Source organism: Bradyrhizobium sp. RDI18 (assembly GCF_043203335.1).
GTDB classification, from domain to species: domain Bacteria; phylum Pseudomonadota; class Alphaproteobacteria; order Rhizobiales; family Xanthobacteraceae; genus Bradyrhizobium; species Bradyrhizobium retamae.
This window is the reverse complement of sequence record NZ_JBICRN010000006.1, coordinates 399,538-513,021: the sequence shown is the minus strand read 5'-3', so window position 1 is coordinate 513,021 and position 113,484 is coordinate 399,538. Positions and strand designations below refer to the sequence as shown.

100 protein-coding genes and 14 pseudogenes (2 of these 114 cut by a window edge) are annotated in these 113,484 nt (G+C 62.3%); 63 read left to right on the top strand and 51 right to left on the bottom strand.

Annotation, left to right across the window (positions count from 1 at the left end; genetic code table 11):
- Positions 1 to 554: the 3' portion of a DUF4394 domain-containing protein gene (locus ACFXS9_RS03375; RefSeq protein ID WP_392687229.1), read on the top strand. 223 nt of this gene lie to the left of the window's left edge; 554 of the gene's 777 nt are visible here — the last part of the coding sequence; its start codon lies beyond the left edge, outside the window; its stop codon occupies positions 552 to 554.
- Positions 555 to 674: 120 nt separating this feature from the next.
- Here the strand turns inward: ACFXS9_RS03375 and ACFXS9_RS03370 are convergent.
- From ACFXS9_RS03370 to lpxD, 3 genes and pseudogenes are all read right to left on the bottom strand, one after another.
- A pseudogene (locus ACFXS9_RS03370) lies at positions 675 to 2,231 on the bottom strand (B12-binding domain-containing radical SAM protein); the annotation flags it as partial.
- Positions 2,232 to 2,392: 161 nt separating this feature from the next.
- Positions 2,393 to 3,631 carry a class I SAM-dependent methyltransferase gene (locus ACFXS9_RS03365; protein ID WP_392685165.1) on the bottom strand — a complete coding sequence of 413 codons (1,239 nt, stop codon included), beginning with the start codon at positions 3,629 to 3,631 and terminating at the stop codon, positions 2,393 to 2,395.
- Positions 3,632 to 3,975: 344 nt separating this feature from the next.
- The gene (lpxD, locus tag ACFXS9_RS03360) at positions 3,976 to 5,001 is read right to left on the bottom strand and encodes a UDP-3-O-(3-hydroxymyristoyl)glucosamine N-acyltransferase (RefSeq protein ID WP_392685162.1); all 1,026 of its coding nucleotides are present in this window, start codon (positions 4,999 to 5,001) and stop codon (positions 3,976 to 3,978) included.
- A 197-nt stretch (positions 5,002 to 5,198) separates the two neighbouring features.
- Here lpxD and ACFXS9_RS03355 point away from each other — a divergent pair.
- Positions 5,199 to 5,297, top strand: a pseudogene (locus ACFXS9_RS03355) (transposase); the annotation flags it as partial.
- An 8-nt stretch (positions 5,298 to 5,305) separates the two neighbouring features.
- Here the strand turns inward: ACFXS9_RS03355 and ACFXS9_RS03350 are convergent.
- The 5 genes and pseudogenes from ACFXS9_RS03350 to ACFXS9_RS03330 form a co-directional block, all read right to left on the bottom strand.
- Entirely contained in the window at positions 5,306 to 5,518 is a 213-nt protein-coding gene (locus tag ACFXS9_RS03350) for a formate dehydrogenase subunit delta (RefSeq protein WP_392685159.1), read from the bottom strand.
- Positions 5,508 to 6,344: a formate dehydrogenase accessory sulfurtransferase FdhD gene (gene fdhD, locus ACFXS9_RS03345; protein ID WP_392685156.1), complete on the bottom strand. Its 837-nt coding sequence runs from the start codon at positions 6,342 to 6,344 to the stop codon at positions 5,508 to 5,510. Before fdhD ends, ACFXS9_RS03350 begins: the two co-directional genes overlap by 11 nt.
- Positions 6,345 to 6,347: 3 nt before the next feature.
- A pseudogene (gene fdhF / locus ACFXS9_RS03340) lies at positions 6,348 to 9,223 on the bottom strand (formate dehydrogenase subunit alpha).
- 10 nt (positions 9,224 to 9,233) lie between these two features.
- Complete coding sequence (locus tag ACFXS9_RS03335) at positions 9,234 to 10,790, bottom strand: formate dehydrogenase beta subunit (RefSeq protein WP_392685153.1); 1,557 nt, start codon at positions 10,788 to 10,790, stop codon at positions 9,234 to 9,236.
- On the bottom strand, positions 10,787 to 11,263 hold the full coding sequence (locus ACFXS9_RS03330) for a formate dehydrogenase subunit gamma (protein ID WP_392685150.1): 477 nt from the start codon (positions 11,261 to 11,263) through the stop codon (positions 10,787 to 10,789). Before ACFXS9_RS03330 ends, ACFXS9_RS03335 begins: the two co-directional genes overlap by 4 nt.
- Positions 11,264 to 11,628: 365 nt before the next feature.
- On the opposite strand from ACFXS9_RS03330, the gene ACFXS9_RS03325 reads away from it, so the two are divergent.
- Positions 11,629 to 12,519: a LysR family transcriptional regulator gene (locus ACFXS9_RS03325; protein ID WP_057847652.1), complete on the top strand. Its 891-nt coding sequence runs from the start codon at positions 11,629 to 11,631 to the stop codon at positions 12,517 to 12,519.
- Positions 12,520 to 12,521: 2 nt separating this feature from the next.
- Here ACFXS9_RS03325 and ACFXS9_RS03320 read toward each other — a convergent pair whose 3' ends face one another.
- A complete protein-coding gene (locus ACFXS9_RS03320; protein ID WP_392685146.1) occupies positions 12,522 to 14,831 on the bottom strand; it encodes a PAS domain-containing sensor histidine kinase in 2,310 nt (769 codons plus the stop codon).
- 191 nt (positions 14,832 to 15,022) lie between these two features.
- On the bottom strand, positions 15,023 to 16,402 hold the full coding sequence (locus ACFXS9_RS03315) for a cation-efflux pump (protein WP_392685143.1): 1,380 nt from the start codon (positions 16,400 to 16,402) through the stop codon (positions 15,023 to 15,025).
- Between the two features lie 1,205 nt (positions 16,403 to 17,607).
- On the opposite strand from ACFXS9_RS03315, the pseudogene ACFXS9_RS03310 reads away from it, so the two are divergent.
- The 10 genes and pseudogenes from ACFXS9_RS03310 to ACFXS9_RS03265 all read left to right on the top strand — a co-directional run.
- Positions 17,608 to 17,733: pseudogene (locus tag ACFXS9_RS03310) on the top strand (zinc ribbon domain-containing protein); the annotation flags it as partial.
- 18 nt (positions 17,734 to 17,751) lie between these two features.
- Positions 17,752 to 20,142, top strand: coding sequence for an ATP-binding protein (locus tag ACFXS9_RS03305; protein WP_392687226.1), 2,391 nt, complete (start codon positions 17,752 to 17,754; stop codon positions 20,140 to 20,142).
- A gap of 50 nt (positions 20,143 to 20,192) precedes the next feature.
- Positions 20,193 to 20,927, top strand: a complete 735-nt coding sequence (locus ACFXS9_RS03300) for a hypothetical protein (protein WP_392685140.1) — start codon at positions 20,193 to 20,195, stop codon at positions 20,925 to 20,927.
- A 149-nt stretch (positions 20,928 to 21,076) separates the two neighbouring features.
- On the top strand, positions 21,077 to 21,385 hold the full coding sequence (locus ACFXS9_RS03295) for a hypothetical protein (protein ID WP_392685137.1): 309 nt from the start codon (positions 21,077 to 21,079) through the stop codon (positions 21,383 to 21,385).
- Positions 21,386 to 21,484: 99 nt separating this feature from the next.
- Positions 21,485 to 21,979 (top strand): hypothetical protein, encoded by a 495-nt coding sequence (locus ACFXS9_RS03290; RefSeq protein ID WP_392685134.1) that lies wholly within the window; start codon positions 21,485 to 21,487, stop codon positions 21,977 to 21,979.
- A 282-nt stretch (positions 21,980 to 22,261) separates the two neighbouring features.
- Complete coding sequence (locus ACFXS9_RS03285; protein WP_392685131.1) at positions 22,262 to 23,116, top strand: DnaJ domain-containing protein; 855 nt, start codon at positions 22,262 to 22,264, stop codon at positions 23,114 to 23,116.
- A 205-nt stretch (positions 23,117 to 23,321) separates the two neighbouring features.
- A complete protein-coding gene (locus ACFXS9_RS03280; RefSeq protein WP_392685128.1) occupies positions 23,322 to 24,164 on the top strand; it encodes an amidohydrolase family protein in 843 nt (280 codons plus the stop codon).
- A gap of 569 nt (positions 24,165 to 24,733) precedes the next feature.
- Positions 24,734 to 25,732 carry an aldo/keto reductase gene (locus tag ACFXS9_RS03275; protein WP_392685125.1) on the top strand — a complete coding sequence of 333 codons (999 nt, stop codon included), beginning with the start codon at positions 24,734 to 24,736 and terminating at the stop codon, positions 25,730 to 25,732.
- Between the two features lie 225 nt (positions 25,733 to 25,957).
- Complete coding sequence (locus ACFXS9_RS03270) at positions 25,958 to 26,365, top strand: hypothetical protein (RefSeq protein ID WP_392685122.1); 408 nt, start codon at positions 25,958 to 25,960, stop codon at positions 26,363 to 26,365.
- Positions 26,366 to 26,562: 197 nt separating this feature from the next.
- Positions 26,563 to 26,808: a hypothetical protein gene (locus ACFXS9_RS03265; RefSeq protein WP_392685119.1), complete on the top strand. Its 246-nt coding sequence runs from the start codon at positions 26,563 to 26,565 to the stop codon at positions 26,806 to 26,808.
- Positions 26,809 to 26,930: 122 nt separating this feature from the next.
- Here the strand turns inward: ACFXS9_RS03265 and ACFXS9_RS03260 are convergent, their stop codons facing one another.
- The 4 genes and pseudogenes from ACFXS9_RS03260 to ACFXS9_RS03245 form a co-directional block, all read right to left on the bottom strand.
- A complete protein-coding gene (locus ACFXS9_RS03260; RefSeq protein ID WP_392685116.1) occupies positions 26,931 to 27,899 on the bottom strand; it encodes a zinc-binding dehydrogenase in 969 nt (322 codons plus the stop codon).
- A 31-nt stretch (positions 27,900 to 27,930) separates the two neighbouring features.
- The gene (locus ACFXS9_RS03255) at positions 27,931 to 28,926 is read right to left on the bottom strand and encodes an NAD(P)H-dependent flavin oxidoreductase (RefSeq protein ID WP_392685114.1); all 996 of its coding nucleotides are present in this window, start codon (positions 28,924 to 28,926) and stop codon (positions 27,931 to 27,933) included.
- 216 nt (positions 28,927 to 29,142) lie between these two features.
- Complete coding sequence (locus ACFXS9_RS03250; protein WP_392685111.1) at positions 29,143 to 30,330, bottom strand: 6-phosphofructokinase; 1,188 nt, start codon at positions 30,328 to 30,330, stop codon at positions 29,143 to 29,145.
- Positions 30,331 to 30,350: 20 nt separating this feature from the next.
- Positions 30,351 to 31,495, bottom strand: a pseudogene (locus ACFXS9_RS03245) (fructose-1,6-bisphosphatase).
- Positions 31,496 to 31,958: 463 nt separating this feature from the next.
- Here ACFXS9_RS03245 and ACFXS9_RS03240 point away from each other — a divergent pair.
- Positions 31,959 to 33,020 (top strand): class I SAM-dependent methyltransferase, encoded by a 1,062-nt coding sequence (locus tag ACFXS9_RS03240; protein WP_392685108.1) that lies wholly within the window; start codon positions 31,959 to 31,961, stop codon positions 33,018 to 33,020.
- Positions 33,021 to 33,193: 173 nt separating this feature from the next.
- On the opposite strand, the gene ACFXS9_RS03235 is transcribed toward ACFXS9_RS03240, so the two are convergent.
- From ACFXS9_RS03235 to ACFXS9_RS03200, 8 genes and pseudogenes are all read right to left on the bottom strand, one after another.
- Entirely contained in the window at positions 33,194 to 34,249 is a 1,056-nt protein-coding gene (locus ACFXS9_RS03235) for a ketopantoate reductase family protein (RefSeq protein ID WP_392685105.1), read from the bottom strand.
- A 160-nt stretch (positions 34,250 to 34,409) separates the two neighbouring features.
- Positions 34,410 to 34,841, bottom strand: a complete 432-nt coding sequence (locus ACFXS9_RS03230; RefSeq protein ID WP_213285257.1) for a CBS domain-containing protein — start codon at positions 34,839 to 34,841, stop codon at positions 34,410 to 34,412.
- A 273-nt stretch (positions 34,842 to 35,114) separates the two neighbouring features.
- Positions 35,115 to 36,407, bottom strand: coding sequence for an oxalate/formate MFS antiporter (gene oxlT, locus ACFXS9_RS03225; RefSeq protein ID WP_392685101.1), 1,293 nt, complete (start codon positions 36,405 to 36,407; stop codon positions 35,115 to 35,117).
- A 208-nt stretch (positions 36,408 to 36,615) separates the two neighbouring features.
- Positions 36,616 to 38,118: a tripartite tricarboxylate transporter permease gene (locus ACFXS9_RS03220; RefSeq protein ID WP_392685099.1), complete on the bottom strand. Its 1,503-nt coding sequence runs from the start codon at positions 38,116 to 38,118 to the stop codon at positions 36,616 to 36,618.
- A 33-nt stretch (positions 38,119 to 38,151) separates the two neighbouring features.
- Positions 38,152 to 38,649 (bottom strand): tripartite tricarboxylate transporter TctB family protein, encoded by a 498-nt coding sequence (locus ACFXS9_RS03215; protein WP_392685096.1) that lies wholly within the window; start codon positions 38,647 to 38,649, stop codon positions 38,152 to 38,154.
- Positions 38,650 to 38,729: 80 nt separating this feature from the next.
- Positions 38,730 to 39,739 (bottom strand): annotated as a pseudogene (locus ACFXS9_RS03210) (Bug family tripartite tricarboxylate transporter substrate binding protein).
- Between the two features lie 538 nt (positions 39,740 to 40,277).
- A complete protein-coding gene (locus ACFXS9_RS03205; protein WP_198028056.1) occupies positions 40,278 to 40,415 on the bottom strand; it encodes a hypothetical protein in 138 nt (45 codons plus the stop codon).
- 212 nt (positions 40,416 to 40,627) lie between these two features.
- A pseudogene (locus tag ACFXS9_RS03200) lies at positions 40,628 to 40,756 on the bottom strand (formyl-CoA transferase); the annotation flags it as partial.
- A gap of 50 nt (positions 40,757 to 40,806) precedes the next feature.
- On the opposite strand from ACFXS9_RS03200, the gene ACFXS9_RS03195 reads away from it, so the two are divergent.
- The 5 genes from ACFXS9_RS03195 (at position 40,807) to ACFXS9_RS03175 (ending at position 47,825) form a co-directional block, all read left to right on the top strand.
- Positions 40,807 to 42,018, top strand: a complete 1,212-nt coding sequence (locus ACFXS9_RS03195; protein WP_392685093.1) for an MFS transporter — start codon at positions 40,807 to 40,809, stop codon at positions 42,016 to 42,018.
- Between the two features lie 364 nt (positions 42,019 to 42,382).
- Complete coding sequence (locus ACFXS9_RS03190) at positions 42,383 to 43,573, top strand: hypothetical protein (protein ID WP_392685091.1); 1,191 nt, start codon at positions 42,383 to 42,385, stop codon at positions 43,571 to 43,573.
- A 267-nt stretch (positions 43,574 to 43,840) separates the two neighbouring features.
- Positions 43,841 to 44,356, top strand: a complete 516-nt coding sequence (locus tag ACFXS9_RS03185; protein ID WP_392685088.1) for a hypothetical protein — start codon at positions 43,841 to 43,843, stop codon at positions 44,354 to 44,356.
- Between the two features lie 117 nt (positions 44,357 to 44,473).
- On the top strand, positions 44,474 to 46,267 hold the full coding sequence (locus ACFXS9_RS03180; RefSeq protein ID WP_392685085.1) for a type I secretion system permease/ATPase: 1,794 nt from the start codon (positions 44,474 to 44,476) through the stop codon (positions 46,265 to 46,267).
- Between the two features lie 295 nt (positions 46,268 to 46,562).
- Complete coding sequence (locus ACFXS9_RS03175; protein ID WP_392685082.1) at positions 46,563 to 47,825, top strand: HlyD family type I secretion periplasmic adaptor subunit; 1,263 nt, start codon at positions 46,563 to 46,565, stop codon at positions 47,823 to 47,825.
- 32 nt (positions 47,826 to 47,857) lie between these two features.
- Here ACFXS9_RS03175 and ACFXS9_RS03170 read toward each other — a convergent pair whose 3' ends face one another.
- The 5 genes and pseudogenes from ACFXS9_RS03170 to ACFXS9_RS03150 form a co-directional block, all read right to left on the bottom strand.
- Positions 47,858 to 48,631: a LuxR C-terminal-related transcriptional regulator gene (locus ACFXS9_RS03170; RefSeq protein WP_392685079.1), complete on the bottom strand. Its 774-nt coding sequence runs from the start codon at positions 48,629 to 48,631 to the stop codon at positions 47,858 to 47,860.
- 197 nt (positions 48,632 to 48,828) lie between these two features.
- Entirely contained in the window at positions 48,829 to 49,317 is a 489-nt protein-coding gene (locus ACFXS9_RS03165) for a hypothetical protein (protein WP_392685076.1), read from the bottom strand.
- A 417-nt stretch (positions 49,318 to 49,734) separates the two neighbouring features.
- Positions 49,735 to 51,012 carry a formyl-CoA transferase gene (frc, locus tag ACFXS9_RS03160; protein ID WP_334409787.1) on the bottom strand — a complete coding sequence of 426 codons (1,278 nt, stop codon included), beginning with the start codon at positions 51,010 to 51,012 and terminating at the stop codon, positions 49,735 to 49,737.
- Positions 51,013 to 51,071: 59 nt separating this feature from the next.
- Complete coding sequence (gene oxc / locus ACFXS9_RS03155) at positions 51,072 to 52,802, bottom strand: oxalyl-CoA decarboxylase (protein ID WP_392685073.1); 1,731 nt, start codon at positions 52,800 to 52,802, stop codon at positions 51,072 to 51,074.
- A 71-nt stretch (positions 52,803 to 52,873) separates the two neighbouring features.
- A pseudogene (locus tag ACFXS9_RS03150) lies at positions 52,874 to 53,563 on the bottom strand (GntR family transcriptional regulator); the annotation flags it as partial.
- 219 nt (positions 53,564 to 53,782) lie between these two features.
- Between ACFXS9_RS03150 and ACFXS9_RS03145 the strand changes: the two are divergent.
- The 3 genes from ACFXS9_RS03145 (at position 53,783) to ACFXS9_RS03135 (ending at position 58,126) form a co-directional block, all read left to right on the top strand.
- Positions 53,783 to 55,948: an acetate--CoA ligase family protein gene (locus ACFXS9_RS03145; RefSeq protein WP_392685070.1), complete on the top strand. Its 2,166-nt coding sequence runs from the start codon at positions 53,783 to 53,785 to the stop codon at positions 55,946 to 55,948.
- Between the two features lie 126 nt (positions 55,949 to 56,074).
- Positions 56,075 to 56,923 (top strand): IclR family transcriptional regulator, encoded by an 849-nt coding sequence (locus tag ACFXS9_RS03140; RefSeq protein ID WP_392685067.1) that lies wholly within the window; start codon positions 56,075 to 56,077, stop codon positions 56,921 to 56,923.
- A 141-nt stretch (positions 56,924 to 57,064) separates the two neighbouring features.
- Complete coding sequence (locus tag ACFXS9_RS03135; protein ID WP_392685064.1) at positions 57,065 to 58,126, top strand: ketopantoate reductase family protein; 1,062 nt, start codon at positions 57,065 to 57,067, stop codon at positions 58,124 to 58,126.
- A gap of 14 nt (positions 58,127 to 58,140) precedes the next feature.
- On the opposite strand, the gene ACFXS9_RS03130 is transcribed toward ACFXS9_RS03135, so the two are convergent.
- Positions 58,141 to 59,559 carry an APC family permease gene (locus ACFXS9_RS03130; RefSeq protein ID WP_392685061.1) on the bottom strand — a complete coding sequence of 473 codons (1,419 nt, stop codon included), beginning with the start codon at positions 59,557 to 59,559 and terminating at the stop codon, positions 58,141 to 58,143.
- Between the two features lie 44 nt (positions 59,560 to 59,603).
- Between ACFXS9_RS03130 and ACFXS9_RS03125 the strand changes: the two genes are divergently transcribed.
- The 5 genes and pseudogenes from ACFXS9_RS03125 (at position 59,604) to ACFXS9_RS03105 (ending at position 64,202) form a co-directional block, all read left to right on the top strand.
- On the top strand, positions 59,604 to 59,978 hold the full coding sequence (locus ACFXS9_RS03125) for a hypothetical protein (RefSeq protein ID WP_392685058.1): 375 nt from the start codon (positions 59,604 to 59,606) through the stop codon (positions 59,976 to 59,978).
- A 192-nt stretch (positions 59,979 to 60,170) separates the two neighbouring features.
- Positions 60,171 to 61,971: pseudogene (gcl, locus tag ACFXS9_RS03120) on the top strand (glyoxylate carboligase).
- Between the two features lie 17 nt (positions 61,972 to 61,988).
- Positions 61,989 to 62,774, top strand: a complete 786-nt coding sequence (gene hyi, locus ACFXS9_RS03115; RefSeq protein WP_392685056.1) for a hydroxypyruvate isomerase — start codon at positions 61,989 to 61,991, stop codon at positions 62,772 to 62,774.
- Between the two features lie 27 nt (positions 62,775 to 62,801).
- Positions 62,802 to 63,689: a 2-hydroxy-3-oxopropionate reductase gene (locus tag ACFXS9_RS03110; RefSeq protein ID WP_392685053.1), complete on the top strand. Its 888-nt coding sequence runs from the start codon at positions 62,802 to 62,804 to the stop codon at positions 63,687 to 63,689.
- A 129-nt stretch (positions 63,690 to 63,818) separates the two neighbouring features.
- On the top strand, positions 63,819 to 64,202 hold the full coding sequence (locus ACFXS9_RS03105; protein WP_392687223.1) for a DUF1236 domain-containing protein: 384 nt from the start codon (positions 63,819 to 63,821) through the stop codon (positions 64,200 to 64,202).
- 57 nt (positions 64,203 to 64,259) lie between these two features.
- On the opposite strand, the gene ACFXS9_RS03100 is transcribed toward ACFXS9_RS03105, so the two are convergent.
- The 3 genes from ACFXS9_RS03100 to ACFXS9_RS03090 form a co-directional block, all read right to left on the bottom strand.
- Positions 64,260 to 64,613: a VanZ family protein gene (locus tag ACFXS9_RS03100; protein ID WP_392685050.1), complete on the bottom strand. Its 354-nt coding sequence runs from the start codon at positions 64,611 to 64,613 to the stop codon at positions 64,260 to 64,262.
- A gap of 164 nt (positions 64,614 to 64,777) precedes the next feature.
- Entirely contained in the window at positions 64,778 to 65,386 is a 609-nt protein-coding gene (locus tag ACFXS9_RS03095) for a thiamine pyrophosphate-dependent enzyme (RefSeq protein ID WP_392685047.1), read from the bottom strand.
- Between the two features lie 8 nt (positions 65,387 to 65,394).
- The gene (locus tag ACFXS9_RS03090) at positions 65,395 to 66,009 is read right to left on the bottom strand and encodes a decarboxylase (protein WP_392685044.1); all 615 of its coding nucleotides are present in this window, start codon (positions 66,007 to 66,009) and stop codon (positions 65,395 to 65,397) included.
- A 307-nt stretch (positions 66,010 to 66,316) separates the two neighbouring features.
- Here ACFXS9_RS03090 and ACFXS9_RS03085 point away from each other — a divergent pair, with 307 nt between their 5' ends.
- Together ACFXS9_RS03085 and ACFXS9_RS03080 are read left to right on the top strand one after the other, a co-directional pair.
- Positions 66,317 to 67,366 carry a hydroxyacid dehydrogenase gene (locus ACFXS9_RS03085; protein WP_392685041.1) on the top strand — a complete coding sequence of 350 codons (1,050 nt, stop codon included), beginning with the start codon at positions 66,317 to 66,319 and terminating at the stop codon, positions 67,364 to 67,366.
- A 29-nt stretch (positions 67,367 to 67,395) separates the two neighbouring features.
- On the top strand, positions 67,396 to 68,265 hold the full coding sequence (locus ACFXS9_RS03080) for an alpha/beta fold hydrolase (protein ID WP_392685038.1): 870 nt from the start codon (positions 67,396 to 67,398) through the stop codon (positions 68,263 to 68,265).
- 393 nt (positions 68,266 to 68,658) lie between these two features.
- Here ACFXS9_RS03080 and ACFXS9_RS03075 read toward each other — a convergent pair whose 3' ends face one another.
- From ACFXS9_RS03075 to ACFXS9_RS03050, 6 genes and pseudogenes are all read right to left on the bottom strand, one after another.
- Positions 68,659 to 69,594 carry a 2-hydroxyacid dehydrogenase gene (locus ACFXS9_RS03075; RefSeq protein ID WP_392685035.1) on the bottom strand — a complete coding sequence of 312 codons (936 nt, stop codon included), beginning with the start codon at positions 69,592 to 69,594 and terminating at the stop codon, positions 68,659 to 68,661.
- 31 nt (positions 69,595 to 69,625) lie between these two features.
- Positions 69,626 to 71,234 (bottom strand): annotated as a pseudogene (locus ACFXS9_RS03070) (ABC transporter ATP-binding protein).
- A 2-nt stretch (positions 71,235 to 71,236) separates the two neighbouring features.
- Complete coding sequence (locus ACFXS9_RS03065; protein WP_392685032.1) at positions 71,237 to 72,076, bottom strand: ABC transporter permease; 840 nt, start codon at positions 72,074 to 72,076, stop codon at positions 71,237 to 71,239.
- On the bottom strand, positions 72,073 to 73,044 hold the full coding sequence (locus ACFXS9_RS03060) for an ABC transporter permease (protein ID WP_065728257.1): 972 nt from the start codon (positions 73,042 to 73,044) through the stop codon (positions 72,073 to 72,075). The genes ACFXS9_RS03065 and ACFXS9_RS03060 overlap by 4 nt, the downstream gene beginning before the upstream one ends.
- A 73-nt stretch (positions 73,045 to 73,117) precedes the next feature.
- Positions 73,118 to 74,649, bottom strand: a pseudogene (locus tag ACFXS9_RS03055) (ABC transporter substrate-binding protein).
- Between the two features lie 80 nt (positions 74,650 to 74,729).
- Positions 74,730 to 75,518, bottom strand: coding sequence for a class II aldolase/adducin family protein (locus ACFXS9_RS03050; protein ID WP_392685028.1), 789 nt, complete (start codon positions 75,516 to 75,518; stop codon positions 74,730 to 74,732).
- Between the two features lie 117 nt (positions 75,519 to 75,635).
- On the opposite strand from ACFXS9_RS03050, the gene ACFXS9_RS03045 reads away from it, so the two are divergent.
- From ACFXS9_RS03045 to ACFXS9_RS03035, 3 genes are all read left to right on the top strand, one after another.
- Positions 75,636 to 76,382 carry a GntR family transcriptional regulator gene (locus ACFXS9_RS03045; RefSeq protein ID WP_392685025.1) on the top strand — a complete coding sequence of 249 codons (747 nt, stop codon included), beginning with the start codon at positions 75,636 to 75,638 and terminating at the stop codon, positions 76,380 to 76,382.
- Positions 76,379 to 77,404, top strand: coding sequence for a histone deacetylase family protein (locus tag ACFXS9_RS03040; RefSeq protein WP_392685023.1), 1,026 nt, complete (start codon positions 76,379 to 76,381; stop codon positions 77,402 to 77,404). The genes ACFXS9_RS03045 and ACFXS9_RS03040 overlap by 4 nt, the downstream gene beginning before the upstream one ends.
- A 118-nt stretch (positions 77,405 to 77,522) precedes the next feature.
- Complete coding sequence (locus ACFXS9_RS03035) at positions 77,523 to 77,756, top strand: hypothetical protein (RefSeq protein ID WP_392685020.1); 234 nt, start codon at positions 77,523 to 77,525, stop codon at positions 77,754 to 77,756.
- Between the two features lie 15 nt (positions 77,757 to 77,771).
- Here the strand turns inward: ACFXS9_RS03035 and ACFXS9_RS03030 are convergent, their stop codons facing one another.
- Genes ACFXS9_RS03030 through ACFXS9_RS03020 form a run of 3 tightly spaced genes read right to left on the bottom strand, consistent with a single transcriptional unit; the run spans position 77,772 to position 80,671 of the window.
- Entirely contained in the window at positions 77,772 to 77,906 is a 135-nt protein-coding gene (locus ACFXS9_RS03030; protein WP_392685017.1) for a hypothetical protein, read from the bottom strand.
- Positions 77,875 to 78,624 (bottom strand): Mrp/NBP35 family ATP-binding protein, encoded by a 750-nt coding sequence (locus tag ACFXS9_RS03025; protein WP_392685015.1) that lies wholly within the window; start codon positions 78,622 to 78,624, stop codon positions 77,875 to 77,877. Before ACFXS9_RS03025 ends, ACFXS9_RS03030 begins: the two co-directional genes overlap by 32 nt.
- Before the next feature lie 7 nt (positions 78,625 to 78,631).
- Positions 78,632 to 80,671, bottom strand: a complete 2,040-nt coding sequence (locus ACFXS9_RS03020; RefSeq protein WP_392685012.1) for a 4Fe-4S binding protein — start codon at positions 80,669 to 80,671, stop codon at positions 78,632 to 78,634.
- Positions 80,672 to 80,861: 190 nt separating this feature from the next.
- On the opposite strand from ACFXS9_RS03020, the gene ACFXS9_RS03015 reads away from it, so the two are divergent.
- From ACFXS9_RS03015 to ACFXS9_RS02955, 13 genes and pseudogenes are all read left to right on the top strand, one after another.
- Entirely contained in the window at positions 80,862 to 81,596 is a 735-nt protein-coding gene (locus ACFXS9_RS03015) for a biotin/lipoate--protein ligase family protein (RefSeq protein WP_392685009.1), read from the top strand.
- A 7-nt stretch (positions 81,597 to 81,603) separates the two neighbouring features.
- The gene (locus ACFXS9_RS03010; protein WP_392685006.1) at positions 81,604 to 82,179 is read left to right on the top strand and encodes a DUF6505 family protein; all 576 of its coding nucleotides are present in this window, start codon (positions 81,604 to 81,606) and stop codon (positions 82,177 to 82,179) included.
- Complete coding sequence (locus tag ACFXS9_RS03005) at positions 82,176 to 83,198, top strand: DUF6352 family protein (protein WP_392685003.1); 1,023 nt, start codon at positions 82,176 to 82,178, stop codon at positions 83,196 to 83,198. Before ACFXS9_RS03010 ends, ACFXS9_RS03005 begins: the two co-directional genes overlap by 4 nt.
- A 22-nt stretch (positions 83,199 to 83,220) precedes the next feature.
- The gene (locus tag ACFXS9_RS03000) at positions 83,221 to 83,739 is read left to right on the top strand and encodes a DUF3305 domain-containing protein (RefSeq protein ID WP_334409801.1); all 519 of its coding nucleotides are present in this window, start codon (positions 83,221 to 83,223) and stop codon (positions 83,737 to 83,739) included.
- Positions 83,736 to 84,455, top strand: coding sequence for a DUF3306 domain-containing protein (locus ACFXS9_RS02995; RefSeq protein WP_392684999.1), 720 nt, complete (start codon positions 83,736 to 83,738; stop codon positions 84,453 to 84,455). The genes ACFXS9_RS03000 and ACFXS9_RS02995 overlap by 4 nt, the downstream gene beginning before the upstream one ends.
- Positions 84,456 to 84,580: 125 nt before the next feature.
- Entirely contained in the window at positions 84,581 to 85,369 is a 789-nt protein-coding gene (locus tag ACFXS9_RS02990; RefSeq protein ID WP_392684996.1) for a molecular chaperone TorD family protein, read from the top strand.
- A gap of 33 nt (positions 85,370 to 85,402) precedes the next feature.
- Positions 85,403 to 85,618, top strand: coding sequence for a hypothetical protein (locus ACFXS9_RS02985; protein ID WP_392684993.1), 216 nt, complete (start codon positions 85,403 to 85,405; stop codon positions 85,616 to 85,618).
- Between the two features lie 13 nt (positions 85,619 to 85,631).
- Positions 85,632 to 88,598 (top strand): formate dehydrogenase subunit alpha, encoded by a 2,967-nt coding sequence (locus ACFXS9_RS02980; RefSeq protein WP_392684990.1) that lies wholly within the window; start codon positions 85,632 to 85,634, stop codon positions 88,596 to 88,598.
- A gap of 14 nt (positions 88,599 to 88,612) precedes the next feature.
- Positions 88,613 to 89,209, top strand: a complete 597-nt coding sequence (gene fdh3B, locus ACFXS9_RS02975; RefSeq protein ID WP_392684987.1) for a formate dehydrogenase FDH3 subunit beta — start codon at positions 88,613 to 88,615, stop codon at positions 89,207 to 89,209.
- A 68-nt stretch (positions 89,210 to 89,277) separates the two neighbouring features.
- Positions 89,278 to 90,319 (top strand): annotated as a pseudogene (locus ACFXS9_RS02970) (formate dehydrogenase subunit gamma).
- A 35-nt stretch (positions 90,320 to 90,354) separates the two neighbouring features.
- Positions 90,355 to 90,510, top strand: a complete 156-nt coding sequence (locus ACFXS9_RS02965; RefSeq protein WP_392684984.1) for a hypothetical protein — start codon at positions 90,355 to 90,357, stop codon at positions 90,508 to 90,510.
- Positions 90,511 to 90,524: 14 nt separating this feature from the next.
- Positions 90,525 to 90,905 (top strand): gamma-butyrobetaine hydroxylase-like domain-containing protein, encoded by a 381-nt coding sequence (locus ACFXS9_RS02960; protein ID WP_392684981.1) that lies wholly within the window; start codon positions 90,525 to 90,527, stop codon positions 90,903 to 90,905.
- A 12-nt stretch (positions 90,906 to 90,917) separates the two neighbouring features.
- Positions 90,918 to 92,252 (top strand): c-type cytochrome, encoded by a 1,335-nt coding sequence (locus ACFXS9_RS02955; RefSeq protein ID WP_392684978.1) that lies wholly within the window; start codon positions 90,918 to 90,920, stop codon positions 92,250 to 92,252.
- Positions 92,253 to 92,284: 32 nt separating this feature from the next.
- On the opposite strand, the gene ACFXS9_RS02950 is transcribed toward ACFXS9_RS02955, so the two are convergent.
- Together ACFXS9_RS02950 and ACFXS9_RS02945 are read right to left on the bottom strand one after the other, a co-directional pair.
- Entirely contained in the window at positions 92,285 to 92,497 is a 213-nt protein-coding gene (locus ACFXS9_RS02950; RefSeq protein ID WP_392684975.1) for a hypothetical protein, read from the bottom strand.
- A gap of 199 nt (positions 92,498 to 92,696) precedes the next feature.
- The gene (locus tag ACFXS9_RS02945) at positions 92,697 to 92,924 is read right to left on the bottom strand and encodes a hypothetical protein (protein ID WP_392684972.1); all 228 of its coding nucleotides are present in this window, start codon (positions 92,922 to 92,924) and stop codon (positions 92,697 to 92,699) included.
- Positions 92,925 to 93,086: 162 nt separating this feature from the next.
- On the opposite strand from ACFXS9_RS02945, the gene ACFXS9_RS02940 reads away from it, so the two are divergent.
- The gene (locus ACFXS9_RS02940; RefSeq protein ID WP_334382866.1) at positions 93,087 to 93,431 is read left to right on the top strand and encodes a cupin domain-containing protein; all 345 of its coding nucleotides are present in this window, start codon (positions 93,087 to 93,089) and stop codon (positions 93,429 to 93,431) included.
- 31 nt (positions 93,432 to 93,462) lie between these two features.
- Positions 93,463 to 93,612, top strand: a complete 150-nt coding sequence (locus ACFXS9_RS02935) for a hypothetical protein (protein ID WP_176722018.1) — start codon at positions 93,463 to 93,465, stop codon at positions 93,610 to 93,612.
- 199 nt (positions 93,613 to 93,811) lie between these two features.
- Here ACFXS9_RS02935 and ACFXS9_RS02930 read toward each other — a convergent pair whose 3' ends face one another.
- Positions 93,812 to 94,039 carry a DUF2188 domain-containing protein gene (locus ACFXS9_RS02930; RefSeq protein ID WP_392684968.1) on the bottom strand — a complete coding sequence of 76 codons (228 nt, stop codon included), beginning with the start codon at positions 94,037 to 94,039 and terminating at the stop codon, positions 93,812 to 93,814.
- A 447-nt stretch (positions 94,040 to 94,486) separates the two neighbouring features.
- Between ACFXS9_RS02930 and ACFXS9_RS02925 the strand changes: the two genes are divergently transcribed.
- From ACFXS9_RS02925 to ACFXS9_RS02910, 4 genes are all read left to right on the top strand, one after another.
- Positions 94,487 to 94,642, top strand: a complete 156-nt coding sequence (locus ACFXS9_RS02925) for a hypothetical protein (protein WP_392684965.1) — start codon at positions 94,487 to 94,489, stop codon at positions 94,640 to 94,642.
- A gap of 49 nt (positions 94,643 to 94,691) precedes the next feature.
- Positions 94,692 to 94,877, top strand: a complete 186-nt coding sequence (locus ACFXS9_RS02920) for a hypothetical protein (protein WP_392687345.1) — start codon at positions 94,692 to 94,694, stop codon at positions 94,875 to 94,877.
- A gap of 84 nt (positions 94,878 to 94,961) precedes the next feature.
- The gene (locus ACFXS9_RS02915) at positions 94,962 to 95,198 is read left to right on the top strand and encodes a hypothetical protein (RefSeq protein ID WP_057847844.1); all 237 of its coding nucleotides are present in this window, start codon (positions 94,962 to 94,964) and stop codon (positions 95,196 to 95,198) included.
- A gap of 78 nt (positions 95,199 to 95,276) precedes the next feature.
- The gene (locus ACFXS9_RS02910; protein ID WP_392684960.1) at positions 95,277 to 95,867 is read left to right on the top strand and encodes an NUDIX domain-containing protein; all 591 of its coding nucleotides are present in this window, start codon (positions 95,277 to 95,279) and stop codon (positions 95,865 to 95,867) included.
- Between the two features lie 33 nt (positions 95,868 to 95,900).
- Here ACFXS9_RS02910 and ACFXS9_RS02905 read toward each other — a convergent pair whose 3' ends face one another.
- From ACFXS9_RS02905 to ACFXS9_RS02885, 5 genes are all read right to left on the bottom strand, one after another.
- A complete protein-coding gene (locus ACFXS9_RS02905) occupies positions 95,901 to 96,758 on the bottom strand; it encodes an SDR family oxidoreductase (RefSeq protein WP_392684957.1) in 858 nt (285 codons plus the stop codon).
- A 51-nt stretch (positions 96,759 to 96,809) separates the two neighbouring features.
- On the bottom strand, positions 96,810 to 96,989 hold the full coding sequence (locus ACFXS9_RS02900; RefSeq protein WP_392684956.1) for a CsbD family protein: 180 nt from the start codon (positions 96,987 to 96,989) through the stop codon (positions 96,810 to 96,812).
- A 169-nt stretch (positions 96,990 to 97,158) separates the two neighbouring features.
- Positions 97,159 to 97,881 carry a DUF72 domain-containing protein gene (locus ACFXS9_RS02895; protein ID WP_392684954.1) on the bottom strand — a complete coding sequence of 241 codons (723 nt, stop codon included), beginning with the start codon at positions 97,879 to 97,881 and terminating at the stop codon, positions 97,159 to 97,161.
- A 4-nt stretch (positions 97,882 to 97,885) separates the two neighbouring features.
- Positions 97,886 to 98,065, bottom strand: a complete 180-nt coding sequence (locus tag ACFXS9_RS02890; protein WP_392684952.1) for a hypothetical protein — start codon at positions 98,063 to 98,065, stop codon at positions 97,886 to 97,888.
- Positions 98,066 to 98,083: 18 nt separating this feature from the next.
- Entirely contained in the window at positions 98,084 to 98,395 is a 312-nt protein-coding gene (locus ACFXS9_RS02885) for a hypothetical protein (RefSeq protein WP_065748375.1), read from the bottom strand.
- Between the two features lie 504 nt (positions 98,396 to 98,899).
- Between ACFXS9_RS02885 and ACFXS9_RS02880 the strand changes: the two genes are divergently transcribed.
- On the top strand, positions 98,900 to 99,109 hold the full coding sequence (locus ACFXS9_RS02880) for a DUF6496 domain-containing protein (protein ID WP_057847722.1): 210 nt from the start codon (positions 98,900 to 98,902) through the stop codon (positions 99,107 to 99,109).
- A 284-nt stretch (positions 99,110 to 99,393) separates the two neighbouring features.
- Here the strand turns inward: ACFXS9_RS02880 and ACFXS9_RS02875 are convergent, their stop codons facing one another.
- On the bottom strand, positions 99,394 to 99,825 hold the full coding sequence (locus ACFXS9_RS02875) for a CBS domain-containing protein (RefSeq protein WP_392684947.1): 432 nt from the start codon (positions 99,823 to 99,825) through the stop codon (positions 99,394 to 99,396).
- Between the two features lie 131 nt (positions 99,826 to 99,956).
- Positions 99,957 to 100,289: a hypothetical protein gene (locus tag ACFXS9_RS02870; RefSeq protein WP_392684943.1), complete on the bottom strand. Its 333-nt coding sequence runs from the start codon at positions 100,287 to 100,289 to the stop codon at positions 99,957 to 99,959.
- Positions 100,290 to 100,434: 145 nt separating this feature from the next.
- Between ACFXS9_RS02870 and ACFXS9_RS02865 the strand changes: the two genes are divergently transcribed.
- Entirely contained in the window at positions 100,435 to 100,890 is a 456-nt protein-coding gene (locus ACFXS9_RS02865; protein WP_392684940.1) for a host attachment family protein, read from the top strand.
- Between the two features lie 60 nt (positions 100,891 to 100,950).
- Here ACFXS9_RS02865 and garD read toward each other — a convergent pair whose 3' ends face one another.
- Positions 100,951 to 102,486 carry a galactarate dehydratase gene (gene garD / locus ACFXS9_RS02860; RefSeq protein WP_392684937.1) on the bottom strand — a complete coding sequence of 512 codons (1,536 nt, stop codon included), beginning with the start codon at positions 102,484 to 102,486 and terminating at the stop codon, positions 100,951 to 100,953.
- A 324-nt stretch (positions 102,487 to 102,810) separates the two neighbouring features.
- Here garD and ytfQ point away from each other — a divergent pair, with 324 nt between their 5' ends.
- The 10 genes and pseudogenes from ytfQ to mmsA form a co-directional block, all read left to right on the top strand.
- Positions 102,811 to 103,776, top strand: a complete 966-nt coding sequence (gene ytfQ / locus ACFXS9_RS02855) for a galactofuranose ABC transporter, galactofuranose-binding protein YtfQ (protein ID WP_392684934.1) — start codon at positions 102,811 to 102,813, stop codon at positions 103,774 to 103,776.
- A 135-nt stretch (positions 103,777 to 103,911) separates the two neighbouring features.
- Positions 103,912 to 105,456 (top strand): sugar ABC transporter ATP-binding protein, encoded by a 1,545-nt coding sequence (locus tag ACFXS9_RS02850; RefSeq protein WP_392684931.1) that lies wholly within the window; start codon positions 103,912 to 103,914, stop codon positions 105,454 to 105,456.
- Positions 105,457 to 105,467: 11 nt separating this feature from the next.
- Positions 105,468 to 106,451: an ABC transporter permease gene (locus tag ACFXS9_RS02845; protein ID WP_392687220.1), complete on the top strand. Its 984-nt coding sequence runs from the start codon at positions 105,468 to 105,470 to the stop codon at positions 106,449 to 106,451.
- Positions 106,448 to 107,398, top strand: a pseudogene (yjfF, locus tag ACFXS9_RS02840) (galactofuranose ABC transporter, permease protein YjfF); the annotation flags it as partial. The gene ACFXS9_RS02845 and the pseudogene yjfF, both read left to right, overlap by 4 nt.
- Positions 107,399 to 107,426: 28 nt before the next feature.
- The gene (locus tag ACFXS9_RS02835; protein WP_392684928.1) at positions 107,427 to 108,206 is read left to right on the top strand and encodes a FadR/GntR family transcriptional regulator; all 780 of its coding nucleotides are present in this window, start codon (positions 107,427 to 107,429) and stop codon (positions 108,204 to 108,206) included.
- Positions 108,203 to 109,134 (top strand): annotated as a pseudogene (locus ACFXS9_RS02830) (Gfo/Idh/MocA family protein). The gene ACFXS9_RS02835 and the pseudogene ACFXS9_RS02830 overlap by 4 nt, the downstream one beginning before the upstream one ends.
- Positions 109,131 to 110,261, top strand: a complete 1,131-nt coding sequence (locus ACFXS9_RS02825) for an aldose epimerase family protein (RefSeq protein ID WP_392684925.1) — start codon at positions 109,131 to 109,133, stop codon at positions 110,259 to 110,261. Before ACFXS9_RS02830 ends, ACFXS9_RS02825 begins: the two are co-directional and overlap by 4 nt.
- Entirely contained in the window at positions 110,258 to 111,160 is a 903-nt protein-coding gene (locus tag ACFXS9_RS02820) for an SMP-30/gluconolactonase/LRE family protein (RefSeq protein WP_392684923.1), read from the top strand. Before ACFXS9_RS02825 ends, ACFXS9_RS02820 begins: the two co-directional genes overlap by 4 nt.
- A gap of 113 nt (positions 111,161 to 111,273) precedes the next feature.
- Positions 111,274 to 112,347, top strand: a complete 1,074-nt coding sequence (chvE, locus tag ACFXS9_RS02815; protein WP_392684922.1) for a multiple monosaccharide ABC transporter substrate-binding protein — start codon at positions 111,274 to 111,276, stop codon at positions 112,345 to 112,347.
- 76 nt (positions 112,348 to 112,423) lie between these two features.
- Positions 112,424 to 113,484: the 5' portion of a multiple monosaccharide ABC transporter ATP-binding protein gene (gene mmsA / locus ACFXS9_RS02810; protein WP_392684919.1), read on the top strand. Its footprint extends 502 nt past the window's final position; the window shows 1,061 of its 1,563 coding nt (coding positions 1–1,061); it begins with the start codon at positions 112,424 to 112,426; its stop codon lies off the right edge, out of view.

Here is a 113,484-nt window from a genome sequence, read left to right as displayed (position 1 = left end):
ATGGCACCATTGTGACCATTGCGATGGACGGCAAGGCCACGACGAAATCCAAACTTGACACCATGCTCGCCAAGGGCGTAGCCGCGACGGTCGATTTCAACCCGGTGGCGGATCGCCTGCGCGTGATGGGCGCGGACGGAATGAACCTGCGGGCGAATGTCGATGACGGCAAGGTGACCAAGGACGGCGATCACAAGTTTGCCGATAGTGACATGCACAAGGGCGAAAAGCCGAATATCGTCGCCGGCGCCTATATCAATTCGGTGAAGGGCGCAAAGGAGACGGCATTGTTCAACATCGACGGCACCATCGGCGGATTGATCAAGCAGGCACCGCCGAATGACGGCGTGCTCGGCGCGATTGGCAAGCTCGGGATCAAGGCGGATACCGTCGCGTTTGACATCTGGTCCGACGGTAACGGCAAGAACGAAGCCTGGCTGATGGCGGGCGGCACGCTCTACAGCATCGACCTCGCGACCGGAAAGGCGACCGAGGCTGCAAAGATCGCCGGCGTCAGCGGCACGGTGCAGGATATCGCGATCATGGGAATGTAGGAGATTCTTGAAGGACGATGAACGTAGGTTGGCGCGAAGCTCACTTCTCCCTCGCCCCGCTCTTGCGGGGGCGAGACGAGCGAAGCTCGCTCTTGGAGGGGCCCTGACCGGATGCATACCGTCCAACTCGGCAATGCGGCGGTCAATCTCACTGATCACGCGCTTCGAGAACGGCCCGAGGTGCAGGTACAGCGCCATCAGCATCACAATGTAACGCAGCGCGCCTGGATTGGTCTTAGCGACTTCGACGAAGGTCTTCCAGAACGGCTCGCGAACCTCCGGTAGTGTCCGCATGATCTTGTGTAAGCTGTCGATGCCGCCAAGCCTCTTGCGCATGTCGCCATCTGGCAGGTCGCGGCGGCGGTCGGAGCGGTCGAGCATGACGGCAAGCCGTGACAGCCGTCCCGCGTATGCCGTCGGGCAAAAAACGTGCTCGAGCACTGCCTTGTAATCCACAAGGATGTCACGAAGCGGACGCTTGGTGTCGAAATTGCATCCGAGCGTACATTGGTCGCCCGCCTGCTCGACATTCATGAGGTCATGGCCGTTGTGCAGGCGGCCTTCCTTGGCCAGCCGTCGCGTCAGCTGTGTGCCAGGCAGCGCATAGAGTAGTCCAACCATGCAGACTGGAATGTTCGTCTCCTCGATGAAGTCGATCATCGCCTGTCCCATCGAAACTTTCTCGGTATCGAACCCGACGATGAAGCCGGCGGTGATGAACATGCCGTAGCCGTAAATCTTGTGGACGCACTCGGCGATGTTGCGCCTGGTGTTCTGCTTCTTCTTCATCTGCACGAGCGCCTCTGGATCCGGGCTCTCGATGCCGACAAAAATAGCAAAGAAGTTTGCGTCCTTCATCGCCTGCAACAGATCGTCGTCGTCCGCGATGTTGATCGAGGCTTCGGTCGAGAACTCGAACGGATAGTCGTGCTCTTGCAGCCAGGCTTTGAGCCGCGGCAGTAGCGTGCGAAGGTTTTTCTTGTTGCCGATGAAATTGTCGTCGACGAAATCGACATGCCCGCGATAACCGTGATCGTAGAGCGCTTGCAACTCGGTGAGAATCTGATCGTTGGTCTTGGTGCGCGGCACGCGACCATATAGCTCGATAATATCGCAGAACTCGCAGGTGAATGGGCAGCCACGCGAATATTGCACGCCGATGAAGAGATAGTGATCGAACTTGATCAGATCGTAGCGGGGCATCGGGCTTAGCGTGACGTCGATCTTGAATTTCTCGGCGATGAACACGCCCTTGCGCTCGCCTCTTTCCCAGGCGGCGATGAAGTGCTGGATGACTTGCTCGGCCTCGCCGATCACCTGGAAGTCCGCGTCCGCGTAAAGATGCGGGCTGGAGGACACGTCAGGTCCACCGACGCATACTGGCTTGCCGTGCAGATGGGCGAGATCGATCAGGTAGATGAAATCAGGCTGCTGGTTGAGCATACCGCCGATCATCACGAGATCGGCCCAGTCGAGGTCCGCGTCCGTCAAAGGTTCGGTGTTACGGTTGACGAGACGGATGTCCCAATGCTTCGGCAGCATGGCGGCGACCGTGATCAGGCCGAGTGGCGCGGCCGGATACTTCGCGCCGACCAGTTCGCAGGCTTCCGTATAGTTCCAGAACGAGTTCGGAATGAACTTCGGATAGACCATTAGGACACGGCAGAGAATCGTCATGTGCCTCCCCGTAGGTTTGGGGGAGGGTGTCACGCAGTTTGTCGGGACTCAAGGGGTCGGTTCTTCCGAAAAGTTCCATTGCAGGAAGTGATCGGCCGACCTATTCGATCACCTCGACGCGTGTCAGCAAGGTCGGTGGAATGTCGAGTCGGCGTCGTCCTTCAGCCGGCCGTCTGCGCGCGCGCCCAGGCTGCCCGCTCGAAGTCGATCATAAAGTCGCGCGTGATCGGCACCGCATCACGTTTGGTCGACAGCAGAATTTGAAACACCATGTGAGAGCCATGCAGGAATTCGAGTTCGACGGCAGCAAGATAGAATTCCCACATCCGGCAGAACCGCTCGTCGTAGATCGCAGCAGCCCGGGCTCTATTTTTGGCGAAGCGCTCGCGCCAGTGTTTCACCGTGTAATAATAATGTAATCGCAGCACTTCTATGTCGTTGCACCACAGACCGCAGCGCTCCGTGGCAGCGAAGGTCTCGGATAGCGCCGGCACATAGGCGCCAGGAAAGATGTATTTGCGGATGAAGGGGCCGGTGGTGCCGGGCTGCGACATCCGGCCGATGCAATGGATGAAGGCATAGCCGTCAGGCGCCAGGAGCTCGCGGATTTTCAGGAAATATTCATCAAAATGACCGATGCCGACATGTTCCATCATGCCGACCGAAACCACTCGGTCGAACTGGCCGGTGAGTTGGCGATAGTCCAACTCGCGAAACGAGACGCGATTGGAGACGCCGGCGGCCTCGGCATGATCTCGTGCTGCCCTGATCTGCTCGGGCGAAACATTAACCGCGGTGACGTGGGCGCCTGTTTCGCGCGCCAGATGAATGGCGAAGCCGCCCCAGCCGGAGCCAATCTCGGCGACCGTCATGCCGGGCTTTAATTGGAGCTTGCTGGTGGCGTGAATCAGCTTGTTGCGCTGCGCCTGTTCGAGCGTTTCATGTTCGGGGTCTCGAAAATATGCGCAGGAATATTGCATCTGATCGTCAAGGAACAGGCGGTAAAGCTCGGTCGAGATGTCGTAGTGGTGGCGCGCATGAGCGGCGGCAAGCCCGATCGGATTGGCCTGTTGCCAGCGGCGCAGTCCGCGCCACACCCGCCGCATCAGCTTTTGTGAGCCGTACGAATAAAGCCCGGCACGGTTGACCGAGAACAGCAGCAGAAAATCATGGATTGCGGCACCGTCCTCCAGCGTCAGACTGCCGTCCATATAGGCTTCGGCGGCGTATAGCTCTGGATTGATGAACAGCTTGGTGTAGAGCCTGCGATCGTGGAGGTGGATGGCGACGTCGGGCCCGGGCAGGCGTTCGCCGAAAACATGGACCTTCCCCTCGGCATCGCGGACTCGCAGGATGCCCTGGCGGACGAAGCGTCGAAGCAGATTAGACAACAAACGCACGTTGCCGTCCTCCGTGGTCGCTGCACGTCTCTTTAGCAATGTATTCGAAGAAGTCACACGGCGCCAAACGAAATAGGGCTGAACGATCTCATGGAATCTCCGTCCGTTTCGGTTCCAGGTTGTGTGAAAACACCGCATTATTGCGCAACGTGGGCTCTCAACGGACCTCGGGTCGCGTCTAGCTGGCTCGGTCATTTCACGCGCTTCATTGGATATGCGATGTTTTCCCGTCAATGACTATCGTGAAGGCGGCGGTTGAAGCGCTGGATCGTGAGAGCTTTTGGGCTAACAACGGAGGTCACAAGCGGATATCGGTATGTACCGCTCTTGCGATATGAGCGGTCTTATCCTTCTCTCTTTGCCATCTTCTTGAGCGTTGCAATTTGCCGGAAGAAGTCTCTTTTTGGCTGTGCAGGGCTGCCAAGCACTTTCGCACCCGCATCCACATCCGAAATGACGCCCGCCCGCGCCCCGATCTCCGCGCCTTGACCGATCCGAAGATGTCCGGCCATAGCCGCCTGCCCTCCGACGCGAACGAAATCTTCAAGCACGGTTGAACCCGAAATACCGACCTGTGCGACGATGACACAACACCGGCCGAGGATAACATTGTGGCCGATCTGGACGAGGTTATCCAAACGGGAGCCGGCGCCGATCACCGTGTCTCGCGATGATCCTCGATCAATTGTGCTATTCGCACCCACTTCGACGTCGTCTTCAAGAATGGCTCGCCCAAGCTGGGGAACAGAGAGAAATCCATCGGTGGTGGAGGCGAATCCAAACCCTTCCTGTCCGATCCGGGCGCCGGGGTAGACGTAAACACGTGCTCCCAGAAGCGCATGGCTTAGACTCGCATGTGCGCCAATCCGGCAATCCCAACCGACAATCACGCCGCTGCCGATAACCGCGCAAGGACCGATCCGACAGCCTGTTCCTATCTCCGCTCCGGCCTCAATCACGGACAGCGGCCCAATCTCCGCAGACGGATCGACGCGCGCCCCCTCTGCGACAATTGCGGACGGATGGATGCCGGGAGAAACTGGAGGCACTGGAAAGAAGAGTGCGGCAACGCGGGCCCATGCCGCGTAGGGTTCGGTGGTCCGGATCGCCACTGTCCCAGCAGGCACTCGCGCTGCCATATCAGGATGCACAATCACAGCACCGGCCGATGTCTGATCGAGTGCCGACGCATAACGTCGATTATCCAGAAAACTCACTTCATTCGAGCCAGCCGTTTGCAAGGGGGCCACACCTTCGAGGAGCAGTTCGAGTTCATCCGCAACCCCGCGTGCCGTACTCGCAACAACTGCAAGCGAATATGGCCCACTTCGGCGAAAGAACCTTGCGTTGCCCAAAGTTGCTTCAACCATCTGCGTTCCCAGCTGGCGAACCGGTTCAGCTAACGTTACCCTTTTTGACTGGTGCCACAGAGCTATCGGCGTGTTGACACAGATCAAAGGCGTCAGGCGCCCTTATAGGGCGCAAAGCGCGCGCCGCCCAGGGGCGGCTCGCCTGCCGTCCCCTGCCACCTCTGGCAGCGCCCGCCTCGTATGATCGAGTAAGCCGCCGCAGCGTTCAGCGGGTGAATGACCGCCGCGTGCTCAATGGCATCTTTTGGCTTCTGCGTTCGCGTGCACCGTGGCGCGATCTGCCAGAGAGCTATGGGGTCGCTGCCTACGCCTTTTTCAGCGTCTCGAGCGCGTCGCGGACATTGGGATCGAGCCCGGTCCCGCCATTGTCCAGATGGGCGAAGATCGCCTTGCGCATCCGCGGGTCCCAGAACTTCTTGATGTGATCGGCGATCCCTGGCACGGCCCTGTCGCGGCCCTGGCTCTGAAAGAATTTGCCGATCTGATTGGCCATGTAGATCAAACGGTCAGGCGACATGGGCGGCTCCGGCAACGCCAGTATGTTGTGCAACCGCAATCCGCTGTGGATGCGTGAAGATCTCAAATCCATCCGCACGTGCGATGGCGGCGAGCGTGATACCGGCGGCACCCGCGAGGCGAACGGCAAGCGCGGTCGGTGCCGACACCGCGACCATCAGCGGGGCGCCGATCGCGGCGGTCTTCTGCACCATCTCGACTGAGACGCGGCTGGTCAGCAGCACTATGCCGACGGCGGCCGGAATGGCAGCCTGCGCCAGCACGCCGGCGAGCTTGTCGAGCGCGTTGTGGCGGCCGACGTCCTCCCGCAACGCCACGAGGCCGTGCGCTGGCGTCCAGAATGCCGCCGCATGCACCGCGCGGGTCTGGATGTTGATCTGCTGCAATAGGGTAATGCTCGTCATGGCGGCCATGATCTCGGATGGCGAGAAGATACGCCCCTCCGGCACGATCGGGGCTGGGCGGACGGCTTCCGCAATCGACTCGACGCCGCAAATGCCGCAACCGGTCGGGCCCGCGATATGCCGCCGCCGCTTGTTGACCAACTCGGCGCTGGATGGTTTCAGCCACATCCGAACTTCGATGCCGTCATCGAGTTCCACGATGTCGAGCGTCTCGATCTCGTCTGACGACTGCACGATGCCTTCGTTGAGGCTGAAGCCGATGGCAAAGTCCTGCAAATCCTGCGGCGTGCCCATCATGACGGCATAGGTGCCGCCATTGTAGGTGAGGGCGATGGCCGTCTCCTCCGGGATCAGGCGCGCGCCTTTGCCGAGTTGACCGTTGCGCCAGATCTGGCGATCGGCGGTGTAGACCGGATCGTGCATGCCTTACTCCGCTGCTTCCGCAGGCAGGATGCGGCGGGAGTGGCGGGCCTGCCCGTCATAGGCCTTCTGCCAGTCGGACGGTCCGTTCGACGGCGAGATCTGTACGGCCGTGACCTTGTATTCCGGACAGTTGGTGGCCCAGTCCGAAAAGTCGGTGGTGATCACGTTGGCCTGGGTGTCCGGGTGGTGGAAGGTGGTGTAGACCACGCCCGGCGCCACGCGATCGGTGATCTCCGCGCGCAGGGTGGTTTCACCGGCGCGGCTCGCCAGCCGCACCCAGTCGCCGTCGCGCACGCCGCGCTGCTCGGCGTCGTGCGGATGGATTTCGAGCCGGTCCTCGGCATGCCAGACCACATTATCGGTGCGGCGGGTCTGCGCGCCGACATTGTACTGGCTGAGGATGCGGCCCGTCGTCAGCAGCAGCGGAAAGCGCGGCCCGGTGCGTTCGTCGGTCGGGACATATTCTGTGATGACGAACTTGCCCTTGCCGCGCACGAAACCGTCGATATGCATCACCGGCGTGCCTTCCGGCGCGTTCTCGTTGCAGGGCCACTGCACCGAGCCGAGCTCTTCGAGCCTGGCGTAAGAGACGCCGGCAAAGGTCGGCGTCAGCGCCGCGATCTCATCCATGATCTGTGACGGATGATCGTAGTGCATGTGGTAGCCCATCGCCTTGGCGAGGCCGATCGTGACTTCCCAGTCGGCAAGTCCGTTGCGGGGCGTCATCACCTTGCGCACGCGTTGGATGCGGCGCTCGGCGTTGGTGAAGGTGCCGTCCTTTTCCAGGAAGGTCGAGCCCGGCAGGAACACATGGGCGTAGTTCGCGGTCTCGTTGAGGAAGAGGTCATGCACGATGACGCATTCCATCGACGATAGCGCCGCCACCACGTGCTTGGTGTTGGGGTCGGACTGCAGGATGTCTTCGCCCTGCACATAGAGGCCCATGAAGGTACCTTCGATCGCGGCGTCGAACATGTTGGGAATGCGTAAGCCCGGCTCGGGATTGAGCTTGACGTTCCACATCGCCTCAAACTGGTCGCGTACGGCCCCGCCCGAGATATGGCGATAGCCGGGCAGCTCGTGCGGGAACGAGCCCATGTCGCAGGAGCCCTGGACGTTATTTTGGCCGCGCAGCGGATTCACGCCGACGCCGGGGCGGCCGATATTGCCGGTCGCCATCGCGAGGTTGGCGATCGCAATCACGGTGGTCGAGCCCTGGCTGTGCTCGGTGACGCCGAGGCCGTAATAGATCGCGCCATTGCCGCCGGTGGCGAACAGCCGGGCTGCTTCGCGCAGCACCTTCGGATCGACACCGGTCATGATCGCGGTAGCTTCGGGGCTGTTCTTCGACAGCGCCACGAACGCGGCCCATTCCTCGAACTCGCTCCAGTCGCAGCGCTCGCGCACGAAGGTTTCATCGACGAGTCCTTCGGTAACGATGACATGCGCCAGCGCCGTCAGCACGGCAACGTTGGTTCCGGGCATCAGCGGCAGATGCAACGCCTTGAGGTGAGGGGCCTCCACCATCTCGGTGCGGCGCGGATCGACCACGATCAGCTTGGCGCCCTGGCGCAGCCGCTTCTTCAGCCGCGAGGCGAACACCGGGTGTGCGGAGGCCGGATTGGCGCCGATCACCATGACGACGTCGGTATGCTCGACGGAGTCAAAATCCTGCGTGCCGGCCGAGGTGCCGAACGTCGTCGAAAGGCCGTAACCGGTCGGCGAGTGGCAGACGCGGGCGCAGGTATCGACATTGTTGTTGCCAAAGCCGCCGCGGATCAGTTTCTGCACCAGGTAGGTTTCTTCATTGGTGCAGCGGGAGGAGGTGATGCCGCCGACGGCGTCGCGGCCATACTTATTCTGTATGCCCTTGAATTTCGCCGCGGCGAAGCTGAATGCCTCGTCCCACGAGACCTCGCGCCAGGGATCCTCGATCCGCTCGCGGATCATCGGTTTGAGGATGCGCTCCTTGTGTGTGGTATAGCCCCAGGCGAAGCGTCCCTTGACGCAGGAGTGGCCGCGATTGGCCTTGCCGTCTTTGTAGGGCACCATGCGCACGACTTCCTCGCCGCGCATCTCCGCTTTGAAGGCACAGCCGACGCCGCAATAAGCGCACGTGGTCACCACGGAACGCTCGGGCTGGCCGATCTCGATGACGGATTTTTCCGTCAGTGTGGCGGTCGGGCAGGCCTGCACGCAGGCACCGCAAGAGACGCATTCCGAGCCGAGGAAGCTTTCGCTCATGCCGGGCGAGACACGGCTGTCGAATCCGCGGCCGGCGATCGTTAGCGCGAACGTGCCCTGGACTTCCTCGCAGGCGCGGACGCAGCGCGAGCAGACGATGCATTTCGAGGGATCGTAGGTGAAATAGGGATTGGATTCGTCTTTCGGCATCCAATGGTCATTGGGGCAACCGTCCGACTTGGCGAACACGTGGTTCTCGCCCTCATAGCCGTAGCGCACGTCGCGTAAGCCGACCGCGCCCGCCATATCCTGCAATTCACAATCGCCGTTGGCGGCGCAGGTCAGAACAGTCCAGCGGGTGGTCGGAGATGTACAACTCCATCACGCCCTTGCGCAGCTTCTTCAGGCGCTCGGTCTGGGTGTGCACGACCAGGCCGTTCATCACGGGCGTGGTGCAGGAGGCCGGCGTGCCGGCGCGGCCCTCGATCTCGATCAGGCAGAGACGGCAGGAGCCGAAGGCGTCGACCATGTCGGTGGCGCAGAGTTTTGGGATCTCGCGTGCCGGCTTCCATCGCCGCGCGCATGATCGAGGTGCCCTCGGGCACCGTGACGCTTTGCCCATCGATGGTGAGGGTGACCATCGTCTCGGATTTGGAGCGAGGTGTTCCGAAGTCGACTTCCTGGATCAGCGACATGGCGTTTCTCCTATTCCGCGGCCTGCAGGGTGGCCGGTGCCGGGCCAAAATCTTCCCGGAAATGTTTGAGGGCGCTCAGCACGGGGTAGGGCGTGAAGCCGCCGAGCGCGCACAGCGAGCCGAATTTCATGGTGTTGCAGAGGTCTTCGACTACGGCGAGGTTTTCGGATCTGCGTTCGCCGCGGATGATCTTGTCGATGGTCTCCACCCCGCGCGTCGAGCCGATCCGGCACGGCGTGCACTTGCCGCAGGATCTGACCGCGCAGAATTCCATCGCAAAGCGCGCCTGCTTCGCCATGTCGACGCTGTCGTCGAACACGACGATGCCGCCATGGCCGATCAGCCCGTCGCGCGCCGCGAAGGCTTCGTAGTCGAACGGCGTATCGAACAGCGCGCGGGGAAAGTAGGCCCCGAGCGGTCCGCCGACCTGCACGGCACGAACCGGGCGGCCCGTAAACGTGCCGCCGCCGATGTCCTCGACGAGTTCGCCGAGCGTGACGCCGAATGCGGTTTCGAACAGCCCGCCATATCGGATATTGCCGGCGAGCTGGATCGGCATCGTGCCGCGCGAACGGCCCATGCCGAAATCCGCGTAGGCTTTGGCGCCGCCGGCGAGGATGAACGGGATTGCCGCAAACGACAGCACGTTGTTGATGACGGTCGGCCGGCCGAACAGGCCCTTGTGCGCGGGCAGCGGCGGCTTGGCGCGGACGATGCCGCGGCGACCCTCGAGGCTCTCCAGGAGCGAGGTCTCTTCGCCGCAGACATAGGCGCCGGCGCCGACCCGGACTTCGAGGTCGAAACTATGGCTTGATCCGACGATGCGCTCGCCGAGATAACCGGTACGTCTGGCGGCCGTGATCGCGGCGTTCATCGCCGCAACTGCATGCGGATATTCGGATCGGATGTAGATGTAGCCCTTGGTAGCGCCGACGGCGATGCCCGCGATCGTCATGCCTTCGATCACAACGAAGGGGTCGCCTTCCATGATCATGCGGTCGGCAAACGTGCCACTATCGCCTTCGTCGGCATTGCAGACGATGTATTTGCGGTCGGCGCTGGCTTGCGCCACCGTCTTCCACTTGATCCCGGTCGGGAAGCCGGCGCCGCCACGCCCGCGCAGGCCGGATGCGGTGACGTCGGCAAGGATTTTGTCGGAAGTCAGGGTCAGCGCGCGCTCCAACCCCTTGTAGCCATCATGGGCGCAGTAGTCCCCGATCGAGCGGGGATCGATCACGCCGCAACGTGCGAACGTCAGGCGGGTTTGGCGCTTCAGCCAGGGAATTTCTTCGGTGAGACCGAGCCGCAACGGATGCGGGCCACCGGTGCTGACAGCATGGAACACCGATGGCGCATCCGCTGCCGTCACTGGACCGAACGCGATGCGGCCTTGCAATGTCGCGACCTCGATCATCGGCTCGAGCCAATAGAGCCCACGCGATCCTGTTCTGACGATCTCGACGGCGATGCCGCATTTGGCGGCGGCCTGCTCCAGCGCTACGGCTACCTCATCGGCGCCTACGGCGAGGGCACCGGCATCGCGGGGAACGAAGATGCGCATCGTCATCGCTGCGCCTCCGCAACCAGCGCATCGAGACGCGCTTCATCCAGCCGTCCGACGACGCGGCCATCGAGCATCGCCGACGGCGCGGTGGCGCAGAGGCCCAGGCAATAGATCGACTCCAGCGTGACGCGCGCGTCGGTGGTGGTGTTTCCGACCGATATGCCGAGCGTCGCTTCCGCGCGCGCGGCGAGCGCATCGCCACCTGCGGCCTGGCACGCCTCGGCACGGCACAGTTTCAGCACATGGCGGCCGGCGGGCTCGCGGCGAAAATCATGATAGAACGTGAACACGCCGTGCACCTCGGCGCGCGAAAGACGAAGCGCGGATGCGATCATCGGAATGGCGGGCTCCGGCACGTAGCCGAACGCCTCTTGCATCGCGTGCAGGATCACCAGCGTCGCGCCTTCGAGTTTCTCGTGCTCGGCAATGATCTCAGCGCCGCGCGCGTCATTCCAGGGTTCGTATGCTGATGTCATTCTCGCTCTCATCAGAGGTTGTGTGCGCCGATGAGTAGGGGAATTGCGCGGGATATCAATAAAGCTGTCTCATGTTGCGATTTCAAAACATGATGAAGCGGCGCGTGAGATGAGACATAGGCAAAGCCTATGACCGACACGGCAAGGGGATGGCGTTTGGTCGACAAGCGCGGTGGGTTACGCGGGATGAATACGTATGCAGCGCTTACGAGCCCGCCCGCTCGATGGGGCCGAAAAATTGGACATTATGAATGTCGAATTTCCGTCCCCCGGACGCCGTTTTGAAGTATTGGCGCCTTCACGCCCGTGCTATTTGTGGCACTTGGGCGACCGCCCATACGGCCAAATTTCGTGGGATTTTCTCGGTGATCGACAAGCTTGAACTTCTGCTGGCGCTGGCAAAGGAGCGGCATTTTGGGCGGGCGGCGGAAGCCTGCGGCGTCACCCAGCCGACCATGTCGACCAGCCTCAAGCAGCTCGAGGAAATTCTCGGCGTCATGCTGGTGCAGCGCGGCTCCCGCTTTCAGGGCTTTACGCCGGAGGGCGAGCGCACGCTCGACTGGGCGCGGCGCATCGTCGGCGACGCGCGCGCGATGCGGCAGGAGATCAACAGCCTCAAGGACAAGCTCTCCGGCGAAATCAGGATCGCCGCGATCCCGACCGTGCTCGGCATGGTGGCGCAGCTTACGACGCCGTACCGCGCGCGATACCCGGACGTGCGCTTTCGCATCCAGTCCTGCACGTCGGCCGACGTGCTGGGCCTTCTCGAAAATCTCGAGGTCGATGCCGGGCTGACCTATATCGAGAACGAGCCGATCGGCAAGGTTCGCACCATTCCGCTCTACAACGAAAGCTATCGCCTGCTGACGGCGCCCGACGCCATGTTTGGCGACCGCAAGCAGGTCACCTGGAAGGAGGTCGGGCAGGTGCCGCTGTGCCTGTTGACGCCGGACATGCAGAACCGCCGCATCATCGATCGCGCGTTGGCCTCCGTCGGAGCCGAGGCCACGCCGACGCTGACCTCGAACTCGCTGCTGGTGCTCTACACGCACGTGAAGACCGGGCGCTGGGCGAGCGTGATGCCGGCCAAGCTTGCGGAGACGCTGGGGCTCGCCGACTCCGTCCGCAGCATTCCGATCGTCGATCCCGTCGTGGACTACAGCATCGGTATGGTGATCCCGCAGCGCGACCCGATGACGCCGCTGATCGCGGCGCTGGTGCAGGTCGCCCGCGAGGTGGCGCCGACGCTGGCGTAAAATCAGGCGGCCTCGGCCTCGGCCTTTGCTTTTGTTTTCGGCTGTTGCGGTTCGCACGGCAGCACGATGCGGACGACGGTGCCGGTGCCGAGCTTGGAGCGCAGCCGCATCGTGCCGCCATGCAGACTCGTCAGCGACCGCGCGATGGCTAGTCCCAGGCCCGAGCCCTGGTAGGTCTTGGTGAGCTGGCTTTCGACCTGTTCGAACGGCTTGCCCAGCCGCTGCAGCGAAGCGGGCGCGATGCCGATGCCGGTATCGGCGATCATCAGAACGATCGAGTTGGGCAGCACATGGCTGCGCACGGTGACCTTGCCGTCGTCGGGGGTGAATTTTACGGCATTGGACAGCAGGTTGACGAAGATCTGCTTGACCGCGCGGCGGTCGGCCATCACGGAAATGGTGCTTTCGATATCCGCGTCCAGCGTCAGGTTCTTGTCCTCGGCGCGTCCGGACACCACGCGCAGCGACTCCGCCAGGATCTTCGACAGGTCGAGCTGCTCCATGTCGAGCTTCATGCGGCCGGCCTCGATCTTCGACATGTCGAGGATGTCGTTGATGACTTCGAGCAGGTATTTGCCGCTGGTCAGGATGTCGTGGCAGTACTCCTGATACTTGTCGGAGCCGAGCACGCCGAACATGCCGCTGCCCATGATCTCGGAGAAGCCGATGATGGCGTTCAGCGGGGTGCGCAGCTCGTGGCTCATATTGGCGAGGAATTTCGATTTCGCCTGGTTGGCCTCCTCGGCGCGGTTCTTCTCCTGCGAATATTTTTCCGCCAGATCGGCCAATTCCGCCTGCGAGCGCTTCAGGTCGAGCACGTTGGCGCGCAGGCGGGCGTCGTTTTCGATCAGCTTCTGCTCGTGCGCCTTGATGCGCGTGATGTCGGTGCCGACCGAGACGTAGCCGCCGTCCTTGGTGCGGCGCTCGCTGATATGCAGCCAGCTTCCGTCGTCGAGCTGCGCCTCGAATGTTCGGGCTCCCGGCGCTTGCGCGCCGGTCTCCTGCAGTCTGGTGCGAACCTCCGGCATGCTGCCGACCTCGATCACGGTCTCGTACGACGTGCCGGGGGTCACCGCCGTATCGGGCAATTTGTGCAGGCGCTGGAAATGCGAGTTGCAGAGCACGAGGCGATCTTCCGCGTCCCACAGCACGAAGGCTTCCGGAATGGTTTCGATCGCGTCGCGCAGCCTGAGGTCGGCTTCCACGGTCTTCTCGGCGAGGCTCTTCTGCTCGGTGATGTCGACCGCGATGCCGATCAAATGCAGGCCGCCATCGGCCGAGGTGTGACTGAGCTCGCAGCGCACGCGCAGCCAGATCCAGTGGCCGCCGGTGTGCTGCATGCGGAAGCTCTGGTCAATGTGGGTGATCTTGCCGGCGATCATCTGGTCGGCGATCGCGAACAGGTCGATGTCGTCGGATTTCACCAGCGCGTTGACTTCGCCGAAGGTAAGGAGGTCGTTGCGGGAGTCGAGGCCGAGCATCGTGAACATCGATGCCGACCAGAAGATGCGGCCGCGCGAGAGGTCCCAGTCCCACAATCCGCAGCGGCCGCGGTTGAGCGCGGTATCGATCCGGCCGCGGACCGCGTCGTTGATCAGGTCGCCCTCGCGGGCACGGGTCGATTGCCAGTGGAAGGCGAAGCCGAGGATCAGCACGACGAAGCCGGTGGTGGCCGACAGCGTCACCGACAGGGCGGCATCCGAACCCCACAGCGGCTCGTTCCGTTCCTGGATGACGATGACCATGCCGGGCAGCGATTTGACCAACCGCGAGATCGCCACGGCGCCGTTGCCGTTCGGCAGCGTCATGTCGCTGACGACGCCCTGCTGGCCGGGCGTGGCGAGCAGTTGCGCTGTGCTGATGACGTCGAGGATGCGATCGCCGCCAAGGCTGCCTTCGACGGGAACGCGGGCCAGAATCCGGTGATCCGAGCCGGTGATGATGACGTGGCGGCCGCTCGCGACGCCCCAGGCCGGGATCAGGTCGGGCAGCAGGCTCTGCAGCCGCTCGATATTGGCGGCGCGATCCTGCCGGACCGAAGCGAAGCGGTCGAGCCGTTCGGCCAGGAGCTCGGTGACCGCGGAGAGATCGCGCTTCATGGCGGCGCGCTTCTGCCGGCTCTGGTCGATCACCTGCACGAAGGCGCCGAGGCAGATCGTGATCAGGAAGGCGATGATGAGCGTGGGCACGGCGCGGCGAAGCGCCGGCTCTGCGGTGAGCAGCCGGTGGTAGGCAGGTTTTGCGATCGATTGCGCCAATCCTTTGATCGAATCGGATTGGACGCACGCGTTCGCCGCATGCGCGCGCGCCATGCTTTAGACCCCCGCCGAAGGCTCTTTTGCACATTGTCCGGAAGCACCCCGTAGCTTCCGAATCATGCCGATTTGAATCCACTTTTTTCGGGCTGTCGAGAGTCAACGATTCGTTAATTCGAAATAAATGTTGTCCAACACGAATTAAGGCACGCTCGATGCGAGTCCGAAACGGGAACGGGCCCGCAAACCTACGCGCGCGGCGGCTCGGCATGGCTGATGACGCGCTTGATCGACGGGAACGCGCGGCGCAGCGCGCGCTCGATCTCGTCGACGTTCTCATGCACCTTGATCACGCTCATCGATGGCGCAGCGCGGCAATGGAAGTTGACGATTTCGCCAGCATCGGTGTCGCGGACCCGCACATTGTGAATGTCATGGATCGCGCCGTTGCCGCCGGCAAAGCGAGACAGCGCGGCCTTGATGGTTTCGACGCGTTCCGGCGCGGCATCGGTACCGTGCGGAAGCTCCGGCTCGAGCGGCTCGATATGGGTGTCGACCTCGACGTCCTCGCCAAAGTCCTCGCGAATGCTGCGCTCCAGGTCGTGGGCGATGGCGTGCGCGGCGGTGAGTTCCATGTCGCCGTCGACTTCGAGGTCGATGCCGACAATCAGGCGGTCGCCGAGATCGTGCACGGTGACATGATGGACGGCGAGACCGGAATTGCGGGCGATCACCATGATGCGCTCGCGCACGCTCTCATTGTCGCGCACCACCGGCACTGCGGTGAAGGTGAGGTCGGCGTCGCCGAGCGCTTGCGTGACCGCGACTTGCGCGGTCTTCTTGATCGCCTCGACGCGGTCGATCGGGTAGGTGCGCGGCACCTTTGCGATGGCGTCGATGAAATGCGTCGGCCCGACCATGCGCACGCGCACGCGTTCGACGTCGACCACGCCGGGCACCGCGCGGATCGCCGCGGCCGCTTTTTCCGACGCGCCCGCCGGCGCGCGGTCGAGCAGGGTTTCGACGGTGGAGCGCCCGAGCCTCAGGCCGAGGATCGATATCATGACGGCCACGGCGATGGCGGCAACCGAGTCGCCCCAGGCATAGCCGAGCCCGGTCAGCACCAGGCCGGCGATGACGGCGAGCGAGCCGAGCACGTCGGACGCGAAATGCAGCGCGTCCGCCGCCAGCGCCTGGCTCCGCGTCTGCCGCGCCGTGCGATGCAGCGCCCGCGCGCGCCAGAAATTGACCGCGATATCGATAACCAGCACGACGAAGGGGACAGCCGATATCGTCGGCGGCGGCGCACCTTCGCGCAGCCGGCTCCAGGATTCGACCAGGATGCCGCCGGCCAGCACGTAGAGCAGCGCGATGACGAACAGCGCCGACAGGCTCTCGAACTTGCCGTGGCCGTAATGATGTTCCTCGTCGGCGGGTTGGTCGGATACTCGCACTACGAGCCACGTGATGACGGTCGCGATCACGTCGACGGAGGAATGCAGCGCCTCCGAGATCAGCGCGAGCGAGCCGATCGCGATACCAACCGCGAACTTCGCCGCAGCCATGCCGGCGCTGGCGAAGATCGAGATCGCGGCGACATTGGTCTTTATGGTGGGGATAGTGGTCATGGCCGGCGGTTTAGCAGGGCGCTGTGTGGGATTAAAGCTGACAGTTGGATACGCAATCGCCACTCACTTGCAGGAGCGATTTGTTGCGAATTGTTCTAAGTTAAATTCACCGCGTCGCCCCTGCGAAAGCAGGGACCCATAGCCACCGATGCCTGTTGTAGGCGAAGCTGTAGCACCAGCGTCGCGCAACATGGACACTTGTGGCTATGGGTCCCGGCTCGCGCTTCGCTTGGCCGGGACGACGATAGAATTGCGCGCATTGGACACGCCTCCGCATTCTCGCGGCGCAATCCGCCCGAGCTTTGCAAATTCATTCGCCCTACAGGAAGAGGGCGCAGGGAATGCCGGGTGCTTGCTGCACCCGCGGTCTCGTGTGCAAATAGCGCAAAAGAAACGCACACGAGCATACAGGTACCGCCGAGGCACTCCGGCATTCCCTGCGCAGTGGTTTTACGGCTTATGCCGAGCTCTCCCTGGAGACGAATTCCTCTTGCCTCCATCGCTGCCGGATTAAAGGCTTGTCGAATCCGGTTGGGTTCGACGCACCTCCGTCAGCTTGGCACCAGCCACGGGTGTCAGGACCACACGGTTTTGCCGTACGCGTCAGCGCCGTACGTCCTGCGCGCGGTGTCCGCTCACGGCCGAAGAGTCGCCCTGCGAACAACTTCTCGCGCCGACGCCGCCGCGTCCACCGCATCCCGCCCCACGTTCGTGACGATGGCCAACGCCCCTCTTGTTGGGACGGGACGCCGGGAGTTGTAGGGGTGATTTGGGTCTGGCGCGAAGCGGAATACTTTTGCGGGCACGACTGGACGGGGCAAATCACGTTGAAGTTGTTGGGGAAAATCGATCTTTGAAGAAAAATCGATTTTTGGGCGCGCCGCCATTTTGAGATTCTTAGATCGCGTCAATAGCTGTTTGTAAGTTCTGGCTTACATTGGTGGTCACGCCGGGGCGCGGGTCCTACGTAAGTGGACGATTCTCGCGGCGAGATGCCCGAGCTTTGCAAAAATCATTCGCCCACCCAGCGCGGGCAGACACACCACCCGCGTTTCAGAGGTCGATCTGACATGGTCAACTCCAAACGCTGGATTCCGCTTTAGAATCCATAGAGATGGAACACCTGGAGTTGTGACCGAGATCATACTGTTTCCTCGACTTCCGGAGCATTGTAGCCGCTGCTACTGATATCCGTCGAGGTCCGGATGCAATGCACGAATTGCGCCGCCGAAGTCTCGGAGCAAAGCAAATTTTGTGGGCAGTGTGGAGCGGCAGTCGTGCGGCGCTGCTTGGCCTGCGGTGCGGCAAACCCAGCGCTGAACAAGTTCTGCCGCGATTGCGGAACCAGATTGCGCGCGGCTTCTCCTGCGGTGGTGCCATTGGCGCGGGACTCGCGCCCGATCGAGCGCCGACAGCTTACCGTACTGTTTTGTGACCTGGTCGGATCGACTGCGCTGTCCGCAAGGCTCGATCCCGAAGACTTCAGCGCAATCATCGCCGACTACCGGCGCTGCATTACTGAAATCATTGCCAGCTTCGACGGCTTTGTCGCGCGACATCATGGGGACGGCGCGATCGTATGCTTTGGCTATCCTCAGGCACACGAAGACGACGCAGAGCGTGCTGTTCAAGCAAGCCTTGCACTGGTGCAGGCGATCGCCGCCTTGCCCGCGAAAGAGAAGTTGAGCGCGCGCGTCGGTATTGCAACGGGCGTGGCGATCGTCGGCGATATGTCCGACAGCGCGATTTCCGAGGAGCATGGTATCCTCGGCGACACCCCGAATCTTGCCGCCCGACTGCAATCGCTCGCACGGCCCGGTAGCGTTGTTATCTCGGGTCGTACAAAGACGATCGCGGGACCGCAATTCGAGTATCTCGATCTCGGTAAAGTCGAGATCAAGGGATCTGCAAAACCGGTCGCTGCCTGGCAAGTCGCCGGCAAGACAACAGTGACCAGCCGATCGCACGCTCTCCAAAGCTGTGATGTACTGCCTCTGATCGGCCGTGATGAAGAAATGGAGCTAATTCTGAGCCGATGGAAGCGGGCCAAGGGTGGCGAAGGTCAGGTGGTGCTGCTCTCGGGTGAAGCGGGGATCGGCAAATCACGGCTCGCCGTCGCGCTGTTGGAACAGCTTGCTCGCGAGCCGCACATTCGGCTGCAGTACTTCTGCTCGCCGCAGCATACCGACAGCACGCTCTATCCGGTGATCGGGGAGATGTCGCGCGCCGCCGGTTTTGCTCACGATGACAGCCAGCAAGCGAAAGCGGACAAGCTTGACGCGCTGCTGGCGCAAAGCTCGACGCCTTCAGAGCATGCGGCGCTGTTTGCCGAAATGCTGTCGCTACCCAGCGATGGACGCTACCCTCCGGTTGAAGTTGAGCCGCAGCTCCGCCGAGAGAAAACGCTGAAGGCTCTTGGTTCGCACATCGAGGCGCTGGCGCGGATCCATCCCGTGCTGATGATCTTCGAAGACGCGCATTGGACCGATCCAACCAGCCTCGAATTTTTCGCGAGGGCGGTCGACCTGGCCGTGAATCGCCGGCTGTTGATACTCGTTACTTTCAGGCCGGAATTCAGGCCGTCCTGGATCGGACGGCCGCACGTGAGTGAGCTGACCCTCCATCGGCTGACGCCGTGCGACATCCATTCCCTCATCGAGGGCGTCGTCGGCGACCGATCGTTGCCGGCGGACATCCGCCAGGACATCATCGAGCGCACCGACGGCATTCCACTGTTCGCCGAGGAGATGACCAAGGCGGTGCTGGACGCAGAGGGTGAGAGTGATGTGCAGCGGGCCTGCGCAGCGGCACCGACGCCTGTCGTAGCAGTTCCGGCTAGCCTGCAGGCTTCGCTGATGTCGCGGCTCGACCGGCTCGGCCCAGCGAAAGACGTCGCGCAGGTCGGTGCGGCGATCGGCCGGGAATTTCCTCACATGTTGCTGGCGGCGGTCGCGCGAAAGCCGGAAGCGGAATTGGATGCCGACCTTCACCGGCTTATTGCAGCGGGCCTGTTGTTTCGACAGGGTATCCCGCCGCATGCGAGCTACCTGTTCAAGCATGCGCTTGTGCAGGACGCAGCCTACAGTACGCTGCTGCGAGAGCCGAGGCGCGCGCTGAACGCGCGTATCGCCGAAATCCTTGAAAGTCAGTTCCCGGAAATAGCCGAGAGCCAGCCCGAGTTGCTCGCGCGTCACTACACAAAGGCCGACCTGATCGCGAAGTCAGCGTATCTGTGGGGCAAGGCAGGACTGCGGTCACAGGAGCGCTCGGCGCTGATCGAAGCAGCAGAACAGCTTGGTCAGGCGCTGGCGCAACTAGCAACCTTGCCCAGCACGCCCGACCTGCGGCGCGAGCAGATCATTCTGCAAGTCGCGCTCGTGAACACGCTGATGCATGTCAAAGGATATGGCGCTCCCGAAACCAAGACTGCCGTGGCGCAGGCGAGGGCGTTTATCGAACAAGCGGAACAGCTTGGAGAGTCTCCCGATGACCCTTCGCTGCTCCTCTCGGCCCTCTTTGGCCAGTGGATCGTCAATTTCATAAATTTCGATGGTGATGCGGCGCGCGAGCTCGCAAGCCGGTTTCTGGAGCTTGGCGAGAAGGAGGGAGCAGCGGTCCCGCTCTTGATCGGGCACCGTACCATGGCCAGTACGCTGGCGTTGAGGGGGATCTCGTTGAAGCCAAGGCGCACTACGATGGAGCTCTCGCCCTCTATCGCCCCGCCGAACACCGGCGATTGATGACGCGATTTGGCCAGGACCTCCGGGTAACGTGCTTGGCCTTTCGTTCAATGGCCTCGTGGCTGCTCGGTTATCCCGAAGCTGCGATGAACGACGCAGACTGCGCGCTAATGGAAGCGCGCCAGATTGATCATGCCGCCACTTTGATGTTCACGCTGAATTTTCCGATTCTTGTTAATACCTACTGCGGGAATTATCACGCGGCAAACGAGCATCTCAAAGAGCTTGTCGCATTAGCGGAGGAGAAAGGCGCCCCGTTCCGGAAGGCGGAAGGCGTGTTACGGCGGGGCTATATCCTAACCCTCACGGGAGCCGCGAAAGCCGTCGAGACGGTCACGGCGGGTATTGATTTATGGAGGTCGGCCGGATCGACGATATTTACACCGGAGCAGGAGTTCATGTTGGCAATCGCCCATGCGGACTCGGGCCAGTTCGATGACGCCTGGCGCTGCATCGGCAACGCAATGACAGCGATGCAAGCAACCAAGGAAAGATGGTGCGAGGCCGAGGCTCATCGCGTTGCCGGTGAAATCGCGCTCAAGTCGCCGCAGCGGGACGAGGCGAAGGCGCAAGCGTATTTCGAGCATTCCCTGGCCATTGCGCGAGCGCAGCATGCAAAGTCGTGGGAATTGCGCGCGGCAACCAGCTCGGCGTGGCTCTTGAGCCGTCAGGGCAAACGGAAAATGGCGCGTGACCTTCTCGCGCCCATCTACGATTGGTTCACCGAAGGATTTGACACAAGCGACCTGCGAAAGGCCAAGGCCTTGCTCGGTGAGCTTCGTTGATAGTGCCTTCGTCGTCGTCCGCTTAAGATGCGGCGGATCAGGCGCTGATCCAGCGCGCTGCCAGACGCATTGCAGCGCCGCATCCTTGGGATCTGGACACGAGCCATCCGCCTTGTCCGAAATCCCTTGCGACAAACCGGAGGCCCCCGATGCCCATCATCGCTTCCCAGGTCCACGCCTACGAGGCGAACAGTCCGAAGCGGCCCTGGCACAGTGTGCCGAACTGGCCCGGCCACGTCACGGGTGACGAGATGGTGGCGGCGATGGACAAGGTTGGCGTCGACGGCGCGATCTTCATCTCCGCCTTTTCCTTGTACCGCTACGACGCCAGTTATGCCGTGGAGGTGCAGCGGGCTCATCCAGGCCGGTTCGCCATCGTCAAGCCGGTGGACCCTGATGACCCTGATGTGGCCGACGTCGTCGCAGACGATTTAGATTTGATTCATCGTAATTATTAGAGCTCGATTCAAATTTTCTGTGCATGATTTGCCGCGTTCCGCGGAATTCCATTTTGATCAGCGCTTCAGCAAAGCTCGCGGTGATCCGGAATCATTATCATGGCGATCGTTGGTGCAGCGCTTTGCACTCAGAGCTTTTGTGAGTTTGTAGGTGAGCGGCTGCATGTCGCCAGCCTGAAATCGCACGCTCCAAAATTGCTGGCTGCCTGCGCTATCTTGTGTTCGATCTCGGTTGCCGGTTGCGCGCGTAATCCGGCGCAGCATGAATTCACTCCAGCCCAGCGCGAAGTCAAAGCGCCTCCCACCCGTGCGGCCGTGCGCACCCGCCGACACTCTGAACAGCATCGATTTGCCGAGCCGAGAATTCGGCGCCCGGATCCGGCGTTGCTTTCCCCGCAGCCGGCACCCGATTGCGAGTTCAAAAGATCCGATCTCAAGACCGTGGATCCGGATCAATGGACCCGCTTGAAGGTCGAATACGAGCGACAGTGCTATCAGGATGCAGAGAAGGCTGCGCGCGACCGCCTGATCTTGCTGCAGGCGTCCGCAACATGCGAAGTCGAACCGGTTCGACAGCAGACGCCGGTCCGATAGCAACCCAGGATAGCCAGAGCGTCGCTGTCGGCTGCGTGTCTCAGCACGCCGCATGACCCGCGCGCGCAGGCCCGGCGCTCACTTCTAAATTGTATTCAGCAGCAATTGCCCGGCGTCTGTAAGGCCTGTGTCTTCCAGATGACAATGGCGCGGCATTCGTCCTTAATTTTGCCGTTCTTTTGCCATGCCGCCGTTTCACGTTTTTGCTTATGGGGCTTGATTCCAAAGCATTTTGGGCTGGGAGGGGATTTTCGGGAAGTAGTAGTTTTTCAGAGAGAAATTATGAAAACTCTTTACGATATTATTGGTGCACTTCCGGACGACAACGCGGAAGATTTGAGAGTTGCATTTCGCAAGGCGGCCAAGGCAAACCATCCTGACCTCAACCCGGGCAATCCGGAAGCTGCACAAACGTTCAGGCGGATCGTTCGCGCCAACGCCATTCTGAGCGATAATCGGCAACGAGAGGCCTATGATCGGCTGCTCGAAGTCGCGCACCGGCAGCAACGCCAGAAGCCAAAGCGCGGTATCTTCTCCGCTGGCATCCGCAGGCTTGGCGTTGATGCGATGGCGAGTGCGCTTGCCTCGGTCGTGTTTATTGCGGGCTACCTCTTGCTCAAGCCTGTCGACAGGCTGCCTCTCGCTTCGGCACACGTAACTGAGATATCCCGGCGCGAACCAGCGCAGACTGCTGCCGTCAGATCGACCGAGCTGTCCTCACAGGAGCGAGCGAACTCAGGCGACAAGTTTGAAGATGCCGCAGCCGGCATGAAGCCCGACGTGAACCCGCAGGACCTCGAAGAGCCGGCCAGGCTGGCCAGTATTTCACCTGCGGTAACGATCGGCAGTGCCCCTGCAAGAGATGTTTCCCCGGGTCGCGAATCGGGGCCCAAGGACGTCAACTATTATCGAGAACGGGCCGTCTCCGCGTATCGCAATGGGGATCTCTACATTGCGCTGGCCAATTTCGATCTAGCGATCCAGCAGGATCCCGCTTGTTCGGATTGCTATGTTGATCGCGGGATTGTTTTGCACCGCATGGGCGATCTAAAGGGTGCATTTTCCGACGTCGCCGAAGCCAAGCGCATTGATGCCTTGAATCGAAACAAGATCCTTTCCGACGCAAGCGCACGCTAACGGGTCTGCGCAAAGCGCGGCCCGATGACAGGCTCCCACGTCATCCGCGCTGCATCTCAAACAAGGATGGCGGATTACGTTTCCGCCTTTTTACCTTTGCTCTTGAACCTACGGCGGACAAGGCGCTGATCTGCTCGGCGCCTTTGCCCACTGGACAGGGGCCGGCCGCATTGTCCAAATTGCCTGGCAAAGAGCGGAGGCGCCAATGACGATTGTCGATTCCCAGGTCCACGCCTACGAGGCGAACAGTCCGAAGCGGCCTTGGCACAGTGTGCCGAACTGGCCCGGTCACGTCACGGGTGACGAGATGGTGGCGGCGATGGACAAGGTTGGCGTCGACGGCGCGATCTTCATCTCCGCTTTTTCGTTGTACCGCTACGACGCCAGTTATGCCGTGGAGGTGCAACGGGCGCATCCCGACCGGCTCGCCATCGTCAAGCCGGTCGACCCCGATGATCCTGATGTGGCCGACGTCGTCGCGGAGTGGAAGAAGACGCCGGGCACGGTCGGAATCCGCATCATGCTGACGAAGGAGGCGCGCCGCTCGCCTGAAGATCCCGGCCTCGACCGGATTGCGCGCGCAGCGGTTCGCCATGATTTTCCGGTCAACCTCCACTGCTGGGACAATCTGGACGCGGGCAGGGCGCTGATCGATCGCCACCCCGACACGCGGTTCATCATCGACCATCTAGGTATCCTGCAGCCACGCGTGCCGCCGGCGCCGCCCGAACCATGGGCCGACCTTCCGAAGGTGCTGGAACTCGCTGAGCGACCGAACGCTGTGATCAAGGTCAGCGGCGCCTGCACGCTGTCCCGCGAGCCGTATCCTTATCCTGATATCTGGGACCCGCTGGCCCGCGTGTTCGATGCCTGGGGTTTCGAGCGCTGCTTGTGGGGCACGGACTGGACGCGGGCATTCGCCGTCGTCGACTACGAGCAGGCCGTCGAGCCCTTCCTCAAAACCAGCCGCCTGAGCGAGACCGAGCGGGCCATGTTGATGGGCGGCGCCTGCATCAAGGCTTATGGCTGGTCACCGAAGAAAGGTTAGCGCACGTAGTCCGCCTTGCGCGAGCCATGACACTTTGCGCGCACGTGTCTGGCCGGCATCAAACCAGCCAGACATGGCAACACTCTGGGGCGGACTACGAACAGGCAGTTCTGGCAGAGTGCCGGGCTGGAAAATTGGCGGTCCGAAGCATATATTTTTGCAATGGCGACAATTGTGCAATGCACTTGCGGCGCCGAGTACAGTCGCACTGAAGAGAAGTTCTTGGTGCCGCATACGGGTGACGCGATCTGCAAGGTCTGCGGAGCTGCGCTGGAATCGTGGCTGGAAACCACCCACGTTCCCATATACGAACTTATTGAACGTCCAGAGAAAAAGCCGGAATCACACTAGCCCGGTGTGCCTAATCTGGCTTCGCAAGGAAAGTTAATCTTCAAAGTTCTGGCGCTTCTCAGCGTCAGGGCGCACACTTGTCATCACCGCTCGATCTCGTGGCAGTTATCGGTGATGAGAGCGCCAGCCGCGCTCCCGCCAATCCAGCCTGTTGCACCAAGCGGACCTCATCGGATATCTGCGCCAAATAAATCTCCAGATCAGCCGGAGGAACAGCGATGCAATTGCGGGTCTTTGGGCGCACGGGAATGCGGCTCTCGGTGCTGGGCTTCGGCTGCGGCGCGGTGGGCGGTCTCATGGTGCGCGGCGATGCGGCCGACCAGGAGCGGGCCATCGCACGCGCGATTGCCGCCGGCGTCAATTACTTCGACACGGCGGTGCAGTACGGCGATGGCGAGTCGGAAAAGAACCTTGGCCGGGTTCTGCAGAAGCTGAAGCCGGCCGACGTCGTCGTCGCCACCAAGGTCCGGTTGCCGCCTGGCGATCGTGGCCGCATCGACGAGGCGGTGCAGCTATCGCTCGAAGGCAGTCTGGCGCGGCTGCGGCTCGAGCGGGTCGATATCTTTCATCTACACAATCCGATTACCGAGCAGGGCGGCGGGCCGGCGCTGGGCGTGCGGCAGGTGCTCGACCAGGTGGTGCCGGCGTTCGAGCGGCTGCGCGAGCAGGGGAAGATTCGTTTTCTCGGGATCACGGCGCTCGGCGACACGGCGGCGCTGCATCAGGTGATCGATGCGCGCGTCTTCGACAGCGCGCAGGTCGTCTACAACATGCTCAATCCGTCTGCGGCCGGCGAATTGCCGGCGCGCTATCCGGCACAGAATTATGGACGGCTGTTCGATCACACCCAGGCGGCCGGCGTTGGCGTCGTGGGCATCCGCGTGCTGGCCGGCGGGGCGCTGTCGGGTTCGGCCGAGCGTCATCCGATTGCGGGTGCTGCACCGGAGCCGATCGGCTCTGCCACGAGCTACGATACCGATGTCGATCATGCGCACCGGCTGATGCCGCTGGTGGAGGAGGGATTTGCCGCCAGCCTGACCGAGGCCGCGACGCGGTTTGCGGTGTCGCATCCGGCGATGGGCACGATCCTGGTCGGCATGGCGACGCCGCAACAGTTCGAGGATGCACTCGCCGCGGTGGAGAAGGGCCCGCTGCCGCAGGCGGCGCTCGACCGGCTGTCGGAACTGCAGCAGGCGTTTGCTGACGAGGCGCGATGATCGCCCCAGTTTTGGCGCTTGCCCGGATGTTGCGGAGCCTGTCATCGGGCGCGCATTCGCGTGATCCGTTGGCTCGTCCAGGCATCATCATTGATATTGCACGAAAACGACGGTCTCGGCTTCCTCTTACCGAATTATTAACCAATCTGCATCAGGGTTAACGGATTATTAACCAATCTGGTTCGGGATTGGCGTCGCGACCAACCGGCACCAAGGGAGCACCTGATGGATACCCCAACGTCTGCCGCACCCGACGAAAAAACGCCTCCGTCGGAATTGGCTTTGGCGGCACAACTCAGCAAATCGGAAACGCAAGAGAAGTCGAAACCCTCCAGCGCTCTGGAGATTAGCGCCGAACGGATCAACTCTTCCGTTGCCCGGTTGACCTCAAATTCGATCGGCGAACTTCAGGGGTTGGCTTCCGAACTCCAAAAAATGCAGGACTTCCTGCAGGCCGAAGTCAACAATGTGCAGCACCAGATCGACAGCGCGTTGGCCGGAATTAACATCATCGTCGAAACGATCAGTCCGTGGAAAAGTATCGCGGGCTCACAAACACCGCCATCCGGCCCTCGCGGTGTCCGCGCAGGAGGACCGGCGGCCAATATTGAGCAACGCAGTCGCGTCGGGTAGCAGCGGCGCGCGCGTCGCTGGCCGATATTGCGGACTCCCGAACGGGCGTCGGTGCGGATACTCGGCTTCATCCCTGCGAGCGCTTCGGTTGAAGTGTACGGTGCGCGGAAGAGCGTGAACGCCAGATCGCCACCATCAGGCCAACAAATCACCTAACGACTCAACGATGCTGTTGCTGCGGGCCGCGGGCGATGCGCATGGGTGCAGCAATGATGCGCTTTAGCTCCAATCTATATCGAACTCCCGCCCTGAGTGGGCTGGTTATGGTCGCGCTGCTTGTGCTTGGCGCGATCGTCGTTCAAAGTCTCGGACTGGCTGAGAAAGGTGGCCATGTCACCATTGTGTCCGAACACAGTGAGGTCCGCGCGCGCACCAGCCCCGAGAACGGTGGCCGAGCAACCCTCGATATTGGTATCGCAGACCTGAGAGGGTCGCTGCCGTAAGATAACTTGCTTTGACGCGTTTTTCGGCGGCCACTGGCGCTTGGGTCCCGGCTCTGCGGAGCAGCGCACCGGACGATGCTTCGCATCGCCGGGGAACGCTGCACCGCGTCCGGGACACGCAGCTAGAACGCCACCACGATCTTGCCGAGGTGCTTGTTGGCTTCCATGTGCTCGAACGCTTTGCCGATCTCGGCGAAGGGATAGACCTGGTCGATCGGCAGTTGCAGTTTTCGCGATTCGACCGCGCCCCAGATGTCTTTGCGGACCTCGTCAAAGATCTCGCGGATTTCTTCGATGCTGCGGGTGCGGAAGGTGACGCCGATATAGTTGATGCGGCGGGCGGCGTGGAGGTCGAAATTGAAATCGGCGTGGGTGCCGCCGAGCCGGCCGACATTGACGATGCGGCCCTTGACCTTGGTGGCGGCGAGATTCTGGTTGGCGACCTTGCCGGAAACCTGGTCGACGATCAGGTCGACGCCTTCGCCGTTGGTGGCGTTGAGCACCTGATCGACCCAGCCGGGATCGCTGGAATCGATCGCGAGATCGGCGCCGAATTCCTTCAGGCGGCCGCGGCGCATCGCGTCCGTCGAGGAGCCGATCACGAGTTTGGCGCCCTTCAGCTTGGCGATCTGCATCGCCATCAGGCCGACGCCGGAGCTGGCGCCCTGGATCAGCACGGTCTGGCCCGGCTGCAGCGCGCCTGACGTGACGACGGCGTTGTGCATGGTGGCGAGCGCGACGGGGAGGGTGGCGGCCTCCTCGAAGTTCATGTTCGAGGGCGCGCGGAACAGCCGGCCGTGGTCGGCCAGCGTATATTCCGCGAACGCGGCTGCGCCCGAGCCCATGATCCTGTCACCGACTTCAACGCCTTTTGCGTCAGGCCCGAGCTCGGCGACTTCGCCGGCCCATTCCATGCCGAGCACGGTGCCGACGCCGCCGGCTGCGCCGTGCACATGGCCCTTGGTCATGCCGAGGTCGGCGCGATTGAGGCCGCAGGCATGCACCTTGACCAGCACCTGCGTGCCCTTCGGCGAAGGTTTTGCGACCTCTGATATTTCGGCGCCGTTGGCGCCGTAGACATAGGCTTTCATGGACTCTTCTCGTTGTTGGCGGAGACCGCTTTTATTCTGCTGCCTGCCGCTGCGCGCCCGACAACATGCCTTCGAACCGGCTGCGGATAATGGCTTCCGCGTCGCGCATGATGCGCGAGATCAGTTCGGCGCAGGTCGGGATGTCGTGGATCAGACCCTGGACCTGGCCGGCCGACCAGATGCCCTCATCGGCATCGCCGGTGGCGTAGACCATCTTGCCGCGGGCGCCGGCGACGAGCTCGCGGACGTCCTCGAATTTCGCGCCTTCCCTTTCCATCGCCACCACCTTGGTCGAGATCGCGTTCTTGGCGACGCGCGAGGTGTTGCGCATGGTGCGGAAGATCAATTCGGTCTCGCGCTCGTCATTGGCGACGATGCGCTCCTTGACGAACTGATGGATCGGGCTTTCCCTGGTGCACATGAAGCGCGTGCCCATGTTGATGCCCTCGGCGCCGAGCGCCAGCGCTGCGACCAGGCCGCGGCCGTCGCCGAAACCGCCGGAGGCGATCAGCGGTATCTTCACCTTGTCGGCGGCGGCCGGAATCAAGATCAGGCCGGGGGTGTCGTCCTCGCCGGGATGGCCGGCGCATTCAAAACCGTCGATCGAGATCGCATCGACGCCCATCCGCTCCGCCGACAGCGCGTGGCGGACGCTGGTGCATTTATGGATGATCTTGATGCCGTGCTTCTTGAACTCGGTGACGTGCTCCTGCGGCTTGTTGCCGGCGGTCTCGACGATCTTGATGCCAGCCTCGATGATGGCCTGGCGGTATTCTGCGTAAGGCGGCGGCTTGATCGCGGGGAGGATGGTGAGGTTGACGCCGAACGGCTTGTCGGTCATGTCGCGGCAGCGCGCGATTTCCTTTGTCAGGTCCTCCGGCGTCGGCTGCGTCAGCGCGGTGATCAGCCCGAGCGCGCCGGCATTGGCAACGGCCGCAACCAGCTCGGCGCGGCCGACCCATTGCATGCCGCCCTGCACGATCGGGTGCTCGACGCCGACGAGCTCGGTGAATCGCGTCTTGATCATGTCTGCCCTCTGGTTTCCCCGGCGGGACGGCCCGCACGTCTTTTGTGAGATTTCGAGGGCAGGATGCCGTCACCCCCTGCAAAAGTCTACCGGGAGCGGGCGGTGGTCAGGGCAACGCCATCATGCAAAAGCGCGGCTTGTTTCCGCAGTGCGAACAATTCCGCATGGAGGCGGGCATGCTCCGAGACCACCCGCAAAACCGGACATGCTGCCACCCTATGACGCGCGGTTGAGGAAGATCGGCAGCCCTCGCTTATTGCCGTAGATGGGGCGGTAGCGCTCCGTGTTGTACGTGCTCTCGACGTCCAATTTGCGCGGCCCGAGCTTGGCGTCAGGGATGGGCACGAGGTCGTAGCGCCCCTCCACCAGCGCCGACATGAGGCCGGTCTTGCCTTCCAGGATGGCATCGTAGGCCATATTGCCGAAAGTCAGCGCCACGAGCTTGTCCATGAAGTCCGGATTGCCCGATCGCAGGTCGTAGGTGAGGTCAGACGTGATCGTCTCCTCGCCGGCGCGCCGCTTGATCTCGTCGGCGAACGATTCCGCCACGCTCGCCTTCTTGCGATGGCCGTAGGCATCGGGCTCGCCGTATTCCTGCACCTCGTAGCCCTGCCACGCGGCGCCCTCGCTGAGCACGACGAGCGCGTAGTTGCTTGGGTTGGCGCGCTTCTCCTCGACGAGCAACTGGATCAGTTTGTCGAGATCGACCTTGTACTCCGGTATGACGCACCGTATCGAGGTGGCGTACGCGGTGTAGAGCGCTGTAAATCCGGCATCGCGGCCAAATACGCGGAAAATGCCAATTCGCTCGTGCGAACCGACAGTGGTGCGCTGCCGCTGGATGGCGTCGCTGGCGCGGGTGATCGCGGTCGAGAAGCCGATGCAGTACTCGGTGTTGCGGACGTCGTTGTCCATCGTCTTCGGGATGGCGATGATCTTGACGCCGAGGTCGTTGAGCTTGGCTGCGTAACTGAGCGTGTCGTCGCCGCCGATAGCGATCAGATGTTCGAGGCCGAGCCCCGAGAGGTTTGCCAGCACCTGGCCGGTGACGTCCCATGTCCTGGTTGCGATGCCGCCCTTGGTGCTGAGCGAAGCCGGAAAGTCCTGGCCTGCGAGATGATCCGGCAGCTTCTTCATCTTGGACGGATTGGTGCGGCTCGAGTGCAGTACGGTGCCGCCGCTCCGGTCTATGGTGCGCGTGTTGTCACGGTTCAGCGGGATGATGTAGTGGGACCTGCTGGCCGGGTCCTCGAGGTTTACGTGCGTGAGGGCCTCCCAACCACGGCGGAGGCCGACGACCTCGATGTCGTTCTCGCTGCCGCGATAGGTCACGCTCTTGATGACTGCGTTGAGACCGGGAACGTCGCCGCCGCCCGTGAGAATGCCGATGCGCCTTTTTGCCATACCCACCTCGCAGGCGGTCCTTACTCGGCCGCTTCCGGCTTGTGCTCCTTATGCAACTGAAAGCGCTTCAGCAGTGAGGATACGGTGTCGCGGAAGCCACCATATTCCAGCTCGGAATAGGGCAGCATCGCGGCACCGGACCAGCCCTGGCTGCGCATCTCGATGGCCTTGCGCTGGGCGCGCCGGCGGACCTCGTCCCATGCCGGGTTGTCGAAGAAATCGGTAAAGGATTCCGAAAAACGGCCGTCCTTGTCGATCGAAAAGCCGGTGCAGGAAACGATCGGGAGGCAGTACATGCCTGTCACCGGTGTGTTAATTGGCACCGGCATGAGCGGCATCACGTGCGAGCCGCGCGCATCGCCGCCTACGAAGTGCGCCTTCGCGAACGGCGAGACGACTTCCTCGGGCGCCGGGAAAATCCCCTGGTTCCTGACGATCGCGACCGGATCGTCCTTGCCGGTGTACTTGCCTGCGATCGCGTGAAGACGCTGCGCCGAAACGGCGACGGCGACCTCGCCATGGGTCCGGGAAACGATGCGATCAATGCCAAAGCGCTCGTTGTCGCGGAGCAGCGCGGCAATGTGGTAGCCATCCGCGGGCGCGTCGAGTTCGATCACGCTGTCGCCGGCCGTGTTGTCCATGTCGATGACATGGAAACGGAATCCCTTGATCATCGGGGGCAGCATCAGCCCGGCGCAATACATGGGATCGGCGAAGGCGAGGTAGAGCGGCAGGTTGTAGGCGCCGGGGCCGCATTTGTCGGCGGCGAACACCATGAAGGACTCGGCAGGTCTCGTGCCCGAGAGGCTGTGGTCGAAGCTGAGCTCGGCGACGCCCGGGCCGGCGCCGCGGACGTTTCCAGACGGTGCGTCGACGAGAAGATCCTGGCCGGCGCCATAAAGTCCGGACGTTTTCGCGACCGAGGTTGCCGCGAGAAACGCCTTCCAGGCAAGTTGATGCACCTCGGAGCTCCCTTCGCCCCGTGTGTGCGTCATGATGATCGCAATGTCGTCGCCGGTGTGGCAAACGAAAGCGTCGATCAGCAGGCCATCGCAGATCGCCTTCGCGACCTCCCCTCGACAGCCGCCATCATGCGTGTAGATGGTTTCGTGTGGCCGCCGACGGAGCCTATGTCAGCCTTGATGACGGAAAGGGTTAATCTCATGAGCGTTCCCTCCGACCAGCGCAGCGCAACGCCTCGGCGTCTGCGCTTGCTGCGCCGGGGCGACGGCGCTGCTCATTTCCGCGAAACAGAACGTCTGAGGTTCCGTTAGGTTCCTCAAATGCCCTTATCGAAAAGCTCGGGCTCATGCGGTAGCCGGGATGATCGATCACCGTAAAGATCGTGCCGGAAGCGACAGGATAGCCAGTTCATGCGCCGCCATTTGCTGCGGTGCACGAGTCCGTCGCTGGCACTTTTCGGATCTTTGGGAGCGATCCGATGGTGTTCGTTCATTGAGATAAAGTGACCTCGTAGCTGCCCGCGAACCAAATCTGACATCGAACGGCGCTCGGCTATTATCGGCTATTGGTCGAAACGTGAACCCCTTCACACTTGTAATCCGCCGGTCGTCCTACGCTTGTCCAGCCAACGCTGGGGCTGTTCTCAAAGAGTGGAGAAAGCTGAAATGCGTGAACCAAATCTTGAAAAGTTGAACGCGCTCGTAGGAAAGCTGGTCGGCGACCTCGGCATCTCACTTGGCGGCGCAAGCATACTGCTCGGCGACCGCCTTGGGCTCTACAAGGCGATGGCGGATGGTGTTGTGGTCACTCCGTCCGAGCTTGCCAAGAAGACTGGTCTGCATGAGCGTTATGTGCGCGAATGGCTGTCCGGGCAGGCCGCCTCTGGATACATCGACTACCACCCCGAAAAAGATGCGTTCTCACTCTCGGCCGAGCAAGCCATGGCGTTTGCCGAGGAGGGGTCGCCAGCTTTCTTTGCCGGTGCATTCGATGTCGTGCAGGCCACCTATCTCGATGAACCCAAGGTCGCCGAAGCGTTTCGAACCGGGAAAGGGGTTGGTTGGCACGAGCATTCGAAGTGTCTGTTCTCGGGCACCGAACGCTTCTTCAGGCCGGGCTATAACGCCAATCTAGTTTCGAACTGGATTCCGACGCTCGAAGGCGTCGAGGCGAAGCTGAAAGCTGGCGCCAAGGTGGCCGATGTCGGATGCGGCCACGGCGCCTCTACGATAGTGATGGCGCAGGCCTACCCCAATTCAGAGTTCTTCGGGTTCGATTACCACAAGCCATCGATTGAACGCGCGAAGGTCTTGGCTCAGGAAGCGGGGGTTGGAGACCGCATCACGTTCGCGCAGGCCAGTGCCAAGGATTTTCCGGCGAAAGACTATGATCTGGTGGCGTTCTTCGATTGCTTGCATGACATGGGCGACCCCGTGGGTGCAGGCAAGCATGTCAAGGAAACGCTGGCCAAGGATGGGTCGTGGATGATCGTCGAGCCGTTTGCTCATGACAATCTAAAGGACAATCTCAACCCGGTCGGATGCATCTTCTATCACGCCTCGACTTTCATTTGTACGCCGGCATCACTCTCTCAGGAAGTGGGCTTGGGGCTCGGTGCCCAGGCGGGCGAAAGCAGATTGCGACAGGTGGCGACCGAAGCGGGCTTCAGGCGTTTCCGCCGTGCGACCGAGACGCCGTTCAACATGATCTTCGAAGTGCGTTCTTGAACGATCAGAGCAACGTTGCGCATCAGCCCGGATGCTGCAGGAGATGCGGCTCCAGAGGCCTGCGTCACTCCGGGGCTTGCCGATGACGAGCTCGCCCTCATAGGTGGTCTTGCCGTCATAGGAGAGGGAGACGTTCGATCACGGCACCCCGCGCGGTGACGCCGGTGGTGGCTTTAATGAGATACGGTGGCGATGCTCTCATTCAGTTTCTGATTGACGATCTGGACCGTACGGTCGATTTCGGCATTGGGTACGCCAAGCTGATGCGAAATCAGCTTCACGAGCAGGTCGACGCGCTCGATGGAAGGCGCGCCACCAGCGACCGCCCGGGCCGCCGACGAGGGCTTGAGAAGGCTTTCCGCGGCTTTGGCGTATTTCTCGAAAGGTACCTGATCGGTGGGATCGGCGCCCAGGCGCTGGGCGATGGCATCGACATGGTCGTAGATCGACTGCGAGAGATTGATATCGCCGTGCACCGCGTCGCGGATCGATCGCGGCTCCCGTGGCGTGATGCAGCGGTAATTCCCCGTCAACAGCATCGACCATTTGGCCAGAGGGACGAACATCGAATCGAACACTTTGAGCTTCACCGGAACGTCCTGGCCATTCAGCCTCACCGCATCGACGTCGGCTTCCAGCTCCCGAAGCAGCAAGTTATGTTTCTCATCCGCAAATGACGCTGCCTTGAAGTTTGTCGGCAGGCCGACATGAAGAACATTCGCCGCCTCTTCCGGTGGGCGGAAAGCCTGCGGATCGGGGGAGCAGAGTGACACCAGATCCGGCTCGAACCGTTCCCATACCGCGGCGTTGGTATAGGCCTGCTCCAGCTCCATTTTCGCAAGCGCCGGGATCCGTCTGAGATAGGGCAAGGGCGGCATGTTCATGATCGAAAGGCAAGGCAGCTTCGCCTCGGCGATTTTGATCATCAGAGCCTGGATCGCATGGTTGGTGTATTGCGGCTCCTGCATGGCAAGACCAACCAGATCATAACGGGAAGGATCGACGTCGGCGGGCTCGACCGCGTCCAGGATCCCGGGCAGGTCGCGCGAGAAGATCGGTCGGTGCGCCGCCTCGTCGCGCAGCTTGATGCGAACTTCGGTGCCGTCGCGATTGATGAGTTCTGCCGTCTGCTTCCGGCACACCAGCGTCACGTTGTGACCCGCCATCAAAAGCTTTGTCGCCAGCAATGAGCCATACGAGGCCCCAAGGATCAGAATGTTACGCGCCATGCGCCCTCCCACAGATAATGCTTTCCGGCGCGCCACTACTCCGGCGCAAATTTGCGAGCGCCTGCTTTGCGACAGGAGTTAAGCCGAATTTTTCGGTGTGATACCGCCGGCTTCCCTGGGAGTGCACCCAGGAAATGCCGGCGGAGTTCGAAGCGACCGGTCAGGCCGACGCGGCCAGTCTGTAGGGCGTTGCTTCGTCGTCGAACGCTGCCGTGATGTCGCGAATGCTGATGACGCCGATCAGGCTGTAATTGTCGATCACCGGCACGTGGCGGATGTGATGCTTGCTCATGAGGTGACGGACATGCTCAAGCGTATCCGCCGAGGTGCAGGAGACGAGCTGCTGCACCGAAATGAATTGCGAGACGCGCATGTTCACGCCGGCTGCGCCGTGTTCGGCAATCGCGCGAACCACGTCGCGCTCGGTGAACATGCCGACCGCCGTGTTGCCTTCGGTGCGGACGACATCCTTGACGACCAGCGCGCTGATATTGCCGGAGCGCATCAGTTGCGCGGCAATGGCGACGGTCTCGTTCATGCGAACCGTTGCGACACGGGCGGCTTTCTTGCGCAGGATATCTCCAACTTGCATGGCAACCTCCTTGGGGTGAATTATTGGTCTCAAGTCTGGTATACATAATGCCAATTGTCAACACGCGGAGCGTGGAATTCTCGCGTGTGCGATCGAGATAAATAGGCAGTATTATTGACATTTCCGGAACGTGCCGTGACATTCAAGGAAGAGGGGCTCTCGGGTTGATCGGTCTCAGGTGGCGTCAGGTATGCCAGAGCTTGCTGGTCGCCAAAGAGAAAGCGCGCCCACCTGAGGGTGAGCGCGCCTTGTTCATGCGGTGGAGCGGTGTGGCTAGGCCGCAATCTGCGATTTGGCGACCACCATCTTGCGCCAGGGTTTTAGCACCGCGATCGCCAGCAGCGAGGCCAGGATATTCGCGCCGGCTGCGACGATGAACACGGTGTCCCAGGTGCCTGACGATTGCTGCATGTAGTTCGCCACCGGCACCAACAGCGCCGCGGTACCCTTTGCCGTGTAGAGCAGGCCGGCATTGGTGGCGGCGAACTTTGCGCCGAAGGTGTCCGTGCAGGTCGATGGGAAGAGGGAGTAGATCTCGCCCCAGGCGAAGAACACGAAGCCGGACAGCAGCACGAACCAGACCGGGTCGTGGCCCAGCATGTAGAGGCCCCAGATGCCGATGCCTTCCATGCCGAACGCGATGAACATGGTGTTCTCGCGGCCGATCATGTCGGAGACCCAGCCGAAGAACGGACGGGTCAGGCCGTTGAGGACGCGATCGATGGTGGCCGCGAACGTCACCGCCGTCATCGTCACCGCCATCAGCGTCACCGGCACGCTGTCGACCTTCCAGTCGACGGCGATCGGCTTGAGGTTGGCCGTCACCATCAATCCGCCGGCGCCGACAATCACGAACATGAAATACATCAGCCAGAAGATCGGCTGACGGATCACTTCGGTGGGTTGATAGTTGCGCCGGGTCTGGATCACGTTGCTGTTCTGCACCGTCGGCACCTGTCCCGCTTTCGGCGAGAACATCAGGAAGGCGAGAATGACGATGATGATGCCTTGGCCGAGACCGAAATAGAGGAAGGTGGTCTGGAAGCCGGAGTCCTTGATCATGGCCTGGATCGGCGCAACGGTCAGCGCCGAGCCTGCGCCGAATCCGGCGGCGGTGATGCCGGCGGCGAGGCCGCGCTTGTCGGGAAACCACTTCAGCGCGTTGCCGACGCAGGTGCCGTACACGCCACCCGCGCCGATGCCTGCGATGATCATGCCGAGATAGAAGCCGTTGAGCGTGGTCGCCTGGGCGTTGATCGCCCATCCGACGGCGCAGAGGATGCCGCCGATCAGGACGACGAGGCGCGGGCCGTATTTATCGACGAACCATCCCTCGACCGGCACCAGCCAGGTCTCGAACAGCACGAACAGCGTAAATGCCCACTGGATCGAAGCGCGATCCCATCCGAATTTCTGCTGGATGTCGGGGACGAAGAACGTCCAGCCATATTGGTAGTTCGCGATCATCACCATCGCGGCGACGCCGATCGCCAATTGAGTCCAGCGATAGGCATCGCTCACTCGCGCCTCCGCGACGGGGGCTGCTCCGTGCACTGTATCCGTCATTTTTCCTCCAAAGGGCTGCTGTTCTATCGTTGCCCGACAGCTCGGCGCGAGTGTGGTATATGTTATGCCAGTAGACAAGAGAAAAATTTCCACATGTTCTAAGAATTCCCCTGGGGCCGGTGAAAGGCTGCACAAACGAAAAGGGCCGCGCGGTTGCGCGGCCCAATCGTCGGAAGCGTCTTAAGCTATTGCTTTGCTTGGAGCTTAATCATGCGGTCGCCGCGGATCGCAGGCGGCTATATCCTTCCTGAATGACCGACCAGAACAGCGCGATCAATCCCAGGATCATGATCGTGCTGACCAGCGGATTGGAAAGGAACACCCCAAACGAGCCCTGGGATCCCAGAAGCGATTGGCGGAAGGCCTCTTCGGCCTTGTCGCCGAGCACGATCGCCAGCACCAGCGGGGCGAGGGGATAGTTGCACTTCTTGAGCAGATAACCGATCACGCCGAACACCAGCATCAGCATGACGTCAAACGTGCTGCTATGGACCGAATAGGCACCGATCGCGCATAGCACCAGAATAAGGGGTGCAATGATGCTGAAAGGCACGCGCAGGATTGCCGCGAAAATCGGCACGCAGGTCAGCACGACAATCAGGCCGACAATATTGCCGAGATACATCGAGGCGATCAGGCCCCAGACGAATTCCTTCTGTTCGACAAACAGCATCGGTCCGGGCTGCAGGCCCCAGATCAACAGGCCGCCGAGCAACACTGCAGCCGTCGGAGAGCCCGGCACGCCGAGCGAGAGCATCGGCAACAGGGCCGCTGTACCCGCGGCGTGCGCCGCGGTCTCCGGCGCAACGACGCCTTCGATCTCGCCCTTGCCGAAGTTCTTGCCGTTCTTCGCCATGCGCTTGGCAATGCCGTAGCTCATGAACGAGGCTGGCGTTGCACCCGCCGGCGTGATGCCCATCCAGCAGCCGATGAAGCAGGAGCGCAGCGAGGTCATCCAGTATGCGGGCAGTTCCTTCCAGGTCTTGAGCACCACGCGCAAGTTGATCTTGGCGTTGCCGCCGCGGAAGGCCAGCCCTTCTTCCATCGTCAGCAGGATTTCGCCGATGCCGAACAGTCCGATCACGGCGATCAGGAAGTCGAAGCCGTTGAGCAGGTGGGTGACGCCGAACGTCAGCCGCAACTGCCCGGTGATCGAATCAAGTCCGACTGCGGCGAGCGCAAAGCCGATCATCATGGCCGCAATGGTCTTGAACGGCGGCTCCTTGCTCAGGCCCACGAAGCTGCAGAATGCGAGGAAATACACCGCGAACTTTTCCGCAGGCCCGAATTGCAGCGCAAAGCTGGCGACCAGGGGAGCGACCAGCGTGATCATGACCACGGCGAACAGCGCGCCGACGAAGGAGGAGGTGAAGGCGGCGGTCAGTGCCTCGCCGGCCTTGCCCTGCTGCGCCATCGGATAGCCGTCGAACGTCGTGGCCACCGACCATGGTTCGCCCGGTATGTTGAAGAGAATCGAGGTGATCGCTCCACCGAACAGCGCGCCCCAGTAAATACAGGACAACATGATGATGGCCGAGGTCGGCGACATGCTGAATGTCAGCGGCAGCAGGATGGCGACGCCATTGGCGCCGCCCAGTCCCGGCAGCACGCCGATGATGACACCGAGCACGATGCCGATAACCATCAGCATGATGTTGTACGGCTGCAGCGCGACCGCAAAGCCGTGAAAAAGATTGACGAGTTCTTCCATCCCGATAATCCAATCCTGACTGTGCGTCGTTGTTTACAGGTCGAGCCACTCTTCCAACGGTCCCTTTGGAAGCGGGACCATGAACCAGCGCTCGAAAATCAAATAGGTGACGAGGGGCATGCCGAGTGCCACCGCCAGGACGGTGATCCAGTTGTATTTGCCCAGCCATCGCATGAACCATGCGATGAAAATGGTCGAAGCGACGTACAGCCCGATGAATGGCATAGAGCCGACATAAATGCCGGTGGGAATGACGACGCTGAGAACTTGACGAAGCTGTCCCCACTCCGCGAACAGTCCGTCATTGTCTTCGCGCAGCCCGTGCCACAGATTAATCCCGCTGGAAGCGACGATGAAAAGCCCGATATAGAATGGGAAGAACCCGGCGCGAGGCCCCTCAGCGCCCCAATTGATCCCCGCCTTGAGGCTGCCGGCGATCACGATCACTCCGAACAGAGCGATCAGTAGGGTGACGCCTGCTTCCACGAGCTTGTGGGTCGGGCCGGTGTTGCTCGAACTGCCTGTTGTCATCGAAACTCCATGCGCAATCAAGCCCGCGGAAACCGAGCCCGCCGTCTGCGTTGCTACCCCAATCGATCAGTGCTTCTCGGTCAGTTGCTCGGAGCGAGGAAACCGGCCTCTTTCATCAGAGCCTGATGACGCTTGTCCTCGGCCTCGACCCATTTGGCGTATTCTGCGCCGGTCAGGAAGGTCGTGTTGAATGCGCCGCTCTTCATGAAGTCCTGCCACTCAGGAGTGGCGCGAATTTTCTTGAACAGTTCGACATAATACTCGACCTGGTCCTTGGTGGCCCTGGGCGCCATGAAGATGCCGCGCAGCATCAGATATTCCATGTCGAGACCTGCCGACTTGCAGGTCGGAACGTCCTTCCAGGCCTTGCCGTCCGCGATCGGCTCGTCGTAGGCCATCGGCTTTGCATCAAAAACGCAGAGCGGACGCAGCTTGCCGCCGCGCCATTGCGCGACCGCCTCGATCGGATTGTTGACGGTCGAATCGACGTGGTTGCCGACGAGTTGAACGGCGACTTCGCCGCCGCCCTTGTAGGGAATGTAGGTGAACTTGGTGCCGACGGCTTTTTCAACAGCGACAGTGATGATCTGATCTTCCTGCTTCGAGCCGGTGCCGCCCATCTTGATCGAGCCGGCGGGAGCGGCCTTCACGGCATCGATGTACTCCTTGGCCGTCTTGTACGGCTTGTCGGCGTTCACCCACAGCACGAATTCATCAATGCCAGCATCGCGACCGGCGTGAGATCTTTCCAGCTAAACGGAATTCCGGTTGCGAGCGGAGTGGTGAAAAGGTTGGAGAGCGTAATGATGATCTTGTGCGGATTTCCGCCCGATCCCTTGACGTCGAGGAAGCCTTCACCGCCGGCGCCGCCGGACTTGTTGATGACGACCAGCGGCTGCTTCATCAGACTGTGCTTGGTGACGATGCCCTGGATCGTGCGCGCCATCTGGTCGGCGCCGCCGCCTGTGCCGGCGGGGACGATGAATTCAACGGGCCGCACCGGCTCCCACGCCGCCGTTGCGGGAACCGCGACCCCGCCCGTGCACAGCGCCGCAATCGCTCCCAATGCAAGATGTGTAGAACGCCTCATTTGCTTCACTCCCGTTGAACTGTTGTTACGCCGGTCTTTGCCGACTTGATAAGTTCGTTCCCGATCAAACGTTTCGGGTCTTCATGCACCCATGATCGTCGCGCCGCAATGGTTGCCTCATCGCGAGTCCCGCAGGGTCGAATTGTACGAGGGGCCTGATCGGGCGGCATCCGCTCCTTTCGGCCAATTGTGAATCTGAGAAGCGCAAGAAGAGGGGAAGGCACGCTCACGCTGCCCGTTCCTTGCGATATCGCCTTCGCTGTCCCTTGCGGACTGCACGGCCTAACTCCCCCTGGTATGCGCCCTTGTTCTGGTATGAGCGTTTTTAGAATTGTTGTATATGATATGCCACGATGCAACTGGTTTTTGGTTTCGACAGGAAAACAGGCCAATTTGTCGCAGGTGGCGTCCAAACAGGCAATCGGTGAGCGGCGAACGAAAACGGCCCCGGAGACCGGGGCCGTTGGCCGAAATGCAACTGACAGTTGCTGTGGGATTTCGCGCGCTGCCGCGCGAAAAAGCCTTTACTGCAGAGGCATCAGAGGCCGAAAGGGGGGAGATCGCCGTTGCGAACCGCAATGCGGCTGCTCGCGATCAGCAGACGGTCAATGGAAGCCATCAGGCGGCCGAACAGGGTGGGGGAGGGCAGGAGGCCGATGGATGCAGTCTTGGACATGGATGTCCCCTTTCTGAAGTGGCGGAGAAGCTCCGCTTTCGTGATACGGGGAGACCTTATGTATACCAGATACCACCAGCAATGACTCTGTTTGCATAGCAGCAATCAGGCGTTTGCATTGCAGTAATGAGTCGAGATGCTGGCACTCCAGAATGAAAAAGGGCGCCGGAAGACCGGCGGTCTTTGCATTCCAGAATCCCAGGGTGCGCTTGCTCGGCGGCCTGCTTCCGCGCCGGATCGAGCGCGCCGGAATCGTGGATTTCGGCGACTTGGTGATCGCTGAAGCCGAGCACCTGGTGCAGGATTTCGTCGGTGTGCTCACCGAGTAGCGGCGACCGAGAGCCGCGAAACTCGCAATTGATCCTGACCGTGCTGTTCGGCTTTAAGCATCATGACCCATGAACGCGAACGGTTCTCGCCGGGACCAACGTCTTCCGTAAACACGCCGTTGCTTGTCCTGGCTCGGGCATGCACGACCGCGGTATTCATGACTTATCCCGCGTGTCTGAGTTGGCTCATGGACGCTTGGCAAATGACGGCAACCCAGGCCGGTTTGGTTCAGGGGGCATTCACAGCTTCGTTTGCCGTCTCCTTGCTCGTCGTCTCCTTTCTGTGTGACAGGTGCGGCGCGAAGACCGTGTTCGCTTGGGCAGCTATTTCGTGCGCTGCGTCCGCTCTCTTCTTTGCTACGTTCGCACGATCCTTCGAGAGTGCGCTTGTATGCATGGCGCTTCTAGGCCTGGCGCAAGGTGCCACCTACACGCCTGCCATCATGCTTGTTTCGACCAACGCGCCACCAGACCGCAAGGCTTCGGCCGTCGGGTGGGTCCTCGCAGGCATGTCGGCCGGTTACGTTCTGTCCATAATTCTTGCCAACGCGATGCTTGCGACCGCAGACTACAGACTGGCTTTTGCCGTAACGGCTGGCGTCGCGGTTGTAGGCTCGGCGCTCAGCATCGCCGCCACTTGGAATGCACGCGATCAGGTCGTGCAAATTGACCTGGGCAAGACGTCGTCTGATAGTTCTTGGAAGCGTCAGGCCCGGCTACTTACACTCGGATATATTGGACATACGTGGGAGCTGTTAGGTGCGTGGGCATGGATCCCTGCGTTTCTGACCGCGTCGTTGCTATCGCAAGGTCGAATGACCGGCGTGGAGATTGGCCTTTGGATAGCGGTCACGCTCCACGTTTCGGGCTTCTTTGGCTCCTTCCTGTCTGGGTACGCAGCCGATCGCTTCGGCGCGAAGCCGGTCCTGGTGGGCTTCGCGTTGGTGGGCGCCGCGTGTTCGCTCGTCATAGGCTGGCTGAATGAGCTAAATGTCGCGCTACTGCTTGCTCTGGTCGGGATCTACGGCTTCGCCATCATTGGCGACTCGTCGGTGCTTTCGTCCGCCATGACTGACGCAGTACCGGCATCGCAACTGGGCCGGGCACTTGGCCTGCGATCAATCTTGGGCGTTGGGGCGGGCTCCGTGTCGCCCATTGCGTTCGGCATGGCGCTCGACATGACGCCCGCTTCCGTATCGTGGGGGCTGGCTTTTTGCACTTTAGCCTTCGGTGGGGCGCTGGCTTTAGCCTGCGCTATGGCGTTGCGGAGATGACTCCGGTTGGCCTGTACCGCATCTTCGATGCGACCTTCCCGCGAGCGGGAGAGGTGCGACGGGTGGCCGCCGTACCGATTTAACCTGACTTCCTCTCGCCCTAACAAAAGGCCGCCGAAACCGGCGGCCTGTTGCGAGCACATTCCCATAGCCTTCAGCGGCTCAAACAGACAAGGGGATGTTGGTAAGATTTGGCGAGGTACGAGCCACACCCGAACGGGTGTAACTGATAGCGTGTCTATCGCCCGAACGTTTGCGATCCGAATTGACGACTCGGCTTCTGGCTTGCCGAGGTGGCATTCTCTCTTGAGTGAGGGAGGCGTCCGTCCGGTCGGCGCGAGGCAATTTCGGTAGGGTAACAGTCATGGATCATCGGAGTGTACCGGACCCTGTTCACGGCGTTGCCCTCGACCGCAAGCCTCAGCTCGGAAACGATCTGCCAGGCTCGTGGTGGATGTCCGCGGATTCATTGCCACGCCTTTCGACCCACACAGGAGATAACAGCGCCGGCAATGGCGGCAAAGGTTATTTTGCCGGGAGCCTGATCCATAGCAGCTACGCTGGTTTCGAGCCACTCAACGTGGCATGGCCGGGCGTCCATGCGCCAGCCCTCGCCAATCAGACGAACATCGCCTATTTTGATCAGTCCGCAAGCCAGATCGCGGGAGTTGGCGGTGATGGCGGCAATTGGAATGCCGCCTTGGGCGGAAGCGTCGGCGCGTTCGGGTCTGTCGGCATCGGCGCGATCGCCACCGGTGGCAACAGCGCCGGCAATGGTGGCGACGGCTACTTCTCTGGAGCGATGGTGCATGCTCCCGTCGCGGTCTATGCACCCATCAACATTGCGGTGGCGGGATATAATTCCAGTGCCAACGCCGATCAGACGAACAATGTGGTGTTCGATCAGTCCGCGTTTCAGATGGCCGGCGTTGGAGGTGATGGTGGGAACGGCAATGCCGCAATCGGTGGTGGTCTGTCGGCCCACGGCGGGATGGGCTCCAATGTGATCGCGAGCGGGGATAACCACGCAGGCAACGGCGGGGACGGATACTTCTATGGGGGCATCGTTCACGCGTCGTTTGCGTTGTACTACCCGATCAACATCGCGGTGGCGGGATACAATTCCACTGCCAACGCCGAACAGACAAACAACGTGGTGTTCGATCAATCCGCGTTTCAGATGGCCGGTGTTGGGGGCGATGGCGGCAACGGCAATCACGCGATTGGCGGAACTGCGGACATCTTCTCTTCGATCTTCGACTTGATCGGCTCTGACGTCATCGCGACCGGCAACAACAGCGCCGGCAATGGCGGCAACGGCCATTTCTCGGGAAGCATGGTCGACATCGACGTGGCGATCTACGTCCCGATCAACATTGCAGTCGCCGGCTACAATTCAACAGCCGAGGCTCATCAGAGCAACAATGTCGTGTTCGATCAGAGCACGATCCAGATTGCCGGAATCGGTGGTGACGGCGGCCACGGCAACGCTGCGCTTGGCGGCGATTTCGCCATGCAACTGTTGTCGGACCTTCACTTGCTGGATCACGCCTAGCGCCTTTCCGTTTCGATCGAACCGAAACGAGATTCCAGGTTTTGATTTGACGCGTCTTCCTGGCGCAAACCTCACCGCTTCTTGAAAACGCTCGAGCAGCACTGGGGCTGCGCAGATCGCAGGGGCGAGAGGGGTAGCATTTCGGGCGTACACCTTCGCTTCGAAGGACATCAGCTTTGGCAGCTAGACCGCTCCGGTGTCCAAAACCAAAATCGTTGCCGTCCACATTGGGACACACAGTGTGCAAACCAGCTCAGGGAGACTGACATGGCAAAGGCAAAGGCATTGTTTCCTTCCGACACGATCGCGCTGAAGATTTCGACCGGCGGCAACAGCGCAGGAAACGGTGGAGACGGCGTCAATACCGGTGATATCACCAGCAAGCCCAGTATCGAGTTCAACCCGTACAACAAGGCTGAAGGCGCCGACGTGTACGTCAAGACCGGCGATCAGGTTCATCAGAAGGCCTACTGGGACGCCGGGGGGGCGAATGCGAAGGCGGAGAAGCATTCGAAAGCAGAGGGCGGCAAAGCCGTATCGAATGGCGACCAGGAATCGGACAGCGGCCACAACAAGTCCGACGTGGATGCCAACACTTCGGCCTATCAGAAGAACTACCTCTCCGCGGATATGAGTCAGAACGTGTGGGCCGGCATTGGCGGCGATGGCGGAAACAACAACAAGGCGGAAGGCGGAGACGTTGACATCAAGATCGTGAACGACTCGCTCAACAGCCACGAAACCTACGATATCGACGATTCCGGCATGTTGGCGCACGGCTGATCGGCGACACTGGAGGGGCAGAGAACCGGCGGCGGGGGCTGCCGGTTCTCACTTCCTGCAAGGTCGGCGAACAATGGGACGGGAAGGGCCGGACTTCAGAACTCTGGCGGGAACGCAATGCTGACGCCACCGCTTCGGCTGCAAACGATGTCACCAGCGCGGACGCCGTTGAAAGCGGCCTTGCGGGCCTGCGCCGGGTCGCTCGGGCTCGTTTTCTCATATAGCTGCAGCTACAATCTTCTTCTCCTCGCGCCTTCGATCTATCTGCTTCAGATCTATGATCGCGTCCTGTCGAGTCGCAGCGGCGCTACGCTCCTGATGCTGACGTTGATCGTTGCGTTTAGCGTCGTGGTTGGCGGCGTGCTTGACGCACTGCGCCGCGCTGCATTGGGCCGGATGGGCGAGTGGCTTGAAGAAGAACTCCATCCGGCAGCGCTCTCCGCGTGCTTCAAATACGCCTATGAGGCCGATCGGGCGCGGGCATCGGAAGCCTATCGCGATCTTGCGACCTTGCGTCAGTTCGCACAGTCTGGAGCATGCTCTACGCTATTTGATGCGCTCTGGACGCCGCTCTTCCTCGGTGTTCTCTTCCTCGTGCATCCGTTGCTGGGCGTAATCGGCACACTCAGCGCGTTGTTCCTGCTTGCTCTAGGGCTTGCCGGAGACCGTCTCACGCAAGGCCCGCTGGCACGATCGGCTGCTGCGCTGACGAGGAGCCAAGGATGGTTCGGCACGGCCGTCGCAAACCTCCACATGATCAGAGCCATGGGAATGCTCGACGGCGCCACACGCCTGATCCGTCAGGCTGCGCAGGATGCTCGGAGCGAGCAAGAGGTGGCGCAGCGCCGCCACGAAACCATCATGCTGATCTCCAAACCCGTGCGGGCGCTGACCCAGGTCGTGATCATGGGCGCTGCCGCCTGGCTCGTTCTCGAGCAGGACAGGAATCCCGCCATCATCTTTGCCGCGAGCATGCTGTTCGGACGCGCGCTCCCGCCCATTGAAGGGGCGATTGCGGGCTGGAAGGCGTTCGCGATGGCTCTCGCCGCCTACCGTCGGCTCAACGACATCATGTCCGCAGTCATCCCGGCTGCGAGCATCAGGACTCTCCCGGACAGGCCGAAGGGCGATCTCATCGTCAACAATGTCGGCGCGACCCTGCCGGGATCGAACCAATTGTTCGTGAAGGGTGTGTCGTTTCGTCTCGCACCAGGTGAATGCCTTGGCATCATCGGTCCATCGGGCTGCGGCAAATCCACGCTCGGCAAGATCATCGCTGGAATCTCGGCTCCAACGGCAGGTTCGGTGCTGCTCGATGGCGTCGATATTTCAGCCATGCGCGATTTCGGCGGCGGACGGCGGCTTGGATATCTGCCGCAGGATATCGATCTCTTCGGAGAAACCGTAAAGGACATCATTGCACGGCTGGACGACGCCGATTTGCAGAAGGTCATTGAAGCAGCAAAGCTGGCCGGCATTCACGAGACGCTCATCCGGCTGCCGCAGTCGTACGACACGGTCGTCGTTGGCGGAGGCGCCAATCTGCCGCGCGGGTTTCGCCAGCGCCTCGGCCTTGCACGAGCGTTTTTCGGCGATCCCCACCTCGTAGTCCTCGACGAGCCAAACTCCAGCCTCGACGCGCTCGGCGAGCGCATGCTTTTCGACGCTATTGAATGGATGAAGGCGGCCAATACGACGGTCATCATTATCACTCACCGGATCGGGATTCTCGGCGCAACGGACAAGATTGCCATCATGCAGGACGGTGCTGTCAGCGCATTCGGCGACAGCAGAGAAATTTTCGAGAGGTGCCTGGCCCGTCCCCAGGTCGCTACACAACCCGTGCCGGGTCGTTCCGACCAGAAATACGAAGGCAGCGTCGGCGCCTGGCCGCAGCCGAGCTTGCCATGATCCGCGGCAAGCATCCTCACCATCGCTTTGCCTGAGGGGAATGGGATCTCATGAGAATTTCATTCGCTCACCCCTATATCCGGGCGGTTCGACGGTGGTTGAGATCGGCGGCGCTGGCGTTTTGCGACAGGGTTCGCGGTGTCACCTCGGTCCGTATCAGGCACTTCCGCGGTCTCCTGGTCCGAAGAGGGCGGGATCGTGTGAAAACTTCAATCGCTCACGCCGAGATCTGGCAGGTCCCACGATGGCTGAGATCGGCGCCGCCACCGCTCCGTGACCGGCTTCGCGGTATCACGTGGACAGGAAACGTGCTGGCTTTCGGCTTTGTCATTGGTCTCGGCACCTGGTCAACCTATGCCCCCTCGAGAGCGCCGCGATTGCTGTCGGCACCGTCGAATCCGAGTCGAGCCGCAAGACGATTCAGCACCTCGAAGGTGGCATCATCAGGGAAATTCTGGTCGCGGACGGCGACGTTGTCCGCGCCGGACAGACGCTGATCTCGCTGGAAGACACCAAGGCTCGCGCCGAAGCCCAGAGTCTGCAAGGCCAGTTGTGGGAGGCGGTGGCACGAGAGGCGCGGCTGCAGGCGGAACAGCACGGCGACTGGCGGGTGTCGTTCCCACCCAGGTTGGAGACGGCGCAGAATGCCAGTCAGTCGGTCGCGGATATCCTCGCTGGCCAGCAAGCGATCTTCGAGACGCGCCGGCAGGTCTTTCAATCGCAAGTCGCCGTGAACCGGGAAAAAAGGTCGCAGGTGGAAAAGGAGATCGAGGGCCTCAGGGCGCAGGAAAGCGCGGCGTCGAGGCGCATCGAGATCGTGCGCGAAGAAGCGGTAACCGTCGCCATGCTCGTCAACAAGGGACTTGAGCGGCGTCCGAGGCTTCTGAACCTCGAGCGGGAAGTTGCCGACATCGAGGGACGGCGGGGTGAGATTGTTGCGCAGATATCGCGCGCGGGGCAGGTTATCAACGAGTCCGAGGCGGTTCTCCTCAAACTGGAGCATGACCGTCAAAACGAGATCGCGCAATCGCTGCGCGAGGTGCAGAACCAGATCTTTCAGATACGCGAGCGACTGCAGGCGGCCAGCGATCAGCTCTCGCGAACGGCGGTCAAGGCGCCCGAGGACGGCGTGGTGACGGACCTGAGGATTCATACCCCAGGCGGCGTCATTGGCGCCGGCGCACCTCTCATGGATCTCGTTCCCCGGCAGGATCGGCTTATCGTCATTGCGCGCGTCAGGCCCGAGGACATCGATGTGGTCCGTCCCGGACTAAGCGCCGACGTGAATCTTGTGCCCTATAATCAGCGCCGCGTGCCACGGCTCCAAGGCACCGTGATGCACGTTTCCGCCGACCGTCTGGTCGACAAGCGCACCGATCAACCCTATTACGCAACGAAGATTCGAGTGCAGGATCCGGCAAGCGCCGAGGTGGATGGTGTCCAGATCATTCCGGGAATGCCGGCCCAGGTGTTCATCAAGACCGGTCGCGGCACCGTGGCCCTCTACGCTCTCAGGCCTCTGCTCGACAGCTTCCACGGCGCGTTCCGCGAGGATTAAGCTGCGACCAGAGCTGCGACCTCAGGCAGCTCTCAAGATGACCGCATGCGTGAGGGCTGCGCATGACCGTTGGCTCGGCTCCAGCGAACAACCGCCTCGGTGCGGTTATGCGCGGAGCATTTTCGCATGATACGTTGAATATGCATTTTTACGGTGTTTTCCGAAAGGTTGAGCCTGACGGCAATCAACTTGTTCGGAAGGCCGAGCTGCAGCGCCTCGAGCACATGTTGTTCGCGTGGCGTAAGGTCACCCATCGCCTTCTCCGGCACAATCCTGGTGCCGCCATCATCCTCGTTCGTTACGATTAGTTCGGACGCATCGGGGCATCCCGATATCGCCTTGCTCGACGCTCCATTTTGCCCAACGATCGGTAACGGTCGGTAGACCCCACCGGCAAGGACCAGGCGCAATCCGGCAATAGCGAGTTCGACCGGGATCGATGTCGGAAAGAAACCGCGCACTCCGCGTTGCATCGCGGCCGAAGCTGTCGCATCGTCGTCGCGGTTTGAGAGCACGGCAACGGACGCTTTCGGGCAGGTTTCTGCAAGGAGGGCGAGGCTCTCCTCGATCGAAGGATCAGTGATCTGCTTGTGCCCGATATTAAGCGCAATCAAGCGGATGTCTCTGCCGGATAGCCAGTTCAGGCCACTAATCGTTGCCAGCTCGACGATCTCGAATCCAGTGAGTTCTCTCTTGAGGATATTGAGGATGCACGTACGCGCCAGGACATGTTGCTCGATGATCACGAGCACCGGCGAGTTTTGTGATACCAAGGCCAGTTCCGCGGGATTAGAAAAATCGTCCATGATGTCCCCGAATTCAGAAATTAGCTGTAACTCCACACGTTTTGATTTCCATTTCCATGGAGCAAATGTGCCCCACCACACTCCTGCAGCGAATTGCTGCTGATCGCGACGTCGCTTCCGACTTTCGAATTTGTGGAACGTCGTCAGAGGACCTTCTGGTCCATCGCAATAGATCTTGGCAGCGGTTCTGTCGTAGGCTAGCTGCTGCAAATATTCCGGTACGCGCTCGCCGCCGCTGAATTGGCGGGACCATCGACGACGAATGCTTCATCTTCCGTCACGAGATACAGAAACGGCCTATCGCCGGTATCTTCGCCCGACGGCTTTTTACCTTTGACACGGCCACAAATGGTGTCGACGGACCGCCCGAGCGTATTTTTGCGGATGGCCCGTTTCATCTCACCGAACTCGGCAGACGCCGGCTCCTCCAACTTCGCGGCGATCGTGGTCTTCGCCTTGATAATGACCGGATCGGACGTCTCAGCGGGCCGACCAGATGCCGGAGCTTCGACCTTCGCTTCGACCGTGGTGGACTTCGCCTTTTTCTCAGCGAGTTGAGGCCTATCGCGGACGTGGGCAATCGACGGCTCTTGCGTCTTCGTCGCGATTGTGGACTTGGCTCTTGGTGCCGCGGAATGCGTCTTGGATGACGTTGGCGCCGGTTCGATCGGCCGGCTGGCCGCCATCCCGTTGAGACAGCCGTACCCACTCGCGTCCGTGCATGCTTCCATGCTTGCTTGCGGCGGTAAGAGGCAGCTACAGCCAACCAGGGTCGCAGCCAGAACACCAATGAGAAGCGTTCTCATGCTAATCCCTCACAAAGGGGCCTGAGGTCCGCTCGCAATTCTTGCGGCGATCTAAAATGTTGCGCTGGTTGTCTATCATTTGCGCAAAAGTCTTAACTGCTTGTTAAACGCCCGTCCTTCGCCGCAGCGAGCTCCAGCATCGTTAATTCCGGAGTAACGCAGTTTCGCGGTGGGTGGACGTTCCGGTGATGGAGAGCTGCGGCGGGTGGCCGCCGTACCGATTCAACCTGACTTCCTCTCGCCCTAACAAAAAGGCCGCCGAAACCGGCGGCCTTTCGTGCTGTTCGGATGGCGTCGTTACTCCGCCGCCTGCTTGCGCGGCGGCTCGAGCGCGCCGGAATCGTGGATTTCCGCCACCTGGTGATCGCTGAAGCCGAGCACCTGGCGCAGGATCTCGTCGGTGTGCTCGCCGAGCAGCGGCGAGCGGGTCACCTCGCTCGGTGAATCCGACAGCTTGATCGGATTGCCGACCGAGATGTACTTGCCGCGGGTCGGGTGATCGACCTCGACCACGGTGCCGGTGGCGCGCAGCGACTGGTCTTCGGCGATCTCCTTCATCGACAGGATCGGGCCGCAGGGGATGTCGTCCTTGTTGAGGATCTCCATCGCCTCGAACTTGGTCTTCGTCATCGTCCACTGTTCGATGCGGGCGAAGATTTCGTTCAGCCGGGGCAGGCGGGCCGCCGGCTTGGCGTAATCCGGATGGGTCTTCCAGCCGGGCTCGCCGATGACGTCGCAGATCTTCTCCCAGACCGGCGCCTGGGTGATGAAGTAGATGTAGGCGTTGGGATCGGTCTCCCAGCCCTTGCACTTGAGGATGCGGCCAGGCTGACCGCCGCCGGAATCGTTGCCGGCGCGCGGCACGGCGTCGCCGAACGGAATGCCTTCGCCATACTGGCTGTATTCCTTCAGCGGGCCATGGGCGAGGCGCTGCTGGTCGCGCAGCTTTACGCGCGCAAGATTCAACACGCCGTCCTGCATCGCTGCGGTGACGCGCTGGCCTTTGCCCGAGTGGGTGCGCTGATAGAGCGCGGTGACGATACCGAGCGCCAGATGCAACCCGGTGCCGCTGTCGCCGATCTGCGCGCCGGTGACGAGCGGCAGACCGTCGCGGAAGCCGGTGGTCGAGGCGGCGCCGCCGGTGCACTGCGCGACGTTCTCATACACCTTGCAGTCTTCGTACGGGCCGGGACCAAAGCCCTTGATCGAGGCCACGATCATCTTCGGGTTGATGCTGTGGATCTTCTCCCAGGGGAAACCCATGCGGTCGAGCACGCCGGGGCCGAAGTTTTCCACCAGCACGTCGCAGCTCTTGATCAGCGCGGTGAGGACTTCCTTGCCCTTCGGGTTCTTGGTGTCGAGCGTGATCGAACGCTTGTTGTGGTTCAGCATGGTGAAATACAGGCTGTCCACGTTCGGGATGTCTTGCAACTGGCCACGGGTGATGTCGCCGACGCCGGGGCGCTCGACCTTGATCACGTCGGCGCCGAACCACGCCAGCAATTGCGTGCAGGTAGGGCCCGACTGGACGTGGGTGAAATCGAGAATGCGAACGCCCGTGAGCGCCTTTGTCATCGTCATTGCTCCGTACTGTGTCTGTACTGCGTGATGCAGATTGAATGGATGGAAGTCGGTTACTTCTTTTTCAGAACGCTCTGCGGATTGAGGTTGCCGATGCGGCCGCTCTCCGAGCCTGCCGCCGGATCGATCACGGCGTTGATCAGCGTCGGCTTGCCGGAATCCATCGCCGCGTTGACGGCGCGCTTCAATTCGTCGGGCGAGGTGGCGTTGATGCCGACGCCGCCGAAGGCTTCCATCATCTTGTCGTAGCGCGAGCCCTTGACGAACACCGTCGTCGCCGGATCGGAACCGCCCGTATTGACGTCGGTGCCGCGGTAGATGCCGTCATTGTTGAAGATGACGATGCAGACCGGAAGCTGATAGCGGCAGATGGTCTCGATCTCCATGCCGGAGAAGCCGAACGCCGAGTCGCCTTCGACCGCGAGCACCGGCTTGCCGGTTTCGACCGCGGCCGCAATCGAATAGCCCATGCCGATACCCATCACGCCCCACGTGCCGACGTCGAGCCGCTTGCGCGGCTTGTACATGTCGATGACGCCGCGGGCGAGATCGAGCGTGTTGGCGCCTTCGTTGACGAGGATGGCGTCCGGCCGTTCCTTGATGATGGTGCGCAGTGCGCCGAGCGCGCCGTGATAATCCATCGGGGAGGCGTTGCTCATCAGCTTCGGCGCCATCTTGGCGACGTTGTCGTCACGCTTCTTGTTGACGGTCGAGACCCAGTCGGCTGGCGCGGCCGGCCAGTTGCCGCCCATGCCCTCGAGCAGAGCGGATACGCAGGAGCCGATATCGCCGACCACGGGAGCCGCGATCTCGACGTTGGAATCCATCTCCTTCGGCTCGATGTCGATCTGGATGAATTTCTTCGGCGCATCGCCCCAGGTCTTGCCCTTGCCGTGCGACAACAGCCAGTTGAGGCGGGCGCCGATCAGCATCACGACGTCGGCGTCCTTCAGCACGGTCGAGCGCGCGGCACCGGCCGACTGCGCGTGCGTGTCCGGCAGCAGACCCTTGGCCATGCTCATCTGCAGGAAAGGTGCGCCGGTCTTTTCGACGAAGGCGCGGATCTCGTTGTCGGCCTGTACGTAAGCCGCGCCCTTGCCGAGAATGATGAGGGGGCGCTTCGCGCCCTTGAACACGTCGAGCGCGCGCTTGACGGCCGACGGGGCAGGGATCTGGGCGGGGGCTGCGTCGATCACCTTCACCAGCGACTTTGCGCCCGCGCCGGCGTCCATCACCTGGCCGAAGAGCTTGGCCGGCAGGTCGAGATAGACGCCGCCCGGACGTCCCGACACCGCAGCGCGGATCGCGCGGGCGAGACCGATGCCGATGTCGGCGGCATGCAGCACGCGGAACGCTGCCTTGCAGAGCGGCTTGGCAATCGCAAGCTGGTCCATCTCTTCATAGTCGCCCTGCTGCAGGTCGACGATCTCGCGCTCGGAGGAACCCGAGATCAGGATCATCGGGAAGCAGTTGGTGGTGGCGTGGGCCAACGCAGTGAGGCCGTTGAGAAAGCCGGGTGCCGAGACCGTGAGGCAGACGCCCGGTTTTTTGGTGAGAAAGCCGGCGATCGAGGCCGCGTAACCGGCGTTCTGCTCGTGGCGGAACGACAATACGCGCATGCCCGCGGCCTGCATCATGCGTCCGAGGTCGGTGATCGGGATGCCCGGCACACCATAGATAGTATTGATGCCGTTGAGCTTGAGCGCATCGATGACGAGATGAAAGCCATCCGTCAGCTCTTGCTCGGTGCCCGGTGCTTCGGACTTGGTCGCGGTATTCAGCATGGGCTTCATCTCCCTGATCGTTTTGGTTCGGACGATTTTTCGTCGTCTTCTGGTGCGAAGGTTCGTCTAGCTAAAAGTTCCTGCCCGTGCGCTTCGACGTAGGCGGCAAGGCCCAGCGTGTGGTCGCGCGCGCGCTTCTCGGCGAGTTCGGTGTCGCGTGCTTCCAGCGCTTCGATGATGGCAAGATGTTCGGGCAGCGAGGTCGCGGTGCGATCCTTGCGTCCGATGGTCAATTGCCGGTAGCCGCGCACATGCAGCAGGAGATCGTTGGTCAAATCGACCAGCACCGGCGATTCTGAAAGCGAGATCAGCGCCTGATGGAACGCGATGTTGGCCTTGGAGTATTCCTCGACATGATCCTGCGGCAGCCGGTCCTTGCCAAAATCCTTGAAGAAATCGCGCAGCGCGGTGATGTCCTTCTTGCGCGCGGTGGTCGTGATGAGGCGCGCCGCCATGCTCTCGAGAGCGGCCCAGGCGCGGATCATGTCGACGATCTCGGTCTTGGTGCGGCGGACCACGACGATGCCTCGACGCGGCACGGTTCTGACGAAGCCATCCTGTTCCAGCATCGCGATGGCTTCGCGAATAGGGGTGCGGCTTACGCCGAGGCGTTCGGACAGCGCGCGCTCGTCGAGCATCACTTGCTCGGGTGTCGCATAGATATCCATCTTGAGAATAGCTTCCTTCAAGGCCTCGTAGGCCTTGTTCTTGAAGCTCGTCTCGGGCGCAATCCGGACGATTGCGATATCTGCCTCAGCCATGACAGGCGGCGCCTTGGTTTGTTTACGTGCGGGCACGACTCGTCTCCTCCCTGTTTTGGAGACGTCTTCTTAGCAGAAGAAACACCCGAAGATTTTTGGCATACCAAATACCAGGATGTCAAGGTGCCCGTGTTTTCGCTGTTTCTGCGCGATAGTTTGTCTTGACAATCTAATCTCTGGCATACCAAATGCCATAAAACTAGCCCCAGGAGGAAGCCAATGTCAAATTCTGCAGATGCGGCCCGCAAGATCGCCGGGCCCAGCGCCCAAGAGGCTGTCCGCCGGGTGCTCGATACGGTGAAAGCCGAGAAGCGCACGAGCCTTACCGCGCCGGAAGGCAAGGTGGTGTGCGATGCCTATGGCATCCCGGTTCCCAAAGAAGGCGTGGCCAAGTCTGCCGCTGATGCATCCAAGATCGCATCCAGCATGGGCTTCCCGGTGGTGATGAAAATCGTCTCGCCGGACATTCTCCACAAGACCGAAGCCGGCGGCGTCATGGTCGGGATCAAGACGGCGGCCGATGCCGAGAAGGCCTATGACACCATTCTCGCCAATGCGAAGAAGTATAAGGCCGATGCCAAGATCGAGGGCATCCAGGTCCAGCAGATGCTGGCCGGCGGCACCGAGGTCATCGTCGGCTCCATTACCGATACGTCGTTCGGCAAGCTTGTCGCCTTCGGCCTCGGCGGCGTGCTGGTCGAGGTGCTGAAAGACATCACCTTCCGCTTGGCGCCCGCGACCAAGGACGATGCGCTGTCGATGCTCGACGGCATCCAGGCCCATGACATGCTGAAGGGCGTGCGCGGTGGCGATCCGGTCAGCCGCGATGCGCTGGCTGACGTCATCGTCAAGGTCTCGCAGCTCGTCAGCGATTTCCCCGAAATCGTTGAACTCGATCTCAATCCGGTATTCGCCACCAAGAAGGACGCGATTGCCGCCGACGTGCGCATCGTCGTCGATTTCGACTACAAGCCGCGTCCGGCGCCGCGCCCGACCGAAGAAATCGTCACTGCGATGAACCGCATCATGCAGCCGAAGGGTGTTGCCGTGATCGGCGCCTCCGCCGAGGACGGCAAGATCGGCAACTCCGTGATGAAGAACCTGATCAACGGCGGCTACAAGGGCGAGATCTATCCGATCCACCCGAAGGCTGCCGATATTCTCGGTTACAAGGCCTACAAGAGCGTCAAGGATGTTCCGGGCGTAATTGACACCGCAGTGTTCGCGATCCCCGCAAAATTCGTTGCCGGCGCGCTGGCCGAATGCGGCGAGAAGAAAATTCCAGGTGCCGTGCTGATTCCGTCGGGCTTTGCCGAAGCCGGCGCACCGGAATTGCAGGCCGAGATCGTCGAGGTCGGCAAGAAATACAACATCCGCCTGATGGGGCCGAACATCTACGGCTTCTATTATACGCCGGCCAATCTCTGCGCCACGTTCTGCACCGCCTATGACGTCAAGGGTTCGGCAGCGCTGTCGTCGCAGTCCGGCGGCATCGGCATGGCGATCATCGGTTTTTCGCGCTCGGCCAAAATGGGCGTCTCCGCGATCGTCGGTCTCGGCAACAAGTCCGATATCGACGAGGACGATCTGCTCGCCTTCTTCGAACAGGATCCGAACACCGCGATCATCGCGCAGCACTGCGAAGACCTGAAGGACGGCCGCGCCTTTGCGGAGGCTGCCAAGCGCGTCGCCAAGAAGAAGCCGGTGGTGGTGCTGAAGGCGGGCCGCACCTCGGCCGGTGCGAAGGCGGCATCCTCTCATACCGGCGCGCTTGCCGGCAACGACAAGATCTACGAGGACGTGTTCGCGCAGTCGGGCGTGATCCGCGCCCGCAGCTTGCGGCAATTGCTCGAATTCGCGCGCGGCGTGCCGGTGCTGCCGACGCCGAAGGGCGAGAACATTCTGATCATCACCGGTGCGGGCGGCTCGGGCGTGCTGCTGTCGGACTCGGTCGTCGATAACGGCCTGTCGCTGATGACGATGCCGCCGGACCTCGATGCCGCGTTCAGAAAATTCATCCCGCCGTTCGGCGCGGCCGGAAATCCTGTGGATATCACCGGCGGCGAGCCGCCGATCACCTATGTCAACACGGTGAAGCTCGGCCTGTCGGATGAGCGTATCCACGCGCTGATCCTCGGCTACTGGCACACCATCGTGACGCCGCCGATGGTGTTCGCCCGCAATATGGTCGAGGTGAAGAAGGAGATGGAGGCCAAGGGCTTTGTGAAGCCGATCGTCGCCTCGCTCGCCGGCGACGTCGAGGTCGAGGAGGCCGCCGAATATCTCTACCAGAACGGCATCCCGGCCTATGCCTATTCGACCGAACTGCCGGTCGAGGTGCTGGGCGCCAAGTACAAGTGGGCACGCGGCGCGGGCTTGCTCTGAGCTTATCAACGATAAGTGCCGCTTCAGAAGCTCTCCGAAGCGGCATTTTGTCCAACGAATAACAACAAGCGGACATTCGCCGTTCGACGCGCTGGCACTCTGACTGATTGATGGATGCAGGTCGCGATGAGAAAAGACGTGATCCGGCGCAAGGCGGTCGAGCCGCGATCCACCGTGGATCAGGACACCGACGTTCGCGACAGCGGCGTCCAGTCCGTCGATCGCGCGCTTTCGATCATTGAAACGCTGGCTGAAGACGACGAAGGCTATCGCCTGAGCGATCTCGCCATCCGCACGGGACTTTCGACCTCGACCGTGCATCGCCTGCTCGGGACGCTGGAAAGCCGCCGCTTCGTGCAGTTCGACCGCACCGAATCGAAATGGCACGTCGGCACGCGTGCCTTCACGGTGGGAGCAACCTTCGCCCGCCGCCGCAATTTCACGGCACAGGCGATGCCATACCTGCGCAAGCTGCGTGACCTGACGCGGGAGACGGCAGATCTCGCCGTCGTCGACGACGAATTCATCATCGTGCTGACGCGCATGGAAAGCCGCGAAATCATGCGTTCGCTGACCAAGGTCGGCGGCCGTGTCGCGATGGTCGCCTCCGGCGTCGGCAAGGCGGTGCTCGCGACCTATTCCAACGAGGACGTCAGCGCGATCATCCATCATCACGGCATGCCGCGGTTGACCGAAAAATCGATCGTGCGGCCGAGCGATCTGTTCAAGGAGCTCGAAAAAATCCGCCGCCAGGGTTTTGCGATCGACGACGAGGAAGCCTGCATGGGCCTGCGCTGCATCGCCGCCGTGGTCTACAACGACTGCGCCGAGCCATTGGCCGCGATTTCCGTCTCGGGCATGACCAGCCGCCTGACGGATGAGCGCCTGCCGATGTTGGGGCAGACGGTGAGGGAAGTCGCGGCGGAGCTGACGGTCGCGCTCGGCGGCGTGATGCCGGGGACGAAGGCCGGCTGAGCCTTGGCCGCGCGTGGCGCAGCCATAAGCAATCCATGATTGCCGCATGGCACGGCTCCGCTTTTGATACAGAGCCGCCACTTGGCCGAAATATCCGATCCGCTAGACTGTCCTCCAACGGAAACAAGATCAGGGGGAAGCATGGCGCGCAAGATCGCAATCGTCGGAGCTGGCGCCGTTGGCGGGTATGCCGGCGCCCACATGGTGCAGGCGGGCGAGGACGTCACGTTCATCGATCCATGGCCCGAGCACGTCGAGCACATGCGAAAGCACGGGCTGCGCGTCACCCACGCGATGGATGTCGCGGAATTCTCGGTGCCCGTGCGCGCGCTTCACGTCACGGATGCGCAGCGGCTCGCCAAGGAGAAGCCGGTCGACATCGCCTTCGTCTGCATGAAATCCTACGACACCGCCTGGGCCACCATGCTGATCCAGCAATATCTGGCGCCGGACGGCTATGTCGTCTCGCTGCAGAACTGCATGAACGAGGAGACGATTGCCGGCATCGTCGGCTGGGGCAAGACGCTCGGCTGCATCGCCAGCAGCATCACGGTGAACCTGCCTGAGCCCGGTCACATCCACCGCGGCGCCGGCAAGGGCGGGGCGGCGCATACGGTGTTTCGCGCCGGCGAGGTGCACGGCCGGATCACGCCGCGGGCGGAAGAGGTCCGCCGCCTGGTCGGCTATTCCGACAGCGCCAAGGTGACGGAGAATCTCTGGGGTGAGCGCTGGTCGAAATTGGTTGCCAACGTCATGGGTAATGGGCTCTCCGCCTGCACCGGCTTGCCGGGCGCCGAAATCCTGCAAAGCGAGCCGCTGCGCCGCTTCTCCACCCGGCTCGGCAGCGAAGCGATCCGCGTTGGCCAAGCGCATGGCTATCAACTGGAAGAGATATTGCATCTGACGCCCGAGATGATCGCGCGCGCCGGCGAGGGCGACGAGGAAGCCATGCGCGTCTGTGACGAGCAGCGCTTCAAGGACTCAAAGCGCACGTCTTCCCAGCAGCGCCCCTCGATGGGTCAGGATATGCAGAAGGGCCGCCGCACCGAGATCGAGTTCCTCAACGGTTTTGTCGTGCGCGAGGGCGAGAAACTCGGCATCGCCTGCACTGCAAACGCCGCACTGACGGATATCGTCAAGCGCGTCGAGCGCGGCGAACTGAACCCCGATCCGCGGCACATCACGGAATTGCGGATGAACTGAGCGGCCAGCGTCGTCTAGTTGACGGGCCCGCCGCGACCTAAATGCTCCATCTCCGGCTCGACCCTCGTTATCCCGGTCATTCGATTGATCATGATCGTGATGACCCACAGAACGATGCCCACCCCGATCAGGACGCCGGCGACCCGGTACTGAACGGGGTCACGGCCGGTCCAGGGACTGGCGAGGAAAGCGCAAAACACAGCGCCCAGGATCGGCAGAATGGTCGGCGTGCGAAAATGCTGATGACTTACAGAATCGCGCCGAAGCACCAGCACCGCAACGTTAACCACCGTGAAAACGCATAGCAAAAGCAGCGCGGTGGTGCCTCCGAGTGCCGGCACCTCACCGACGAACGTGATCAGGGCAAACGCCAGCAAGGTCGTGAAGCCGATGGCGACATAAGGCGTCCGCCGCATCCTGTGTACTCTCCCGAGAGCTGGCGGAAGCACATGCTCGCGGCTCATGCCATACACAAGGCGGCTGGCCATGAGCATATTGATGAGAGCGGTATTGGCCACGGCAAACATGGTGATGAATCCAAAGATCCAGATCGGAAAATTTGGCGCGCCCTGTTGGACGACCTTCAGAAGGGGTGTTTCGCCTTCGCCCAATTGCTCCGGCGCCACCAGGGTGATTGCCGAGACCGAGACAAGGACATAGATGAGACAGGTAATCACAAGGCCTGCAAGCAGCACCTTTGGAAAGTGACGACTTGGATCCTTGCATTCCTCGGCCATGTTGACCGAATCCTCGAAGCCTACCATGGCAAAGAATGCGAGCGTGGTCGCGGCAATCACCGGCCAGAACATGCCGCCGTCAGCGGTCGAACGAAACTGAATGACACGCGAGACATCGCCCTGGCCCAACCCGATCGCCCAAAGGCCGATCACGATGATGATCAGCAGTCCCGTCAGCTCCACACAGGTGAGAACGACGTTCGCTTTCAGACTTTCGCCAACACCGCGGAAATTGACCGCGGCAACGACTGCCATGAAAGCGAGACCGGTAATCGTGATGGCAAGGGCCGATAGGTTGAGGCCCATTGCGTTCGACATGTTCGCGGCGAAAGCCCGGGAAGCGGTCGACGCCGAGGTGATACCCGAGCACATCACCGCAAATGCAACGATGAAGGTGACGAAATGGATGCCAAAAGCCTTGTGAGTGTAGAGCGCCGCGCCCGCAGCTTTTGGATATTTCGTGACCAGTTCGAGATAGCTAAACGCGGTCACAAGGGCGACCACAAACGCAACCACAAAAGGCAGCCATACGACACCGCCGACCTGCTTCGCCACCTGGCCTGTGAGCGCATAAATTCCGGTGCCGAGAATATCGCCGACGATGAACAGCAAGAGCAGCCAGGGGCCCATGACCCTACGAAGGCTCGGTTCGGCGGCGATTGATTGAGCACCGGCGTTCATCGGGACATCGGTCATCGCACGTCCTTTTTATCGGTGGCGCCAGCACAGTCTACTGGTAGTTGAAGGCCTTGTGCAATAATTCTGCTTGGGGGTTCGGCAGTGCGAAATCGCTGATATCCGGAACCATTGCCAGCCGCAGGCATTCAATTGGCTGGTCGAAGCGGATCTCGGGAGGGCTTGATATGCGATTGATCACATCAACGGCGATACTGGTCCTATCGGTACTTCCTGCGTTCGCCGATCGCGCGGTCACCGAAGACGAGCGCGTAAAACTTGTCGCTGCGGCTCAAGCAGAGGGATGCTCAGGCGGCAAGCTCGAGATGGATGAAGACGACCAGCAGTTTGAGGTCGATGACGCCGTCTGCGCGGACGGCAAGAAGTATGATCTCAAGTTCGATATGCAGATGAAGTTGAAGCGGAAGAATCTGGACTGAGTTCGGACGCCAAATCCTCCTCGCAACGGCGTCCTCACAGGCTTTCCACCACGTTCGTGAACCAAGCGCCTGATTTGTCGCGTACTTTTTACTCCCTTCCACTCCGCGGGAAATAAAATCGCCCGCGTTGAGATTGCGTCTCACGGCCACGAAGATCGCCGCCAGAGCCAACACTGGTGAGCGAGGCGCGACATGGCGAAGATGCGGGCGATCGATGCGGCTGTGCGGATCCTGGAGAAGGAAGGCGTGACCATCGCCTTCGGTGTTCCCGGTGCGGCGATCAACCCGCTTTACTCCGCGCTCAAGAAGCGCGGCTCGATCGGGCACATTCTGGCGCGCCATGTCGAGGGTGCCTCGCACATGGCCGAGGGCTATACCCGCGCCAAGGCGGGCAACATCGGCGTCTGCATCGGCACCTCGGGTCCGGCCGGCACCGACATGATCACCGGGCTTTATTCGGCGATCGCGGATCTCGATCCCGATTTTGTGCATCACCGGGCAGGCGCCGCGGGCGCGGCTCTACAAGGAAGACTTTCAGGCCATCGATATCGAATCGATTGCAAAACCCGTGACGAAATGGGCGGTGACCGTGCGCGAGCCGGCGCTGGTGCCACGCGTGTTCAGCCAGGCGTTTCACGTCATGCGTTCGGGCCGTCCCGGTCCCGTGTTGATCGACCTGCCGCTCGACGTGCAGCTTGCGGAAATCGAGTTCGACGACGAGACCTATGAGCCGCTGCCGGTCTACAAGCCGGCGGCGACCCGCAAGCAGATCGAGAAGGCGCTCGACATGCTCAATGCGGCGGAGCGGCCGCTGATCGTGGCGGGTGGCGGCGTCATCAATGCCGACGCGTCCGAACTGCTGGTGCAGTTCGCCGAGACGGTCAACGTCCCCGTGGTGCCGACCTTGATGGGGTGGGGCGCTATTCCCGACGATCACGTGCTGATGGCGGGCATGGTCGGCTTGCAGACCAGCCACCGCTACGGCAACGCAACCATGCTGCAATCCGACTTCGTGCTCGGCATCGGCAACCGCTGGGCCAACCGGCATACCGGCTCGATCGAGACCTACACCAAGGGTCGCAAATTTGTGCATGTCGATATCGAGCCGACGCAGATCGGACGCGTGTTCAATCCCGATTTCGGCATCGTCTCCGACGCCAAGGCGGCGCTGGAATTGTTCGTCTCGGTCGCAAAGGAGTGGCGCAAGGCCGGCAAGCTGAGGGAGCGGCAGGCATGGCCGGCGGCGTGCCAGGACCGCAAGCGCACGATGCTGCGCAAGAGCCATTTCGACGACATGCCGATCAAGCCGCAGCGCGTCTATGAGGAGATGAGCAAGGCGTTCGGGCGTGACACCTGCTACGTCAGCGTGATCGGATTGTCGCAGATCGCCGGCGCGCAATTCCTCGGTGTCTACGGTCCGCGCAACTGGATCAATGCGGGGCAGGCCGGCCCGCTCGGCTGGACATTGCCGGCGGCGCTGGGCGTGCGTGCGGCCGATCCGTCGCGCCAGATCGTTGCGCTGTCGGGCGATTACGATTTCCAGTTCCTGATCGAAGAGCTCGCGGTAGGCGCCCAGTTCAAGCTGCCCTACATCCACGTCGTCGTGAACAACTCCTATCTTGGGCTGATCCGCCAGGCGCAACGCGGTTTTGACATGGACTACCACGTCCAGCTTTCCTTCGAGAACATCAACGCACCCGAGATCGGGGTCTATGGCGTGGACCATGTCGCCGTCGCGCGGGGGCTCGGCTGCAAGGCGATCCGCGTTACCGATCCGAACCATGCGCAGGCGGCGTTCGCGACCGCGCGCGAATGGATGGCGGAATTCCAGGTGCCTGTCGTGGTCGAATTCATTCTCGAGCGGGTCACCAACATCTCGATGGGCACCGAGATCGACAACATCATTGAGTTCGAGGAGGTGCTCGACCTGCCGCTGGACGACACGCCGGCCAAAGCGAGCGCGCCGCAATCCGGCAAGCTGCTGCCGGCATAACGCGAGGAGGATGAATCGTGCCGAAATTTGCCGCAAATCTCACCATGCTGTTCGGTGAGCAGCCGTTCCTCGAACGCTTTGCCGCCGCCAAGGCGGCGGGATTTAACGGGGTCGAGTATCTATTCCCGTACGATTTCGACAAGGCCGATCTGCGCGAGCAGTTGCACCAGCACGGCCTGACGCAGGTGCTGCACAATCTCCCCGCCGGCAACTGGGCAGCCGGCGAGCGCGGCATCGCCATCCTGCCTGATCGCGTCGACGAGTTTCGTGACGGCGTCGAACGTGCCATCGATTACGCCAAGGCGCTCGATTGCCGCCAGCTCAACTGCCTCGTCGGCATCGCGCCTGACGGCGCTGATGCGGTCGATCTCAACGAGACATTGATCGGCAATCTGCGCTTTGCGGCAGACGCGCTCGCCACGCAGCAGATCAAGCTCCTGATCGAGCCGATCAACACGATCGACATCCCCGGCTTTTTCCTGAACAAGACCGTACAGGCGCTTCAGCTCATTGCCGATGTGCGCTCGAGCAATCTGTTCGTGCAGTACGACATCTACCACATGCAGGTGATGGAAGGCGACATCGCGCGAAGCTTGCAAAAGCATCTGCCGCGCATCGCCCATGTGCAACTCGCCGACAATCCCGGCCGCAATGAACCGGGCACCGGCGAGATCAACTATCCCTTTCTGTTCCGCCATCTCGACGCTATTGGTTATCGCGGCTGGATCGGCTGCGAATACAAGCCGAGGACGACGACGGTCGAGGGCCTCGGTTGGCACGCGGCGCTGACGGCCGATACCTGAACAAGAAACGAAATAAGGGGAGTTGAAATGATCGATATCGGCTTTATCGGCCTCGGCACCATGGGGCGCCCGATGGCGGGCCATCTGCAGGCCGCCGGCCATCACCTGTTCCTGCACGATGTCGGACCCATCGCACCGGAGCTGGTTGGGGCGGGCGGCGAGGTCTGCAAATCGGGCAAGGAAGTCGCCGAGAAGGCCGACGTCGTCATCATCATGGTGCCTGACACGCCGCATGTGGAGGCGGTCTTGTTCGGGAAGAACGGCGTCGCCGAGGGGCTCTCCAAGGGGCAAATCGTCGTTGACATGAGTTCGATCTCGCCGCTCGCCACCAAGGAATTTGCCAAGAAGGTGGAGGCGCTCGGCGCCGATTATCTCGACGCACCGGTCTCCGGTGGCGAGGTCGGCGCCAAGGCGGCGAGCCTCACCATCATGGTCGGCGGACCGGAGCGAGCGTTCAACGCGATGAAGCCCGTGTTCGACAAGATGGGCAAGAACGTCACCCTGGTCGGCGGCAATGGCGACGGGCAGACCACCAAGGTCGCCAACCAGATCATCGTGGCGCTGACGATCGAGGCGGTCGGCGAGGCGCTGTTGTTTGCATCGAAGGCCGGCGCGGATCCAGCGCTGGTGCGCAAGGCGCTGATGGGCGGCTTCGCATCGTCGCGCATTCTCGAAGTGCATGGCGAGCGTATGGTGAAGCGTAATTTCGAACCGGGCTTTCGCATCGAGCTGCACCAGAAGGATCTCAACCTGGCGCTGGAGGGCGCGCGTGCGCTCGGCCTTTCGTTGCCGAGCACCGCGCTGGCCCAGCAATTGTTCAGCTCCTGTACCGCTCATGGCGGCAAGGCATGGGACCATTCCGGAATGGTGCGCGCGCTTGAAATGATGGCGAGCCACGAGATCGCTAAAGCCTGATCTCTTGTACTCCCTGTGACTGGAACCGCGCCGAAGCACCGGCGCGGCCCTTTTTGCTGCCGCATTGGAACCGGAACTTTCGTACGCCTCCCGTGGTTGAGACACATCATCAATTTACTGGAGCACGTGATGAATAATCGTTTGGCCGTTTCACTGATTGCTGCTTCGTTGCTGACCTCTGGCGCGGCATTCGCTCAATCGACAACCGCGCAAGGTGCCGCGGACGGCGCCGCCGCGGGCGCTGAAGTCGGTGGCCCGGTCGGCGCGATCGTCGGCGGCACAGTGGGTGCTGCGCTCGGCGCGGCCGTGGAAATTCCGAACGCCGTGATCAATTCGGTCCCGCGAGACCGTTCTGTCGTGGTTCGTGAGCATGTGGTGGTGGGCGAGCCATTGCCGCCGACCGTCCAACTGCGCACGGTGCCGCGGTACAGTGAATACCGCTATGCGGTGGTCAACGATCGTCGCGTGATCGTGGAGCCGCGCACGCGCAGGATTGTGAGGATCCTCGACTAGCGAACGTAGCTCTTACTGAGCCATCCTCGCGGGCGATCGTCCCGCGAGGATTTTTTGTCACGATGCGCTATGGCGCGATCGCCTGATCTTCCAGTCGAGCGCTGCAGCAGCCGCCAATCCGAGCGATGCCGCCAGCGCGTCTACTACAAAGTCTTCCAGCCGTGCGTGCCGGCCAGGCGCCCAGAATTGCAGAATTTCGATCAGGCCGGTGAAGGCAATGACGAAGGTCGTCGTGCGTGACCGGTTGTGCGTGTAGGCAAGCCCGAAGGCGATCCCGAGGAGCACGAAGGCAAGCGCGTGCTCTCCGTTCTGTCCGATGTCTAAGTGCGGCCGCTGTCCCGCCGGCCCGAGCGTCGCGTAGGCGATGGCGGCGGCAAGGCCCAAGGCGATAAGTCGTAGGATGATCGTCATCGGGACGGCATAGCACAAATTCCGTACTGGCCATCCCATGCAGGCGGAACTGGCGGTGTCTGTGGTTAATTGGCCGAGCGTCATTCCGGGACGCTCGGAGGGCGAACCAAGGGGGCGGATCCTAGTTCGATGCTTCGCATCGCCCCGGAATGACGGTTGCCCGCTCAGAGCGGCTCCCGTACGCCCATTCCGTGCATGAAGCGCTCCCGGATCTGGACGGGATCGCGGCGGGTGGTGCCGACGCCTGGCTTGTCGTCGATGCGGACGCCGATCAGCGCCGGGCCCGCGCCCGACATCGACTGCTCGATCAGGCGCTCGAAGTCCTCCTCGTCCGCCGCCCAGGCGCTGTTGGCGAGCCCGCTCGCGATCGCGATAGCGACGATGTCGGCCACGGCGGCACCCGGCGTCGCTTGTGCGCCGGTGATCTGGTAGATGCCGTTGTCCATCACGACCATGGTGAGATTTTTGGGCGCCAATGTCGCGATCGTCGAGAGCGATCCCAGTTGCATCAACAGCGAGCCGTCACCCTCGAGCGCGAACACGCGTCGATTCGGTTGCGCGAGCGCGACGCCAAGCGCGATCGGGAAGGCGAGACCCATGCTGCCGAGCATGTAGAAATTCTGCGGCCGGTGGCCGGCGGCCCACAGGTCGAAATTGGTGTTGCCGATGCCGCCGATCACGGCTTCCTCGTTCTTCAACTTCGCAATCAGCCGCGAAGTGAGATCGAAGCGGTTCATGACCTTGGTATTGCGGGCAGGGGTATCGCTGTTCATGAGGTCGCTCACTTGTCGAACACTTTGCCGCCGGTCAGAAGCGGCGAGAGGATCAGCGCCACCGGTGCCTGCGTGGCGATGGCCTGCTTGATGGAGCGGTCGACGATGAATTCGAGCTCGTCGAGTCTCGTCGCGGTGTGATGCTCCATCGCCAGCGAGTCCAGCACCGGCCGCATGGTGCGGCACACCAGCGACTGGCCGTAGTTGAATTCGCCTAGCGTGCCGCGTTCGGACACGAACATGATTAGCGGGATCTGATATGGCACGGCCAGCGACGCCAGCACGTTCGCGAGCGTTGCAAATCCCGAAGTCTGCATCAGCACTGCGCCACGCATGCCGGCCATCCAGGCGCCGGAGACGATGCCGACCGCTTCCTCTTCGCGTGCCGCGGGGAAGGTGGTGAAGAAGGGATCGGCGTGCAGGTTCCTGATCAGCGTCGTCAGGACGCGGTCGGGCACATAGGGGACGAGGCGAATGTCGTTGCGCTTGAGGGATTGCAGCACGATACCGTGCCAGCTCTTCTCAGAGGGGCTGCTCTCGGAAGTACTCCTTTCGGAAGTGCTCTTCTCGGAAGTGCTTTTCTCGGAAGTACCTGGCGAGGTTTTTTCCTCTGCAACCGCCATTTTGGTCTCCCTTTGCCGCGCCGATTTTCGCTGGCGTTCATCCTTGGAGCGGCGAAACTTGACGCCGTGAGCGAGATTGTCAACATGTTCCGATCGTATCCTGCTCTGCGCTGCGCGCCGCTACATCAGGCATGCGACGATGTGAGATAAGCAAGAAAAGATTTCGGGAGGGGATGCCCATGGCTAGATTCGTCCGGACTGCCGCCGACGCGGTCCCGCCCGTCCTCCCGCCCAGACCTATTCCCTGATCGGCTCCCGCCAAACCCAACAAGCCTGCGCTCTTCCGAACCGAAAGTTGCCAAGGAAAATGACCGTCAACAACAAGCGCGTGTTCTACGTCAAATACCTCGCCCACGAGATCTATGTCGATATCATCAAAGCGCGTGCCGACGTGCGGCTCGACCGGCTGGAGAATGACAGCCCGGATGCGATCGCAGCGCCGATCTTGTCGGCAGCGCATGCCTATCAGGTCGGCGCGGCGCGCGACGAGATCGCCAGGCATTTTCACGTCGATCAGGATCTGTTGCGGCGAGCGCCGAACCTCCTGATCGTCTCCTCGAACGGCGCGGGTTTCGATCCCGTCGACGTCGATGCCTGCACGGCGGCCGGCGTGCTCGTCGTCAACCAGTCCGGCGGCAACGCCAATTCGGTCGCCGAACATGCGCTGGGGATGATGCTGACGCTGTCCAAGCGCATCCTCGAATCCGACCGCGCGCTGCGCCGCCAGGCCAATGTCAACCGCAACGCGCTGATCGGCAACGAGGTGCAAGGCAAGACGGTCGGCATCGTCGGGATCGGCAATGTCGGTCGCCGTATCGCCGAGCTCTGCAACGGCCTGCTGCATATGAAGGTGATCGCTTACGATCCCTATCTGACCGCGGAAGAAATCGCCGCCCGCGGTGGCGAAAAGGTCGAGCTTCACGATCTGATGCGCCGTTCGGATTTCGTCTCGATCTCCTGTCCCTTGACCAAGGACAATCGCCGCATGATCGGCGCCCGCGAGTTCGCGCTGATGCAGCCGCACGCCTTCTTCGTCACCACGGCGCGCGGCTTCATTCACGACGAGGAAGCGCTGTACGAGGCGTTGCGCGACAAGCGGATTGCGGGAGCCGGCCTCGACGTCTGGGACAAGGAGCCCCCGCCGCCGGAGCACCCGCTGCTGCAGTTCGACAATGTGCTGGCGAGCCCGCACACAGCCGGAGTCACCAAGGAAGCGCGCATCAATATGGGCCGGATCGCCGCCGAACAGATTCTCGATGCGCTCGACGGCAAGCGGCCGCCGCGAATCGTCAATCCCGAGGTGTGGCCCGACTACGCCAAGCGCTTCGAGCGGACGTTCGGGTTCGCGCCGAAATAGGCCATCACCTCCGCGAGGGAAGATCCACGATGGCCGAGCCGGCAGATCGCTTTTACGAGTCGCAGGGGCTGCGGTTGCATTATGTCGACTGGGGCAACGTATCAGCGCCGCCTCTGATCCTGGTCCATGGCGGGCTCGATCATTGTCGCAACTGGGATGCGATAGCGCGGGACCTGCAGCCGCATTTCCATATTATGGCGCCGGACCTGCGCGGGCACGGCGATTCCGAATGGGCGAAGGGAAGCAGATACAGCCTGGCTGACAACGTCTACGACATGACCCGGCTGATGCGCTTTGCGGGGCTGCAGGAAGCGGCGATTGTCGGCCACTCGATGGGCGGCATGGTCGCGTTGGCCTATGCCGGCACCTATCCGCAAAAGGTCTCGCGCCTCGTCGTGCTGGATGGCGCGTTCCTGTCGGACTCGCAGCCTGCGCCGATCGCCGAGCAGATGTCGCGCTGGATCGACCAGCTCGATCGCATCTCGGAGCATCAAGAGAGCACGTTCCGGACGATCGAGGAGGCGGCAAAGCGGTTGTCCACGCGCAACAAGCGGCTGACGCCGGCGCTGGCGCTGCATCTTGCCAGCCATGGCGTTCGGAAAGGCGCCGACGGCCTCTATCGCTGGAAGTTCGATCATTATCAGCGGGCGAGGGCGCCATACCGGCTGTCGCCGGAGGACTACATCGCTCTGTGGTCGCGCATCACCTGTCCGACCCTGTTGATGTGGGGCGACGAAAGCTTTCTGCCCGATTCCGCCGGCCTGCTCGCGCATTTCAAGACTGCCGAACTGCAGAAAATTGGGGGCGCCGGGCACTGGTTGCACCATGACCGGCTCGATGTGGTCCTGGCATCGTTGCGACGGTTTCTTGATGCGCCGCAGCCGGCTCAAGCACGGTGAGATAGCGGAATAACCGGGCTCTGAGGTCAGAGTCCGCGGAGAAAATTTCATCCGCCGGCAGGTCGATCGCGGCAATAATTCCACTGTCGGACGGCTTCCCGACGAAGCGGGCGTTGCTATTTTCCCCGACATCTCGACTGGTCTGCCGCTTGGGACCATTTTCTCTGTACGCCTTGCCCCCCGGCGCACATGGAAGACGAAGAGATGCGACAGGTTCGTTCATTGCTGAGCAGCGCGTCCGCCCGGATCGGGCGTCGGCTTTCCCAGATCGTGGCCATTGCCGCCGCCAGCCTGCCGTCCGCCGGCGCTTGAGACGCAGGCGTCCTTCACTGCTCCGAAATCACGTCTAACGCTGCTGTCAGCGCCTGATCGAGGCGCTGGACGAGCAGGTCCTCAATAGCCCCGTTCACGGTCGATGGAGTGCGGTGGACGCCGGCCGGCCCGTATCGCGTCCGCCGTCGCGCGAAACGTCGCGCCGATCGCTTCCACGCTCACCTCGCAGGCATCGTGCGGCGTGACGACGATGCGAGGATGCCGCCAGAACGGATGCCGCGGCGCCAGTGGCTCGGTTGCGAAGACATCGAGCGCAGCGCCGGCCAATTGCCCGTCCTCCAGTGCGGCAAGCAGATCGGCCTCGACCAGATGTTCACCGCGGCCGACCTGGATCAGGTAGCCGCCGCGACACATTCGGGCGAATGTCGTGCGGTTGAGGATGCCTTTTGTCTCCGGCGTCAGTGGCAGCAGGTTCACGAGGACCTCGGTCTGGCCGAGCATGGCTTCGAGGCCCGCGGCGCCGTCGAAGCCGCGGATGCCCTGCGGCGTCGGCTTTGCGGTCCGGCTCCACGCCATGACGGGGAAGCCAAGCAAGGCAAGATCGGCGGCGACACGGCGGCCGATTTCGCCAAAGCCCAAAATGCCGACCGGCACGTCCTGCGCCCGGCGCTGGCCGAGACGGTGCCAGCGTTCCTCGCGCTGCTGCGCCTGATAGGTTGCAAAGCGCCGCTGATGACCGATCACGTGCCAGGCAACGAAGCCCGACATCATCTGCGCCTGCGCCGGATCGACGACACGGATCACGTCCACGTCGGGCCGCAGGCTGGGACACGCCAAAATGTTGTCGACGCGGGCGCCGATCGAGCACACGGCCTGCAGGTTGGGGTAGCGCTCGAAGGCGTCATCCGGCGGGTGCCAGGCCACCGCCAGCCGGACGTCCGTTGCCGGACCGTCGTGGGGGTGGCTGACGATTTCGATGCGGTCGGCGGCGCGCATGAATTGCGGACCGAGATAGAAGCGGAGATCGAGGCTTTTGCTGACGAGAACACAACGCATCGTTCAAGCGGCCTTGTTCATGCTGCCTCGTTCATGCAGCCTTGGACGACGACGTTTGCCCGGGTACCGCGGAAAGCAGCTCGCGCGTGTAGGCGTGCTCGGGGGCCGCGAACAGGAGCGATGCGGATTTAAGCTCGACGATCGCGCCTTGCTGCATCACGGCGATGCGGTCGCAAATCTGCGCGGCCACGCGCAGATCGTGCGTAATGAACAGCATCGAGAGGCCCAGCCGCGCCTTTAAATCTTCCAAGAGGTCCAGGACCTGTGCTTGCACGGATACGTCGAGCGCGGAAACGGCTTCGTCGGCGACCAGGATTTCCGGGTCGAGCGCGAGCGCCCGCGCAATTCCGATGCGCTGGCGCTGCCCGCCGGAGAATTCGTGCGGAAAGCGCTCCATCGCGCTCGCATTGAGGCCGACGAGGCCGAGCAATTCACCGGCCCGTTTTTCGCGCTGCCGCCGGATCGATGCCATGTGCAATCGGCCCGTCGGTGATGATGTTGCCGACTTTCCGGCGTGGATTGAGTGAGGCGAACGGATCCTGAAATACCATCTGGATGCGGCGGCGCTGCTCGCGCAGCGCCTTGCCGCCGATCCGGGTGAGGTCGACGTCGCCAATACGCACGGTGCCGGCGTCCGGCTCGATCAGCCGCATCACGAGGCGGGCGACGGACGATTTTCCCGAACCGGATTCGCCGACCAGCCCAAGCGTCTCGCCGCGAAAAATGTCGAAGCTGACGTCCTTGGCGGCCTGCACGCGGCGCTCGCTGCGGAACCAGCCGCCGCCGCTGACATAAGTCTTGCCGAGCCCGATCACTTCCACCGCCTTATTGCGATCGGGCAGGGGCGTCCGCTGCGGCGGCTGCAGGGTTGGAACGGCGGCGAGCAATGCGCGGGTATAGGGATGTTGCGCACGCAACAGCACGTCGTCGGCGGTGCCTTGCTCGACCACCTTGCCGTGCTGAAGCACGACGACGCGATCGGCAATCTCGGCGACGACGCCGAAATCATGGGTGATGAACATGACGGCCATGTTGCGGCGGCGCTGCAGGTCGCGGATCAACTTGAGAATCTGCGCCTGTGTCGTGACGTCGAGCGCCGTCGTCGGCTCGTCGGCCACCAGCACGGCCGGCTCTAGTGCCAATGCCATAGCAATCATGGCACGCTGGCGCTGGCCGCCGGACAGTTGATGGGGATAGGCGCGCACCGCGCGCTCGGGATCGGGCAGACCGACTTCGCGGATCAAGGCGAGGGCCTTCTGCTGCCGCTCCTTCGGCGTCAATAGGCCATGCGCCTCGAACGTCTCGGCGATCTGCTCGCCGATGCGCATCAATGGATTGAGGGCCGTCATTGGCTCCTGGAACACCATCGCGATGCCGCGGCCGCGGAACGCCAGCCAATCCGCCGGGCTGAGCGACAAGAGGTTCTTTCCCTCGAACAGAATCTCTCCGGATTCTGCCGTCACCGTATCCGGCAGCAGCCCCATCAGCGCGTGGGCGCACATCGATTTGCCGGAGCCGGATTCACCGACCACGCAGAGGATTTTTCCGGCGGTGAGATCGAACGAAACGTCGTCCACGGCGTGGGCACGGTCGCCGCCCGGCGGCAGCGCCAGCTTCAGGTTCTTGACGACGACGGTCATGCTCAGCGGCCTCCCTTGGCGAGGCGAGGGTTGAGCGCGTCGTTGAGGCCTTCGCCGATCAGGTTCAGCGCCAGCACCGAAACCAGAATGGCGATGCCGGGGAATACCGTGATCCACCAGGCCTGACGGATCACGGTGCGGCCGGCGCCGACCATGTAGCCCCACGACATCAGGTTGGGGTCGCCGAGACCGAGAAAGGAGAGCGAGGACTCCAGCAGGATCGCGGTCGCGACCATCAGCGAGGCCAGGACGATGACGGGCGACAGCGCATTGGGCAGGATCTCGCGCCAGATGATCCACCAATTGGTCTGGCCGGTCACGACCGCCGCCTGGACGTATTCGCGCGTGCGCAACGACAGCACCTCGCCGCGCACCAGCCGTGCCACCGGCGGCCAGCTCACGATGGCAATGGCGGCCACGATCGAGACGATGGACGGTTGCATGATCGCGACGAGCACGATCGCGAGCGCAAAGCTCGGAACGGTCTGGAAAAATTCGGTGAACCGCATCAGGGCATCGTCGATCCTGCCGCCGAAATATCCGGCCACCGCGCCGAGCGGAATGCCGACCGCGAGCGACGCCAGCGTCGAGATCAGGCCGACCAGCAGCGAAACGCGCGCGCCATAGATGATACCTGCCATGACGTCGCGGCCGAGCGCATCAGTCCCGAGCGGAAAGTTGGCCAGCGTGAACGGCGGCAGGAACGGCCGCTGCACCATGCGCCACGGCGAGGTCGGAAACAGCAGCGGGCCAATCAGAGCGACAGTCACCGCAACGATGAGGATCGTGATGCCGATCATGCCGCCGGGATTGCGTAACAGCATTCGCGAAACCTGTTTCATGCGGCGAACTCGATGCGGGGATCGACGGAGCGATAGACGAGGTCCGTGATCAGGTTGAAGGCCAGCACCATGGCTGAGCAGACGACGAAGACGCCGAGCAACAGATTATAGTCGCGCTGCAGCAGCGCCTCGTACATCAGGCGGCCGATGCCGGGCCAGGCGAACACGGTTTCGGTCAGCACCGCGCCGCCGACCAGCGTGCCGGCCTGCAGGCCTGCGAGCGTGACCACCGGCAACAGCGCGTTGCGCAGCACGTGACGACGCTGGATCACGGCATCCGACAATCCCTTGGCGCGCGCGGTCTTGACGAAGTCGAGCCGGCTAACCTCCAGCATCGAGGCGCGCGTCATGCGGGCGTAGGTCGCCATGAAGAACAGCCCGATCGTCGTCGCCGGCAGGATCAGATGGGCGGCGACGTCGAGGACATGCGCAAGGCCGGTGTAGCCTGCGCCGACCGTTTCGTAACCAAAACTCGGCAGCCAATCCATCGTGACCGAAAACAACAGAATCGCCATCAACGCGACCCAGAACAGCGGGGTGGCGTAGAAGATCAGCGCCGCGACCGTAATCGCAGTGTCCGCCCAGGTGCCGGCAAAGCGCGCCGCCAATGCGCCGAACAGGATGCCGAACGCGAGCGAGATCGCAAACGCAGTGCCCGTCAGCAACAGCGTCGCCGGCAGGCGATCGAGGATCAGCTTCGAGACCGGCATCTGCTGGCGAAACGAGAATCCGAGATCGAGGCTGAGGATGCCTTTGACATAGAGAAACAGTTGCACCGGCAGCGGCTGGTCGAGGCCGAACTTTTCGCGGAGCTGGGCGATGAAGAGCTGGTCGCCCGCGCCGGCTTCGCCCGCCATCACCACCGCCGGATCGCCCGGCGCCATCCGGATCAGGAAGAAGTTCATGACGACAAGCGCGAGAAGAACGACGATAGCTTTCGCGATCCGCTGGGCGATGAAGGAGATCATGGGCTGTCGCTGGCGTTGGAGGCGCGGGTACCGTGGGCGTCAGGCCTAAAGCCTAACGCCCACGAATAGGCGATTACTTCTCGATCCAGGCGTCGCGGAAACCGTCGTTCACGCCGATGCCGGTCGTGATCAGGTTTTTGACGCTGCAGCGGGTGATGGTCGGGAATTGCAGTTCGAGCATCCACGCCACCGGCATGTCCTCGACGAGGATCTTCTGCGCCTTGGCGTAAATCTCCTCGCGCGCCGCATCGGGGAAGGCGACCGCGCCGTCGGCGAACAGCCTGTCGATCTCGGGATTCGAATAGCCTTCGACGTTGTTGAACGGCGAGCCCTTGGCGATCTGGCTCGAGACATAGTTGCGGCCGACGCCGAGCGCGGGATCGCCGTACTGGTAGAGATAGGTGAACGCGATGTCGTAGTCCCACTCACTGACTTTCTGGTTCCAGCCGGGGACGTCGGTCGCGATCATCTCGACGTTGATCCCGACGTCTTGCAAGTTCTGGCGGACCATCTCGGCCCAGCGCTGCCACGTCTCGCCATAAGGCAGCGGCAGCATGCGAACCTTCTCACCCTTGTAGCCGGCTTCCTTGAGCAGGGCCTTCGCCTTGGCCGGATCGTAGTCGTATTTCGGCACCGCGTTGGTGTAGTACTTGATCGCCGAGCCCGACGGACCGGTCGCGATCTTGCCGAGGCCGTTCCAGACCACGTCCTTGGCCATGTTGCGATCGATCGCAAACATCAGCGCCTGGCGAAATTTCTTGTTCGCAGTGGGACCGGAGCGGTTGTTGAGCCAGAGCCAGGAATGCGGGCTGAAGAATTCCCAGCCGGCGCCAGTGACGCAGGTGTTCTTCAGCTTGCTCAGGCGCGGCACGTCGAAATTCTCCACCGAGCCGCCCGGCAGCACGTCGACCTTGCCGGTCTCGTAAGCGACCGAACGCGCGGCGGCGTCCGGAATCACGTGCCAATAGATCTCGTCGATGTTGGGCTTGCCTTTGATGTGGTAGCTCGGATCTTGACGAGGCGGATGAACGAGCCCTTCTGCCATTCCCTAAACATGAAGGGGCCGGTGCCGATAGGCGTGTTGTTGGCTGGGTTGGTCTTGAAATCGGTGCCTTCATAGAGGTGCTTCGGGATCATCGGCAGCGAGCCGACTTCGAAGATGCCGATGAACGGGCCGAACGGCTGCTTCAGCGTGAAGACGACGGTGGATTCATCCGGCGCTTCCACTTTTTCGAGCTGCGCAAGATTGCCGCGTGCGCGCGCGTGCGTCTGCTTCAGGAATTCGATCGAGAACAGCACGTCGGCCGAGGTGAACGGCTTGCCATCATGCCAGGTCACGCCCTTCACGAGCTTGAAGGTGTAGACCTTGCCGTCCTCGCTGACCGACCAGCTTTCGGCGAGACCGGGCAGGGGGTCGAGCTTGGGGCTGTAGCGGAGCAGGCCTTCATAGATATTGCCGGCCACCATCTGCGTCGGGCCGTTCTGCACCAGACCCATCATCAGGCTTGGCGGCTCAGGCTGGATCACGGCGTTGATCACGCCGCCTGCTTTCGGCCCCTCGGCCACCGCCGCGGTGCTCAGCATGCACATCGCAGCAAAGCTCATCAAAATCTTACGCTTGGACATCGCATACCTCGTTTAAAGAAAGGGTTTTTGGCGCTCTCACTTCGGCGAGGGCGGGTCTGTCAGGTCGCAAAGTCGGGATCGGTCCGCTCGAGCATCCGCTTGAAGGCGGCCCATTCGCTGTCGGGCACGCCATTTGTTTCGATCGCGTCGTAGAAGCTTGCGTATTGGCCGGCCGTCTTGCGGGCGACGGCTGCGGATAGCTCGATGATTTCAGCGCCCGACGACTGGATTGCCAGTTGGGCGCGGCAGGAGCGTTCCAGATTGTGCATCAGCTTGAAGGCCTCGGCGACGGAGCGCCCGCAGGTCAGCATGCCGTGGTTGCGCAACACCATCACGAACTTGTCGCCGAGATCGGCGACCAGGCGCGATCGCTCGTCGAGATCGAGCGCGATGCCTTCATAGTCGTGATAGGCGAGGCAATCAGTAAACTGCAGCGACCATTGATTGAGCGGCAGCAGCCCCTGCTTCTGGCAGGCAACGGCGATGCCCGCGACCGTGTGCGTGTGCAGGACGCAGATCGCATCATGCCGCGCGGCGTGGATCGCACTGTGAATGGTGAAGCCGGCCGGGTTGATGCCGAGCCCCGTGGGATCGTCGATGACGTTTCCGTCGAGATCGACCGTCACCAGGTTGGACGCCGTCACTTCCTCGAAGCGCAGGCCGTAGGGGTTGATGAGAAAGCGGTCTTGCCGGCCCGGAAGGCGGACGGAGATGTGGGTGTAGATGCTGTCGTCGAGACCGAGCCGGTGAATCAGCCGGTAAGCCGCCGCGAGGTCGATCCGGATTTGCAGGGTCAGGTCGTCCGCCGCCGGCCAGGCCTTCGCGGTGTGGTGGGCTGCGCTTGTCATTTCCGCCTTATCCATTTTCAACTTTTTCAGCTTGCGTGCCGCGCAGCATCTGGGCAAGATTAAAGTGTCGACAATCGACGATTAAAAAATAACCACGGACTGGCGCGGGTTTAGCCGATGCGGCCTATGTCTCTTCCGGTTGGATTACCGGCACTTGCGGATAGCGATCTGGTCGGTCAGATCGCTCGAATTTTGATGCAGGCCATCGTTCAGGGGCGGCTGCCTCCTGGCTCCAAGGTGGTGGAGGCCGGGGTTGCCCGGGAACTGGGCGTCAGCCGCGCGCCGGTGCGCGAAGCGGCGCGCCTTCTGGAGAAACAGGGGCTGCTGGTCGCGAGCCCGCGCCGCGGCTTTTTCGTCCGCAAACTCGAAATCAGAAACATCGACGAGATCTACGATCTGCGTCTGTGCATCGAGCGCCACGCCAGCGTGCTTGCGGCGAAGCGCCTCTCTCCGGAGTCGCGAGATATGTTGCGGCGGCAAATCGATGTTCTGCACCGGACCGCCGATCTCGACGATCCCGCCCGGCAGGTGGAAGAGGATTATCGCTTTCACCGGCTGATTTTTGAAATCGCGGATAACCGCCGCCTTTTTCGATTGTTCGATGATCTCGCAGCAGAGCTGCGCATGGTCATCGGCCTGATCGGCCGCCTCTACGACGACCCGCATGAGATCGCGAGGACCCACGAGCCGCTGCTGGCGGCGATCGAAGCCGGTCATCCCGAGCGCATCACCGCGCATGTCGACTACCATATCGGCCACGCCTGGCGCGAAGTCGGCAGGCTGGTGCGAGAGCTCACGCCGCCGCTCGGCAATCCCACTGAGCCGAGCAGCATCCTGTTTCCAACCAACGGAGTGTCCGTGTGAAGGCCGTCTACACCGAACTGCATCGAAGCCACGATCCGCAATTCTTCCTGGTGCGCGGCGTGATCAAACGCACCACCGAGCAGCCCGAGCGTGCCGACCGGTTGCTGGCGGGACTTAAGGCCGGCATGCACAGCCTCGTCGAGCCGACGGTGTTCGGCCAAGGCCCGCGGGCGCGCGTTCACAGCGCGGAGTATCTGCGTTTTCTGGAGGAAGCCTGGGACGCCTGGGTTGCGCTCGGCGATTCCGGCTCGGAGATGATCGCCAACATCCACCCGGTTCGCTACGGCGCCACATACCCAACCCATATCGTCGGCCGCCTCGGCTGGCACGCGGCGGATACGGCAGCTCCGATCGGCAAGGGCACTTACGCTGCCGCCTGTGCCGCCACCGACGTTGCCACGACCGCGGCGCAACTCGTCCTGGACGGCGAAGACGCTGTCTATGCGCTGTGCCGGCCGCCAGGCCATCACGCCTATGCCGACATGTCGGGCGGCTTCTGTTTCTTCAACAACAGCGCGGTGGCAGCGGCGCAGCTTCGGCTGCAGCATGAACGCGTCGCAATCCTCGATGTCGACGTGCATCACGGCAACGGCACGCAGGGCATCTTCTATGAGCGCTCCGACGTGCTGACGGTGTCGATCCATGCCGATCCCGTCTTCTTCTATCCCTTCGTGTGGGGATATGCGCATGAGCGCGGTGCCGGTCCGGGTCTCGGCGCCAATTTGAACATCCCGTTGCCAAAGGGCACAGGGGATGACGATTACATCAAGGCGCTCGGCGATGCCGAAAAAACCATCCGCGCGTTTGCGCCCGGCGCGCTGGTGGTGGCGCTCGGCCTCGATGCCTCGGAGCACGATCCGCTCGCCGGTCTTGCGGTGACCACGGCCGGCTTCCGCCGCATCGGCGCCGCGATCGCCCGATTGGGCCTGCCGACGGTTTTCGTCCAGGAGGGCGGTTATCTCTCGGATATTCTCGGCGCCAATCTCACCGCTGTGCTCGGCGGCTTCGAGGAGGCGCGTTAGCCCGCACACGCGCCTCCCGCCACACCTGCTTGCAGGCGATCTCGTGCCGGACAATTATCGACATTGGCCTGCGGCCGGTTTACGCTTCGGAAGCGCGAAGCAGAGAGGAGAGATCGCAATGCTCTATGCCTTGCTGGCTCTCATGGCACCGCTCTGGACCAGATCTCGGGATCGGACGGCCGCGCAACGGGAGGCAACCGATACATCTGTCTCGCGGCTTCTGGTGTTGGTCGCTACCGTTCTTTTCGTGATCCTGTCGATTCTCATCGTCGATCTGTATCGCGACGAATTGCATGCGCTCGGCCTTGCCGGCGGCGCAGAGCGGATCGACGCGATCTTTATGAGCCCGTGAGCTGCCGGGCTGCGACTACTCGATGACGATGCGCGGCGGCGGCCGGTGCGCTGTGCCGGTTACGATCGCGGTCCAGACCTCACGCGCAATACTCACGTAATGCTTGGCGTGAACGCCGTCAGGGCTCGACGGCGACGATCGGTCGGCCATCGTCGGAGGTCTGGCGAATCTGCATATCCAGCGGTATCTCGCCGAGATAGGGAATGCCGCGGCGTTCGGCTTCCGTCCGCGCGCCGCCGTGGCCGAAGATCGGGGTGACGTGGTTGCAGGTCGGGCAGCAGAAGCTCGACATGTTCTCGATCAGGCCCAGGATCGGAATACTCACCTTCTGAAACATGGCGATGCCGCGCCGCGCGTCGATCAAGGCGATGTCCTGCGGCGTCGAGACGATGATCGCACCGGCCAGCGGCGCCTGTTGCGCCATGGTGAGCTGCGCGTCGCCGGTGCCGGGCGGCAGGTCGACGACGAGGATATCGAGGTCGTCCCATGCGACTTCGCGCAGCATCTGCGTGATCGCCGAGATCACCATCGGCCCGCGCCAGATCATGGCGTTGTCTTCCTCGACCAGAAAGCCGATCGACATCACCTTGACGCCGAAGCGCTCCAGCGGCTCCAGCATGCGCGGGCCGAGTTGCCGCGGCTTGCCGCGCAGTCCGAACAGTTTTTGTTGCGACGGACCGTAGATGTCGGCATCGAGAATGCCGGTCTTCAGTCCGAGCGCCGCGAAGCCGAGCGCGAGATTGCACGAGGTGGTGGATTTGCCGACGCCGCCCTTGCCGGAGGCGACCGCGATGACGTGCTTGACACCGGGGATGCCGGCAGCCTTTGACGTCGCGCGGGCCTTGAGATCTGGAGAGGTGGCGGACACTTGCTGCTCACGATCCAAGCGGATCGTCCTTCTTCACTTCGCGCGCGCGCAGATAATCTTCCGTCGACATGACCGGCGGGCGTTGCGGCACCGCATGCGGGTCGAAGCTCTCGTTTACGACCGCTTCGACGCGGCAATCCGCGCACATCTTGATGACGTCGAGGCGCTTCGCGTTGGCGCCCTGGAACATCCAGTGCCTCTCGCCGCCGAGTTTGGCCAGCACGCGATCGATCGAGCTCTTGGTGCCGAACGGTTTGCCGCAGGCGATGCAGTTGAACGGCTCTTCCTCCTTCAGCACGCGCTGCGGCGTGTTCCAGGCCTGGAAGTCGAGACGGGGTTCGATCGTGATGACCTTCTCGGGGCAGGTGGATTGGCAAAGCCCGCACTGCACGCAGAGGCTTTCGGTGAAGCGCAGCATCGCGCGATCGGGGTTATCTGATAGCGCGCCAGTCGGGCAGGCGGTGACGCAAGCATGGCAGAGCGTGCAGCCTTCGACATTCAGGTTCACGGTGCCGAAGGGGGCGCCCGGCGCCAGCGGCACGACCTCGACGGGCACAGGCGCGGCGAGATGAAGCTCGCGAAACGTCGTTTCGAGCACGCCGCGTTTCGCCCCGCGCGGCACAAAGCCGGCCGGCTTTTGCGTGGCGACGCCGTGAGGGGCGGCATCCAGCATGGCGCGCAGTTGGTCCGGATCGTCGGTCTCGATGATCTGGATGATTCCGGCGCCGAAGCCCAGCGCGCTAACGATCCGATCGGACGTCTCGACAGCGCGGCGAAGCGCCGCGATATCGTGGCGTGGCTTGGCGCGCGTTAGCAGCGCGACGCCGCTGCCGCCATAGGCGAAGACGGACGCGATGATCTCCGGTCCGACCTGCGTTACTTCGTTGACGCGCAGCGGCAGTACGTTGGCCGGCAAACCCTCGCCGAACCGCGCCAGGGCATCGATGATGTCCTCGCCATGCTCGCCGTCATGAAACAAGACTACGGCGTCGCTGCCGCCGGCCTTGCGGTAAGTCTGCAGTAGCGTGCGCAGCCGCCGCATCAGCGCGTCCGCGCTCGGCAATGCATAGGACGCCGCGCCGGTCGGACATACGGAAGCGCAGGAGCCGCAGCCGGCGCAGACATTGGCATCGATCGCAACCGCGTTCCCGTTCGGCGTGATCGCGCCGGTCGGACAGAGGTCAAGACAACGCGTGCATCCGGTAATGGACGAGCGCGAATGCGCGCAGAGCGACGGCTCGAAATTGACAAAGCGCGGCTTGTCGAAGGTGCCGACCAGGCCGCCGGCATCTGCGATCGCGCGCTCGACGGCCGCCTTGTCGCGCGGATCGGCGCGCAGATAGCCGGGACGCAGTTCATGCGCGGGGAACAGCGGTGTGCCGCCGGAGAGATCGAGGATCAGATCGCAGGTCGACGTCGCGCCATTGCGCGCCGGCCCGAACACAAGCTTGGCGCGCGAAGAGGGGGATGGCAGCGCGTAGTCGTCGATCGCAAGCTCGAACTGGCCGAGATGGCCGCGGGCGTTGCGGATCGTGCCTTTGAGCACGGGAAATTCGTTGGTGCGGCGCGGGGCCACTTCGCCGGGCTTGGTCAGAAGCACGGTAATGTCCAAACGATCGGCGAGACGCTGCGCCGCCTCGATGGCGATTTCGTCCCGGCCATAGATCAGTGCGACGCCACTGCTCTCGAGCGTCACCAGCGAGAGCGGCGGCATTTCTTCGCCCGCCGCAGCAATCAGCGCTGCGGCTTTCGGACCGGCTGCCGCGGCGTCCTTCGACCAGCCGCCGGTCTCGCGGATGTTGACGAAGGTGAGCTGGGCTTGCGGGGTGTTCTCCGCCACTTCCCGAAACAGCGGCGCTTCCTGGGTGCAGGCAACCGTAATCGGCGCGCCCTCGGCGAGCGCCTCCTTGAAGCGGTCGAGGTCGAGACCGCAAAGCTGATTTGCCTGCGTGATCTTGCCCGCGCAGCCGCGACCGATCGCTTCCGCATCGAGCGGCATGGTCTTCTCGCAACTGCAAATCAGGAGGCGAGACTTCGCCGCACTCATTTTGAAATACCTTGAACCCGGAGCATCAAGCGGGTTGTTGCTTCATCCTACGGTTCTGCGGTAACCGCTCGGACGGATATCTGCAAGATACAAAGGCCGCTCGCGTGGCCAACTTGCACGGAATAGCATACACAAGCGGCTCGTGGAGCAAATCAGGGATTAGCCGCTCGTGATCGTTCGTCCAAGAGATATGGAACAGACGCTCGATTTGCCACCCGGTTATACTTTGGTCGCGTTGCGCGAGCTCGGCGACGCCTTTGCCCATGCTCGCGAGATCGCGGCGGAGGCGGGGGCCGGAACGCTGGTATGGGTGCGCCGCTACGATCTAGTCGAGTTCGCGGTGGTGCTTGAACCCGACGAGCCGCTCAGGTCGGCACGGCGGGCGTTCTTTGCCGGCATGAATGCGCTGGCCGATGCGATTGCGGCTCATTGTCCGCCGGAACGAGAGGTCTGTTTCGACTGGCCCGACGCGATCCGGTTTGACGCGGGATTGCTTGGCGGCGGACGGCTCGGCTGGCCCGCTGAATGCACCGAAGACGACATACCGTCTTGGCTCGTTTTCGGCGTGATCCTGCGCGCTGCCGCCATGGCGCATGTTCCGGAAGTGCAGGCGGCCTCGGGCGTGTCCCTGCTGAGCGAAGGTTTCGAGATGGTCGATACCGATGCGATCATCGAAAGCTTCACTAGGCACCTAATGACCGCGTTCGATCGCTGGAAAGAGCGCGGCTTCGAGGCGATCGCGCGGGACTATCTGGAACGGCTTCCCAAGGGTAAGGCCGGCGAGCGCCGGGGCATCGACGTTAACGGCGATCTTCTGGTCGGCATGCCGGCCGGCGGAGCAGCGCCGGAGCGGAACAGTCTTGTGGATGCGCTGGCAAAAGCCAGTTGGTATGATCCGCAGACGCGCGGTCCAAAATTCGGATGAGGCGGATATGTTGAAGTTTCCGCGAACCATCAGGCTGGACCCGTCCGATACCTTCGTCTTCGAACGGGCGGCGGAACCCGGCGAATGGGCGGTTTCCGGCGCGTTCGTTTTTTGGAACCGGGATCCGGCGACGCTCGGCCAGAAGCAGCGCGTGGCGCTGCGTTCCGGCTTTCTTGGGATCGACAGTCTCGGATGGTCGACGCTTGCCGTCGTCACCGAAGCGAGCGAAGCGGAACGGGAGGCGATGATCGAGCGGCTTGCAAGCCAGTTGCGGGAGAAATTCGGGGCGCCCGATGCGGACGCCGCGCGTCTTGCCGCCGAGGAAGAGATCGCGTTCGCAGCTTCCCTGTGCGAACATCCGCCGCAGACGTTGCTTGCCGTTCAGCGCAGCGTCGAAAACGGCGAGATCCGCGAACGCTTTCGTACCCTTAAAGCCCGCCCCGCTGCCGGGGATGCCGACCGGTTGCACGCGCATGCCAGCGCCTTTACCTTCCATGAAGTCGAAGGCGATGTTGAACCTGCCGAAGAGGTCGATCTTCTCGGGCTGATCAGGACCGACGCCAAGACGACGGATCGTACATGAGAGAATTCTGGGTCGCATCGGGCCATCACCTCACGCGCCGCGCCGATCACGGCGGGCTGGTCGCCACGCCTGAACTCATCATGGCCTATCTGGCGCGGCCCGAATTGATGCCGCCGGCCGACGCCTGCGAGGCCGAGCGCCATTTGCATGCGAGCCTGATGGTCGATCCGCTGCGCCCGGTCTCGAACGCTGATATCGCCGCGCTCGCCGATGCCGATGCGCGCGAAAATTGGTCCTTCATGGTGAATTTCCGCGACCGGCTGATGGCGGCGCCGTCGCTGGAGGCGGTCTATGTCGCGCTCGCCCGCAAGGGGGCCGGCGATCTGCCGCCAATCTTTCTGTCGCAATTGTGCCACCTGATCCTGCGCAACGCGCTCGAAGGCTGCGACGACCCTTATATGTTGCGTGCCGCGGAGGTGTTCTATCGCAGCCAGCTTGCCGCCGTTCACGAAGGCACGTTGCTGCTGGCCGATGCGGAAGTCATCGAGGCGGAGCAGCATGCCCAGCACGACCTGCATTCATCGCCGCTCACGGCCATGCTGCAGCAGCCGAAGTCGTTCGGCGAGATGGACGTCATGGACGACGAAAACGCCTGGACCTACTGGTCGCGGTCGGACGCGCATGCGATGGTGATGAACATCGGCGGCAACAAGAAAGCGCGGGCCGGGCTCTGCCGGGTCATCGAGCGCTGGGTCGCTCATCTGCTCGGCATCACCGTCAGCGTCGAAACCATCGCCGCGATCGAGGATCGCGACTGGCGCTGGTTCATAGGCCTCGACAGCGAGGCGACGCGGATCGGCAACGCGCTGTGGCGTGGCGAGCGGCTGGAGGGCGGCATTGCCGAACGCATCGTAGCGCTGATGCGCCTGACGTTCGAAGATCTGCGGCTGGTGGACGAGCGCGTCGGCGACAAGCCGGCTTACCTCATACTCGCCATGGGCGCGGACAAGGTGGTGAGACTAAAGCCGCAAAACCTGGTCGCGGGGTTGCCGCTGGCCGCGGCCGCGAATGCCACGTGATCCACCGAATGGAGGATGGGACATGGCGATGACGGAAGCATCCCGCGAGGTCGGCGTGGTGGTGCGGCGCCGTTCGATCGACAATCCCTGGATCGACCAGTTGTGGTCGCCGGCAATGATCCTGGATGAGGTGCCCGCGACCGCACCCTGGACTGCGTTGTCCACCGAAGCCGACGCGACGATCTATTACGCGGGATCGGCCAGCATCGACCTGTTCAGCTCGGAAACGGCGAACTACCGCGACAACCTTGCCGATGGGGAGCCGCGGATCTGGGTCGCGTTGCGGCGCCAGGATGGTGGTCCTGAGCTTGAGCTGACGAAAGTGACCGCCGACCCGACCGAAGGGGAGGCGATGTTCGAAAGCGGCTGCGACGTGATCGGCACCGTGCCGATGCCGCCTGAGATCGCGTCATGGATTGCCGCCTTCGTCGATCGATTCCATGTCGAGCGCGTGTTTCACAAGCGCAAGCGGGATCGCGCCAGCGGCGATCGGCCGCGCGTGCCGGGCGGCGGGCCGGACGAGAAGATGGGTCGCAAATGAGTGGTCCGGACGAAGCCGATCGAGACAAGAGCTTTCTGGCGCGATGGTCGCAGCGCAAGCAGGAAGCCAAACAGACCGAGCCGAAGCGGGACACGCCGGCTGCCGACAGCGGCGATTCGCCAGCTCCACCCTCAGCGCAAGCCGAAGCGGTCGAGCCGGAGTTCGATCTCTCGACGCTGCCCAAGCTCGAGGAGCTGACAGAAACCACCGATATCACTGCCTTTCTTCGTAAAGGCGTTCCCGATCATTTGCGGAATGCGGCTTTGCGAAAGTCCTGGGCGTTGGACCCCGCGATTTGCAACTACGTCAGTCCAGCACTTGAATATGCCTACGACTGGAACGCGCCGGGCGGAGTGCCCGGCGGTGGCGAGCTCGGCGCAGGCGTCGACGTGGCGCGGCTGGTCGCGCAAATCATGGGTGAGCAGACGGCCGAAACAACGAATTCCGACGCAGATTCCGGAACCGAGATGGCAGGTCCTTCGCCACAACCGGCTGAACGTGAACTCTCGGCAAGAACGCAGGAAGACCTTCCTGAGGAGTCTTTGCCTGAGGAGTCTTTGCGACAGTCTGATGAACCCTCGACAGAAACGGAACTCGTTTCAGAAGCGAAACGGGATGCAGGGGAACCCGCGTCGGTGGGCGAATCCGAGGCAGCAAAATCTGTTGCGCCGCAGCAACGCGTGCGACGCCATGGCACCGCAAAACCGATTGTTTAGACAAAAGTATTTGCGGACATAGCCCCTGCCTATGCTACAAATTTCTCCCTGGAATAATTCCAGTTCTAAAGTGTGTGCCTGAATAAGAGGCACGCGGGCGCGGGCGGGGAGATATCGGTAGCACCATGCGTGATGCCGGACTGGAACTAGCAATTAAGGCAGCAGGTGGCGTCGGATCGCTGGCGCGGGGGTTAGGCATTGCGCAGCCCTCTGTTTCCGCATGGTCGCGCATACCTGCCGAGCGCGTTCTCGCCGTCGAGACACTGACGCAGGTGGACCGTTTTGCCCTGCGTCCCGATCTCTACGGATCGTCCGAGGATCAGGTGACATCGAAATCCGAAATCGACGAGATCGATCAACTGCGTGCCGCGGAATACGGCCTGTTGTCGTTGCTGCTTGGCAAGGCGCCGGATGCGGAAACGCTGCAACGGGTAGCAACGCTGAAGGGCGACGGCTCCGATCTCGGCATGGCGCATGTCGAACTCGCATCTGCCGCTGCGGCGACGGATGATCGCGCCGTTAGCAAGGAGTTCTTCGATCTTTTCATCGGGCTCGGCCGCGGCGAACTACTGCCCTATGCCTCCTATTATCTCACCGGCTTTCTTCACGAACGCCCGCTGGCGCGGGTGCGCGAGGATCTGCGTGCGCTCGGAATCGAGCGCGCAGGTACGTCGCGGGAGCCGGAAGACCATATCGCTATCCTGCTCGAGGTCATGGCGGGCCTCGCACGCGGCGACTTCGAAGCCGAGTTCGCCGAGCAGGCGCGCTTTTTCGAGCGTCATCTCAAGCCGTGGGCGGCGCGGATGTTCGCCGATCTCGAAATGTCGCAATCGGCGCGCTTCTACCGTGCCGTCGGCCGCACCGGCCGTGTCTTCATGGAATTGGAATCAGAGGCCTTCACGCTGTCCGAGTGACGGTGAAAGGCGACGAGAATAGGAGAGATCGCAATGAGCAAGCCATCTGAGAGTACGGGAAAGTCACAGGCCGCGGGGGTGGATCGGCGCAGCCTGTTTCTGATGGGCGGTTCGGCGGTCGCTGCAGCAGCCGTTGTGCCGCTTGCGGGCACCGAGGCGGCTGCGGACGAGTCGCAGGCCGAGCGCGTGAAGGCGCGCTACAAGGAAAGCGACCACGTCAAGAATTTCTATCGCGTCAACCGCTATTGATGGGACCACGCACATGTTGATGAAACGAAGAGATGGATCCGCGGGCAAGGCGCGTTTGCAGGGCATCGCCGCCGGCCTCGCGTCGGGAGTTCTCGACCGCCGTACGTTTCTGCGGCGGTCCGGTCTGGCGGCCGGCGCGGGCGCCGCGATCGGCCTGATGCCGCTCGGATCGGTGCGCAAGGCGCAGGCAGGGCCTGAGAAGGTCGGCGCGCCCACCGAAATCAGAAAGAACATCTGCACGCATTGCTCGGTCGGTTGCACCGTGATCGCCGAAGTGCAGAACGGCGTCTGGGTCGGCCAGGAGCCGGCGTGGGACAGCCCGATCAACCGAGGCTCGCATTGCGCCAAGGGCGCAGCCGTGCGCGAACTCGTCCATGGCGACCGCCGGCTGAAATATCCGATGAAGCTGGTCAACGGCGAGTGGCAGAAGATCTCGTGGGATCAGGCCATCAACGAGATCGGCGACAAGATGCTGGAGATCCGCGCCAAGTCCGGCGCCGATTCCGTCTATCTGCTCGGCTCCGCGAAGTTCTCCAACGAGGGCGGCTACCTGTTCCGCAAGTTCGCGGCGTTCTGGGGCACCAATTCGATCGATCACCAGGCCCGCATCTGTCATTCGACCACCGTCGCCGGCGTCGCCAATACCTGGGGCTACGGCGCGATGACGAATTCCTACAATGACATGCGCAACTCGAAGACGATCGTCTTCATGGGATCGAACGCCGCCGAAGCCCACCCGGTTTCGTTGCAGCACATCCTCTCCGGCAAGGAGCTCAACCGCGCCAACGTGTTCGTGCTCGATCCGCGCTTCACCCGTACCGCAGCGCATGCCACCGAATATGTGAGGTTCCGCGGGGGCACCGATATTGCCGTGATCTGGGGCATGTTGCACCACATCTTTAACAATGGCTGGGAAGACAAGGAATTCATCAAGCAACGCGTCTACGGCATGGACCAGATCCGCGCCGAAGTTGCGAAGTGGACGCCAGAAGAGGTCGAGCGCGTCACCGGCATTCCCGGCGAGCAACTGAAGAAGGTTGCCGAGACCTTCGCAAAGCAAAAGCCATCGACGATCGTCTGGTGCATGGGTGGCACCCAGCACACCGTCGGCACCGCCAATGTCCGCGCTTATTGCAACCTGTTGCTCGCGACGGGCAACGTCGGGTCCTTCGGCTCGGGCGCCAACATCTTCCGCGGCCACTGCAACGTGCAGGGCGCGACCGATATCGGGCTCGATATCGTGACGCTGCCGCTCTATTACGGTCTGGTCGAAGGCGCCTGGAAGCACTGGGCGCGCGTCTGGGAAGTCGAGTACGATTACCTGCAGTCGCGCTTCGACGAAGTCCCGGCGAAGGCGGGCCGTCCGGCGCGCACCCGCAAGCAGAACATGGAGCTGCCGGGCATCCCGTGGACCCGCTGGTTCGATGCGACGCTCTCCAACCCCGACGACGTCGATCAGCGCGACGCCGTGAAGGGCGTGGTCATCATGGGGCACGGCGGCAACACCGTGCCGCGCATGACGGAGATGGTGAAGGGCCTCGAAAAGCTCGAACTGCTGGTGGTCGCCGATCCGCATCCCACCACGTTCGCTGCAATCTCCGAGCGCAAGAATGGCACTTATCTCTTGCCTGCCTGTACCCAGTTCGAGACCTCGGGCTCGCGTACGGCGTCCAACCGCTCGCTGCAGTGGGGCGAGCAGATCGTCAAGCCGATCTTCGAATCGAAGGACGACTACGAGATCATCTATCGGTTGTCGGAAAAGCTCGGCTTCGCCGACAAGATGTTCAAGAACATCAAGGTCGAGAACAAGCATCCGTCGGCCGAGGACCTCTTGCGGGAAATCAACCGCGGCGGCTTCTCGACCGGCTATTCCGGCCAGTCGCCGGAGCGGTTGAAGGCGCACATGAAGAACCAGGGCAAGTTCGACCTGGTGACCCTGCGCGCCAAGGCGGACGAGCCGGAGATCGGCGGCGACTATTACGGCCTGCCGTGGCCGTGCTGGGGCACGCCGCAGATCCGGCATCCGGGTACGCACACGCTCTACAACACCAACCTTCACGCCAAGGACGGCGGCGGCACGTTCCGCGCGCGCTTCGGCGTGGTCTACGAGGAGAAGCAGCCAGACGGCTCGGTCAAGAACGTCAACATGCTGTCCGAAGGCTCCTACAGCAAGGGGTCGGAGCTCACTGACGGCTATCCCGAGTTCACCTATGGCGTGCTCAAGAAGCTCGGCTGGGACAAGGATCTGACCGCGGACGAGCTTGCGACCATCAACAAGATCGGCGGCAACAACCCTGATGGCGTCGGCTGGGCGGTCGATCTGTCGGGCGGTATCATCCGCGTCACGCTGGAGCACGGCGTGATGGCGTATGGCAACGGCAAGGCCCGCGCGGTGGCGTGGAATCTGCCGGATCCCGTGCCAGTGCATCGCGAGCCGATCTACACCGCGCGGCCCGATCTCGTCGCGAAATATCCGACGCGTCCGGACGGGCGTCAGTTCCGCATGGCCAATGTGGGCTTCTCGATCCAGAAGGCGGCGGTCGAGAAGGGGCTCGCCAAGCAATTCCCGATCATCCTGACTTCGGGACGCCTCGTTGAATACGAAGGCGGCGGCGAGGAAACCCGATCCAACAAATGGCTCGCGGAATTGCAGCAGGACATGTTCGTGGAGGTCAACACCTCGGATGCCGCCGAGCGCGGCATCAAGGATGGCGGCTGGGTTTGGGTTTACGGTCCGGAAAACAGCTCGAAGGCCCGCGTCAAGGCGCTGGTCACCGACCGCGTCGGCAAGGGGGTGGCGTTCATGCCATTCCACTTCTCCGGCTGGTTCCAGGGCGTCGACCAACGCGGCAAATATCCGAAGGGCTCAGACCCGATCGTGCTGGGCGAAAGCGTCAACACGATCACGTCCTACGGTTACGACCCGGTCACCGGCATGCACGAGGGCAAGGTGACCCTGTGCCAGATCCAAGCGGCGTGAGAGGAGAATAGATCATGGCTCGCGTCAAATTTCTTTGTGATGCCGACCGTTGCATCGAGTGCAATGCGTGCGTGACCGCATGCAAGAACGAACATGAAGTGCCGTGGGGCATCAATCGCCGCCGCGTCGTCACCATCAATGACGGCAAGCCCGGCGAACGCTCGGTCTCCATGGCCTGCATGCACTGCACGGATGCGCCGTGCGCCGCGGTTTGCCCGGTGTCGTGCTTCTACACCACCGCCGACGGCGTCGTGCTGCACTCCAAGGACCTGTGCATCGGCTGCGGCTACTGCTTCTACGCCTGTCCGTTCGGCGCGCCGCAATATCCGAAGGTCGGCAACTTCGGGTCGCGCGGCAAGATGGACAAGTGCACCTACTGCGCGGGCGGGCCGGAAGCGGACTCTAGCCCGGCCGAATACGCCAAATACGGCGCCAACCGTCTGGCCGAAGGCAAGCTGCCGATTTGCGCCGAGATGTGCTCGACCAAATCACTGCTTGCCGGAGACGGCGCGATCATCGCCGAGATCTACAAGGAGCGGGTGATGAAGCGCGGCTATGGCTCCGGCATGTGGGGCTGGAAGACCGCCTACAGCGATTCACCGACCGGCTGATGCAACGGCCGCCGCGCTTCGGCGCGGCGGCATCAGGGTAATTCCGATAACCGAAAGGCGTTGTGCAAATGCCAGGCTCATCTTCAATTCTCAGGTTCGCAAATCTCAAATTCGCGGTTTTCAAGCCGCTGCTTGCCGCGCTCGCGCTGTTGTTCGTGTTCGCACAGCCTGCGGCCGCACAGATTTCCTTCAAGCCGACCGCCGAGGCCGTTCAGGAAGACAAGCTTCTGAACGCGCTAAAGGAGGGCGACAAGATCAGCGGGCGCGTATCGATCCCCGACGGGAGTGCTGCCAATCTGATCCAGCCCGCAGGGCGCGACTGGCGCGACTTCCAGCGCAGCAAGCTGCCCTGGATCGGCGGCATTTCCATCCTCGGCATGTTGGCCGTGCTCGCGATCTTCCTGATGGTGCGCGGCCGGATTCGCGTGCACCAGGGATTTTCAGGGAAGACGATGCTGCGCTTCGCGAGCTTCGAGCGGTTCACGCACTGGCTCACCGCAAGCTGCTTCATCATCCTGGCGCTCTCGGGCCTGAACGTCAGCTTCGGACGCGCCCTGATCCTGCCGCTGTTCGGCCCCGACGCTTTCGCGACCATGTCGGCCTGGGCCAAGCTTGCGCACAACTACCTGGCATTCCCTTTCATGCTGGGGCTTGCGATCATGTTCCTGATCTGGATCAAGGACAACATTCCGGGCAAGCTCGATTGGGAATGGCTCAAGCAGGGCGGGGGCCTTCTGTCTGACGACAAGCATCCGCCGGCCAAGCGTTTCAACGCGGGACAGAAGGGGATTTTTCTGGATCGTGATCATCGGCGGCGTGCTGATGTCGGTGTCCGGCTGGTTCCTGCTGTTCCCGTATCTTCCGGGCAACGTCACTGCACTCCAGTTCTGGACCGTGATCCACGCCGTGATCGCGATGCTCTTCATCGCCGCCATGCTGGCGCACATCTATATCGGCTCGATCGGCATGGAGGGGGCGTTTGATGCGATGGGAACGGGTGAGGTCGATCTCAACTGGGCCAAGGAGCATCACGCGATCTGGGTCAAGGAACAGCAGGCAAAGGGCGAAGCTCCATCTGATGGCACGGCCCGCGCAGTACCGGCCGAATAGTCCGGTCAGGCGCAAGTAAAACGTGAGGAAGTGACATGAAATCCTTTGTTGCGGCTGTGGCTTTTGCTGTGGTTGCCGCCGTCGGCGTCGCGATGGTTCTCAACACCATTCAGGAGCCAAGCTCCGTCGCCTTTACGACCACGGGCGCCAGGGTCAGCGATCCCGGCCACAATCTGATCGGCCCGGGCTGACGCCGGCGGTGGGCGTGCCTGACGTCACGCTGGCGTGGCCGGTTGAAATTCGCCTGCCGAAGGATCGCCGCACGTTGCGCGTTGCCTTCGATGACGGCCGCACATTCGATCTCTCCGCTGAATTGCTCCGGGTCACCAGCCCATCCGCCGAAGTGCAGGGGCATTCCGAAGCCGAGCGCAAAACCGTCGGCGGCAAACGCAATGTCACCATTCTTTCGGTCGATCCTGTCGGCAATTATGCCGTCAGATTAGGATTCGACGACATGCACTCGACCGGCATCTACTCCTGGGCGTTCCTGCGCGATCTCGGCGAGAATGCCGAGCAGCGCTTTCGGGACTACCTCGACGACCTGCAGGCCAAGGGGCTCGACCGCGACCGGCCGGGCGTACGCTGAGGCCGCCGGCAAATGGGACAATCGGTTTCGGCGAAAGCTCCACGTCGCAACAGGGGCCGATCGGCCCTTCTGGCGCTTGCGGCCGTGCTGATCGCTCTGCCGATCGGCGCAACGGCCGCCGTCGCGCAACTGCGCGGGCATGGTGGGCCGGTTCGGGCGCTGGCGATATCGGCCGACGGGCAAAGCGCGATCTCCGGCAGCTTCGATTCGACCTCGATCCGCTGGTCTCTCACGCGCAACGCGGCCGAGCAGGTGCTTCGGTTCCATTCGGACGCCGTCAATGCAGTCGGCCTGCTCAGGGACGGCCGTGCGGCGACCGCGGGGGCCGACGGTCGGATTGCGATCTGGACTTCCGGAAAGATCGAGCCCGATCTCGTGCTGGAAGGCCACACGGCGCCGATCGTGGCGCTTGCCGTATCGCCTGATGGTGCGACGCTCGCGTCGGCGTCGTGGGATCACACGGTGCGGCTCTGGCCGCTCGCAGGCGGCGCGCCGCGCGTGCTCGATCAGCATACCCAGAACGTCAACGGCGTGGCGTTTACGGCCGATGGCCGCACGCTGGTCAGCGTCAGCTACGACCTCAGCGTTCGCATCTGGCCGCTGTCGGGCGCGCAGCCGCCGACCGTCATTCCGATGCCGACACCGCTCAACGCCGTGGCCGTAGGCCGTGACGGTGAAATCGCGGTCGGCGGTGCCGACGGCAAGGTCTACTTCCTGACCGCCGGCGGCGCGCGCGCCGGCGAGGTTGCGGCAGGGCCAAGGCCGGTGATCTCGATTGCGATTTCGCCTGATGGAGCGCATGTGGCCGCCGCGGGCATCGGCGGCACGGTCGCGGTGATCGACCGCAAGGCGCGTACGCTCGCGCGCACGCTGGTTGGTCCGGGCCTTCCGGTCTGGTCGGTCGTATTCGCACCCGACAGCCGCACGCTGCTCACGGGCGGCGCTGACAACATCATCCGGCGCTGGAACGCCGCGACAGGCGAGCCGGTCGATCCGCTTCTCGTGGAAACGGCAGGAGATCCGCTCGCCGCCTATGCCGGCGATCGCGGCGCGGAGGTCTTTCGCGCCTGTGTGGCCTGCCATACGCTTGGTGCCGATCAGGTCAACCGCGCAGGCCCCACGCTCGCCGGCATCTTCGGCCGACGAATTGCAACCGCGCCCGGATATAATTTTTCCGAAGCGCTGAAGCGCCTCGATATCGTCTGGACGCCGGAGACGGTTTCCAAATTGTTCGAGGTCGGGCCGCAGGCCTACACGCCCGGCACCAAGATGCCAGAGCAGCGCATCGGCTCGGAGCAGGACCGCGCCGCGCTGGTGCAATTCCTCGAGCGGGCGACAAAGCGATAAGGTCGATCGGCGCGGCGACTATGCCGATTGCGTCAATGCTTCGCGGGTGGTGTCGAGAAGACCAGCGACATATCTTCGTACTCTTCGATCGGCAGCCTGGTTACGCCCGCGGAGGCCGCAGATTTCTTCGACAACGCCGCGCCAGTGGTTACGGTAGAGCGTTCATGGGAAATTGAGTACGAGCGCATCGTGGTTGCGACCGCGAGCAGGGCGACTGCCACGAATCCGGAAATCAACAGCTTCATGGAAAACTCCGTTGGTTCGCAATGCAGTGTGGCTTGCACCACCGCAATACGGCCAACGGTCACGCGCGAATGTGGCCTGCATCACCTATCACGATCTTGTTTTTGACGATCGGGCCGGTTCCCTAGCGCGTAGCGAGACGCGCGTCCGCACTGCTGAACGTTTTCCAGCGGCGAACTACGCACATGGAGCGGAAGCTGCTTACGGAGCAGGACGACGACCGGTCCGCGGGTTGAGCGGACCCGTTGGCCGGCGCCTCAAGGCTTCCGGCAGGAATTTTTCGTCCGGAGCGGCAACGGCGATAGAGCGAACGTCCGCCGCGCATTGGGCGCGTTCGTGCTCAGTCTGATTGTCCTTGAACCTTCGCTTGACGTCGAGGCCACCAACGGGATCGTTGACGCCGTGTTGAATGTCCCTGAAGTCGTCCACAAGATCCTCCCCGACTTCGATCGATGCGCACGTTCGGGAAACGCGGAGGGGAGAATCGGGTTCCTCCTGCATCCGTCAGGAGGCGTCGTTAAATTGAAGCATTAAATGGAACCGGCTGTGCCACGCCCAATTGACTCCAGGTGAAGCGAGATGGAGCGGCAGATGAGCGACAGCACCGTCAAGAAGGTATCCAGCAAAACCGCACCCAAGGGAACGATGGGTCAAACCTATCTCGTTTCCGGCAAACGGCTCTCGATGCGCCTATGGGAAAACGAACAGCCGCAAAGCGACGTATCCCGGCCGAGAGATTACGAAACCGTGGGCTATGTCGTGAATGGACGTGCTGAACTTGTCATTGAGGGCCAGACGATAAGGCTGGAGCCAGGAGACTCCTGGCTGGTGCCTGCGCATGCCGAACACAGCTATCGCATTCTCGAACCATTTACGGCCGTGGAGGCGACCGCACCGCCCGCGCAAGTGCATGGCCGCGACGAAGTGAAAGCGTAGCCGGCACACAACAGGATTTTGGGAGAACGTGATGGGACTCGAAGCAGTCTATTTCATCGGAGCGTTCGTGCTTCTTACCGCGCTGATCTATGGGACGCTGAGCTATCGTTATCGCAACAGGGCCGCGACGCAGGCCGGCGATGAAATCGTGAAGCAGCGGTATCGGGAGAACCAGGGCTGAGGCCGGGAAAATTCGATTTTCTAACAGGAGTATCTGCAACAGGAGTATCTTGGCCCGGATGAGCCAACGGATCGCGCGAATGCGCGCCCCGCGGCGAGCGCAATAGCGCTCGCGTAGTGATGACAAGCTCCGCGACATCCGCGTGGTCTCGGGCACTTGTCTACGACGATCTACATCCGACTTCGCTGGACTGCGGGCATCACAGCACGCCTTGCGCGTCCTCGGCGCCGAGTGGGGTCTTATAACCGCCGTCGCGACCGGGGACGCCAATATGAATCTCGTGCCCCTCGCGCATCGCCAGCGACGCGGCGGCGACAGCCGCTTCGAAGGCTGCTTCCTTTGTGTCATATCTATGCGGCGCATTCCCGTCATGGAGGACCGTCCACCCGTCCGGCTCGGAGACGATCATGTATTCGGCCAATCCCATCGGAGCCTCCTTGCTGTTCGCAAGGCCAACGTCGAGACCGTTGCCGGGTTCCGATCGGACTGACCGCTTGGCAGGGCGTCAGGCGCGCAGTGCCGGGCGCCTAGGGTGTCCCTGCTGTGAAGGGGAGCGGTCAGGTTTTCGGGGGACGTCCACGCTTGGCAAATGTCAGTCCCTGCATGTCGGCCGCATTCTGTAGAAGACCTGCGCGCTTCAAGGCCTCGCTTCGTGCAGGACCATGAGGCATGGCCCGCGCCTTCTCCAGCGCTGCCAGCGCTTCGAATGCAGGTCCCGCTGGGGCCGATCTTCGACTTTCCTCTTGTCCATTCAGAAAGACTAGGAGGCGGGAACATCGCCTGTCTGTACGATCCTAGACGTTGGAACCCCGCATCCACCGATTTATCGGAACAAAATCCCGTAGTTTCCGCTTCCAATTCTGGAGGTGTCCCAATGAGCAAGGAAAAGCCCACCGATGATCCGCGCCAGCAGACCGACTGGGGATCACACAAGCAGACTGACAAGCCGTGGAAAGAGAAGCCGGAGAAGGAGCAACGGTCGTCGTCGAAAATAGACCTGGAAAAGTGGCATGAGACCAACACCCATTAGTCTACTGCGTCTATGACGCAGGAGAGCTAGCCCGGCGCTGTGGGGATGGATGGAGACACTGCAGATGCTTGAAGAGAAATTGAAGGAAGCAATCGTTGCTGAACTGAAACGGCAGGCAGCGAATGATCCGCGGACGCTCAGCATCGATGACTCCGAAGGACTCGTCGTCAAGGGCAGGATCGATCTGGACGATCTGACGATGGTGATTGCGGGAGCCGTTGCCGGAGGACCGTGAGCGTTTCCGCCAAGGCTGTCATCCGCTACTGCAGGAACGGAGATTGTCGCCGGGCGTTCTTTCAAAAAATGGTTGGACGCGAAGATGACGGAACCGCTGCCCCTGTTGATAGAGAGTTCGATTGAAATCGCCTGGGACTATCTCGAGCGCACGGGAGAACTGGGGGACGCGATGGTGGCCGGGCGCTTCCTCAGCGACACAATAGAATTGATGGTGCGGCGTGGCGAGCGGCGGCGGTTGATGCTGGCCAACAAGGCAATCGCGGCCTATCAGCAATTCAGGCGGCAGCAGTCCGAACATCCGGTGCTCGCTTCGGCCTGATGATCCCGTCCCGTTTGCGCGAGCGTCGCTTACCCGAAGGGATCGAAGCCTGATCACCGGCGTTTGGAGCCCACGAAAATGGACGGCGAGACCGTGCGCATATGCAAGGTCGAGACCATTGCTCAGGGCAAGGGAAAGCTGATCCGCGTGAGCTACGAACAGCGCAGGCATGACGGCGAACGCCAACGGCGCCAGCGCGAGATCTACGACAACGGCAATTCGGCCGTCATTCTTCCCTATGATGCGGATCGCAAGACCGTGCTGCTCGCCCGGCAATTGCGGCTGCCAGTATTCCTGCAGGACGGCATGGAGCGAACCGTAGAGGCGTGCGCCGGCAAGCTCGATGGCGAGGCGGCCGAACGGCGCATTGTGAAAGAGATGCAGGAAGAGCTCGGCTACAAGATCTCGAAACTGGAACGGTTGTTCGAGCTCTATGTGAGCCCAGCCGCGATTATGGAAAAGATCGTCTTCTTCATCTGCGCTTACTCGCCGGCGAACAAGGTGTCCGACGGCGGCGGACTTAAGGAGGAGGGGGAAGATATTGAGGTGGTCGAGACGACCCTGGAGCAGGCTGCTGCGATGGTCTTAACTGGAGAGATCGTCGACGCAAAGACGGTCGTTCTCGTTCAGTATCTGCGTGATCGCATGCAAGCTGCTATTCGCAGCTAGAGGATACCGGCTGCCGCGTTCGGCCTGCATCCGTTACAGGAACGGCTTTGCGCCGGTGACCGCGATGGTCGCACCGGAGACGTAGCTGGAAAGCGGATCAGCCAGCATGACGTAGGCGGTCGCCAGTTCGACCGGCTGGCCCGGACGCTTCATTGGCACTTGCTTGCCGAAATTCTTCACGGAGTCTTCGGGCAGCGTTGAGGGAATGAGCGGCGTCCAGATCGGCCCCGGGGCGACGGCATTGGCGCGAATGCCCTTCTCGGCCAGCATCTGCGCCAGCCCTGCCGTGAAATTGTGGATCGCTCCCTTGGTCGTCGCATAGGCCAGCAGGCTAGGGTTGGGCACATCCGAATTGATCGATGCGGTATTGATAATGCAGCTTCCCGGCTTCATGCGGCTGACGGCCGCTTTGGTAAGATAGAACATCGCGTGGATGTTGACCTTGAAGGTCAACTCCCATTCCTCGTCGCTGATATCCTCGATGGACTTGAAGCTGGCTTGATGTGCGGCGTTATTGACGAGGATGTCGATGCCACCGAACGCCGATACGGCCTTCGCGATCACAGCCCTGCAGTGGTCGGGGTACTGGATGTCGCCTGAAACAAGGACGGCCTTTCTGCCGGCTCCCGTCACCAGCCGTTCGGTTTCGCGAGCATCGTCGTGCTCCTCGAGATAGGAGATCAAAACGTCGGCTCCCTCCCTGGCGAAGGCAATAGCAACCGCCCGACCGATGCCGCTATCACCTCCGGTGATGACCGCCTTCTTGCCGTTGAGCCGGCCGCTGCCTTTGTAAGAAGTTTCACCGTGGTCCGGCAGCGGATTCATCGCGCCGGTCGTGCCCGGCATCGGCTGATGCTGGCTGGGAAAAGGTGGCCGCGGATAGTGCAGCATTATATCTCTCCCCAAAAGCGGCGGCGGCTCCGCAGCCCCTTGGTGCTGCGGCTAGGTGAGGCGATAGAGGTTTCCCAACGGATTGAGTTGGCTGGGTTCCTTACCCTCATCCTCGATCTTGCGCTGTTCCGCCTTGGCTTCCTCTTGCAGCTTACCGTCGCCGACGACTTCGGCGATGACTTCCTTGGTCTTCCCCGCAACTCGGCGGGTCGTCCGTTTAATGGTACCCATAATCGTGACCTGCGCTGTGGTGGGGTCTGGTCCATGTCAATGTCCGACCGCCGCCTTCGTTCCTGTGCGCACGGGAGTGCGGTCGCGCTCCGTAACGCAACACGTGTTGTTGCTCGCAGAGAAGGGGACGCCGACCAGCCGATGGACGGCCGCGCCGCGATCAGGCGTGTCACATTAGCTCGGTCAAGCGGCGGGCGTCGGCTGGCGCGGCGCTCTTCTGGTCATTGTCGAAGTAAACGAACACGTCGCAGCCCTGCCTTTTCCAGGATCTGATGCGACGGGCCCAACCGGCAAGGGCGGCCTCGCCATAGTGATCTCGATAGCGGCCTCCGGGCCCATGCCCGCGGACATATACGAAATCGGCGGTGCGCTTCCATGGCGCCGGTGCGTCATGATGGTCGGAAATACAAAGCGAGACGTTTTGCTCCCGCAGCAGCCGGATGATCCTGGGCTCGTACCAGCTCGGATGCCTGAATTCGAAGCTGTACCGGCGCTTCTTCGAGAGCAGCTTGAAAAACGAGGCAAGCCGGTCGGCGTTGGCCGGGAAATTCGGTGGTAGTTGAAACAGCACCGGTCCCGCCTTCCTGCCGAGCAGGGAGAGGCGGCTTTCGAGCAGTTCGAGGCTGTTGACCGAATTCTCCGAGAGCCGCTTCCAATGCGTGATGAATTTGGATGCCTTCCAGGCGAATACGAAATTGCTTCCCGTCTGCGCACGCCAGCCCTTTACCGCTTCCGGCGTCGGCGTCCGGTAAAACACCCCGTTCAGTTCGGTGGTCGGGAATTGGCCGGCGTAAAATTGCAATTGATCCTTGAGCGGCAGACCCTTGGGAAAGAACGGCCCGCGCCAGGAATCGTAGTGCCAACCCGACGTGCCGATCAGGACGCGCGGCATGGCATCACGGCTTCACGACGACCTTGATGAAGCCGTCCTTCTCGTGCTCGCAGCAAGCGTCGCCATTGCCATGCCACGCCAGCGCTTTCATTCCAAAGCCCTCCGTATCAGCGATGATGAGAATGATCGACGATGCCGAGTTGTTCCGGCATCGGCTCAGCGTGAGGAATGGGACATGCGACAACGAGACCTGATTTAAGCGTCAGGCGGGGTCCGGGGCCTCTTCGAGGTCGTCCAGCTCCACGAGGAAGGCCAGCAGCAGGTCTTCCTGCGGCTGCGCGGCATCCCGCGCGGCTTCCCGGTACAGGGCAATTTCGTTCTCGGTCGAGCGTCGGGCCCGGAGCCGCGCCTTGCCATCCCAGAGAGGTGCACCGTTCGAGGTCAAGCCGGCGATATCCTGACGCAGCCAATGCTCGTGACAGAGCTGCTGAGATTCCCGCAAGTTCTTGGCTTCGAAAGCGAGGGTGGGTCTTCCGCCAATATCCAGGGTAAAAATCGCGGGCAGCAACGTCATCCAAGCCAAGCCATGTGTCTGATGAAGGGGCCGACGGCGCTGAGGGTCACAAGTGCGCAGGACATTCCGATCTGCATCGCAATTCGCGTCAGGTTCATGCTGGCGGCCTGATGTTGTCTGTCAGGCGGTTCAATTCTTCTGAATCGAGCGGGTCTGCAACGAACCTGATTTCGGTAGCGTTACATTTTGCGCATTCGAAGGTTCGCTTTTCGGAACGGTCGGCACCCAAGGCAACATTGGCCAGTCGCATTCGAGTCAGGCACCTGACGCAACGCGGGCATTCGATGGGCAAGAGGGCGGCGAACATCTGGCTAACCTCGTTCCAAGATTAACCCACCGACGAATTGTCGTCTGTCTGATCCCTAACATATGCCCTTGCGGCAACGCCGAGCAAAATGCAGTAGAATTTCCTGCAGTGCGAAAACGCGGCTGAAACCGTCAAGGTGAAAAGGAACCATAGGGAGTATCGCTGATTGATTACTGAGCTGTTGCGGGACTAGCAAGATGGCGAAGAAAGCGAAGAAGCGCAAATATTCAAAGGGCGCGGCAAAGAAGGTAGGCCGCGCCATGAAGAAGCGCAAAGCCGGCACGCTGAAGAGCGGCCGCTCCGGCAAGAAGGTAAAGAGCAGGAAACAGGCGATCGCAATCGGCCTGTCCGAAGCCCGAAAAAGGGGCGCCAAGGTGCCCAAGAAGCGTTCGAAGAAGAAGTCTTAGTCCGATCGGGCCAGATCGGTGGCCGGATATGCTACCATCCAATCGTCAAGCAGTTCATCCCCGGAATCGTCGAGCGCACGAGGCCGATAGCGCTCGGGATTTCGGGACGGCGACATTTTTCGGCTTCGGGGGAACGTTGGCGTTGGCTTTCGTGTCATCGGTCTACGCCGCTCCGTCGGCGTCCCCCGTCCGCGGGACGACCATTAGAACGGCGAGCGGCTGACCGGGGTTCCTGTCACTCGGCGCAAAATCAACGGGGACGTCTCTACCGGTTTTTCCGCAGATCAAACCTGCGCATGCTTCCCGCCGGGACGTGAAATTCGGCTCAACGCCGCACCCGTCCCGTTGCCGCCTTGCACCAGCGCGATGTCGCCCAGCGCAATGATGCCGACGAGCCGCTTGTCGCGATTGAGCACGGGCAGGCGGCGGACCTGGATGTCGCCCATGTTGGCGCACACCTCGTCGAGGTCCTGGTCTTCGTAGCAGTACTTGACGTCGGCCGTCATCACATCGCCGACCCGCGCCTCGGGGTCTCGGCCCATGCCGATCCCGCGGATCGCGATATCGCGGTCGGAGATCATGCCGACCAGGCGTTCATTGTCCGTTACCGGTAGCAACCCGACGCCGAGCGCCGCCATGGCCTGCGCGGCGTCCTTTAACGTATCATCGGGAGTGCAGAGTTGAACCTCGGGTGTCATCGCATCGGAAACTTTCATGTGAGCCTCTCCGCTTGCCGGTTCTTCACCCGCTAACAGGCACATCGGATCGCCGTTCCAGTCGGACAAATGAAATATTCCGACACTGGTGGAGAGACCTCAGACGAGCCCGAAGTCTCTCCTCGATTGTCCTACCAGCGGTTGCTGTCCACGCCGACGCCCACGCTTACGCCAGGTGCCCGGAAACCAACGCCGGCTCGCGGCCCGTCGTCCCAATCGCGGTCGCGATAGTATCGACGCTCGATATATCGCTCGCGCGGTGCATAGGCGTATGAATCGCGGACGATGACGCGGCTGCTGCCGCGGGTGCGATAACAGCGTCCGTCTTCGTCGCAGACCATGCGGACCTGCTGTATCAGGTCGGAGTTTTTGTATTCGCTGTCGGTGTAGATGTCAGACGCATTTGCGCTGCCTGTCAGGAGCAGACCCGTGCTGGCCAGCAGGCCGATTGCGATCTTCCTCATTAAAGTTCCTCCTCGTTCGAATGCTGCCCGCGAGCACAAAGCGTCGCATCCACTTTGGTTCCGGAAGCTAAGTTAATGCAGGAGAAAGTTCCGGTAGAGGCAACCAGCCAGAAATTCATGCGTTGGGCCACATGGAGCACCGAATATGACCTCTGAAGCGAAACCTCGTATTTCTCACAACGCGCTTGTTCTCATCGGCGATGGCAAAAAGGCCCTCTTCCTCCGCAACAAAGGCACCCCGCAGCAGCTCAATTTGGAAGTCGAGCACGTGCTTGAGCAGGAAAATCCGGCGACACGCGAACAGGGAACCGATCGTCCCGGGCGGTCCGTCCAGAGCATCGGCGCGGCGCGAAGCGCAATGGAGCAAGCCGACTGGCATTATATCGCCGAAGAGCGGTTCGCTGGCACCATTGCCGACGCGCTCTATCGGCTAGCCCACGGCAATCATTTCGAAAAATTGGTTGTGGTCGCACCGGCGAAAGTTCTGGGCAACCTTCGACAGGCGTTTCATGCCGAAGTGGCAGAGCGGATCGTAGGCGAGATTCCGAAGCAGTTAACTTCCCATCCGATACCAGATATCGAAAGGCTGATGGCGGCTTAGCCGCTTACGGTCCTCGCATCTCGCGGCGGCCGCAGTTCAGGTATCCTGCCTTGCTCCCGGTCAGGTCACCGGACCGGGATTGAACAGCGCGAGCGCGTTGGTCAGCTTCCAGTGCTCGGCCCAGGTCTCGCGGCCGCTTGCCACGTCGAGGATCAGGCGGAATATCTCCCAGCCGACGTCCTCGATCGTCGCATCGCCGGTCGCAATGCTGCCGGCGTCGACGTCGATCAGGTCGTGCCAGCGTTGCTTTAGCTCGCTGCGGGTCGAGACCTTGATGACCGGCACCGCGGCAAGTCCATAGGGCGTGCCGCGGCCGGTGGTGAAGACATGCAGCGTCATGCCGGAGGCCAATTGCAACGTACCGCAGACAAAATCGCTTGCCGGAGTCGCGGCAAAAATCAGCCCCTTTTGGCTGACACGCTCGCCCGGCGCCAGCACGCCCGCGATCGGACTGGTGCCGGACTTGATCACCGAGCCCATCGCCTTCTCGACGATGTTGGAGAGGCCTCCCTTCTTGTTGCCCGGCGTGGTGTTGGCGCTGCGGTCGGCTTCGCCGCCGGCGAGATAGCGGTCATACCAGGCCATCTCGCGCACCAGCGCGTCGGCAACGTCCTGGGTCGCCGCGCGCGGCGTCAAGAGATGGATCGCGTCGCGCACCTCAGTCACTTCAGAGAACATCACGGTGGCGCCGGCGCGCACCAGCAGATCCGCAGCAAAACCCAGCGCAGGATTGGCAGTGACACCCGAGAACGCATCGCTGCCGCCGCATTGCATGCCGACCACCAGCGCCGAGGCCGGGCAGGTTTCACGGCGGCGCCGGTTCAAAATCTTGAGGCGCGCATCGGCCATCTGCACGATGTCCTCGACGATCTCGCCAAAGCCGGTGAGGCCTTCGTCCTGCATGCGCATGATTTCGTCATCGGCGCTCATGCCCTCGGGCAGCAGCAGTTCGGGCTGCAGCTTCTCGCAGCCGAGGCCAACGATCATCACCTCGCCGCCGAAATTGGGATTGCGCGCCAGGTTCTGCAGCGTGCGGATCGGTACGGCGGCGCCCGGTGCGTTGATCGCAACGCCACAGCCATAGGCATGCGTGACCGCCACCACGTCGTCGACATTGGGATATTTCGGCAACAGCTCCTTGCGGATTCGGTCGAGTGCGAATTCGACCGTGCCGGCGACGCACTGCACGCTGGTCGAGATCGCGAGGATGTTGCGGGTGCCGACCGAACCGTCGGCATTGCGATAGCCTTCGAACGTGTAGCCTTCCAGCGGCGGCAGCCGGATCGCGGCGCCGTTCGGTCTTGGCAGATTATCGAACGAGGGCGCGTCGGGCATTTGCACCAGCAATTCCTTGACCCAGCTACCTCTCGCGATCGGCGCTGCGGCATGGCCGATGACCTCGCCGTAGCGGCGAATGGCTTCGCCTTCGCCGATATCGGCGAGGGCAACCTTGTGGCCTTGCGGGATCTGTTCGATCAGCCGCAAACCGCACGAGAACTCAGCGCCCGGATGCAAACCTCCGCGGTTCGCGACGATCGCGACGTTATCGTCCGCGTGCATGCGGATGTAGAGCGGTTTCGCGATGACGGGCTGCATATCGAATCCTTGTTCGCGGGCGGTATCAGGCAACGCGTAGCTGCGCTGTGTGCGTGAGGCAATCAAGGTCAAACCGCGCGCGTGATCAAGCAGCCCCGGCAAGACGCCGACTAGGTGAGGGCGCCTGCCTCCTGTGGAGGGAGCAAATGTTCGGCTGACATGGGCGCGGATTTGGAGCCAAATAGTCAAATAATATGACTAGTCAGGCCTAATCTTCCGTGAAATATTCCCAGCGCTGCCGCCAATGGACAGCGCTAGAGGTGCTTTGATACCGATCTCGGTGATGCGAGGCACCCTGACAACATTTTTGGGAGAATGCGCCTCATGACCTCCAAAGCCCTCCTTGCGGCCACCGCCCTGGTCGCCATCACCCTCTCGCTGCCGGCAACCGCCGCTGAATTGACCGTCGGCTTCTCTCAGATCGGATCCGAATCCGGTTGGCGGGCGGCGGAGACTTCGGTCTCCAAATCGGAGGCCGCCAAGCGCAAGGTCACGCTCAAGATCGCCGACGCCCAGCAGAAGCAGGAGAACCAGATCAAGGCGATCCGTTCCTTCATCGCCCAGGGCGTCGACGCGATCTTCCTCGCGCCGGTCGTGTCGAGCGGCTGGGATGCGGTGTTGAAGGAGGCGAAGGAAGCCAAGATTCCGGTCGTGCTGCTCGACCGTGACATCGATCCGTCGGGCAAGGAGCTGTATCTCACCGCCGTCACCTCGGACAGCGTGCATGAAGGTGCGGTCGCCGGCGAATGGCTGGCGAAGACGGTAGCCGGGAAAGCATGCAATGTCGTCGAGCTGCAGGGCACGGTCGGCGCGAGCGTCGCGACCAACCGCAAGAAGGGTTTTGACAGCGTCGTCGCCAAGAACGCCAACCTCAAAGTGGTGCGCAGTCAGACCGGCGACTTCACCCGCGCCAAGGGCAAGGAGGTGATGGAAAGCTTCATCAAGGCCGAAGGCGGCGGCAAGAATATCTGCGCGGTCTATGCGCACAACGACGACATGATGGTCGGCGCGATCCAGGCGATGAAGGAAGCCGGCCTCAAGCCGGGCAAGGACGTCCTGACGGTGTCGATCGATGCGGTGCCTGATATCTTCAAGGCCATCGCGGCCGGCGAGGCCAACGCCACCGTGGAGCTGACGCCAAACATGGCGGGGCCGGCACTGGACGCCATCATGGCCTACAAGGCGAAGGGAACGGTGCCGCCGAAGTGGATCCAGACGGAATCGAAGCTCTACACGGCGGCCGACGATCCGCAGAAGATCTATGACAGCAAGAAGGGTCTCGGCTACTGACCGTCCGGCGTTGCGCCGCTGGGCCTCGAGTTAGCTCCGGCCCGGCGGCGAAAGCCTTCTCGACGAATCCGCCTCACAAGGCGCGCATGCCAGGCGTTCGCGGTCGACGCGAACGTCGGTGGGAGTAATGCCGGCATGAATGCAGTTTCCGACCCGGGCCCGGCTCTGCTGGAAGTGCGGGGCCTGAGCAAGAGTTTTGGCACGCTGCGGGCTCTGCAGGAGGTGGATTTCACCTTGCAGGCCGGTGAGATCCACGCGCTGCTCGGCGAGAACGGCGCAGGCAAGTCGACGCTGATCAAGGCGGTGACCGGTGTCTTCCCGCGCGATGCCGGCATTGTCAGGCTCAGTGGCACCGAGGTTGCGCTGCGCTTGGCCAAGGCAGCGGTCGATGCGGGGATTGCGACCGTCTATCAGGAGGTCAATCTGCTCCTGAACCTGTCGGTGGCGCAAAACCTTTATCTCGGCAGGCAGCCGACACGGTTCGGTCTTGTGCGCGAGGCCGAGATGCGCCGGAACGCCACCGCGCTGCTGGCCGAGTTCGATCTGCATATCGACGTCGCCGAGCCGCTCGGAAATTACTCGGTCGCGGTACAGCACATCGCCGCGATCGCCCGCGCCGTCGACCAGTCGGCGCGCGTGCTGATCCTCGACGAGCCGACCGCGAGCCTCGATCGCCATGAAGTCGAGATCCTGTTCGCGGTGATGCGCAAGCTGGCCACGCGCGGGATCGGCGTCGTCTTCGTCACGCATTTTCTCGATCAAGTCTATGAGGTCTGCGACCGCATCACGGTCCTGCGCAATGGCCGGCTGATCGGCGAGAGGAGGACTGCCGAACTGCCGCGGATCGAGTTGATCCGCATGATGCTCGGCCGCGAACTCGCCGAGACGACGAGTGAGCGCGCGGCAGCGCAGGTGCGACAGGCGGGGGAGCTCTGCGCGCGCTTCGAGGGTTACGGCAAGGCCGGCTATGTTGCGCCGTTCGATCTCGCGCTTCGCCGCGGCGAGGTGGTTGGCCTGGCCGGCCTGCTCGGATCGGGGCGCACCGAAACCGCGCGGCTGGTGTTTGGCGCCGAGCGCGCCGACAGCGGCAGCGCCATGGTCGACGGCAAGCCGGTCCGGCTGCAATCGCCGCGCGATGCGGTTGCCCATGGCTTCGGCTATTGCCCCGAAGAGCGCAAGACCGAGGGCATCATTGCTGACCTGACCGTGCGCGAAAACATCGTGCTGGCGCTGCAGGCCAAGCGCGGCCTCGCAAAACCGCTGTCTCGCTCCGAACAGGACGAGATCGCGATGCGGTTCATCCGCCTGCTCGACATTCGCCCGCCGGAGCCGGAGCGGCCGATCGGGCTATTGTCGGGCGGCAACCAGCAGAAGGTGCTGCTCGCCCGGTGGCTCGCCACGGCGCCGCGCATTCTGGTGCTGGACGAGCCGACCCGCGGCATCGATGTCGGTGCGCATGCCGAGATCATCCGCCTGATCCGCGAACTGTGCGACGACGGCTTGGCGCTCCTGGTGATTTCTTCCGAGCTCGACGAGATCGTGACCTATTCCGACCGGGTGATCGTGCTGCGCGATCGCAGCCACATCGACGAGCTGGAAGGGGAAGCCATCGACATCTCCAATATTCTTGCGGCCATTGCCGCTAGCAGCACCATTGGCGCGGAAGTCGGGCAAGCATGATGCCAAGCATGATGCAAAGACTGCTGCAAAGCCGTGGCCTCGCCCAGATTATCGCCTTGCTGGTGATCCTTGCGATCGACCGTGCGGTCTCGCCGCAATTCTTCGATCTGCGGATGCAGGACGGACGGCTGTTCGGCAGCCTGATCGACGTCTTGAACCGCGGCGCGCCGGTCGCGCTGCTTGCGCTGGGCATGGTGCTGGTCATCGCGACGCGGGGTATCGATCTGTCGGTGGGAGCGGTCATGGCGATTGCCGGCGCCATTGCCGCGAGCCTGGCCGACGCCTACGGCCTGCCGCTGGCGCTTGCCGCCGCGCTCGGCGCCGGATTGCTGTGCGGGCTGTGGAACGGCTTTCTCGTTGCGGTGCTCGGCATCCAGCCGATCGTCGCCACTCTGATCCTGATGGTGGCGGGCCGCGGCGTTGCCCAGCTCATTACCGAGGGGCGGATCGTCACTTTCACGGCGTCCGATCTGGTCTGGCTCGGTAACGGCGCCGTGCTCGGCGTGCCGACGCCGGTCGTGGTCGTTCTCGGCATGCTGGTTGTCACCGGCGCGGTGGTCCGCGGCTCGGCGCTCGGCCTGTTGATCGAGGCGACCGGGGGCAACGCAAGGGCGAGTGAACTGGCGGGGATCGGCACCCGTACCATGATCCTCGCGGTCTATGTCTGGTGCGGCCTGTGCGCGGCGCTTGCCGGCGTTATCGCTGCTGCCGACATCATGGGCGCGGACGCCAACAATGCCGGGCTCTGGCTCGAGCTCGATGCCATTCTGGCCGTCGTGATTGGCGGCACTTCCCTGTTCGGCGGACGCTTTAGCCTCGTGCTGGCGATGGTCGGCGCGTTGATCATCCAGGCCATGAACACCGGGATTTTGCTGTCGGGCTATCCGCCGGAGTTCAATCTCCTCGTGAAAGCGGCCGTCGTGTTGATCGTCCTGCTGCTGCAGTCGCCGCGCTTCGCCAGTGCGGGGGCCGTGCTGGGGAGGGCGCGACAATGAGGCGGCTGCCGCCGGTCGCGATAACGACCATCGTTTTCGTCGTCGGATTTGCGCTCTGCACGGCGCAATTCCCCAATTTCGCTTCCACTCGCGTGGCGGCCAATCTGCTGACCGACAATGCCTTTCTCGGTATCGTCGCCACCGGCATGACCTTCGTGATCATTTCCGGGGGCATCGACCTGTCGGTCGGCTCGGTGATCGGCTTTACCACCGTCTTCGTCGCGCTGGCGATCGAGCGCCTCGGCGTGCCGCCGCTAGTCGCCTTCGCGGCGATCCTCTTGCTATGCGCCGCGTTTGGCGCGGCCATGGGCGCCATCATCCACGTCTTCGACATGCCGCCCTTCATCGTCACGCTGGCCGGCATGTTCCTCGCCCGCGGCGCCAGCTTCCTGATGTCGACGGAATCGACGCCGATCAGCGCGTCGCTCTATTCGACGGTGTCGGATTTCGCGCTGCGGCTGCCTGGGGGAGGCCGGCTCACCGCCATTGCCTTGATCATGCTCGCGGTGGTTGCGGCGGGCGCCGTGCTGCTGCATTTCACCCGCTTCGGGGCCAACGTCTATGCGCTCGGCGGCAGCCGCGCGACCACCGCGCTGATGGGCATACCGGTCGGATCGATGACGGTGCGCATCTACATGCTGTCGAGCGTGCTTGCAGGGCTCGCCGGCATCGTGTTCTCCTTCTACACTGCGGCGGGCTACTCCTTGTCCGCGGTCGGCGTCGAACTCGATTCGATCGCGGCCGTGGTGATCGGCGGCACCTTGCTGACCGGCGGTCAGGGATCGGTGGTCGGCACGGTGCTCGGCGTGCTGATTCAGGGCCTGATCCAGACCTACATCAATTTCGATGGAACCTTGTCGAGCTGGTGGACCAAGATCGTGACCGGTATCCTGCTTTTCGCTTTCATCGCCCTGCAGCAGGCCATGCTCGGCATCGCCCGCCGCGCCGGCCCCGTAAGGCAGGAGTTCTCAAATCATGACCTCCCGGCTTGTCGTCATCCCGACGCGGCGCGCGCATTCCAACCACGCCGAGGTCGCCCGCAGCATCGGCATCGACATCATCGCCGGCCGCTACGCCGAAGGCGGCCGCCTTCCGGGCGACGCCGAACTCACGGCGATGTTCGGCGTGTCCCGGCCGGTGCTGCGCGAGAGCGTCAAAACCCTGGTCGCCAAGGGGTTGCTCACCACCAAGGCACGGGTCGGCACCGTGGTGCGCGAGCGCGGCGCCTGGAACATGTTCGACGCCGATGTGCTGGCCTGGCATCTTGATGCCGGCATCGACCGGCGCTTTCTCAACGATCTCGCCGAAATCAGGCTCGCGGTTGAGCCGCGCGCTGCCGCTCTGGCGGCGGTCCGGCGCTCGGAGGCCGACATCGCCGAACTCAATCGGAGCATGGAGCGGATGCGGCGTGAGGCTTCCGACTCCGTCGGTTTTGCCGACGGCGATCTTGCCCTGCATCTGGCCGTCGCCAACGCATCTGGCAATCTGTTCATGCGCTCGATCGGCAACGTCATCGAGGCGGCATTGCGCGCTTCGTTCCTGCTCAGCGCCCCGATCGAAACGCAGGACCGCGAGACCGTGCTGCTGTGGCATCAGCGCATCGTCGATGCGATCGCCAGCGGCGATGCCGAGGCAGCCACCGCAGCCATGACCGAGGTGATCCACAACGGATTGCGTCGTCATGAGGACGTTTCGCCATCGTCCGGCGCCGCGCCTGCGGTCTCCGCGGTGGTCGAGCCTGGAGAGCAATCATGAATCCGCTTCGTGTCGCCATCGTCGGCTTCGGCAAGATCGCACGCGACCAGCACGTGCCGGCGATTGCTGCAACCGACGGTGTCGAGCTGGTTGCCGTCGCGAGCCGCAATGCCTCGCTTCCCGGCGTGCCGCATGCGGCGACGCTCGATGAACTCCTGCGCGACGGTCCGCCGATCGACGCAGTGGCGCTGTGCACCCCGCCGCAGGTTCGCCACGCACAAGCGGCAACGGCGCTTGCCGCCGGCAAGCATGTGATGCTGGAAAAGCCGCCCGGCGCCACGGTGGCTGAGATCAATCCGCTCGTGACCGCCGCGAGGACCGCGCGACGTACACTGTTCGCCACATGGCACTCGCGCTTCGCTCCGGCTGTCGAGCCCGCGAGGCAATTGCTGGCCGGACGGAAGGTCACGGCTGTCCACATTGCCTGGAAGGAAGACGTGCGGGTCTGGCATCCCGGACAGGCCTGGATCTTTGAGCCGGGCGGGCTCGGCGTGTTCGACCCCGGCATCAACGCGCTTTCGATCCTGACGCGTATTTTGCCGCAGCCATTGTTCGTGACCTCGGCCGATCTCGCGTTCCCCGCCAATCGCGACGCGCCGATCGCCGCGACCCTTGCACTCAGTGACGCGCAGGGACTGAAGATCTCGGCCGAGTTCGACTTCCGCCAGACCGGCCCGCAAAGCTGGGACATTGATCTCGATACCGACGGTGGTCCGGTCACCCTTTCCATGGGCGGGGCGAGGTTGAGGGCGGGGGCGTTGAGCTCGTCGATGCCGCGGACGCCGAATATGCCGGGCTCTATCACCGCTTTCGCGAACTCGCCGCAACCGGCGACAGCGACGTCGATCTTGCCCCGCTGCAACTCGTCGCCGACGCGTTCCTGCTAGGGCGCCGCCGCACGGTTGAGCCATTCGAGGACGAGACATGAACACGCTGTCCGTGGCGCGCTCGCGCTTCGGCGTCCTGCCTGACGGCAGCGAAGTCGAGCGCATCGTCTTGCAATGTGATGACGGACTGGAAGCGCGCATCATCACCTATGGCGCAAGCCTGCAGGCCTTGCTGGTGCCGGATGTCGCCGGACGTCGCGACGACATCGTGCTCGGTCACGACGCCTTCGAGGGATATCTCGCCCGGCGGCAGTTCTTCGGCGCCACCGTCGGGCGTTACGCCAACCGTATCGCCGGCGCGCATTTTGTGCTCGATGGCAGTGAGGTGCAGCTCGCGGCCAACAACGGCCCCAATGCGTTGCATGGCGGACTGGAGGGCTTCGATCGTCGCAACTGGCGGATTGCCGGGATCGAGGACGGAGACCGTCCGGCCGTGACGCTCGCCTACACCAGCGCCGATGGCGAGGAGGGATATCCCGGCGCGCTCGACGTAGAGGTGACCTGGCGTCTCACCGGGCCGATGGAACTGTCTCTGGACATGACGGCGCGGACCGATCGTCCGACCGTGGTCAATCTCACCAATCACAGCTTTTTCAATCTGGCGGGTGCGTGCTCCGGCCAGAACATCCTCGATCATCGCCTCACCGTGGCGGCGGATCATTTCCTTGCCATCGATGCCGGCGCGATTCCGCTGTCCGAGCCACCTTCCGCGGTGGACGGTACGCCGTTCGACTTCCGCACAGGCATCGGGATCGGCGCGCGGATCCGCAACGACCATCCGCAGCTCCGCCTTGGCCGCGGTTATGATCATAATTTCTGCCTCGCCCCGCCAAGTGGTGAGCCTCGCTTCGCCGCGCGGCTCGCAGCGCCAGCATCCGGCCGCGTGCTCGAACTGTTCACCAACCAGCCCGGCCTGCAGGTCTATTCCGGAAACTTTCTCGACGGCTCCACCGCTGGAAAAGGCGGCCGCCTGTATCGGCAGTCCGATGCCATCTGCCTTGAGCCGCACGCGTGGCCCGATACGCCCAACCGGCCGGACTTCCCGACGGCACGGCTTTCGCCGGGCGAGGTCTATCACCACTCCACGCTGTATCGCTTCACGCATGCGATCCAGGGCGCAATCGGGACACAATCCGTGGTAGAGTTGCCCGGGGAGAGCGGGCGATGATTGGTGGTTGCAAGAAGGAAGAGGTGCCGACGACCGTTCTCTGCAGCGAGCGGTGCCATCTTGGCGAGGGGCCGACCTACGACTTCGCCACCGATACCGCGTGGTGGTTCGATATCATCGGGCGCCGGCTGTTCGAGGCGCGGCTCGATACCGGGCGGACCACCATCCATTCCCTCGGAGTTATGGGCAGCGCGCTTGGGCGGATCGACGCGCATCGGCAGTTGCTCGTCGCTGATGACGGCCTCTATATCCGCGATACCACGGGTGGACGGATGACGCTGTACCGCCCGCTGGAAGCCGACAATGACGCGACGCGTTCGAACGATGCGCGGGTGCACCCATCCGGCACCTTCTGGATCGGCACCATGGGCCGCCAGGCCGAGCGGGGACTGGGCGCCATCTATGCGCTGCATCGCGGCGAGCTATCGCGCCTTTATGATCACATCACGATTCCCAACGCGATCTGCTTCTCGCCGGACGGGACCGTCGGCTATTTCGCCGACACCGGTGAGAACGTGCTGTTCCGCGTCGAGCTCGATGCGGCGACCGGCCTGCCGCGCCGAGAGCCGAGCGCGCTAGTTACCCGGCGGGGCGGCGGCGGCATCGACGGTGCGGTAGCCGATGCCGACGGGCTGATCTGGAACGCGCGCTGGGGTGGCGGCTGCATTGACGTCTATAGCCCGCAAGGCGAGCATCTGCGCAGTCTCCACGTCCCGGCACGGCAATCGAGTTGTCCCGCTTTTGTCAGCCAGGATTTTTCGCGCCTGCTCGTTACCTCGGCCTGGCAGGGGATGGGAGAAGACGCGAAACGCGCCGATCCCGATCATGGCCGCACCTTCCTGCTCGACGTTGCAGCGCGTGGCCGCCCCGAACCAGACGTCAAACTTGCAACGGGTTGATGGAGGAATACGAGGCGCGGCACAAACGCGCGGAGCGACTGAGTTTCGAGAACCGCAGCCAGCGGTCTGAAAATCCAGGAATCACAGATCCTCGGTAATCAAGGGAGAGAAGCATGATTAGTCTGAAAACCACATTGTCGGCCTTGGCGCTGGCAGCGACCATGGCCACGACGGCGGTGACCGGCGCGTTCGCCCAAAGCAAGGGGACCGTCGGCATCGCGATGCCGACCAAATCGTCGGCGCGCTGGATCGACGACGGCAACAACATCGTTAAGATCCTGAAGGAGCGTGGCTACGGCACCGACCTGCAATATGCCGAGGATGACATCCCGAACCAGCTCTCGCAGGTCGAGAACATGGTGACCAAGGGCGCCAAGGTGCTGGTGATCGCGGCGATCGACGGCACCACACTGTCCGACGTGTTGAAGCAGGCCAAGGCCAAGGGGATCATCGTGATCGCCTATGACCGGTTGATCCGCGACACGCCCAATGTCGACTACTATGCCACCTTCGACAATTTTCAGGTAGGCGTGCTGCAGGCCCAATCGATCGAGCAGCGGCTGGGCTTGAAGGAAGGCAAGGGGCCCTTCAACATCGAGCTGTTCGGCGGCTCGCCGGACGACAACAACGCCTACTTCTTCTACAACGGCTCGATGTCGGTGCTGCAGCCCTATATCGACAACGGCAAGCTGGTGATTGGCAGCGGCCAGAAGGGCATGGATAAGGTCTCGACCCTGCGCTGGGACGGCGCCACCGCCCAGGCGCGGATGGACAACCTCCTGAGCGCGTTCTACGGCCGCAAGCGGGTCGATGCGGTGCTCTCGCCCTATGACGGCCTTTCCATTGGCATTCTCTCGTCGCTGAAGGGCGTCGGCTACGGCAGCGGCAACATGCCGATGCCGATCGTCAGTGGCCAGGATGCCGAGGTGCCGTCGATCAAATCGATGCTGCGCGGCGAGCAGTATTCGACCATCTTCAAGGACACCCGCGATCTCGCCCGCGTCACCGCTGACATGGTGGACGCAGCCCTCAGCGGCAAGGAAGTCACCGTCAACGATACCAAGACCTACAACAACGGCGTCAAGGTGGTACCGTCCTTTCTCCTGAAGCCCGTCGTCGTCGACAAGAGCAACTGGGAGAAGGTGCTGATCGACAGCGGCTACTACAAGCGTTCGCAGATCGACTAAAGAGGATGGCGGCGCCGGTCATCGCCGGCGCCGCCACCTGCCTGTATCCGACCGCAGATAAGGACGTGATGGCGCGATGACCGCAATTCTCGAAATGCGCGGCGTAAGCAAGAGCTTTGCCGGCGTGCAGGCCCTGCGCGACGTCAACTTCACGGTGGAGGCGGGGCAGATCCATGCCCTGGTCGGCGAGAATGGCGCCGGCAAGTCGACCCTGATGAAGGTCCTCAGCGGCGTTTATCCCCACGGCGATTACGAAGGCAGCATCATATTCGACGGCGAGGAGCGGCGCTTTCGCGACGTCAATGATTCCGAGGCGCTCGGCATCATCATCATCCATCAGGAGCTGGCGCTGATTCCGCTGATGTCGATCGCTGAGAACATCTTCCTGTCGCATCCGCCCTCGCGTCTCGGCGTGATCGACCGCGACACGGTTTACCGCCGCACTCAGGAACTGCTGGCCCAGGTCGGCCTCACAGACTTGCCCGATACGCTGGTGACGGATCTCGGCGTCGGAAAGCAGCAACTGGTGGAGATCGCCAAGGCTTTGTCCAAGAGGGTACGATTGCTGATCCTCGACGAGCCGACCGCCAGCCTGAACGAGAACGATAGCGCTGCATTGCTGGACCGGCTGCTTGCCTTCCGCGCCCAGGGCATCGCCTCGATCCTGATCTCGCACAAATTATCGGAGGTCGCCCGCGTCGCCGACCGGATCACGGTGCTGCGCGACGGCCGCACCGTCGACAGCATCGATTGCCGGGCCGAGCCGGTGGAAGAGGACCGGATCATCCGCAGCATGGTCAATCGCGACCTGGCGCATCGCTTTCCGCAACGCACCGCAACCATCGGCGCACCGGTCTTCGCCGTGCAGGACTGGACGGTGCATCACCCGCTGCACAGGGACCGCAGGGTTATCAAGGGCGTCGATTTCGAAGTCCGGCGCGGCGAGGTGGTTGGGATCGCCGGGCTGATGGGCGCCGGCCGTACCGAATTCGCCATGAGCCTGTTCGGCCGCGCCTGGGGCGAGCGGATCAGCGGGCGTATCTGGCTCGACGGAAGGGAGGTCAACCTGACGAGCGTGGCTGCGGCGATCGACGCCGGCCTTGCTTACGTCACCGAGGATCGCAAGGAGCTCGGCCT

Bases quoted from the DNA above. Each gene is read 5' to 3' on its own strand.
- ACFXS9_RS03320 (WP_392685146.1), bottom strand. From the start codon at position 14,831: ATGGCGCGCGCGCATGCGGCGAACGCGTGCGTCCAATCCGATTCGATC.
- ACFXS9_RS03045 (WP_392685025.1), top strand. From the start codon at position 75,636: ATGCGGCCTATGTCTCTTCCGGTTGGATTACCGGCACTTGCGGATAGC.
- ytfQ (WP_392684934.1), top strand. From the start codon at position 102,811: ATGACCTCCAAAGCCCTCCTTGCGGCCACCGCCCTGGTCGCCATCACC.
- ACFXS9_RS03230 (WP_213285257.1), bottom strand. From the start codon at position 34,841: ATGCAAGTTGGAGATATCCTGCGCAAGAAAGCCGCCCGTGTCGCAACG.
- ACFXS9_RS03335 (WP_392685153.1), bottom strand. From the start codon at position 10,790: ATGACGATGCGCATCTTCGTTCCCCGCGATGCCGGTGCCCTCGCCGTA.
- ACFXS9_RS02910 (WP_392684960.1), top strand. From the start codon at position 95,277: ATGGACGGCGAGACCGTGCGCATATGCAAGGTCGAGACCATTGCTCAG.
- ACFXS9_RS03010 (WP_392685006.1), top strand. From the start codon at position 81,604: ATGTTGAAGTTTCCGCGAACCATCAGGCTGGACCCGTCCGATACCTTC.
- ACFXS9_RS03315 (WP_392685143.1), bottom strand. From the start codon at position 16,402: ATGACCACTATCCCCACCATAAAGACCAATGTCGCCGCGATCTCGATC.
- ACFXS9_RS03240 (WP_392685108.1), top strand. From the start codon at position 31,959: ATGCGTGAACCAAATCTTGAAAAGTTGAACGCGCTCGTAGGAAAGCTG.
- ACFXS9_RS02880 (WP_057847722.1), top strand. From the start codon at position 98,900: ATGGCGAAGAAAGCGAAGAAGCGCAAATATTCAAAGGGCGCGGCAAAG.
- fdh3B (WP_392684987.1), top strand. From the start codon at position 88,613: ATGGCTCGCGTCAAATTTCTTTGTGATGCCGACCGTTGCATCGAGTGC.
- ACFXS9_RS02915 (WP_057847844.1), top strand. From the start codon at position 94,962: ATGACGGAACCGCTGCCCCTGTTGATAGAGAGTTCGATTGAAATCGCC.
- ACFXS9_RS03170 (WP_392685079.1), bottom strand. From the start codon at position 48,631: ATGGACGATTTTTCTAATCCCGCGGAACTGGCCTTGGTATCACAAAAC.
- ACFXS9_RS03235 (WP_392685105.1), bottom strand. From the start codon at position 34,249: ATGGCGCGTAACATTCTGATCCTTGGGGCCTCGTATGGCTCATTGCTG.
- ACFXS9_RS02985 (WP_392684993.1), top strand. From the start codon at position 85,403: ATGAGCAAGCCATCTGAGAGTACGGGAAAGTCACAGGCCGCGGGGGTG.
- ACFXS9_RS02875 (WP_392684947.1), bottom strand. From the start codon at position 99,825: ATGAAAGTTTCCGATGCGATGACACCCGAGGTTCAACTCTGCACTCCC.
- ACFXS9_RS03140 (WP_392685067.1), top strand. From the start codon at position 56,075: ATGAGAAAAGACGTGATCCGGCGCAAGGCGGTCGAGCCGCGATCCACC.
- ACFXS9_RS03130 (WP_392685061.1), bottom strand. From the start codon at position 59,559: ATGACCGATGTCCCGATGAACGCCGGTGCTCAATCAATCGCCGCCGAA.
- ACFXS9_RS03300 (WP_392685140.1), top strand. From the start codon at position 20,193: ATGGCCTCGTGGCTGCTCGGTTATCCCGAAGCTGCGATGAACGACGCA.
- ACFXS9_RS03145 (WP_392685070.1), top strand. From the start codon at position 53,783: ATGTCAAATTCTGCAGATGCGGCCCGCAAGATCGCCGGGCCCAGCGCC.
- ACFXS9_RS03085 (WP_392685041.1), top strand. From the start codon at position 66,317: ATGACCGTCAACAACAAGCGCGTGTTCTACGTCAAATACCTCGCCCAC.
- ACFXS9_RS02980 (WP_392684990.1), top strand. From the start codon at position 85,632: ATGTTGATGAAACGAAGAGATGGATCCGCGGGCAAGGCGCGTTTGCAG.
- ACFXS9_RS03105 (WP_392687223.1), top strand. From the start codon at position 63,819: ATGAATAATCGTTTGGCCGTTTCACTGATTGCTGCTTCGTTGCTGACC.
- frc (WP_334409787.1), bottom strand. From the start codon at position 51,012: ATGACAAAGGCGCTCACGGGCGTTCGCATTCTCGATTTCACCCACGTC.
- ACFXS9_RS02940 (WP_334382866.1), top strand. From the start codon at position 93,087: ATGAGCGACAGCACCGTCAAGAAGGTATCCAGCAAAACCGCACCCAAG.
- ACFXS9_RS03330 (WP_392685150.1), bottom strand. From the start codon at position 11,263: ATGACATCAGCATACGAACCCTGGAATGACGCGCGCGGCGCTGAGATC.
- oxc (WP_392685073.1), bottom strand. From the start codon at position 52,802: ATGCTGAATACCGCGACCAAGTCCGAAGCACCGGGCACCGAGCAAGAG.
- ACFXS9_RS03060 (WP_065728257.1), bottom strand. From the start codon at position 73,044: ATGATCTCCTTCATCGCCCAGCGGATCGCGAAAGCTATCGTCGTTCTT.
- chvE (WP_392684922.1), top strand. From the start codon at position 111,274: ATGATTAGTCTGAAAACCACATTGTCGGCCTTGGCGCTGGCAGCGACC.
- ACFXS9_RS03265 (WP_392685119.1), top strand. From the start codon at position 26,563: ATGGGTGCAGCAATGATGCGCTTTAGCTCCAATCTATATCGAACTCCC.
- ACFXS9_RS02950 (WP_392684975.1), bottom strand. From the start codon at position 92,497: ATGAAGCTGTTGATTTCCGGATTCGTGGCAGTCGCCCTGCTCGCGGTC.
- ACFXS9_RS02820 (WP_392684923.1), top strand. From the start codon at position 110,258: ATGATTGGTGGTTGCAAGAAGGAAGAGGTGCCGACGACCGTTCTCTGC.
- ACFXS9_RS03350 (WP_392685159.1), bottom strand. From the start codon at position 5,518: ATGTCGCCTGACCGTTTGATCTACATGGCCAATCAGATCGGCAAATTC.
- ACFXS9_RS02930 (WP_392684968.1), bottom strand. From the start codon at position 94,039: ATGGGATTGGCCGAATACATGATCGTCTCCGAGCCGGACGGGTGGACG.
- ACFXS9_RS03215 (WP_392685096.1), bottom strand. From the start codon at position 38,649: ATGACAACAGGCAGTTCGAGCAACACCGGCCCGACCCACAAGCTCGTG.
- ACFXS9_RS02995 (WP_392684999.1), top strand. From the start codon at position 83,736: ATGAGTGGTCCGGACGAAGCCGATCGAGACAAGAGCTTTCTGGCGCGA.
- ACFXS9_RS03195 (WP_392685093.1), top strand. From the start codon at position 40,807: ATGACCCATGAACGCGAACGGTTCTCGCCGGGACCAACGTCTTCCGTA.
- ACFXS9_RS03250 (WP_392685111.1), bottom strand. From the start codon at position 30,330: ATGGCAAAAAGGCGCATCGGCATTCTCACGGGCGGCGGCGACGTTCCC.
- fdhD (WP_392685156.1), bottom strand. From the start codon at position 6,344: ATGCACGATCCGGTCTACACCGCCGATCGCCAGATCTGGCGCAACGGT.
- ACFXS9_RS03020 (WP_392685012.1), bottom strand. From the start codon at position 80,671: ATGAGTGCGGCGAAGTCTCGCCTCCTGATTTGCAGTTGCGAGAAGACC.
- ACFXS9_RS02935 (WP_176722018.1), top strand. From the start codon at position 93,463: ATGGGACTCGAAGCAGTCTATTTCATCGGAGCGTTCGTGCTTCTTACC.
- ACFXS9_RS03285 (WP_392685131.1), top strand. From the start codon at position 22,262: ATGAAAACTCTTTACGATATTATTGGTGCACTTCCGGACGACAACGCG.
- ACFXS9_RS02925 (WP_392684965.1), top strand. From the start codon at position 94,487: ATGAGCAAGGAAAAGCCCACCGATGATCCGCGCCAGCAGACCGACTGG.
- ACFXS9_RS03095 (WP_392685047.1), bottom strand. From the start codon at position 65,386: ATGAACAGCGATACCCCTGCCCGCAATACCAAGGTCATGAACCGCTTC.
- ACFXS9_RS03290 (WP_392685134.1), top strand. From the start codon at position 21,485: ATGGCGATCGTTGGTGCAGCGCTTTGCACTCAGAGCTTTTGTGAGTTT.
- ACFXS9_RS03065 (WP_392685032.1), bottom strand. From the start codon at position 72,076: ATGAAACAGGTTTCGCGAATGCTGTTACGCAATCCCGGCGGCATGATC.
- ACFXS9_RS02870 (WP_392684943.1), bottom strand. From the start codon at position 100,289: ATGAGGAAGATCGCAATCGGCCTGCTGGCCAGCACGGGTCTGCTCCTG.
- ACFXS9_RS03080 (WP_392685038.1), top strand. From the start codon at position 67,396: ATGGCCGAGCCGGCAGATCGCTTTTACGAGTCGCAGGGGCTGCGGTTG.
- ACFXS9_RS02965 (WP_392684984.1), top strand. From the start codon at position 90,355: ATGAAATCCTTTGTTGCGGCTGTGGCTTTTGCTGTGGTTGCCGCCGTC.
- ACFXS9_RS03270 (WP_392685122.1), top strand. From the start codon at position 25,958: ATGGATACCCCAACGTCTGCCGCACCCGACGAAAAAACGCCTCCGTCG.
- ACFXS9_RS02900 (WP_392684956.1), bottom strand. From the start codon at position 96,989: ATGGGTACCATTAAACGGACGACCCGCCGAGTTGCGGGGAAGACCAAG.
- ACFXS9_RS03050 (WP_392685028.1), bottom strand. From the start codon at position 75,518: ATGACAAGCGCAGCCCACCACACCGCGAAGGCCTGGCCGGCGGCGGAC.
- ACFXS9_RS03205 (WP_198028056.1), bottom strand. From the start codon at position 40,415: ATGTCCAAGACTGCATCCATCGGCCTCCTGCCCTCCCCCACCCTGTTC.
- ACFXS9_RS03165 (WP_392685076.1), bottom strand. From the start codon at position 49,317: ATGGCGGCCAGCCGGCCGATCGAACCGGCGCCAACGTCATCCAAGACG.
- ACFXS9_RS02885 (WP_065748375.1), bottom strand. From the start codon at position 98,395: ATGACGTTGCTGCCCGCGATTTTTACCCTGGATATTGGCGGAAGACCC.
- ACFXS9_RS02850 (WP_392684931.1), top strand. From the start codon at position 103,912: ATGAATGCAGTTTCCGACCCGGGCCCGGCTCTGCTGGAAGTGCGGGGC.
- ACFXS9_RS03275 (WP_392685125.1), top strand. From the start codon at position 24,734: ATGCAATTGCGGGTCTTTGGGCGCACGGGAATGCGGCTCTCGGTGCTG.
- ACFXS9_RS03005 (WP_392685003.1), top strand. From the start codon at position 82,176: ATGAGAGAATTCTGGGTCGCATCGGGCCATCACCTCACGCGCCGCGCC.
- ACFXS9_RS03280 (WP_392685128.1), top strand. From the start codon at position 23,322: ATGACGATTGTCGATTCCCAGGTCCACGCCTACGAGGCGAACAGTCCG.
- ACFXS9_RS03015 (WP_392685009.1), top strand. From the start codon at position 80,862: ATGGAACAGACGCTCGATTTGCCACCCGGTTATACTTTGGTCGCGTTG.
- ACFXS9_RS02905 (WP_392684957.1), bottom strand. From the start codon at position 96,758: ATGCTGCACTATCCGCGGCCACCTTTTCCCAGCCAGCATCAGCCGATG.
- ACFXS9_RS03035 (WP_392685020.1), top strand. From the start codon at position 77,523: ATGCTCTATGCCTTGCTGGCTCTCATGGCACCGCTCTGGACCAGATCT.
- ACFXS9_RS03295 (WP_392685137.1), top strand. From the start codon at position 21,077: ATGCCCATCATCGCTTCCCAGGTCCACGCCTACGAGGCGAACAGTCCG.
- ACFXS9_RS02920 (WP_392687345.1), top strand. From the start codon at position 94,692: ATGGAGACACTGCAGATGCTTGAAGAGAAATTGAAGGAAGCAATCGTT.
- ACFXS9_RS03000 (WP_334409801.1), top strand. From the start codon at position 83,221: ATGGCGATGACGGAAGCATCCCGCGAGGTCGGCGTGGTGGTGCGGCGC.
- ACFXS9_RS03090 (WP_392685044.1), bottom strand. From the start codon at position 66,009: ATGGCGGTTGCAGAGGAAAAAACCTCGCCAGGTACTTCCGAGAAAAGC.
- lpxD (WP_392685162.1), bottom strand. From the start codon at position 5,001: ATGGTTGAAGCAACTTTGGGCAACGCAAGGTTCTTTCGCCGAAGTGGG.
- ACFXS9_RS03180 (WP_392685085.1), top strand. From the start codon at position 44,474: ATGCTGACGCCACCGCTTCGGCTGCAAACGATGTCACCAGCGCGGACG.
- ACFXS9_RS03185 (WP_392685088.1), top strand. From the start codon at position 43,841: ATGGCAAAGGCAAAGGCATTGTTTCCTTCCGACACGATCGCGCTGAAG.
- garD (WP_392684937.1), bottom strand. From the start codon at position 102,486: ATGCAGCCCGTCATCGCGAAACCGCTCTACATCCGCATGCACGCGGAC.
- ACFXS9_RS03260 (WP_392685116.1), bottom strand. From the start codon at position 27,899: ATGAAAGCCTATGTCTACGGCGCCAACGGCGCCGAAATATCAGAGGTC.
- ACFXS9_RS02845 (WP_392687220.1), top strand. From the start codon at position 105,468: ATGCAAAGACTGCTGCAAAGCCGTGGCCTCGCCCAGATTATCGCCTTG.
- ACFXS9_RS03110 (WP_392685053.1), top strand. From the start codon at position 62,802: ATGATCGATATCGGCTTTATCGGCCTCGGCACCATGGGGCGCCCGATG.
- ACFXS9_RS02955 (WP_392684978.1), top strand. From the start codon at position 90,918: ATGGGACAATCGGTTTCGGCGAAAGCTCCACGTCGCAACAGGGGCCGA.
- ACFXS9_RS03100 (WP_392685050.1), bottom strand. From the start codon at position 64,613: ATGACGATCATCCTACGACTTATCGCCTTGGGCCTTGCCGCCGCCATC.
- ACFXS9_RS02865 (WP_392684940.1), top strand. From the start codon at position 100,435: ATGACCTCTGAAGCGAAACCTCGTATTTCTCACAACGCGCTTGTTCTC.
- ACFXS9_RS03220 (WP_392685099.1), bottom strand. From the start codon at position 38,118: ATGGAAGAACTCGTCAATCTTTTTCACGGCTTTGCGGTCGCGCTGCAG.
- ACFXS9_RS02835 (WP_392684928.1), top strand. From the start codon at position 107,427: ATGACCTCCCGGCTTGTCGTCATCCCGACGCGGCGCGCGCATTCCAAC.
- ACFXS9_RS03030 (WP_392685017.1), bottom strand. From the start codon at position 77,906: ATGGCCGACCGATCGTCGCCGTCGAGCCCTGACGGCGTTCACGCCAAG.
- ACFXS9_RS03190 (WP_392685091.1), top strand. From the start codon at position 42,383: ATGGATCATCGGAGTGTACCGGACCCTGTTCACGGCGTTGCCCTCGAC.
- ACFXS9_RS02990 (WP_392684996.1), top strand. From the start codon at position 84,581: ATGCGTGATGCCGGACTGGAACTAGCAATTAAGGCAGCAGGTGGCGTC.
- ACFXS9_RS03135 (WP_392685064.1), top strand. From the start codon at position 57,065: ATGGCGCGCAAGATCGCAATCGTCGGAGCTGGCGCCGTTGGCGGGTAT.
- ACFXS9_RS03255 (WP_392685114.1), bottom strand. From the start codon at position 28,926: ATGATCAAGACGCGATTCACCGAGCTCGTCGGCGTCGAGCACCCGATC.
- ACFXS9_RS02895 (WP_392684954.1), bottom strand. From the start codon at position 97,881: ATGCCGCGCGTCCTGATCGGCACGTCGGGTTGGCACTACGATTCCTGG.
- ACFXS9_RS03075 (WP_392685035.1), bottom strand. From the start codon at position 69,594: ATGCGTTGTGTTCTCGTCAGCAAAAGCCTCGATCTCCGCTTCTATCTC.
- oxlT (WP_392685101.1), bottom strand. From the start codon at position 36,407: ATGACGGATACAGTGCACGGAGCAGCCCCCGTCGCGGAGGCGCGAGTG.
- ACFXS9_RS02825 (WP_392684925.1), top strand. From the start codon at position 109,131: ATGAACACGCTGTCCGTGGCGCGCTCGCGCTTCGGCGTCCTGCCTGAC.